Annotated in this window: 71 protein-coding genes, 4 tRNA genes and 1 pseudogene (1 of these 76 only partly in view); 28 read left to right on the forward strand and 48 right to left on the reverse strand. The window is 55.1% G+C overall.

Going from position 1 to position 81,154, the window contains the following annotated elements; genetic code table 11:
* On the reverse strand, window positions 1–119 hold the 5' portion of the coding sequence (locus tag ACOTYN_RS03695; RefSeq protein WP_014885057.1) for a YqcC family protein. Its footprint begins 211 nt before the window's first position; only the first 119 of its 330 coding nucleotides appear in the window; its start codon is at window positions 117–119; its stop codon lies beyond the left edge, outside the window.
* A 629-nt stretch (window positions 120–748) separates the two neighbouring features.
* Window positions 749–1,294: a SecY-interacting protein gene (syd, locus tag ACOTYN_RS03700; protein ID WP_032635665.1), complete on the reverse strand. Its 546-nt coding sequence runs from the start codon at window positions 1,292–1,294 to the stop codon at window positions 749–751.
* Window positions 1,295–1,363: 69 nt separating this feature from the next.
* Here syd and queF point away from each other — a divergent pair, with 69 nt between their 5' ends.
* The 5 genes from queF to xni all read left to right on the forward strand — a co-directional run bounded on the left by queF (window position 1,364) and on the right by xni (window position 7,797).
* Window positions 1,364–2,206, forward strand: coding sequence for an NADPH-dependent 7-cyano-7-deazaguanine reductase QueF (queF, locus tag ACOTYN_RS03705; protein WP_014885059.1), 843 nt, complete (start codon window positions 1,364–1,366; stop codon window positions 2,204–2,206).
* 115 nt (window positions 2,207–2,321) lie between these two features.
* A complete protein-coding gene (gene ppnN, locus ACOTYN_RS03710) occupies window positions 2,322–3,686 on the forward strand; it encodes a nucleotide 5'-monophosphate nucleosidase PpnN (protein WP_014885060.1) in 1,365 nt (454 codons plus the stop codon).
* Window positions 3,687–4,200: 514 nt separating this feature from the next.
* The gene (locus ACOTYN_RS03715; RefSeq protein ID WP_014885061.1) at window positions 4,201–5,496 is read left to right on the forward strand and encodes an HAAAP family serine/threonine permease; all 1,296 of its coding nucleotides are present in this window, start codon (window positions 4,201–4,203) and stop codon (window positions 5,494–5,496) included.
* Window positions 5,497–5,561: 65 nt separating this feature from the next.
* Complete coding sequence (gene sdaB / locus ACOTYN_RS03720) at window positions 5,562–6,929, forward strand: L-serine ammonia-lyase II (RefSeq protein ID WP_014885062.1); 1,368 nt, start codon at window positions 5,562–5,564, stop codon at window positions 6,927–6,929.
* Window positions 6,930–7,041: 112 nt separating this feature from the next.
* The gene (gene xni / locus ACOTYN_RS03725; protein ID WP_332956416.1) at window positions 7,042–7,797 is read left to right on the forward strand and encodes a flap endonuclease Xni; all 756 of its coding nucleotides are present in this window, start codon (window positions 7,042–7,044) and stop codon (window positions 7,795–7,797) included.
* Window positions 7,798–7,857: 60 nt separating this feature from the next.
* Here xni and rlmM read toward each other — a convergent pair whose 3' ends face one another.
* The 4 genes from rlmM to ACOTYN_RS03745 all read right to left on the reverse strand — a co-directional run bounded on the left by rlmM (window position 7,858) and on the right by ACOTYN_RS03745 (window position 10,880).
* Window positions 7,858–8,958 carry a 23S rRNA (cytidine(2498)-2'-O)-methyltransferase RlmM gene (gene rlmM / locus ACOTYN_RS03730; protein WP_071922929.1) on the reverse strand — a complete coding sequence of 367 codons (1,101 nt, stop codon included), beginning with the start codon at window positions 8,956–8,958 and terminating at the stop codon, window positions 7,858–7,860.
* Window positions 8,951–9,346: a DUF423 domain-containing protein gene (locus ACOTYN_RS03735; protein WP_014885065.1), complete on the reverse strand. Its 396-nt coding sequence runs from the start codon at window positions 9,344–9,346 to the stop codon at window positions 8,951–8,953. The genes rlmM and ACOTYN_RS03735 overlap by 8 nt, the downstream gene beginning before the upstream one ends.
* 39 nt (window positions 9,347–9,385) lie before the next feature.
* Window positions 9,386–10,303 (reverse strand): glycine cleavage system transcriptional regulator GcvA, encoded by a 918-nt coding sequence (gene gcvA / locus ACOTYN_RS03740; protein WP_014885066.1) that lies wholly within the window; start codon window positions 10,301–10,303, stop codon window positions 9,386–9,388.
* A 349-nt stretch (window positions 10,304–10,652) separates the two neighbouring features.
* Complete coding sequence (locus ACOTYN_RS03745; protein ID WP_008499648.1) at window positions 10,653–10,880, reverse strand: YgdI/YgdR family lipoprotein; 228 nt, start codon at window positions 10,878–10,880, stop codon at window positions 10,653–10,655.
* 192 nt (window positions 10,881–11,072) lie between these two features.
* On the opposite strand from ACOTYN_RS03745, the gene csdA reads away from it, so the two are divergent.
* Both csdA and csdE read left to right on the forward strand, forming a co-directional pair.
* Window positions 11,073–12,278 (forward strand): cysteine desulfurase CsdA, encoded by a 1,206-nt coding sequence (gene csdA / locus ACOTYN_RS03750; protein WP_045134125.1) that lies wholly within the window; start codon window positions 11,073–11,075, stop codon window positions 12,276–12,278.
* Window positions 12,278–12,724: a cysteine desulfurase sulfur acceptor subunit CsdE gene (csdE, locus tag ACOTYN_RS03755; protein WP_014885068.1), complete on the forward strand. Its 447-nt coding sequence runs from the start codon at window positions 12,278–12,280 to the stop codon at window positions 12,722–12,724. Before csdA ends, csdE begins: the two co-directional genes overlap by 1 nt.
* Here csdE and tcdA read toward each other — a convergent pair.
* Both tcdA and mltA read right to left on the reverse strand, forming a co-directional pair.
* The gene (gene tcdA / locus ACOTYN_RS03760; protein ID WP_006811804.1) at window positions 12,715–13,521 is read right to left on the reverse strand and encodes a tRNA cyclic N6-threonylcarbamoyladenosine(37) synthase TcdA; all 807 of its coding nucleotides are present in this window, start codon (window positions 13,519–13,521) and stop codon (window positions 12,715–12,717) included. The genes csdE and tcdA overlap by 10 nt on opposite strands.
* Window positions 13,522–13,598: 77 nt before the next feature.
* Window positions 13,599–14,696 carry a murein transglycosylase A gene (gene mltA / locus ACOTYN_RS03765; RefSeq protein ID WP_014885070.1) on the reverse strand — a complete coding sequence of 366 codons (1,098 nt, stop codon included), beginning with the start codon at window positions 14,694–14,696 and terminating at the stop codon, window positions 13,599–13,601.
* Between the two features lie 208 nt (window positions 14,697–14,904).
* Between mltA and ACOTYN_RS03770 the strand changes: the two genes are divergently transcribed.
* The 3 genes from ACOTYN_RS03770 (at window position 14,905) to ACOTYN_RS03780 (ending at window position 15,223) form a co-directional block, all read left to right on the forward strand.
* Window positions 14,905–14,981 (forward strand) — tRNA-Met (locus ACOTYN_RS03770).
* A gap of 44 nt (window positions 14,982–15,025) precedes the next feature.
* Window positions 15,026–15,102: transfer RNA gene (locus ACOTYN_RS03775), tRNA-Met, on the forward strand.
* 44 nt (window positions 15,103–15,146) lie between these two features.
* A tRNA-Met gene (locus tag ACOTYN_RS03780) sits at window positions 15,147–15,223 on the forward strand.
* A gap of 89 nt (window positions 15,224–15,312) precedes the next feature.
* Here the strand turns inward: ACOTYN_RS03780 and amiC are convergent.
* Window positions 15,313–16,566, reverse strand: coding sequence for an N-acetylmuramoyl-L-alanine amidase AmiC (gene amiC, locus ACOTYN_RS03785; protein ID WP_014885071.1), 1,254 nt, complete (start codon window positions 16,564–16,566; stop codon window positions 15,313–15,315).
* A gap of 226 nt (window positions 16,567–16,792) precedes the next feature.
* Between amiC and argA the strand changes: the two genes are divergently transcribed.
* A complete protein-coding gene (argA, locus tag ACOTYN_RS03790) occupies window positions 16,793–18,124 on the forward strand; it encodes an amino-acid N-acetyltransferase (protein ID WP_014885072.1) in 1,332 nt (443 codons plus the stop codon).
* A gap of 54 nt (window positions 18,125–18,178) precedes the next feature.
* On the opposite strand, the gene recD is transcribed toward argA, so the two are convergent.
* The 12 genes from recD to rppH form a co-directional block, all read right to left on the reverse strand.
* Window positions 18,179–19,999: an exodeoxyribonuclease V subunit alpha gene (gene recD, locus ACOTYN_RS03795; RefSeq protein ID WP_032635660.1), complete on the reverse strand. Its 1,821-nt coding sequence runs from the start codon at window positions 19,997–19,999 to the stop codon at window positions 18,179–18,181.
* Entirely contained in the window at window positions 19,996–23,538 is a 3,543-nt protein-coding gene (gene recB, locus ACOTYN_RS03800) for an exodeoxyribonuclease V subunit beta (protein WP_332956412.1), read from the reverse strand. Before recB ends, recD begins: the two co-directional genes overlap by 4 nt.
* A complete protein-coding gene (gene ptrA, locus ACOTYN_RS03805; protein ID WP_023331214.1) occupies window positions 23,535–26,417 on the reverse strand; it encodes a pitrilysin in 2,883 nt (960 codons plus the stop codon). Before ptrA ends, recB begins: the two co-directional genes overlap by 4 nt.
* Window positions 26,418–26,682: 265 nt before the next feature.
* Window positions 26,683–30,057 carry an exodeoxyribonuclease V subunit gamma gene (recC, locus tag ACOTYN_RS03810; RefSeq protein WP_332956409.1) on the reverse strand — a complete coding sequence of 1,125 codons (3,375 nt, stop codon included), beginning with the start codon at window positions 30,055–30,057 and terminating at the stop codon, window positions 26,683–26,685.
* 12 nt (window positions 30,058–30,069) lie between these two features.
* Window positions 30,070–30,393 carry a prepilin-type N-terminal cleavage/methylation domain-containing protein gene (locus ACOTYN_RS03815; RefSeq protein WP_014885077.1) on the reverse strand — a complete coding sequence of 108 codons (324 nt, stop codon included), beginning with the start codon at window positions 30,391–30,393 and terminating at the stop codon, window positions 30,070–30,072.
* Window positions 30,378–30,779 carry a DUF2509 family protein gene (locus ACOTYN_RS03820; RefSeq protein WP_014885078.1) on the reverse strand — a complete coding sequence of 134 codons (402 nt, stop codon included), beginning with the start codon at window positions 30,777–30,779 and terminating at the stop codon, window positions 30,378–30,380. Before ACOTYN_RS03820 ends, ACOTYN_RS03815 begins: the two co-directional genes overlap by 16 nt.
* Window positions 30,776–31,336 carry a prepilin peptidase-dependent protein gene (locus tag ACOTYN_RS03825; RefSeq protein WP_045269595.1) on the reverse strand — a complete coding sequence of 187 codons (561 nt, stop codon included), beginning with the start codon at window positions 31,334–31,336 and terminating at the stop codon, window positions 30,776–30,778. The genes ACOTYN_RS03820 and ACOTYN_RS03825 overlap by 4 nt, the downstream gene beginning before the upstream one ends.
* Complete coding sequence (locus ACOTYN_RS03830; RefSeq protein WP_045134120.1) at window positions 31,330–31,791, reverse strand: prepilin peptidase-dependent protein; 462 nt, start codon at window positions 31,789–31,791, stop codon at window positions 31,330–31,332. The genes ACOTYN_RS03825 and ACOTYN_RS03830 overlap by 7 nt, the downstream gene beginning before the upstream one ends.
* A gap of 184 nt (window positions 31,792–31,975) precedes the next feature.
* Window positions 31,976–32,770: a thymidylate synthase gene (thyA, locus tag ACOTYN_RS03835; RefSeq protein WP_014885081.1), complete on the reverse strand. Its 795-nt coding sequence runs from the start codon at window positions 32,768–32,770 to the stop codon at window positions 31,976–31,978.
* Between the two features lie 6 nt (window positions 32,771–32,776).
* The gene (gene lgt / locus ACOTYN_RS03840; protein ID WP_014885082.1) at window positions 32,777–33,652 is read right to left on the reverse strand and encodes a prolipoprotein diacylglyceryl transferase; all 876 of its coding nucleotides are present in this window, start codon (window positions 33,650–33,652) and stop codon (window positions 32,777–32,779) included.
* Window positions 33,653–33,846: 194 nt separating this feature from the next.
* Window positions 33,847–36,093 (reverse strand): phosphoenolpyruvate--protein phosphotransferase, encoded by a 2,247-nt coding sequence (gene ptsP / locus ACOTYN_RS03845; RefSeq protein ID WP_014885083.1) that lies wholly within the window; start codon window positions 36,091–36,093, stop codon window positions 33,847–33,849.
* A gap of 12 nt (window positions 36,094–36,105) precedes the next feature.
* Window positions 36,106–36,636 carry an RNA pyrophosphohydrolase gene (gene rppH, locus ACOTYN_RS03850; protein WP_013098553.1) on the reverse strand — a complete coding sequence of 177 codons (531 nt, stop codon included), beginning with the start codon at window positions 36,634–36,636 and terminating at the stop codon, window positions 36,106–36,108.
* A 463-nt stretch (window positions 36,637–37,099) separates the two neighbouring features.
* On the opposite strand from rppH, the pseudogene ACOTYN_RS03855 reads away from it, so the two are divergent.
* From ACOTYN_RS03855 to ACOTYN_RS03870, 4 genes and pseudogenes are all read left to right on the forward strand, one after another.
* A pseudogene (locus tag ACOTYN_RS03855) lies at window positions 37,100–37,165 on the forward strand (hypothetical protein); the annotation flags it as partial.
* A gap of 154 nt (window positions 37,166–37,319) precedes the next feature.
* Entirely contained in the window at window positions 37,320–38,012 is a 693-nt protein-coding gene (mutH, locus tag ACOTYN_RS03860) for a DNA mismatch repair endonuclease MutH (protein ID WP_332956403.1), read from the forward strand.
* 128 nt (window positions 38,013–38,140) lie between these two features.
* Window positions 38,141–38,359, forward strand: coding sequence for a YgdI/YgdR family lipoprotein (locus ACOTYN_RS03865; protein WP_014885085.1), 219 nt, complete (start codon window positions 38,141–38,143; stop codon window positions 38,357–38,359).
* A gap of 131 nt (window positions 38,360–38,490) precedes the next feature.
* A complete protein-coding gene (locus ACOTYN_RS03870) occupies window positions 38,491–39,531 on the forward strand; it encodes an NADP(H)-dependent aldo-keto reductase (protein ID WP_332956401.1) in 1,041 nt (346 codons plus the stop codon).
* A gap of 92 nt (window positions 39,532–39,623) precedes the next feature.
* Here the strand turns inward: ACOTYN_RS03870 and lplT are convergent, their stop codons facing one another.
* Window positions 39,624–40,817, reverse strand: a complete 1,194-nt coding sequence (lplT, locus tag ACOTYN_RS03875) for a lysophospholipid transporter LplT (protein WP_023331222.1) — start codon at window positions 40,815–40,817, stop codon at window positions 39,624–39,626.
* The gene (gene aas / locus ACOTYN_RS03880) at window positions 40,810–42,969 is read right to left on the reverse strand and encodes a bifunctional acyl-ACP--phospholipid O-acyltransferase/long-chain-fatty-acid--ACP ligase (protein WP_023331223.1); all 2,160 of its coding nucleotides are present in this window, start codon (window positions 42,967–42,969) and stop codon (window positions 40,810–40,812) included. The genes lplT and aas overlap by 8 nt, the downstream gene beginning before the upstream one ends.
* 624 nt (window positions 42,970–43,593) lie before the next feature.
* Here aas and galR point away from each other — a divergent pair.
* Entirely contained in the window at window positions 43,594–44,610 is a 1,017-nt protein-coding gene (galR, locus tag ACOTYN_RS03885; protein WP_014885089.1) for an HTH-type transcriptional regulator GalR, read from the forward strand.
* Here galR and ACOTYN_RS03890 read toward each other — a convergent pair.
* The gene (locus ACOTYN_RS03890) at window positions 44,571–45,056 is read right to left on the reverse strand and encodes a GNAT family N-acetyltransferase (protein ID WP_014885090.1); all 486 of its coding nucleotides are present in this window, start codon (window positions 45,054–45,056) and stop codon (window positions 44,571–44,573) included. The genes galR and ACOTYN_RS03890 overlap by 40 nt on opposite strands.
* A gap of 221 nt (window positions 45,057–45,277) precedes the next feature.
* On the opposite strand from ACOTYN_RS03890, the gene ACOTYN_RS03895 reads away from it, so the two are divergent.
* On the forward strand, window positions 45,278–46,315 hold the full coding sequence (locus tag ACOTYN_RS03895) for a LacI family DNA-binding transcriptional regulator (protein WP_014885091.1): 1,038 nt from the start codon (window positions 45,278–45,280) through the stop codon (window positions 46,313–46,315).
* On the opposite strand, the gene lysA is transcribed toward ACOTYN_RS03895, so the two are convergent.
* Window positions 46,285–47,547: a diaminopimelate decarboxylase gene (gene lysA, locus ACOTYN_RS03900; RefSeq protein ID WP_332956399.1), complete on the reverse strand. Its 1,263-nt coding sequence runs from the start codon at window positions 47,545–47,547 to the stop codon at window positions 46,285–46,287. The two genes, ACOTYN_RS03895 and lysA, sit on opposite strands and share 31 nt — an antisense overlap.
* Before the next feature lie 122 nt (window positions 47,548–47,669).
* On the opposite strand from lysA, the gene ACOTYN_RS03905 reads away from it, so the two are divergent.
* Window positions 47,670–48,596: a LysR family transcriptional regulator gene (locus ACOTYN_RS03905; RefSeq protein WP_045269591.1), complete on the forward strand. Its 927-nt coding sequence runs from the start codon at window positions 47,670–47,672 to the stop codon at window positions 48,594–48,596.
* Here ACOTYN_RS03905 and ACOTYN_RS03910 read toward each other — a convergent pair.
* The 7 genes from ACOTYN_RS03910 to ACOTYN_RS03940 all read right to left on the reverse strand — a co-directional run bounded on the left by ACOTYN_RS03910 (window position 48,591) and on the right by ACOTYN_RS03940 (window position 56,509).
* On the reverse strand, window positions 48,591–49,283 hold the full coding sequence (locus tag ACOTYN_RS03910; RefSeq protein WP_071922924.1) for an aspartate/glutamate racemase: 693 nt from the start codon (window positions 49,281–49,283) through the stop codon (window positions 48,591–48,593). The genes ACOTYN_RS03905 and ACOTYN_RS03910 overlap by 6 nt on opposite strands.
* 88 nt (window positions 49,284–49,371) lie before the next feature.
* Window positions 49,372–50,496 carry an LPS O-antigen length regulator Wzz(fepE) gene (gene wzz(fepE) / locus ACOTYN_RS03915; RefSeq protein ID WP_047027294.1) on the reverse strand — a complete coding sequence of 375 codons (1,125 nt, stop codon included), beginning with the start codon at window positions 50,494–50,496 and terminating at the stop codon, window positions 49,372–49,374.
* Between the two features lie 250 nt (window positions 50,497–50,746).
* Window positions 50,747–52,162 carry a sugar porter family MFS transporter gene (locus ACOTYN_RS03920; protein ID WP_023331227.1) on the reverse strand — a complete coding sequence of 472 codons (1,416 nt, stop codon included), beginning with the start codon at window positions 52,160–52,162 and terminating at the stop codon, window positions 50,747–50,749.
* A 312-nt stretch (window positions 52,163–52,474) separates the two neighbouring features.
* Window positions 52,475–53,236: a 2-dehydro-3-deoxy-D-gluconate 5-dehydrogenase KduD gene (gene kduD, locus ACOTYN_RS03925; protein WP_014885097.1), complete on the reverse strand. Its 762-nt coding sequence runs from the start codon at window positions 53,234–53,236 to the stop codon at window positions 52,475–52,477.
* A 62-nt stretch (window positions 53,237–53,298) separates the two neighbouring features.
* Window positions 53,299–54,135, reverse strand: coding sequence for a 5-dehydro-4-deoxy-D-glucuronate isomerase (kduI, locus tag ACOTYN_RS03930; protein ID WP_071922922.1), 837 nt, complete (start codon window positions 54,133–54,135; stop codon window positions 53,299–53,301).
* A 235-nt stretch (window positions 54,136–54,370) separates the two neighbouring features.
* Window positions 54,371–55,549: an acetyl-CoA C-acetyltransferase gene (locus tag ACOTYN_RS03935; protein WP_332956390.1), complete on the reverse strand. Its 1,179-nt coding sequence runs from the start codon at window positions 55,547–55,549 to the stop codon at window positions 54,371–54,373.
* 93 nt (window positions 55,550–55,642) lie between these two features.
* Entirely contained in the window at window positions 55,643–56,509 is an 867-nt protein-coding gene (locus tag ACOTYN_RS03940; RefSeq protein ID WP_045281958.1) for a LysR family transcriptional regulator, read from the reverse strand.
* A gap of 104 nt (window positions 56,510–56,613) precedes the next feature.
* Here ACOTYN_RS03940 and ACOTYN_RS03945 point away from each other — a divergent pair, with 104 nt between their 5' ends.
* Together ACOTYN_RS03945 and ACOTYN_RS03950 are read left to right on the forward strand one after the other, a co-directional pair.
* Entirely contained in the window at window positions 56,614–57,075 is a 462-nt protein-coding gene (locus ACOTYN_RS03945; RefSeq protein ID WP_023331229.1) for a multidrug/biocide efflux PACE transporter, read from the forward strand.
* A 119-nt stretch (window positions 57,076–57,194) separates the two neighbouring features.
* A complete protein-coding gene (locus ACOTYN_RS03950; protein WP_045281959.1) occupies window positions 57,195–58,424 on the forward strand; it encodes an amino acid permease in 1,230 nt (409 codons plus the stop codon).
* Window positions 58,425–58,487: 63 nt separating this feature from the next.
* Here the strand turns inward: ACOTYN_RS03950 and ACOTYN_RS03955 are convergent, their stop codons facing one another.
* Both ACOTYN_RS03955 and yjdI read right to left on the reverse strand, forming a co-directional pair.
* A complete protein-coding gene (locus ACOTYN_RS03955; protein ID WP_014071634.1) occupies window positions 58,488–58,760 on the reverse strand; it encodes a GNAT family N-acetyltransferase in 273 nt (90 codons plus the stop codon).
* Window positions 58,761–58,770: 10 nt separating this feature from the next.
* Complete coding sequence (gene yjdI, locus ACOTYN_RS03960) at window positions 58,771–59,001, reverse strand: 4Fe-4S mono-cluster protein YjdI (protein ID WP_008499689.1); 231 nt, start codon at window positions 58,999–59,001, stop codon at window positions 58,771–58,773.
* 177 nt (window positions 59,002–59,178) lie between these two features.
* Here yjdI and ACOTYN_RS03965 point away from each other — a divergent pair, with 177 nt between their 5' ends.
* The 5 genes from ACOTYN_RS03965 to ACOTYN_RS03985 all read left to right on the forward strand — a co-directional run bounded on the left by ACOTYN_RS03965 (window position 59,179) and on the right by ACOTYN_RS03985 (window position 65,674).
* Window positions 59,179–60,819 carry an ATP-binding protein gene (locus ACOTYN_RS03965; RefSeq protein WP_014885103.1) on the forward strand — a complete coding sequence of 547 codons (1,641 nt, stop codon included), beginning with the start codon at window positions 59,179–59,181 and terminating at the stop codon, window positions 60,817–60,819.
* Window positions 60,803–61,498 (forward strand): response regulator, encoded by a 696-nt coding sequence (locus ACOTYN_RS03970; RefSeq protein ID WP_014885104.1) that lies wholly within the window; start codon window positions 60,803–60,805, stop codon window positions 61,496–61,498. Before ACOTYN_RS03965 ends, ACOTYN_RS03970 begins: the two co-directional genes overlap by 17 nt.
* A gap of 168 nt (window positions 61,499–61,666) precedes the next feature.
* Window positions 61,667–62,755, forward strand: a complete 1,089-nt coding sequence (locus ACOTYN_RS03975; protein WP_332956388.1) for an ABC transporter substrate-binding protein — start codon at window positions 61,667–61,669, stop codon at window positions 62,753–62,755.
* Window positions 62,756–62,841: 86 nt separating this feature from the next.
* Window positions 62,842–64,611 carry an ABC transporter permease gene (locus tag ACOTYN_RS03980; RefSeq protein WP_071922921.1) on the forward strand — a complete coding sequence of 590 codons (1,770 nt, stop codon included), beginning with the start codon at window positions 62,842–62,844 and terminating at the stop codon, window positions 64,609–64,611.
* Window positions 64,604–65,674 carry an ABC transporter ATP-binding protein gene (locus ACOTYN_RS03985; protein WP_332956383.1) on the forward strand — a complete coding sequence of 357 codons (1,071 nt, stop codon included), beginning with the start codon at window positions 64,604–64,606 and terminating at the stop codon, window positions 65,672–65,674. Before ACOTYN_RS03980 ends, ACOTYN_RS03985 begins: the two co-directional genes overlap by 8 nt.
* A gap of 75 nt (window positions 65,675–65,749) precedes the next feature.
* Here the strand turns inward: ACOTYN_RS03985 and arsC are convergent, their stop codons facing one another.
* The 7 genes from arsC to actS form a co-directional block, all read right to left on the reverse strand.
* A complete protein-coding gene (arsC, locus tag ACOTYN_RS03990) occupies window positions 65,750–66,175 on the reverse strand; it encodes a glutaredoxin-dependent arsenate reductase (protein WP_014885108.1) in 426 nt (141 codons plus the stop codon).
* Window positions 66,176–66,187: 12 nt separating this feature from the next.
* Window positions 66,188–67,477 (reverse strand): arsenite efflux transporter membrane subunit ArsB, encoded by a 1,290-nt coding sequence (arsB, locus tag ACOTYN_RS03995; RefSeq protein WP_071922919.1) that lies wholly within the window; start codon window positions 67,475–67,477, stop codon window positions 66,188–66,190.
* A gap of 47 nt (window positions 67,478–67,524) precedes the next feature.
* The gene (gene arsA / locus ACOTYN_RS04000; RefSeq protein ID WP_071922918.1) at window positions 67,525–69,276 is read right to left on the reverse strand and encodes an arsenite efflux transporter ATPase subunit ArsA; all 1,752 of its coding nucleotides are present in this window, start codon (window positions 69,274–69,276) and stop codon (window positions 67,525–67,527) included.
* A 17-nt stretch (window positions 69,277–69,293) separates the two neighbouring features.
* Complete coding sequence (arsD, locus tag ACOTYN_RS04005) at window positions 69,294–69,656, reverse strand: arsenite efflux transporter metallochaperone ArsD (RefSeq protein ID WP_014885111.1); 363 nt, start codon at window positions 69,654–69,656, stop codon at window positions 69,294–69,296.
* A gap of 48 nt (window positions 69,657–69,704) precedes the next feature.
* Window positions 69,705–70,055, reverse strand: coding sequence for an As(III)-sensing metalloregulatory transcriptional repressor ArsR (gene arsR / locus ACOTYN_RS04010; RefSeq protein ID WP_014885112.1), 351 nt, complete (start codon window positions 70,053–70,055; stop codon window positions 69,705–69,707).
* Window positions 70,056–70,788: 733 nt separating this feature from the next.
* Window positions 70,789–70,862: transfer RNA gene (locus ACOTYN_RS04015), tRNA-Gly, on the reverse strand.
* A gap of 80 nt (window positions 70,863–70,942) precedes the next feature.
* Entirely contained in the window at window positions 70,943–71,686 is a 744-nt protein-coding gene (actS, locus tag ACOTYN_RS04020; RefSeq protein WP_023338764.1) for an amidase activator ActS, read from the reverse strand.
* A gap of 164 nt (window positions 71,687–71,850) precedes the next feature.
* Here actS and idi point away from each other — a divergent pair, with 164 nt between their 5' ends.
* Entirely contained in the window at window positions 71,851–72,393 is a 543-nt protein-coding gene (gene idi / locus ACOTYN_RS04025; RefSeq protein WP_023337726.1) for an isopentenyl-diphosphate Delta-isomerase, read from the forward strand.
* Between the two features lie 38 nt (window positions 72,394–72,431).
* Here the strand turns inward: idi and lysS are convergent, their stop codons facing one another.
* From lysS to xerD, 5 genes are all read right to left on the reverse strand, one after another.
* Window positions 72,432–73,949 carry a lysine--tRNA ligase gene (gene lysS / locus ACOTYN_RS04030; protein ID WP_014885130.1) on the reverse strand — a complete coding sequence of 506 codons (1,518 nt, stop codon included), beginning with the start codon at window positions 73,947–73,949 and terminating at the stop codon, window positions 72,432–72,434.
* A 9-nt stretch (window positions 73,950–73,958) separates the two neighbouring features.
* A protein-coding gene (gene prfB / locus ACOTYN_RS04035; RefSeq protein WP_096059326.1) for a peptide chain release factor 2 occupies window positions 73,959–75,057 on the reverse strand; the annotation gives its coding sequence in 2 pieces (ribosomal slippage) (window positions 73,959–74,981 and window positions 74,983–75,057; 1,098 coding nt in all).
* A gap of 90 nt (window positions 75,058–75,147) precedes the next feature.
* The gene (gene recJ, locus ACOTYN_RS04040) at window positions 75,148–76,881 is read right to left on the reverse strand and encodes a single-stranded-DNA-specific exonuclease RecJ (RefSeq protein WP_032635612.1); all 1,734 of its coding nucleotides are present in this window, start codon (window positions 76,879–76,881) and stop codon (window positions 75,148–75,150) included.
* 5 nt (window positions 76,882–76,886) lie between these two features.
* Window positions 76,887–77,600 (reverse strand): bifunctional protein-disulfide isomerase/oxidoreductase DsbC, encoded by a 714-nt coding sequence (gene dsbC / locus ACOTYN_RS04045; RefSeq protein WP_014885133.1) that lies wholly within the window; start codon window positions 77,598–77,600, stop codon window positions 76,887–76,889.
* Window positions 77,601–77,628: 28 nt separating this feature from the next.
* Window positions 77,629–78,525, reverse strand: coding sequence for a site-specific tyrosine recombinase XerD (gene xerD / locus ACOTYN_RS04050; RefSeq protein WP_014885134.1), 897 nt, complete (start codon window positions 78,523–78,525; stop codon window positions 77,629–77,631).
* Between the two features lie 101 nt (window positions 78,526–78,626).
* On the opposite strand from xerD, the gene fldB reads away from it, so the two are divergent.
* Entirely contained in the window at window positions 78,627–79,148 is a 522-nt protein-coding gene (gene fldB / locus ACOTYN_RS04055) for a flavodoxin FldB (protein ID WP_050862328.1), read from the forward strand.
* A 5-nt stretch (window positions 79,149–79,153) separates the two neighbouring features.
* On the opposite strand, the gene ACOTYN_RS04060 is transcribed toward fldB, so the two are convergent.
* On the reverse strand, window positions 79,154–79,564 hold the full coding sequence (locus tag ACOTYN_RS04060; RefSeq protein ID WP_014885136.1) for a protein YgfX: 411 nt from the start codon (window positions 79,562–79,564) through the stop codon (window positions 79,154–79,156).
* Window positions 79,545–79,811: an FAD assembly factor SdhE gene (gene sdhE, locus ACOTYN_RS04065; RefSeq protein ID WP_010435322.1), complete on the reverse strand. Its 267-nt coding sequence runs from the start codon at window positions 79,809–79,811 to the stop codon at window positions 79,545–79,547. Before sdhE ends, ACOTYN_RS04060 begins: the two co-directional genes overlap by 20 nt.
* Before the next feature lie 294 nt (window positions 79,812–80,105).
* Between sdhE and ygfZ the strand changes: the two genes are divergently transcribed.
* Complete coding sequence (gene ygfZ / locus ACOTYN_RS04070; RefSeq protein WP_014885137.1) at window positions 80,106–81,086, forward strand: tRNA-modifying protein YgfZ; 981 nt, start codon at window positions 80,106–80,108, stop codon at window positions 81,084–81,086.
* Window positions 81,087–81,154: the final 68 nt, after the last annotated feature.

Below are 81,154 nucleotides of genomic sequence, written 5' to 3' on the forward strand. Positions count from 1 at the left end.
AATGGCTGGGTGCTGGCGAACGCTTCCGGCTGCGGCGCGGTCTCTTGCCACAGCTGATGTTGGCGCAAAAGGGCTTCGATGGCGTGCAACTGAGCACGAATGCTATCGTGTTGCGTCATGGTAACCTCAACTGAAAAAGTGAACGGCGCGCAGCATAGCATTGCGGGAGGCAGAAATAAAAAGGGAGCACTGTAAAAACAGTGCTCCCGGTTCGTTCCGCAGCATTCCAGCTACAATTCGTGCTCCCTGCTCATCCGTGACAACTATTCCTGATGCCCGAAGGGCTGGTCATCCGTCTACCTTTCGCATCCTGCACACATCTTCCTGACGTGCTTGTTTCATCCTGAAACGTCCTGGCCTTCCTGACCCACCGACCGTCCTGTTCGGCTCTCGTTCTCCTTCCTGGAGGTGTCCCTTACGCGTCCTGCGTTATCCCTTTGCTTCATCCTGAAGCCTTCCTGCAGCGTCATCCTGACGTGTCCTGAGTAAGAAACGCCATCATCCTGATGTTCGTTTCTCGTGTCGGCGTCCTGTCGACAGAGATAGAATCCGCTATTCCGCTTCGTCTTACAACCCACCAGGGGAGCGTTGTAAGACGTAAGAAAGCCCTATAAAAGCTGGGATAAACAGCTAATCCATTGAAAAACAGCGTGATATTAATCTTAATTAAATGAGGTAATACTGAATGTTCCAGCGATCTCTCACAAACCTTGTAAGAGATCTCTCACACGCGCTGTAGCATTATGGATTACAGAAGAGGCTCAAGTCGGGTAAGGAAATCCGCAAGTGAAGGGGCGAGGGTCTCGCGATTGCGGGTGCCGATGGTCTCTTTAATCACTTCGCCAGACAGGTTACAGACGGAAATCACATCCAGGTCACTGTCGAGCGTAGCAATAAAGAGCGTCGGAGAAAGCTTAAGGCGTTTTTGCGTGACCAGATGACCAATCAGGTTTTCCTGAACACGCTGCAGATCGTCTTCGCTCCAGGTCTGCAACAGCGTCAGCGTCAAATCACCCAAGCGAGCGGGCATATCCCCTGCAAATTGCGTGACGTAAAACGCGTGAACCGCTGGTTGTACCACAATCTCCATAGCCCGTTCAACCGCATTTACATTTTGCCCGGCGGTACTCGGCTTCGGCTGCCAGATAACATAATCATCCTGAGAAGAGATAATGCACGGTGACGGTACGCCATATAATTCAGCACTTTGCGGCCACGTTCCATGCTTTTCATGCCACGCATCGCAATAGCGGGTCGTGAAGGTAGTAAGGGCATTTGCAGTTTCGATGTCCACCGATTTCTCTCTTCTTGTAAGACAGGATAAACTCAGCCCATAAGTATACCTGTAAAGTGGCTATGAAACATGTCTTACGAAAATCATCAGGCGTTAACCGGCTTAACGCTGGGTAAATCGACCGATTACCGCGATACCTACGATGCAAGCCTGCTGCAGGGTGTGCCGCGCAGTCTGAACCGCGATCCTCTGGGATTGCACGCGGACGCGCTGCCGTTCGTGGGCGGCGATATCTGGACGCTGTATGAAATCTCCTGGCTCAACGCGCGCGGCCTGCCGCAGGTGGCGGTCGGACACGTTGAGCTGGATTACGCCAGCCAGAATCTGGTGGAATCCAAGAGCTTTAAGCTCTATCTCAACAGTTTCAACCAGACCAAATTTAATCACTGGGATGAGGTTCAGCAGACGCTGGAACGCGATTTAACCGCCTGTGCTCAGGGTCAGGTCAGCGTTTCGCTGTACCGCCTGCACGAACTGGAAGGGCAGCCGATCGCCCACTTCAACGGAACCTGCATCGACGATCAGGATATCGAGGTGGAGAATTATGAATTCAGCGCCGATTACCTCGAAAACGCGGCGAGCGGCAAGGTGGTTGAAGAGACGCTGGTCAGCCATCTGCTGAAATCCAACTGTCTGATTACCCACCAGCCGGACTGGGGTTCGGTACAGATCCAGTATCGCGGCCCGAAAATCGATCGCGAAAAGCTGCTGCGCTATCTGGTGTCGTTCCGCCATCACAACGAATTCCACGAGCAGTGCGTGGAGCGTATTTTTAGTGATATCCAGCGTTTCTGCCAGCCAGAGAAGTTGAGCGTTTACGCGCGCTATACCCGACGTGGTGGGCTGGACATTAACCCGTGGCGCACCAACACTGATTTTGTGCCAGCGACGGGTCGCCTGGTACGTCAATAATATAAATTTTTTCACAATATGCGGGCGGTATTCCGCCCGAAGTGTTGTGAAACCTCACACGCCAGGGCTATTGTAATCAAAGGGAATGACGATAATCGTCCCATAAGGAGCTCACTTGATTACACATATTAGCCCGCTTGGCTCAATGGATATGTTGTCGCAGCTGGAAGTGGACATGCTTAAACGCACGGCCAGCAGCGATTTGTATCAATTGTTTCGTAACTGTTCACTTGCCGTACTGAACTCCGGAAGCCTGACAGATAACAGTAAAGAACTGCTGTCCCGCTTCGAAAGCTTTGATATCAACGTGCTGCGCCGCGAGCGCGGCGTGAAACTGGAAGTGATCAACCCGCCAGAAGAGGCCTTTGTTGACGGGCGTATCATTCGTTCCCTTCAGGCCAACCTGTTTGCCGTACTGCGTGACATCCTGTTTGTTAACGGGCAGATCCACAACGCAGGCCGTTTCCAGCATCTCGATCTGGAAAGCTCGGTCCATATTACCAACCTGGTATTCTCTATTCTGCGCAACGCACGTGCCCTGCACGTTGGCGAAGCCCCGAACATGGTGGTCTGCTGGGGCGGTCACTCGATTAACGAAACCGAATATCTCTATGCCCGCCGGGTAGGAACGCAGCTTGGCCTGCGTGAGCTAAATATCTGTACCGGCTGTGGTCCAGGGGCAATGGAAGCGCCAATGAAAGGTGCCGCGGTGGGTCATGCGCAGCAGCGTTACAAAGAGGGACGGTTTATCGGCATGACCGAGCCGTCAATCATTGCCGCTGAGCCGCCTAACCCACTGGTGAACGAGCTGATTATCATGCCGGATATCGAGAAACGCCTGGAGGCGTTTGTCCGTATCGCGCACGGTATTATCATCTTCCCGGGCGGCGTGGGCACGGCGGAAGAGCTGCTCTATCTGCTGGGTATTCTGATGAACCCGGCCAACAAAGATCAGGTTCTGCCGCTGATCCTGACCGGGCCAAAAGAGAGCGCAGACTACTTCCGCGTGCTGGACGAGTTTATCGTGCATACGCTGGGAGAAACCGCGCGTCGTCACTACCGCATCATCATCGATGACGCGGCGGAAGTGGCGCGTCAGATGAAAAAAGCGATGCCGCTGGTGAAAGAGAATCGTCGTGATACCGGCGATGCTTACAGCTTCAACTGGTCAATTCGTATTGCGCCCGATCTGCAGATCCCGTTTGAGCCTACCCATGAAAATATGGCGAACCTCAAACTCTACCCGGACCAGCCGGTGGAAGTGCTGGCTGCCGATCTGCGTCGCGCCTTCTCCGGGATTGTCGCGGGGAACGTGAAAGAGATGGGCATTCGCGCGATTGAGCAGTATGGTCCGTACAAGATCCACGGTGACCGGGAGATGATGCGTCGCATGGATGACATGCTTCAGGGCTTTGTGGCCCAACACCGCATGAAGTTGCCGGGCTCAGCCTATATTCCGTGCTACGAAATCTGCACTTAACGGTTGGTCTGTTGTCGTTAAAGCCGGGACGCCCTGTTGTGCGTCCCGGCTTTTTTATTACCGAATCAATTCATAGATATCACTTATGTCTTAAACAAACTCGCCGCAAACGCAAACGATTACCTCGCATTAGCAACCGCAAATTATCAGCCTTAATCTAAATTACCCGCCAGAAAATCCTAAAAAGCCATTTCTTTACAGCAAAAGACACCTATCTCGCGGGCCGCCCTTTTAGCTTACATGTCGTTGGTGATAGCCTGCGCGCGCGTAAATTCTCTTTGATGTTTTTTTAACAGATAAATGGTCTAAAGATGCCCACTTCATAAGTGGATTATTGCATTTGGGATCAGGATCACTGATAGATTCATAACGAGAATGTATCTTTCCGCCCGCCAATAGTTACGGGCGAAAATTATTAAAAAACCGTCACTGAACGAATTTCATATTACCGTCAGGCACTTTTTCATCGGATTTGACTAGAAACCTGACAATTTGCTTCCTCCAGGAGATATAGATGGAAACCACTCAAACCAGCACCGTTGCTTCGATTGAATCCCGAAGTGGTTGGCGCAAAACGGATACCATGTGGATGCTTGGCCTTTACGGCACAGCAATCGGCGCTGGTGTACTGTTTCTTCCTATCAACGCAGGCGTCGGCGGTCTGATTCCGCTGATCATCATGGCCATCATCGCCTTCCCGATGACCTACTTCGCACACCGCGGTCTGACCCGCTTCGTGCTGTCCGGTAAAAACCCGGGCGAAGACATCACTGAAGTTGTTGAAGAACACTTCGGCGTGGGTGCAGGTAAACTGATTACCCTGCTCTACTTCTTCGCGATTTATCCCATCCTGCTGGTTTACAGCGTGGCCATCACCAACACCGTTGAAAGCTTCATGTTGCACCAGCTGCACATGACGCCACCACCGCGTGCCATCCTGTCTCTGATCCTGATTGTCGGCATGATGACCATCGTGCGCTTCGGTGAGCAGATGATTGTGAAAGCCATGAGCGTGCTGGTATTCCCGTTTGTCGCTGCACTGATGCTGCTGGCCTGCTACCTGATCCCACAGTGGAACGGTGCCGCACTGGAAACGCTGTCCCTGAGCAGCGCGTCTGCAACCGGTAACGGCCTGCTGATGACCCTGTGGCTGGCAATCCCGGTCATGGTCTTCTCCTTCAACCACTCCCCGATCATCTCCTCTTTCGCGGTGGCGAAACGTGAAGAGTACGGTAATGGCGCTGAGAAGAAGTGCTCCAGCATCCTGGCTCGCGCTCACATCATGATGGTGCTGACCGTGATGTTCTTCGTCTTCAGCTGCGTACTGAGCCTCTCCCCGGCAGACCTGGCGGCAGCGAAAGATCAGAACATCTCTATTCTGTCTTACCTGGCGAACCACTTTAACGCACCGCTGATTGCGTGGATGGCACCGATCATCGCGATGATCGCCATCACCAAATCCTTCCTGGGCCACTACCTGGGCGCACGCGAAGGCTTCAACGGTATGGTGATTAAATCTCTGCGTGGTAAAGGCAAGAGCATTGAAATCAGCAAGCTGAATAAAATCACTGCGCTGTTCATGCTGCTCACCACCTGGGCGGTAGCGACCCTGAACCCAAGCATCCTGGGTATGATTGAAACGCTGGGTGGCCCGGTCATCGCGATGATTCTGTTCCTGATGCCGATGTATGCGATTCAGAAAGTGCCAGCCATGCGTAAGTACAGCGGCCATGTGAGTAATGTCTTCGTGGTTATCATGGGTCTTATCGCTATCTCTGCGATCTTCTACTCCCTGTACACCATGTTCTGATTGTCACCCGCGCCGTCTTCGGACGGCGCACTCCTCCCTCTCTGACTGAAAGCAATGGACGCATCATGATTAGCGTATTCGATATCTTCAAAATCGGTATTGGTCCTTCCAGCTCTCACACCGTCGGACCAATGAAAGCCGGTAAGCAGTTCACGGACGACTTGATTGCACGCGGCATCTTGCATGACGTTACCCGCGTGGTTGTCGATGTTTACGGTTCCCTTTCTCTGACCGGGAAAGGCCACCATACCGATATCGCCATTATCATGGGCCTGGCGGGGAACCTGCCGGATACCGTTGATATTGATGCGATCCCTGGCTTCATCCAGGATGTGAACACCCACGGTCGTTTGCTGCTGGCGAACGGTGAGCATGAGGTTGAATTCCCGGTTGACCATTGCATGAATTTCCATGCGGACAACCTGTCGCTGCACGAAAACGGCATGCGCATTACCGCGTTGGCCGGCGACAAAGCGGTTTACAGCCAGACGTATTACTCTATCGGCGGCGGTTTTATCGTCGACGAAGACCACTTTGGTCAAACCAGTACCTCTTCTGTTGAAGTGCCGTATCCGTACAAAACGGCGGCGGATCTTCAGCGTCACTGCCAGGAGACGGGGCTTTCCCTCTCTGGTCTGATGATGAAAAACGAGCTGGCCCTTCACAGCAAAGAGGAACTTGAACAGCACTTCACCAGCGTCTGGGAAGTGATGCGCGGCGGTATTGAGCGCGGGATCACTACCGAAGGCGTTCTGCCTGGCAAGCTTCGCGTACCGCGTCGTGCGGCGGCGCTGCGCCGTATGCTGGTGAGCACCGACAAAACGACTACCGACCCCATGGCCGTCGTGGACTGGATTAACATGTTCGCCCTGGCGGTGAATGAAGAGAACGCCGCAGGGGGCCGCGTGGTCACCGCGCCGACCAACGGCGCATGCGGTATCGTTCCGGCTGTGCTGGCGTACTACGACAAGTTTATCCGTGAGGTCAACGCCAACTCTCTGGCGCGCTATCTGCTGGTCGCCAGCGCGATTGGTTCTCTGTATAAGATGAACGCGTCGATTTCCGGTGCGGAAGTGGGCTGCCAGGGTGAAGTCGGCGTGGCCTGCTCCATGGCGGCGGCGGGTCTGGCTGAACTGCTGGGCGCCAGCCCGGCTCAGGTGTGCATTGCGGCGGAAATCGGCATGGAGCATAACCTGGGTCTGACCTGTGACCCGGTTGCCGGGCAGGTACAGGTACCGTGCATCGAGCGTAACGCGATCGCCTCCGTGAAGGCGGTGAACGCGGCACGTATGGCCCTGCGCCGCACCAGCGAACCGCGCGTCTGCCTCGATAAAGTTATCGAAACCATGTACGAAACCGGCAAAGATATGAACGCCAAATACCGCGAAACCTCTCGCGGCGGCCTGGCGATGAAGATCGTGACCTGCGATTAAGCCTCTCAGGAAGCCTCGTTTTGCGAGGCTTCTTCCTGTTTTCCCTCACGCTATTCGTTTCAACCCGCTGACAGTGATACCCTTTACCCATTAGCTTTAAGGGAGATTATCTGTGGCTGTTCATTTACTTATCGTCGACGCGCTCAACCTGATTCGCCGTATACATGCGGTACAGGGCACGCCCTGTAAGGACACTTGCCTGCACGCGCTGGAGCAGCTTATTCGCCATAGCGAACCTACCCATGCAGTGGCGGTGTTTGATGACGAAGCGCGGAACAGCGGCTGGCGACACCAGCGTCTCCCTGACTACAAGGCCGGACGCGCGCCGATGCCGGACGACCTGCATGCCGAAATGCCCGTTATTCGCGCGGCCTTTGAACAACGCGGCGTTCCCTGCTGGAGCGCACACGGCAACGAAGCGGACGATCTGGCCGCGACGCTTGCGGTCAAGGTAGCGAGTGCCGGACATCAGGCCACTATCGTTTCAACGGACAAAGGCTACTGCCAGCTTCTCTCTCCCACCATCCGCATCCGCGATTACTTCCAGAAACGCTGGCTGGACGCGCCATTTATTGCCAGCGAGTTTGGCGTCTCACCAGAACAGCTGCCTGACTACTGGGGACTGGCGGGGATAAGCAGCTCGAAGGTACCGGGTGTCGCGGGCATCGGGCCGAAGAGCGCCTCCCAGCTGCTGACAGATTTTCAGAGTCTGGAGGGGATATACGCCAGGCTGGATGACGTGCCGGAAAAATGGCGCAAAAAGCTGGAGGCGCACAAAGAGATGGCGTTTATATGTCGGGATGTGGCGACGTTACAGACGGATTTACAGCTGGACGGGAATTTGCAGCAGTTGCAGTTAGAGCGTTAAACGGTTCACGGTTTTGTTGGCCCGGCAAGCATAGCGCCACCGGGCAAAACAAAGCGCGCGCTATCGCTCGTCGCGACGCCCGCCTACTGCCGCCCACCAGCGACGAATATGTACCGTCACCTCTTCGCGATCGTGATACAGCTGACGCGCCTGGATCTCCACGTTAATACCGTGCTCATCCAGTTGCGCCTGGATGTAGGCCAGGTTCTGAGAGACCTCCTCGTAGCGCTTTTTCATCGGCAGCTTGAGGTTGAAAATGGTCTCGCGGCACCAGCCGTTCACCAGCCAGGAGGCCATCAGCGCGGCCACTTTTGCTGGCTTCTCAACCATGTCGCACACCATCCAGGAGATGTTGTTACGGGTCGGACGATAGCGGAAACCGTCTTCACGCAGCCAGGTTACCTGCCCGGTGTCCATCAGGCTTTGCGCCATTGGGCCGTTATCGACAGACGATACCCACATATTGCGTTTCACCAGCTGATAGGTCCAGCCGCCCGGGCACGCGCCAAGATCGACGGCATACATACCGTTAGCCAGACGCTCGTCCCACTCATCGGCCGGGATAAAGACGTGGAAGGCCTCTTCCAGCTTCAGAGTTGAGCGGCTCGGTGCATCCGACGGGAACTTCAGACGCGGGATCCCCATATAGAATGGCGAATTATTGTTGGTATACGAATAGCCGGCATAACAGCAGCCCGGAGCGATAAAGAAGATGTGTACTACCGGACGCTTCGGCGTTTCGTAGTTCGTCAGCACGCCCGCATCACGCAGCGCCGCGCGCAGCGGCACGGTAAATTTGCGGCAGAACTTCATCAGCTCTTTACTTTCGTTAGTATCCGCCACTTCCACGCGCAGATCGCCGCCCTTCTCCACTACGCCCTGCAGCATGCCGACAATTGGCGTGATGCGGTCTTCCGGGGGAAGGTCTTTGAACAGCTCACCCGCCACAAACATCTGACGAGCGAAGATCAACGAACTAAACGGCAGTTCGCGCGCCAGCTTATCCGCATCTTCGGGCTGATAGCATTCAAAGACCACATAGCCCGCATTCTCTTTCACGCGGGCGAAGCCGAAGACGTCGCGCTTCGCCGCTTTATCGGTAATTTCCGCGGCGCACTCTTTCTCAAACCCCGGGCGACAATATAAAACAACTTTATTCATGAACAACGCCCTTGCGTTTCAGACGGATAGCTCCGATAAACATTAATACCCACCCCACCAGGAAGCTGACGCCGCCGACGGGTGTAACAAACGCCCAAAGGCGCAGATGTGAAAGTGCCAGACAGTAGAGGCTGCCGCTGAACAGCACAGTACCCAGCGCCAGAAAAACGCTGCTCCAGTAAAACCAGATGCTGATCCGACGCTGCATCGCCACCGCCAGTCCGAAAATAGCCAGCGTATGGAACGCCTGGTATTCAAGGCCGGTCTGGATCCAGCCCATCTCGACAGCACCCAACGACTTGCTCAATACATGTGCGCCAAAGGCGCCCAGTGCAACAAAAATAAAGCCACTCACCGCGGCAAAAATAAGCATGAATCGGCTGGTCATGTTTAAGTCCTGAATTAATGCGTGCCCGGCACACAAACGTTATTGTTCATACCTGAAGCGGAATTTCTCTTGCTCGCTTGCCGCCTTTGCCAGTATCCACTGCCGGAAGGCGGCTATTTTACCCAGTTCTGCCTGACTGTCATGACAAACCAGATAAAATGCATTTTTGCTGACCAGTACGTCATTAAATGGGCAAACCAGACGGCCTGCCTCAATTTCGGACTGCGCCATCACGTTGTTTGCCAACGCCACGCCCTGCCCGTGAATGGCAGCCTGTAGCACCATCGCACTGTGGCTAAAAATGGGCCCTTGCTGCACGTTTATATGACTTAGACCTAATTGACGGGTATACGTTTGCCAGTCGCGGCGAGAGGCATCATGTAAAAGCGTATGCTGCGCCAGGTCAGCGGGGGTCTTCAGCGCTTTGTCGCCCGTTAACAGCAGAGGCGAGCAGACCGGCAGCAGATATTCTGCGTATAATTTCTCGACACGCAAGCCCGGCCAGTTACCTCGACCGTAAAAAATGGCGACATCCACATCATCGGCCAGCTTGTCTTCCTGACGATCCACCGCCTGGATTCGAACGTCGATCCCCGGATAAGCTGAGTTAAAGCTTGAGAGTCTTGGCACCAGCCACTGAATGGCAAAACTGGGCAATAAACTGACAGTCAGGGCACCTTTTGCACTGCGGGCCTGCAGCTTGCGCGTGGCTTCCGTGAGCTGGGAAAAAATCTCTTTAATATCCTGAAAATAGCTCTGCCCCTCTTCAGTCAACAGCAATGAACGATTGCGTCGACGAAATAGCTTAAGGCCCAGGAAATCCTCCAGAGACTTGATTTGGTGACTTACTGCGGCCTGTGTCACAAAAAGCTCATCTGCCGCACGGGTGAAGCTGAGGTGACGTGCTGCTGCATCAAAAACGCGTAATGCATTAAGGGGTGGCAATCGCTTTGACATGGTTATCTGGCTTAGATGTTAACTGAATTTAACAAATAGGAAACAACGTTTAACCTATTAGTTTTTTTTATCTGAGCCATTATAATTTGTCCGTTGAGGAACTACCAGCAAATACCTATAGTGGCGGCACTTCCTGAGCCGGAACGAAGAGCTTTTTTCGGAATGCGTGTTCTGAAGGGCTTTTGGCTTACGGTTGTGATGTTGTGTTGTTGTGTTTGCAATTGGTCTGCGATTCAGACCACGGTAGCAACGCTACCAATTTTTCACTTCCTGTACATTTACCCTGTCTGTCCATAGTGATTAATGTAGCACCGCCAACTTGCGGTGCTTTTTTTTCGCCTGCGATCGGTTAATGCTCGATCTCTTTCATCTCTTTCACGTCCGTGCGGTTGATCTGCTGCTTGTTCCCGTTCGCATCTTTATACGAAATCATCCCGGTATCGTTATCGGTTGTCGGTTTCCCTTCCGAAACGATGGAACGACCATCGTTGGTATGCATCACGTAGTTGTTACCAGAACAGGCGCTCAGGGCAAAAGTAAACGCACAGGCAGAAATGATTGCAGCTGTCTTATTCATGATTATTCTCCTTTAGCAATTAATGCTATTCAAACCTCGATTTATAACAGGCTAAAACATCCGCCTAACACTATTTAGCATAACCTGCTTTTACGAGGTCGCCAGGATAAGCAGACGAATCTGATAGATATCAACCTCCTTGCCCTGCCGCTGAAATTGCGCGACGATCGCGTTATTGATATGAGGAGTCCCATGAACGCTTTCAGTCCTGCGCAGTTTCGCGCACAGTTCCCGGCGCTGGCCGATGCCGGTGTTTACCTTGATAGCGCCGCCACCGCTTTGAAGCCCCAGGCGGTGATTGACGCGACGCAGCAGTTCTACAGCCTGAGCGCCGGGAACGTGCATCGCAGTCAGTTTGCCGAAGCGCAGCGCTTAACCGCGCGCTACGAAGCCGCACGCGATCAGGTTGCACGCCTGATCAATGCTGAAAGCGGAAAAAGTATCGTCTGGACGCGCGGCACGACCGAAGCCATTAACATGGTGGCTCAGTGCTATGCCCGCCCACGGCTGCAGGCAGGAGATGAAATCATCGTCAGCGAGGCGGAACACCACGCTAACCTGGTGCCGTGGCTGATGGTGGCCGAGCAAACGGGGGCGCAGATTGTCAAACTTCCGTTGGGTGCAGACTTCCTGCCTGACGTGGCACGTTTGCCCGAGCTGATTACCCCACGCAGCCGCATCCTGGCGTTGGGGCAGATGTCCAACGTCACCGGTGGCTGCCCGGATCTGGCCCGCGCTATTGAGATTGCCCATGCCAGCGGTATGGTGGTGATGGTCGACGGGGCGCAGGGGGTAGTGCATTTCCCGGCTGATGTGCAGGCGCTTGATATCGACTTCTATGCCTTCTCCGGACATAAGCTCTACGGGCCAACCGGCATTGGCGCACTCTACGGCAAGCCGGAACGGCTGGCGCAAATGACGCCGTGGCTCGGGGGCGGCAAAATGATTACCGAGGTGACATTCGACGGCTTCAAAACGCAGGATGTACCTTATCGTCTGGAAGCCGGTACGCCAAACGTGGCGGGCGTGATTGGCTTAAGCGCTGCGCTGGAGTGGCTGACTGAAACAGACATTGTTCAGGCGGAGAGCTGGAGCCGCGGCCTGGCGACGCTGGCAGAAGAAGAACTTAAAAAACGCCCCGGTTTCCGCTCGTTCCGCGTACAAGACTCGAGCCTGCTCGCCTTTGATTTCGCAGGCGTTCATCATAGCGACATGGTGACGCTGCTGGCCGGGTACGGCATTGCCCTGCGGGCAGGACAGCACTGCGCCCAGCCGCTTCTGGCAGCGCTCGGCGTGAGCGGCACCCTGCGCGCCTCGTTTGCGCCGTATAATACTCAAAGCGATGTCGAGGCACTGATTAGCGCCGTTGACCGCGCCCTTGAAATACTGGTGGATTAATGACTCAAGCAGCGTTAGCCGGACATCCGTTCGGCACGGTCATCACAGAAGAGACCTTAAAACAGACCTTCGCTCCCCTTACGCAGTGGGAGGACAAATATCGTCAGCTGATCCTGCTGGGCAAGCAGCTCCCCACGCTTTCAGACGATCTTAAAGCGCAGGCGAAAGAGATCGCTGGCTGCGAGAACCGCGTCTGGCTCGGGTTTAGCGTATCCGGGGAGAAGCTTCACTTCTTCGGCGACAGCGAAGGCCGTATCGTGCGCGGGCTGCTGGCGGTTCTGTTAACCGCGGTGGAAGGGAAAAGCGCGGCAGAATTGTTAGCACATTCGCCGCTAATGTTCTTCGATGAGCTCGGGCTGCGCGCGCAGCTCAGCGCCTCACGCGGTCAGGGTCTGATCGCGCTCAGTGACGCGGTACTGGACGCAGCACGTCAGGCTCAGGCCTGACGTTCCGCCTTCGCCATCATCTTTTTCAGGGCGTGAGAAACCGCCACAAAGCCAAAGGAAGCGGTTACCATGGTGGCCGCCCCAAACCCTGAGGCGCAATCCATACGTTTGGGTCCTTCCGCCGTACTTTTCATTGCGCAGACCGACCCGTCCGCCTGGGGATAGACCAGCGCTTCGGTCGAGAACACGCAATCAACGCCCAGCTTGCCTTTGCTGTTCTTCACCACGTTAAAGTCGCTTTTCAGGCGTTCACGCAGCTTTGCCGCCAGCGGATCCTGAATGGTTTTCGCCAGGTCGGCGACCTGGATTTGCGTCGGATCGATTTGCCCGCCCGCGCCGCCCGTCGTGACCAGTGGCACCTTGTAGCGACGGCAGTAGGCGATCAGCGCCGCTTTGGGACGCACGCTGTCGATAGCGTCAATCACATAGCTATAGCCTTTGCTCATGTACTCCGCGACGTTATCTGCCGTGACAAAGTCGTCGATCACCGTCACGCGACATTCCGGATTAATGAGACGAATGCGTTCCGCCATCACTTCAGACTTTGCCAGGCCGACGTTATCACGAAGGGCATGGATTTGACGGTTGGTATTGGTGACGCAAACGTCATCCATATCAATCAGCGTGATTGCGCCAATACCGGTTCTCGCCAGCGCCTCTGCCGCCCACGACCCCACACCACCAATGCCCACGACGCAGACATGCGCATCCGCAAACAGCTGCAGGGCTTTTTCACCATAGAGACGTGCCGTGCCGCCAAAACGCTGACGCCAGGCATCGCTGATTACCACAGACATAAAACCTCAGATGTAAAAAGGGTGAGGTTCTTCCTCACCCTGAACAAGTAATCCGTATTGCGCTCAGAATACCACAATCAACCGCTGAATACGTTTCCGGTACCCGGTGCGGCCTTCAGCACCCACACGCGTCCGTAGTGGTTATACCAGCCCGCACGGTGGCCAGCATCCGGGCCAATGCCCTGATAAATATCGAAGTGCTGGCCTTTAATCGCCCCGCCCACATCCAGCGCCACCATCAGACGCAGCTCATACTGACCGTTGAATTTACCGTTGTTGTCCAGCAGCGGGACTTCCGCCAGCAGCGTGGTACCCGCAGGAATAATAGAACGATCCGATGCCACCGACGCGCGGCCAATCAGCGGAACGGCACTCGCCCCCTTCACCGGTGCGAAGTTTTGCGGTTTAAAGAAGACGAACGACGGGTTCTGCTCCAGCAGTTCACGCACCTCGGCTTCACTGTGCTTTTCGCCCCACTCGCGGATCGCCTGCATCGACATATCTTCCTTCTTCACTTCACCGCGGTCGATCAGCACCTTACCAATACTGCGATAGGCGTGGCCGTTTTTACCGGAATAGCTGAAGAAGTTAAGCGGCGAACCGTCGCCAAAATCGATGTAGCCACTGCCCTGAACGTCCATGATGAAGTTATCCATCAGGGAGTTGCTGTAAGCCAGAACGTAGTTTTCGCTCAGCGCACCCGCGTAGATCTCTGCACGAGAAGGCAGACGACCGCGTTTTGGCGGCATACGGTAGATAGGATACTGGAACTCACCCTGGCGCGTGTGTCGCGCCTGAATCACGGGCGTGTAATACCCTGTGAACTGGACGTTGCCGTAGTTATCCGCCCCTTCCATCTGCCAGGCGTCAATACCAAACTGGCGCATGTTGCGCGTATCACCGCCTGCTTTCAGCCAGTCCTGGACGGCGTTGTACACGCTACTCTGAGTGCCATACAGACGCGGCGACGCATTGCGGATCTGGTAAACCTGCTCAGAGAAATCGCCGGCGTTGATCGGAGCACCGACAGCATCAGGCTGATTAACTAAAGAGAAAGGCTGGGATAACTTCCCGTCTTTATACTGTTGACCGCGATCGGTCGGTTTGGAAGAGCAGGCCGCAAGAATCGCTACCATTGCGCCTGCCATCAGATACTTCGCCCAACGTCCTTTCATTATATCTCGTCTTTAAGTTGCCCATTTCCGCGTGATGAAGATAACAAACCGCCAGGGCTAATGAAATGCGTTCGCATGCCCTTTGGCAAATTTTGCGCAAAAAATAGTCCATACAGCGCCATGTCGTTCAATTTGCATACAAAATCATGATTTATGTAAAAAAGGGGTTGCATCACAAACCTATCCGAGTATAGTGCGCATCCACGGACGCGGGGTGGAGCAGCCTGGTAGCTCGTCGGGCTCATAACCCGAAGGTCGTCGGTTCAAATCCGGCCCCCGCAACCAATTAAAATTTGATGAAGTATCTTCTACGACAGTAGAAAGACGGACGCGGGGTGGAGCAGCCTGGTAGCTCGTCGGGCTCATAACCCGAAGGTCGTCGGTTCAAATCCGGCCCCCGCAACCAATCAAATTTGAAGAAGTAAGTTTCTACAAGAGTAGAAAGACGGACGCGGGGTGGAGCAGCCTGGTAGCTCGTCGGGCTCATAACCCGAAGGTCGTCGGTTCAAATCCGGCCCCCGCAACCAACACTTCTAAAAACAATAAACACCCTGAAGGGTGTTTTTTTGTATCTGTTGTTTGTGAATGTGCCGGGCGTTTCACCCGGCAGAATGCGCTATCCGCGTCGCGCCAGCGTCGCCCCGTCTGAGAAATACGCCCGAATCCCCGCCAGAATCGACTCCGCCACCTCCTGCTGGAATTTTGCCGTCTTGAGCTTACGCTCCTCTTCAACGTTACTGATAAACGCCGTTTCGACCAGTATGGAGGGAATATCCGGCGCTTTAAGCACCGCAAACCCGGCCTGCTCAACGCTGTTTTTATGCAGCTTATTGATGTTACCCAGCTTGCCCAGCACCGCTTTACCAAACTTCAGGCTGTCGTTAATGGTCAGCGACTGCACCATATCGAACATCGTGTGGTCGACGTAGCGGTCACCGCTTTTGCTCACGCCACCGATCAGATCCGAGGCGTTCTGAGTGTCGGCCAGGTAACGCGCCGCGGTACTGGTCGCGCCTTTGGTTGAGAGCGCAAACACTGACGATCCACTCGGCTGACGGCTGGTAAAGGCATCTGCGTGGATCGAGACGAAGAGATCCGCGCGCTGCTTCTGCGCTTTCGCCACGCGAACTTTCAGCGGGATAAAGACATCTTCATTGCGCGTCATGTAGGCGCGCATATTGCCCTCTTTATCAATCAACGCCTTCAGACGACGGGCAATTTGCAGCACCACGTCTTTCTCCCGCGTATGATATTTCCCCACCGCACCGGAGTCTTCGCCGCCGTGACCAGGATCGAGCATGATCACAATCGGGCGATCGCGCCCCGCTTTGCCCGGCTGCGGACCACTTTGTGCAGGCGGAACCTGACGTTGCAGATCGCCTTTGTTGTAATCCTCCAGCAGGGCCAGAAGCGGATCCTGAATATCCGTTGCATTGGCTGGGTAGAGATCCATTACCAGACGCTCTTTAAACGTCGCCACAGGGGCGAGAGCGAACAGCTGCGGCTTCACGTTCTGTTTGAGCTCAAACACCATACGCACGGTTTGCGGATCAAACTGCCCGACGCGCGCCGATTTAATAAACGGATCGTCACCGCGGATCTGCGCCGCCATCCCCTTCAGCACGGAGTTAAGGTTCACGCCTTCGAGATCCACTACCACACGTTCAGGATTGCTGAGGGCAAATTGCTTATATTTCAGCACACGATTGGATTCGACCGTCACGCGCGTGTACGTGGACGACGGCCAGACGCGCACCGCCACCACCTGACTCGTGGCGGCAAGGCCGACCTGGCTGACGCTAAGCAACCACATTGCCCCGGCCCCTTTTAACAAACGGCGGCGGCTTATTGCTGAATTGGATCCCGACATGCTTCTCCCGAGCAAGAAAACGAACTGATATACAAAAGTCCAGATTGACCGAAAACTTTAACGAATGACGCATAAACTGTCATCTATAAAAGGGTAAACAATTCGATGCTAACGCACGGATTACTTATTCATTTCTGTGGGTCGCAGAAAATTTGCACTTGCACACGCGGCCACAATCGAATAAAAATACAGAAATTACGAATAAACATTCATTAAGGGTTGTGCCATGGTGAAGGAACGTAGAACCGAACTGGTCCAGGGATTCCGCCATTCTGTTCCCTATATCAACGCCCACCGGGGAAAAACGTTTGTCATCATGCTTGGTGGCGAAGCCATTGAACATGAAAACTTTTCAAGCATCGTCAATGACATAGGCCTGCTGCACAGTCTCGGGATCCGCCTGGTGGTGGTCTACGGCGCGCGCCCGCAGATCGATGCCAACCTGGCCGCTCACCACCACGAGCCGATTTATCACAAACATACCCGCGTCACAGATGCGAAAACCCTGGAACTGGTGAAACAGGCGGCAGGGCTGCTGCAACTGGATATTACGGCTCGCCTGTCGATGAGTCTGAACAACACGCCGCTGCAGGGGGCGCATATCAACGTCGTGAGCGGCAACTTTATCATCGCCCAGCCCCTCGGCGTGGACGATGGCGTGGATTACTGCCACAGCGGCCGCATTCGTCGTATTGATGAAGAGGCCATTCACCGCCAGCTGGACAGCGGTGCCATCGTGCTCATGGGCCCGGTGGCGGTATCTGTGACCGGCGAAAGCTTCAACCTCACGTCAGAAGAGATTGCCACCCAGCTGGCTATCAAGCTGAAGGCGGAAAAAATGATTGGGTTTTGCTCCTCACAGGGCGTCGTTAACGATGAAGGGGTGATTGTGCCGGAACTCTTCCCGAATGAAGCCCAGGCGCGCGTGGAAGCGCTGGAGGCCGAAGGAGATTACCACTCCGGCACCGTGCGTTTTCTGCGTGGTGCGGTGAAGGCCTGCCGTAGCGGCGTGCGCCGTAGCCACCTGATCAGCTATCAGGAAGACGGGGCCTTACTGCAGGAGCTGTTCTCCCGGGATGGCATCGGTACCCAGATTGTCATGGAGAGTGCGGAGCAGATACGCCGCGCGACCATCAACGATATCGGCGGTATTCTGGAACTGATCCGCCCGCTGGAACAGCAGGGTATTCTGGTGCGTCGTTCCCGTGAACAGCTGGAGATGGAGATCGACAAATTCACCATTATTCAGCGCGATAACCTGACCATTGCCTGCGCCGCGCTCTATCCGTTCCCGGAAGAGAAGATCGGTGAAATGGCCTGTGTGGCTGTGCATCCTGACTACCGGAGCTCTTCTCGCGGAGAAATGCTGCTAGAGCGCGTGGCGGCGCAGGCGCGCCAGATGGGGTTGAGCAAGCTGTTCGTCCTGACCACGCGCAGCATTCACTGGTTCCAGGAACGCGGGTTCACGCCGGTGGATATCGATTCCCTGCCGGAAACGAAGAAAGAGATGTACAACTATCAGCGCCGTTCAAAAGTGCTGATGGCCGACCTGGGATAATACGCCACTTGCCGGGAAGCGCTGCGCTTACCCGGCCTGCATTTCGTCCCTCATTCAGAGGGACTCAAAGATTGCGCCCAGCCCGCTTCGGCGTTCCGTGCGGGTGGCGATGGCCTGCATCAGCACGCGTTCATCGGTATACAGCGACAGGCGCTGACGCGCACGCGTGATGGCGGTATAGATCAGCTCGCGGGTAACGACAGGTGAAAGCTGCGTCGGCAGGATCAACGCCGCATGGTTAAACTCAGAGCCCTGCGATTTATGCACCGTCATCGCCCACGCAGTTTCATGCTCGGGCAAACGGCTGGGCTGGAAGGACTTCACGCTACCATCCGGCATCTGGAACCAGACGCGCAACCCCTGCCCACGATCGAGTGCAATGCCGATATCGCCGTTAAACAACCCCAGCGCACTGTCGTTGCGGGAAATCATCACCGGGCGCCCTTCATACCAGCGCGAGTGCAGGGTACGGTTGATTTTACGTTTCTGCGCCAGCAGCTGTTCCAGCCTGTCATTCAGGCCGCTGACGCCAAACGGCCCCTCCCTCAACGCGCAGAGCAACTGATATTCGCCAAACGCGGCAATCACCTGCTCCGGCGGACGTTGCTGTTGTACGCCGGTGAGAAAATGTTGATACCCCAGCAGGGCATCATCCAGCATCGCCTGATACTCTTCCCCACTTTGCAGCGATTTTTTCTCAATGTCGGTAAAGGTACCGTCAAACACCGCACAGGTCGTGTGCCGGTCTCCCCGGTTCACCGCCGACGCAAGCTGCCCGATGCCGGAGTCGCTGCCGAAACGGTAGCTTTTTTGCAGCAGGCACAAGCTGTCGCGCAGCGCGCCCGCGATCGAGTGCTGTTCCGCCGCAAGGGAACACCCTGTAAGGCGGGCCAACTCCTCCGCGCGTTCCGCGGTATAACCCAGACTGGCATAGGTGCAGATATCACCCAGCACGGCCCCGGCTTCCACGGACGCTAGCTGGTCACGGTCGCCGAGGAAAATGACCCGCGCATGAGGCGGCAAAGCATCGATCAGCCGCGACATCATCGTCAGGTCAATCATCGACGCTTCATCCACCACCAGCACATCCAGGTGTAGCGGGTTACCGGCATGGTAGCGCAGACGCTGGCTACCCGGCTGCGCGCCAAGTAACCGATGCAACGTGCTGGCTTCATTGGGAAAAAGCGCAAACTGTTCCCCTGTGAGCGGCAATTTTTGCAGGGCACCGCCTAATGACTCCGTCAGACGTGCCGCGGCTTTACCGGTGGGAGCCGCCAGACGAATACGACACTTTTGCTCACCGGATAACTGAATCAGCGCGGCAAGCAGTTTTGCCACCGTCGTTGTTTTCCCGGTGCCCGGGCCGCCCGAAATCACCGAGATCCGCCGCGTTAACGCCACGGCGGCCGCCACTTTCTGCCAGTCAGTCGCGTCGTCAGAGGTAAACAGCGTATCCAGCACTTGCCGGAGCTGCGCTTCATCGCAGGGAAGCGGGGCGTTGGTCTCGCTGAAGAAGCGCGCCACCGTCAGTTCGTTACGCCAGAGTCGGTTCAGATACAAACGCTCGCCGGTCAAAATCAGTGGCGTCCCGGTATCGGTCGCGCTGACGGCAGGCGAGCGGAGTAATATCGCCTGCCAGTCCACTGCCTCACCGAGCAGCGCGAAACACGACTGCAGCGCCGGAGGCATTTTCTCATCCACAGCCAGACGCGACAGCGGAAGGCACACATGCCCCTCGCCTGCGTCCTTACTCAGAATGGCGGCAGCGAGCATAACGGCTGGCTCCTCGCCCGCCACCATCATGGCAAACTGCACGTCCAGGTGGCGCAATAATCGTTGTTCTACCGCCTCCAGCAATAGCGCCTGCATCGTCATACCACCTCCTCTGTGCGTGCAGCAAACAGGTTATCCATTTTTTCAATTAGCTCCGCATCCGGACGGGTGCTGAAAACGCCCGACTGCGGGTCGTTAGCATCCACGCCGCGCAGGAACAGGTAAATAACGCCGCCAAAATGGTCTTCGTAACGGTAATCGGCCATGCGATGGCGCAGGTACCGGTGCAACGCCAGGGTATAGAGCTGATACTGCAGGTCGTAGCGATGCATTTGCATCGCTGAGGCCATCGCCTGTTGGGTATAGGCTTCGCTGTTCTCACCCAGCCAGTTCGATTTGTAATCCAGCAGGTAGTAGCGCCCTTCGTGGCGGAAAACCAGGTCGATGAACCCTTTTAGCATCCCCTGAACCTGGCGGAAGTTGAGCGGTGGGCACCCGGCGGATAACGGATCGTACTCACGGATCAACGCGTCAAGCGCGTCGGCCCTGAGCGGGCTGGCAATGGGGAGATAAAACTCCATTTCGACCTGTTTATCTTTGGCGGTCAGCTGGCTGAGGGAAATCCCCTGTGTCGTGAGCGGCGCGTGCAAAACAGCGCGGAGCCAGTCGGTGAGAACCGGCTGCCATTGGGCGTCGTAGCCGCCGCTCTGGAGCATCTTCAGCACCCATTCTTCAGAGACCGGCTGGGTAAAATCCAGCTCTTCAAACAGGCTGTGTAAAAACGTGCCCGGCGAGGCCCCACGCGGGAACTGATGCGGTGTGAGCACCGGTTCAGCGGGCACGCTTCCTGCGCCTGCGGCATCTACGTCCAGTTTAGGCATCAAATCCTGAGCAACGCTTTGCCCGTGCTGCTGTAAACCGGAGTAACTGGTAACGCGCCAGTCGTCGGCAATCGTGCGGGCAACCTGGCGGGCATGCAGCTCTGACGTTCTCTGTTCCGGCGTCTGCCAGCGGCTGTTGTCGGGCTGAGACGGAATATGCAGGGCAACATGCTCTGAGCAAAGAGATTCGATGCACTGGCGCAGACCGGCAGCATCTTTGGGTTCGCCTCGCTGGATAAGCCTTCCCAGCGCACTCAGATGAAAATCACTCTCGCCGCTCTTATCGCCCCGGCGACGAAACAGCGGCGCAACGCCCAGGCTGCAGTGCCAGACCGAGCGGGTCAGCGCCACATAAAGCAGACGCAGATCTTCTGCCAGACGCTCGGCTTCGGCCAGCTCAACGCTTGACTCTGCGTTGCTGAGATCGAGTACCGCTTCAAACGACTCGCGATCGTGGTAAAAAGCCTGATCCTGCACGCGGTAATTGGCGATAAAGGGCAGCCAGACCAGCGGATATTCCAGGCCTTTCGATTTGTGAATGGTGACGATTTGCACCAGGTGTTTATCACTCTCAAGGCGCATCTGCTGGCTGGACGAATTACTGTTCGGGTCGGCAATCTGCTGCGCCAGCCAGCGCACCAGGGCATGCTCGCTCTCCAGCTGTGTCCCCGCTTCCTGCAGCAATTCGCTGATATGCAGAATATCGGTCAGACGGCGCTCACCGCCCGCGGTTGCGAGCATGTTCTCCGCAATGTGACGCTCTGCCATGAGCTCGCGCACCATCGCCATCACGCCGCGCTTTTGCCATTTTTCGCGGTAGCGAACAAACTCTTCTACCACGGCATCCCACGCGGCTTCGTCATTGTTGAGCACATCAATATCACGCGCATTCAGCCCGAGCATCGCACTCGCCAGTGCACTGCGCAGCGCACTCTCACGCTCTGGCGCCAGCACGGCCTGCAGCAGCCAAAGCATCTCCTGGGCTTCCAGCGTTTCAAAAACGCTGTCGCGGTTGGAAAGATAGACGGACGGAATATTCAGTAGCGTCAGGGCGTCGCGAATAAGCGCGGCCTCCTGGCGGCTTCGCACCAGCACCGTGATATCGGATGCTTTTACCGGCGCGGGTTTATCGCCCTTCCACAGCAGCGCATCTCCCCGCGCGCCTGCGCTGAGCCAGTCCCTAATCTGCGCCGCACAGTACTGGGCCATGGCATTTTGATAGTCGGCGACGCCACAGCCTTCGCCGTCCAGCAGCCAGAAGTGCATGGCGGGCTGCGTCTCACCGTTGAATTCGAAGCGCAACGAATCGTTTTTCGGGGCAAATTTGACCGGCAGAAACGGGATTTCCCGGAACATAAACGCCATATCCATGCGGCTGAACAGCGCGTTAACGCTTTCCACCATGCCGGGAGAGGATCGCCAGTTGGTATCGAGCGTATAGTGCGCATCAACCTCACTGCGGGCTTTCATGTAGGTGAAAATATCCGCACCGCGGAAAGCGTAAATGGCCTGCTTCGGATCGCCGATTAACAGCAGTGCGGTGCCGGGCTGATGGCGCCAGATACGGCGGAAAATACGGTACTGCTGAGGATCGGTATCCTGAAACTCGTCAATCATTGCGACCGGGAAGCGAGTACGAATCGCCTCTGCAAGCGCTTCGCCATTTTCGCTGCACAACGCCGCATCAAGGCGACTCAGCATGTCATCAAACCCCAGCTCGCCCCGGCGGCGCTTTTCGCGCGCCACGGCATCACGAATTTCCGTCATCGCACGGGTGATCATCAGATCGTTAAGCGTCAGGGGCTCCGCCAGCAGAGTTTCAATTGCCACAAACAGGGGATGTTCAGGCACAATGCCGTCGGCTTTGGTCCGCTCAACCAGGAAACGCTGTGAGAATTTCTCCAGCGCGTCCGGAAGCTGATAACCGCGCGTCTCTTCCTTCGCCCATGCGCTGATCTTCTCGATCCATTTTCCCTGGTTGCCACGGTTGAACTTGCGTCTGTCAATCCCGGAACTCTCGATGATCGCCTCAATCTCGCCGACTGATTCATTCCATTTTTGCTTGATGTCTGCGATTCGCGCGATGATTTTTTCATGGCGTGAGGCCAGGGTTTCATCCGCTGGCGGCGGCGATTTGATGACCGGCGCTTCCCCCTGAAGATAACGATCGATGGCGCGCAGCAGTGCCTCTGGCCCTTTCCACAAGGCATGTACCGCTTCGGCGATATCGCGCGGTAACGGGTAGCAGTGGCGACGCCAGAAATCCGCACAGGCCTGATAGCGCAGCACGGATTCATCTTCAATGAGTTGTTGTTCAAACAGCATGCCGGATTCGAACGCATTCAGGCTCAGCATGCGCTGGCAAAACCCGTGAATGGTGAAGACGGACGCTTCGTCCATCTGTCGTTCCGCAAGGAGCAGCCACTGGGCGGCCTGCTGCTTATCAGCAATTTCTTCCAGAAGGCTCGCGTAGAGAGGGTTATCCGTACTCTGGCGCAGGCAGGCGATGCGCAGTTCGTGAATATTGGTACGAATACGGCCGCGCAACTCAGCGGTGGCGGCCTCGGTAAAGGTCACGACCAACAGCTCTTCAACGCTCAAAGGGCGCGGAAAAGCAGCGTTACCGCCAAGCCCTAACAGCAGGCGCAGAAAGAGCGCGGCAATTGTGAACGTTTTTCCCGTTCCCGCTGAGGCTTCAATCAATCGTTCACCCTGTAGAGGTAAACGTAAGGGATCAAGGGACTCAGCGGTATCGGTCATTCTTTCTTACTCCAGGGCATTGATTGCTGCAGCGCGCTGACGCTCTTCCAGACTTTCCAGCCTTGTGGGTTCACGTACTCCGTTTTCCCGTTCTGGCTACCGGAAACCTGAGACAGAATGGTGATGCCCTGCGGCTTAATCACGGCCTGATGGAAGAAGTCCGCAACCTTCTGCGGCGTCAGCTGTTTTATCTCGGCCACTACTTTATCACGCGAATCAAATTTCATATTACCGCGATCAAAATCTTTGCTCAGCTGCGATGCCTCTTCGCCCAGCGTCTGCGGCGGCTGCATCACCTGCGCAATGACGGCCTGCTGGATCTGGGAAAATTCTTCCGGCTTCATGGCCCGCAGCTTTGCTTCTACCTGCGGGAAGAACGCCTGATAGCGCTGCCAGAGATAGGCCGGTTGTTTATCGCTGCTTTGCAGCAGGAAGCCCAGCCCCCACTGACGGCCAACGTTCATCGAGAAAGCAAATACCGCGTAGCCAAGCTGCTCTTCCGTACGCAGTTGGTTATAGAACCACGGCTGAATAATCTGCCCCAGCACCGCGCTCTGTGCGGACCCGGAGAATTCGTCATAGCCCGTGGGCACAAACACTGCAGCCAGCGCGGAATCGGTACTGCTACCCGCTTTTTCAAAAATCACATTCTGTTTTTTCTCAACCAGCACGTCCTGGTTACGGCACCACTCGTCGCCTTTCGAACCCAGCTGAGTGCGGACATTCTCTGCCAGCGTTTTAGCCTGTTCCTCACTCATGTTACCGACGATAAGGAACTCAGGACGCGTGTTAGTTTTCAGCGCATCACGGTAAGCCAGCACCTCTTTTAATGAGATAGATGGCAGCAATGCCCGGCGTTCTTCACGCTGGAAATACGGGATTTGCGACAGCATTTGCGCTGGCATCAGCGCCTGATCGTAGGCTTTGCCCTTTTCCGCAGAATCCATCATCTGCGCATACCAGGACTTGGCCTGCTCAAGCTGCTCTTCCGTCGGTGTATAGCTAAAATAGCCCTCCAGCAGTGCCTGGAACAGCTGAGGCAAACGCTGGGTATAGCCATTTGCATTCAGCATCAACCCATTGTTGGCATTGGTGGAGAAGCTGATCCCGCCAACGGCTGCCTGGTTGCTAAGCTGATCGAGCGCGATACCCGCGAGATAGTCATTAAGCGCGAACATCACCTGATTTTTGGCACTATTCATCGCTTTCGGATTACGCAGCACCACGCTGACATCCACCTTTGGCTCGCTCGCGAAATAACGGCTTGGGGTATACACCACGCGCAGCGTCGGCTCATCGACAATGAGCTGGGGGTGCGGATAATCCTTAGTGGTTTTGATAAGCGTAAAATCATCCGGAATGTAAGGGTTCAGTTCCGGCAACGTCAACGCAATCTCTCCAGCCTTCTTTTGCCAGGCAGCGAAGGTCTGGTCGCCGATCTTGTCTACCTGATAAGGTGCATCGACAAAGTAGGCCGTTTTGTTATGCGGTTCGTTCGGGCTGATGTACCAGATACGGGCATTCTGCGGGGTCATCATCGCCAGGCGCGCTTTTAACGCCGCCGCATCATAGCGATCGGCAATATTGACCGCATCGAGAGTGTGTTCCACCGGCACGCGGATCATGGTATCCGCCAGCCACTCCACATAATCCATGTCGCGGGTGATGGACGGGTAACGGAAATCGAGATCCAGCACATGAGCGAGTTCATCAAAATAGCGCTTATCGACGCCTTTCTCACGCAGCAAAGAGAGGTAGCTGAAGATAGCGGCAACCACTTCATCACGGTTCGCCTGCCCTTTGTCGGTCAGGGTAGCGGAAATTGCCAGCACGCCGCTGTTGCCGTTTACAACAGGATCCGAATCGGCGCGAATCCCTTCCACCAGCCCCTGTTTTTGCAGCCAGTCGGATAATGTTCCCGGACTGCGGTTACCAATCAGGTAGGTCACCAGCTCGTCGGTTTTGCTGCGAAACTGTGCGGTGTTGTTATCAATGCGGAACTCAACGCGCAGCACTTTGCGGGGCATGGCAGGAACATAGTGGATGACAATCCCTTTTTGCGCGTCCGTGACAACCGGCACGTCAATCTTGGGCAGGTCGATATTTTTATTTGGCACCCGGCCAAACGTTTTTGCCGCCAAACCAGCCAGTTCAGGCAGCGGTTTGTTGCTGTAAATAACCGCTTTCATCAGGTTGGCTGAGTAGTATTTGTCGCGAAACGCATGCAGAGCATCAATGACCGGGCTGCCGGGTTTATCGCTGAGCGTCTCCAGATTGCCGCCCGAGAAGCGTGCACCCGGGTGCGCCGGGTTGATCGTCTCAGCGCTGACCTGCGCCATACGCATACCGTCTCGGGTACGGGCCATCGTCAGTTCGGCATTCACCGCATTGCGTTCACGATCGGCGTATTTTTTATCCAGCAGCGGCGCGGCGATAGCATCCGCAAGACGATCAACCGCCCCGTCCAGCGCGTCATTTTCGACTTCGAGATAAAAGGCCGTGCGGTAAGGTGCCGTGCTGGCATTGTGGCTGCCGCCATGCATTTTTAGAAATTCGGACAGGCTATCCGGCTGCGGATACTTCTTTGACCCCATTAACGTCATGTGTTCGAGGTAATGCGCCAGCCCCGGATGAGCCTCAGGATCTTCCAGCGATCCAATCGGCACGACCAATGCCGAGAGGGATTTCACCGCCTGCGGATCGGAAACCAGCAGCACGGTCATGCCGTTATCAAGCCGGATCGCCTGATACTGCCGGGTGTCTTTTTCGCTCTTACGGATAGTGTCCTGAACGGGTTGCCAACCGGAGTCTGCCTGAGTGAAGGGAGCCCAAAGGGCGATAAACAAAACAAACGCTTTGAACACGGTGCTGCCTGGCATTACGACCTCTTTATCACGGCTATCCCCGTCATACTTCAAGTTGCATGTGCGTTGGCTGCGTGCGTTCACCCCAGTCACTTACTTACGTAAGCTCCAGGGGATTCACACCCTTGCCGCCTTCCTGCAACTCGAATTATTTAGGGTAAACATCATTAACACACTGCGTGCTGGACACGCCAACATCTCTTTATTGGGGGTACATCAGTCCGTGATAAGAAGTGCATCATAAATGAACACCCCATACTGCGCAATTTTTATACAGCGCTCAGGACTGATTAAATTTAAACAACGGTAACAGGTAGCGCTTTGCCTCTTCCGTGATAGCCTCAAAGTACTCTGGTTCGAGCGTGCGCCATAAGCGCTGGTACCAGACATCTTCCCCCTCGCCGCGCACCATCATGTTCCCTTCATAGGCCTGCATAAATTTACTGCGCGCTTTCTGCAGAGAAGCCTCATCCGTTAACATCGCATCATTCTGTGCGTCGTAACAGGCTTTTATCCACGCACCACCACTTTCAGGCAACAACAGCAGGGGTTTGTTCATTCCCTGGAGATAGCCTTCAATGTACAAAGAGAGGTAGCGAAACGCCTGCTCTGCCTCCATTGGCGGAAAGCGCCACTCGCCCTCTTTGCGCACGAAGATCCGGCTTTCGCCTTTATGGCCTAACGCACTGTAGACAAGATGTTCCAGCCAGAGTTGCAATCCCTGTGAAACGCTGAGAAGTGAAGGCCGCCAGCGCAGCAGCCCATCAGGCTGAACCTGAGTGAGCCAGCCGGTGAGCTGGATGCCATTGCAGCTAAGATCGATTTCGAGACTTTGTCCGGGCTGACGGTGCTCCCTTACGCGCTCCGCCAGAGCGTTCATCTCCAGGCATTGCGCCTCCCAGACGATCTCCCCAAACGCGCCATAAGGCAGTTGCCCTGCCGCACGATAGCGGCGATAAAGCTTGTCAGCATCCTCCTCGTCAACCAGTGCATTCAGCAGTTGCAGATTTAACTGATAGCGCTCCAGCCCTTCCAGCGTAAAAGGCTCTGCATCCGGAATTTCGCTCTCTTCAGAACGGAAGTTGACCTGCAATCGCTGCTGGAAGAAAGCGCGAACAGGATGCGCCCAAAAGCGTTGAAGCTGTTCAAAAGTCAGGGTGTTAATGGGCAGCGGGTCAAGTGTCTGAATGAAATCCGTATGTGCTCTCCCCTCCTTTTTCGCCGCCGGTAGCCACTCGCGGGCATAGCTCTGCTGTTCGCTAACAACGTAGTTCATCGGGTCAAACGGCATACGGCTGTGGACACAGGTGATATGCGCCTTGACCCGCTGTTCGCTTTCATCACAGTTAAGGGCTTCATCACCCGCCAGATAGTGGCTCTGGCCGATATAATCCACTAACTCCTGCACCAGAACGGAGGGGAAGCGCTCGCTGTTATCCTGAATGGAGCGGCCGATATAGCTGATATAGAGCTTACTCTGGGCAGAGATGAGCGCTTCGAGGAAAAGATAGCGGTCATCATCACGACGACTACGGTCACCCCGCTTTGGATTTGCGCTCATTAAATCGAACCCCAGCGGCGCCAGGGCGCGAGGATAAACGCCGTCATTCATGCCGAGCAAACAGACCACCTTAAAGGGGATTGAACGCATTGGCATCAGCGTGCAGATATTGATTGGGCCCGCCAGGAAACGCTGACTGATTCGCTCCTGGTCAAGACGCTGCGTCAATTCGTCCCTCAGCAGCGACAATGGAATCGCCTCGTGATAGTGGGAATTCACGCCCTCGTCGACGATAGCCTGCCACTGCGTTTCAATGAGCGCCATCGCCGCTTCGGTGTCACTGTCTGGCAGGAAGAAATCATTGAGCAACGCCCTGCAAACCGGAAGCCACTCTTCAAGCGGACGCGGCTGCATTAACTCACGACGCCAGCGGTTAAGCTGCATCAGCAGAGACGCTAAATGCCCCACCAGTTCAGCAATCAAACCGCTGGACTCATCGTATGGCAGCACCTCATTCCACTCGCCCTGGCTGCTTTCCATGGCGTAGCCCAGCAGCATACGCGTCAGGCCAAACCGCCAGGTATGTTGCCCGGTCGGAGGAAGCTCGAACTCCTGGACGTTGTCGTCATCAATCCCCCAGCGCACGCCAGATTCATTCACCCACTGGCGAAGGTAGCGCAGCCCTTCCTCATTGATGTTGAAGCGTGCGGCCAGCACGGGAACATCCAGTAACGCCAGGACATCTTCCGAGATGAAGCGGCTATCCGGCAGTGAAAGCAGGGTAACAAAGGCCTGCAAGGCGGGATGCGACTGACGAGCGCGACGGTCAGAGATAGCGTAAGGCAAGTATCGCTCCCCTGTCGCACTGCCGAAAACAGCCTGAATAAAGGGGCTGTAGCTATCGATGTCTGCCACCATCACCACGATGTCACGCGGCGTGAGTTCGGGATCGTCCTGCAGCATCGCCAGCAACTGGTCGTGAAGCACTTCGACCTCACGCTGCGGGCTATGGCACACATGGATCGTGATACTACGATCGTCAGCGTCCAGCTGACGCTTGCTGTCGCTGCGTTCAAACTCTTTCGCCGTCACGCCCATAACGGCACGGTTTTCCAGATCAAGAATATCGAGCTGAATGTTATGCAGCAGGTTATCCGGGGCGATCTCGACAAAAGCATCCACATCGCCTTCACCCGATGAAGTGATATCAGAGAGCATGTGAATGTAATCACGTCCCAGCTTCCCCCATGAGGCAAGCAGCGGATTGGGCAGGTTCTGAATACCGTCTTCATCGAAAAGCTGCGCGGCGGTGGAGCCGTCTTTAAACAAAGGGACGGATCGCTCTTCAAAAAGGCGCTTTCTTTGGCGGGTTACCAGCCGCGAAAGCCAGCGTTCATCGAGGATATCCCCCCAATAGTGTCGGCAGGGGTTGGTAAACAAAATATGAATATCAATATGTTTACCCAGCGCATTCAGCGCCTTCAGATAGACAGGGGGTAATGCGGATATCCCACAGATAAAGACGCGTGACGGCAGACGGGCCGGGCGCTCCGACGCATTTTCGAGTATCGAGATAAACCGATCGTACAAATTGGCACGGTGCCACTTAGGCTGGCCCAGTTTCTCCGTATGCTCAACCAGCGCTTTCCACAGCGGCGCCTGCCAGATTTGCGCCTCCGGTAGCCCTTCAACCCGCTCACCCGCTTCCCAGCGAATTAACCAGTCAGCACGGTAAACCAGATATTGGTCGTAGAGATCGGCGGTACGGGACGCCAGCTGGAACAGCTTGCGCTTATCGGTATCGTCATTGAGATAGTGGCGCAGCATGGCGAATTCATCGTGCTGCAGCATTTCCGGCAGCAGCGCCATCAGCTTCCAGCTCATGCTCTGCTTATTGAAGGCGCTCTGCTCGGGAATGTCTGGCAATACGCGAACAAACATTTCCCAGATAAAGCTCGCCGGCAGCGGAAAATCAATGTTCGCGGCAATGCCAAATTTACGGGAAAGCGACATTTGCAGCCACTGCGCCATACCGGTGCTTTGCACCAGCACCATTTCAGGCTCAAAAGGGTCGTCCAGCCGCTCGCGCTCAACGATAAATTCCATCAGCGCTTCCAGCACATCCAGACGATTTGAGTGGTAGACCCTTAACATAGACGCTCCCGACTACTGGCTAACAGGGCAATGCAGACGCGTTATCTCACCGCGCCGCCCCAGAGGCGAAAAAAGTGTAACCGTGATGCTGACACATCCTGAGTACGTTGTCTGCACCCGACTCACCTGCCAGCCTGCGGGCAGCGCAGTCGTTGAGAGCTGAGCCTGGTTCCAGGCATAATGCCAGAGCTGGCGGTACTGGTTAAACAGGGTAAACCGCGCCGCCAGTGCCCTGTGATAACCGGCCAGTGCGGTTACGATCATCACCAGCAGCATCATCGCCAGCAGAACCTCAACCATGCTAAATCCATTCTCTTTGTTTACGGTAGCTGGCATAACGCGCGCTCCTTAAGGGGACAAAAATCACTCCAGCCGTGGGGTGAAAAGTGAATTTTACCGTCGATTATCTCTCCTGAGCGCCAGAGCAGCAGGTCATTGCCTCCGGCAATCAGCAGCACACGCGTCTCACTCAGCCGCCGTAAACACACTCGCCACGCTGATGCCTGTTTGCACTGCGCCAGAGGCTCCGATGACCAACGCTGAACGCGTCCCCACTCAAGCGCAGATTGCACCGCGGCCTGCTGCTGAAATGAACGGCTTTCTCCGCCAACGAGCGCACTAAACGTAGTGAGTTGCTGGTTGAGACCGGTGAGGATCAGGGTACCAAGCACCAGTAAAAGCAGAACCAGCGCAAGGGAAGACATTCCACGTTGACGGTTCACAAGTTGTACCCCGTGACCGTATACACCGCCTGATAAGGCTTCCCCTGCTCGCCCTTGCGGATAGCGGCCAGTTCGATAGTGAACTCAGGCGCAAACCTGGCGTGTTCAACTTTACTCACCATAAAGTGCGTGATCACCAGCCTGTCCGGATCCGTGAGCTTTTCCCATCCTTTGCCTTCACACGAGGTTGCACCACGCAGGGTTTCCAGTGCACCCGACTCCAGACGAAAACCGGTGCTGTCGTTTTCTGATGCACTGTTATCCCAGCTGCCGTTACTGTTGGCATCCCATCGCACAATGACACAGCTACCTTGCCTGCCCGTTAACAACCCTTGTCCCGGGCAGTTACCCGCACAGTAGCCTGCCCGCTGGAGCTGTTTGCCGAGGGAAAACAGTCTCTGCCAGACCTCCTCTTCCTGTTCTCGCTGGCCGGATTGCAGTAACACCGCTCGCTGCAAACCGGGTAAAAAGCGCGATGCGCCGATCAATAACAGGCTGCTGATGGCCGTAGCAATCAGAACTTCAGTAAGGGAAAATCCCTGCTGACGCTTCAACATTGTCCCCCCTGCGAGACCTGACACATCCTGATGCGCCCTCCATCTGAGACAATAATCAGCCACGCTCCTGCACGGCTTTGCACTCTTATCCGACCTGCCCATGCCGTATCCCTCAATCCATAGAACCCGAGTGACGGCGTTACCTCGCTGACCGCGACTTCTGGCCAGAGTGGAATCAGTGCAAAGGGGCTGCCCTGCTCACAGCCTTTTACGGCAGAACTCACCAGGCATGCCCTTTCCCCCACCTGCTGCAAGGTAATGCGGTGCTCGCGGTTGTACCGGTTGGCATGGTTGCGCAGAAACACCAGGTAGTCGCGCACCTGGCTGGCGGTTTGCCACAGCCGCTGCTGCCCCTGCCAACTGCTCCAGCCGTACAGGCCTGAAGCACTGAGAATGACGACCAGCGACACAGCCACCAGCGTTTCGATAAGCGTAAAACCGTTCTCTTTTTTCATACGGGGAGTGTGGCGATGCGCCGATAAAGTGGCGAGCAGCGAATTAACGTTTTACGAGGCGTTATCCAGGGGATTAAGCGAGTTGCAGCGCGTTGCACGCTTTCTGGATAACGCCTCGGGAAACGGGATAAAGACGAAAAAAAACCGGCGCTAAATAGCACCGGTTGTGTCACGCTTTACCGCATCAGATAGCGACGGGCGCTTTGATGCCAGGGTGCGGATCGTAGCCCTCAATCTCAAAATCATCGAAGCGGTAGTCAAAGATTGACGCCGGTTTGCGCTTGATGATGAGCTTCGGCAGCGCGCGCGGTTCGCGGGTCAGCTGGAGATGGGTCTGCTCCATATGGTTGCTGTAGAGATGGGTGTCCCCACCGGTCCAGACAAAATCCCCCACTTCCAGGTCACACTGCTGCGCCATCATATGGACTAACAGCGCATAGCTGGCAATGTTAAACGGCAGGCCGAGGAACACGTCACAGGAACGCTGGTAGAGCTGGCAGGAGAGCTTTCCGTCAGCGACGTAGAACTGGAAGAACGCGTGGCACGGAGCCAGCGCCATTTTGTCCAGCTCGCCCACGTTCCAGGCGGAAACAATGATTCGGCGCGAGTCCGGATCGTTTTTCAGCTGGTTCATCACGGTGGTGATCTGGTCAATATGGCGGCCATCAGGCGTTGGCCATGCGCGCCACTGCTTGCCGTAAACCGGGCCCAGGTTGCCGTTTTCATCTGCCCATTCGTCCCAGATGGAGACGTTGTTTTCGTGCAGATACGCAACGTTGGTATCGCCTTGCAGGAACCAGAGCAGTTCATGAATGATCGAGCGCAGATGGCAGCGCTTGGTCGTCACCAGAGGGAAGCCTTCCTGTAAATTGAAGCGCATCTGGTGGCCAAAAATGGAGAGCGTACCGGTGCCGGTACGGTCGTTTTTCGGCGTGCCCTCATCGAGCACTTTTTTCATCAATTCAAGATACTGTTTCATGGTTCCTCAGGAAAGTTGTTGCTGTGGACGACGACGATACGCCCAAATCATCATAATGGCACCCGCGACAATCATCGGAATGGAGAGGATCTGCCCCATGCTGATGTACTGTACCCATTCACCGGTGAACTGTGCATCCGGCTGGCGGAAGAATTCAACAATGATGCGGAACGCGCCGTAGCCAATCAGGAACAGGCCGGAGACAGACCCCATCGGGCGCGGTTTGCGAATAAACAGGTTCAGGATGATGAACAGCACGACGCCTTCCAGCGCCAGCTCATAAAGCTGGGACATATGACGCGGCAGCACGCCGTAGGTATCGAAAATGGATTGCCACTCTGGATGCGACGGCAGCAACGCCATGTCTTCTGCACGCGAGCCGGGGAACAGCATGGTGAAAGAGACGCTCGGGTCAACACGCCCCCACAGCTCACCGTTGATAAAGTTGCCCAGACGGCCAGCCCCCAGCCCAAATGGGATCAGTGGTGCGATAAAATCTGATACCTGGAAGAAGTTGCGTTTGGTGCGTTTGGCAAAAATCACCATCACCAGGATCACCCCAATCAGGCCGCCGTGGAAGGACATGCCGCCGTCCCAGACGCGGAACAGGTAGAGGGGATCGTTCAGGAATACCGGGAGGTTATAGAACAGCACATACCCAATACGGCCACCGAGGAACACGCCGAGGAAGCCCGCGTACAGCAGGTTTTCCACTTCGTTTTTGGTCCAGCCGCTGCCAGGACGGCTGGCGCGACGACCAGCAAGCCACATGGCAAAAATGAAGCCCACCAGGTACATCAAACCGTACCAGTGAAGCGAAACAGGTCCTACTGAGAAAATGACCGGATCAAATTCCGGAAAATGCAGATAACCACTGTTCATCTGTCACCACAAGATGTTGTTATTCCGCTGAAAGTGGACAGCGGTAGAAATGCGATTCTGCCTTAAGCAGAGGCTCCAAAGTTGCGAATCATAGCATAAGGCGGGCGTGGAGGATGCGCCAGAGATGTAAAAGATGTGTATAGGGTTTTATCCGCACTGGTGCCCTCTCACCACAGGGAGAGGGAGTAAGAGGATTAGCGGCCGCCGCGAATCAGGCCACCCATACCGCGTCGTTCCATAAACGCCGCCACCTGGTGCCGTACCTCCGCGGACAGCTGCGCTTCAAGACTGCGCTCAGCCAGCTCGCGAGCATCATTGATGTCGATATGTCGCAACAAATACTTCACGCGTGCGACGGCACGGCCGTTCATCGACAGGTGGCGATACCCCAGACCAATCAGGATCGCGACGCACATTGAATCCCCGGCCATTTCGCCGCACAGGCGTAAATCAATGCCGTACTGCTCCGCCTCACGGGCAATCATCGCTAACGCGCGAATGATCGCCGGATGCAGACTGTCGTAGATACTGGCGACGCGGGTGTTGTTACGATCGACGGCCAGAATATATTGCGTCAGGTCGTTCGTACCGACAGAGATAAAATCAACGCGGTTAGCCAGCTGCGGCAACATAAAGACCATCGACGGCACTTCGAGCATGACACCGATCCGTGGTTTAGGGATCGCATAGCCAATCATCTCTTCCACTTCCCGGCCAGCACGTTCAATCAGGCGCCGCGCTTCGTCGATCTCATCAATACTGGTCACCATCGGCAGTAAGATGCTGAGATTCCCCGTCGCCGCGTTGGCACGCAGCATGGCGCGCACCTGGATCAGAAAGATCTCCGGCTGATCGAGCGTAATACGGATCCCGCGCCAGCCCAGGCATGGGTTCTCTTCGCTGATCGGCATATACGGCAGCTGTTTATCCGCCCCGACGTCCAGGGTACGCAGGGTGACGGGCTTGTCGTTAAACATCTGCAACATGCCCTGATACTGCGCCACCTGCTCCTCTTCGGAGGGGAAACCACTTTGCAGCATAAACGGGATTTCAGTGCGGTATAAACCGATGCCGTCGATGCGGCTGCCAAGCTTCTCCTCGTGTTCCGGGCTTAAGCCCGCGTTGAGCATGACTTTGATCCGCTCTCCGCTTTTGAGTTGCGCAGGCAGGTTAACGTCATCTTCCGCCAGCTTGCTTAATTCATTCTCTTCGCTGATGAGACGCTGATATTCCTGAAGCAGAACCGGCTCAGGATCGACCAGCAGTTCACCGCGGTAACCATCAACCACCAGCGTGCGTCGGTGCAGTACCGACGGCTGGATATCCGCCCCCATAACGGTAGGAATACCCAGCGCACGTACCATAATGGCGGCATGTGAGTTGGCGGCACCATCGCGCACCACGACGCCGGCCAGCCGGTCCTGAGGCAGTTCAGCCAGCGTGGTTGCCGAGAGTTCATCGGCAACCAGGACAAACCGTTTTGGCCAGGCATTTGGCCCTTGAATGGTGTCATCCAGATGGAACAGCAGACGTTGGCCCAGCGCGCGTAAATCTCCGGCGCGCTCCTTCAGATAACCGTCAGTTAATACTGCAAACTGTTCAGCAAACTTTTCGATAACCTTTTTAACGGCCCATTCTGCTACCGAACCTTTATCCACCTCGGCAAAAAGCTCACGACGCAAACGCGCGTCTGAGAGCAGGTGCGAATAGAGGTCAAAGATAGCCGCCGTCTCTTTTTGCGCACCCGCCGCAAAGCGTTTGCTGTAGCGACGAAATTCATTCGCCGCCTCTTCCAGGGCGGCGGTAAGACGCTCGCGCTCCAGCGCTTCATCAAGCGTGGAGGCTTCGTACACCTGCTCCATTAACGGCAGCGTGGCGTCCATCCAGCCTTCAGCAATCGCCACGCCTGGCGAGGCCGGAAGAGCACGGATACGCGTATGACGATACTGACCAAAAAGCGCAGCAAGCTGAGACTGTGAGAGGATCGCCGCCATCTGTGTGGCAAGCGTAACGAGGAATGACTCTTCGCTTTCATCGTACTGACGCAGCTCACGCTGCTGGACGACCAGAACGCCGAGCAGCTGACGACGCTGGATAATTGGCACACCAAGGAAAGCGCGGAAGCGCTCTTCTTTTACGGAAGGAATGTATTTAAAACTGGGGTGTTTTTGCGCATCGGCAAGGTTGATGGGTTCCGCCAGCCGTCCAACCAGACCGACAATCCCTTCATCGAATGCGAGCGTTACGGTTCGTCCCCGTGGTTTTTTCAAACCACGGGTCGCCATCAGGTAATAGCAGCGCCGATCGTGGTCGGCCAGATACACCGAACAGACCTCGGTCTCCATCGCAAGACAGATGTCAGTAACCAGAATATTCAACGCCTCGTTCAGACGCGGAGCACTGGCCACCTTCTCGACTATTTCTCGCAAGCGGGTGAGCATGATTTGCGTAGCTTAACCTCTTTTACGTCGCCAGGCAGGTGCGCTTTGCGGCTTAGGCGGGATCTCCTGAAGCTGCATAACCACACTTGCAAACTCTTTCATCACCCTACGGTAAACATCGCGTTTAAATGACACGACCTGACGAACAGGATACCAATAGCTTACCCAGCGCCAGCCATCGAACTCCGGCGTACTGCTGGTTTGCATATTGATGTCCGAATCGTTGCCCACCAACTGCAGAAGAAACCACTTCTGTTTCTGGCCGATACAAACCGGCTTTGTGTCCCAACGCACCAAACGTTTCGGTAACTTGTAACGCAACCAGTTGCGGGTCGAGGCCAGGATGCGAACATCTTTACGGCTTAAACCGACCTCTTCAAAAAGCTCCCGGTACATCGCTTGTTCTGGGGACTCTCCCGGATTAATCCCACCTTGCGGGAACTGCCAGGAGTGCTGACCATATCGCCTTGCCCACATGACCTGGCCCTGACGATTACAAATTACTATTCCTACGTTCGGGCGGTAGCCATCGTCATCAATCACCGGACTACCCCAATCTAAACCTTATATATGAATGATTGTTTCACACTACAGGGAGGCGGTAAACCACTCTCTTACAGGCCTGCAACCTAATAACATTTGAATAACTCACAAATAAGGGCAGAGTTATAAACAGAAGTGCAGCTGCGAAGGGAATTTTATTCACCTTTTCTGTGGATATAGTTGTGAAGAAGTGTCTGATTACCCATGAACAACCTGAATCACCGTCAGGCTCCCTTTTTTAATGAAATTATATAAGATTATTATTTTCATATAGTTAAGCATGAAACCATCAACAAAAAAGAGAATAGCGTGACGATCATCACATCAGGGATCATCGTGCTGATGAAAGATCGAACAGCGTCGGTTTTATCCACAGATTGTGCCAATAAGTTAAACACAATTTGTCTGAAATTTGGATTTTCGTCGCACGTCAAGGCTGTAAATTGAAACAGTAGTCAGGGTTATGCCCAGTTATCCCACTTTTCTGTGGATAACATGGTGTAAGATCCTGTTTATTGTCAGTGACCAGATTTGAACAACCCATTTTACGTTTCAGATCTGATGCTAAATTTTAGATAAAAAAACCTATAAATCATAGACATGGAATATTGGTACAGAAAAAGTTAAACTCTATCCACAAGGGACAATTTCTTCGTTTATTTTTTAATCAAAAGGTTACCTTCATGCATCCGCTTACCCCCTTGCTCACACCGCCGTCAAGCGAGCGTCAGTTGCTGCAGCAGGCTCAGCGTCTGGCGGGTTTCTCGCTGGGCGAACTGGCGGCGATGGCAGGGCTTCCGATCCCGAAGGATCTGAAACGAGATAAAGGCTGGATCGGCATGCTGCTGGAACTGTGGCTGGGTGCCAGCGCCGGGAGCAAACCAGAGCAAGATTTTGCCGCCCTTGGCGTAGAGTTAAAAACCATTCCCATCGACAGCCAGGGCAAGCCTCTGGAGACCACGTTTGTCTGCTTTGCGCCTTTGACCGGTAATACCGGCGTGACGTGGGAGACCAGCCACGTGCGCCATAAGCTGAAGCGCGTGCTGTGGGTTCCGGTTGAAGGTGAACGTCAGATCCCACTGGCTGAGCGTCGCGTTGGCGCGCCGCTGCTCTGGAGCCCGGATGAAGAGGAAGAGCATCAGCTGCGTCTGGACTGGGAAGAGCTGATGGACATGATCGTGCTCGGGCAGGTGGAGCGCATCACCGCCCGACACGGAGAAGTGTTACAGCTGCGCCCAAAGGCGGCTAACAGCAAAGCGCTGACCGAGGCGATCGGCGCAATGGGCGAGCCGATACTGACGTTGCCGCGCGGTTTTTATCTCAAAAAGAATTTCACCGGCGCACTGCTTGCTCGTCATTTCTTACTAAAAACATAGTTTTTTACTTATTTTGCGAGCTAACAAACATAATCGCCTGGTTTTTAAGATTTTACTGCTTCTCCCTGTTTTCATAACGGGTTAATACTACACTATGATTTGATACGAGCCAGATGAGGACGATAACGATGAAAAAATGGGCGGTGTTAATTTCAGCAGTCGGGTTGGCGTTTGCTGTATCGGGCTGTAGCAGCGATTACGTTATGGCGACAAAAGATGGCCGGATGATCCTGACCGACGGCAAACCCGAAGTCGACGACGATACCGGTCTGGTCAGCTACCACGACCAGGCAGGCAATAAAATGCAGATCAATCGCGACGAAGTTTCGCAAATTATTGAGCGATAACAGTCAGAGGTCAGTAGCGTACTGGCCTTTTTGATTTTTTTCTTCCCCTTTTGCTTCCCCTCTGCCATGTTTATATTCCTTTGTCGGGAGGTTCCTGACGCGGTCTACATGTCTATTGAAGGAAGCCGGCTATGCATTATCACCGTATCCCCCACAGCGCTCTGGAGATAAGTCAACTGGGGTTGGGCACGATGACATTTGGTGAACAAAACAGCGAAGCCGATGCCCATGCACAACTCGATTATGCCGTCAGCCAGGGCATTAACCTGATTGATGTCGCAGAGATGTACCCTGTGCCGCCACGCCCTGAAACCCAGGGACTTACCGAAACCTACGTCGGTAACTGGCTGGCAAAACGCGGCAACCGTGAAAAGCTGGTTATCGCCTCGAAAGTCAGCGGCCCCTCGCGCAATAACGATGCCGGGATCCGCCCAAACCAAATCCTCGATCGCAAAAATATCCGCGCCGCGCTGGATGCCAGCCTGAAGCGCCTGCAAACCGACTATCTTGATCTGTACCAGGTCCACTGGCCACAGCGTCCAACCAACTGTTTCGGTAAGCTTGGCTACAACTGGAATGAGAGCGCTCCCGCCGTTACGCTGCTGGAAACGCTGGAAGCGCTGACCGAATGCCAGCGCGCGGGGAAAATCCGCTACATTGGCGTGTCTAACGAAACGGCCTTTGGCGTGATGCGCTATCTGCACCTGGCGGATAAACACGATCTGCCGCGCATCGTCACCATTCAAAACCCCTACAGCCTGCTTAACCGCAGCTACGAAGTTGGCCTGGCGGAAGTGACACAATATGAAGAGGTGGAACTGCTCGCCTATTCCTGCCTCGGTTTTGGCACGCTGGCGGGGAAATACCTGAACGGCGCAAAACCGGCCGGGGCGCGTAATACCCTCTTTAGCCGCTTTACCCGCTACAGCGGCGAGCAGACACAGAAAGCCGTTGCGGCCTATGTGGATATCGCAAAGCGTCACGGTCTTGACCCCGCACAGATGGCGCTGGCCTTCGTGCGCCGTCAGCCGTTTGTGGCCAGTACTCTGCTGGGGGCAACCACACTGGAACAGCTGAAAACCAATATTGAGAGTTTCCATCTGGACCTGAGTGAAGAGGTATTAGCGGAGATTGAAGCGGTGCATCAGGTTTATACGTATCCTGCACCGTAATAAATGCAAAACGGCAACGCACGTTGCCGTTTTTAGTGTTCGCACCCTCTCCCGTGGGAGAGGGCCGGGGTGAGGGCATCAGACCGCATAAATCAACGGCGACGCTGCCAAAGCCATAATGCGGCAATCGCCAGCGCAAACAGCGCACCAAACCCGACGCCAATTCCCACCACTGGCACACCGACTTTCACCGCCAGCGAGTAGAGCCCCAGCATTAACAGCATCGCCAGGTTTTCACCCAGATTTTGCACCGCAATGGCATTTCCCGCCCCAACAGTCTGCTTGCCGCGCTCCTGCAGTAACGCGTTGAGCGGTACCACGAAGAAACCACCCAGAATACCAATCAGGATCAGTAGAGCATAAGCAGGCAATAACGCATGCTGTAGCGAGAAAAGGAGCACCGCGACGCCAATGAGGATCCCCGCAGGCATGCAGCGTGCCACCGTTTCGAGCGTCACCAGCTTCGCCGCCGCGCCCGCGCCAACAACAATGCCGATCGCCACCATCGCGTTAAGATAGGTCGGCGTCGCATTGTCGGTAATGCCCAGCGCCACCGGCACCCACAGCACCAGCAGGAAGCGCAGCGTGACGCCTGCGCCCCAGAACATACTAGTGCCCATCAGAGAGAAACGTGTTTCACCGTTACGCCAGAGCACGCGGCAGGCATTAAAGAAACTGCCGGTCATCGGTTTGAAGCGCCAGGATTGTCCTGGACGGGCTACCGGCAGCTTCGGAATAAACAGGTTAGCCACGACCGCACCGCCATACACCACCGCACAGACGCCCAGCGCCGCCAGGACATGCCAGTCGGCCAGAACACCGCCCGCGACGGAGCCGAGCAGGATAGCGGCGATAGTAGACGACTCCATCAGGCCGTTGGCTTTCACCAGCTTATCACCCGTGGTCAGCTCTCCGAGGATGCCATATTTCGCCGGTGAGTAGGCGGCAGCACCAATGCCCACCAGCGTGTAGCCAATAAACGGATTGAAACCAAAGCAAATGCTGGCAGCCCCCAGCAGCTTCAGACCGTTGGCAAACATCATCACCCGGCCTTTGGGGAAACTGTCCGCCACCTGCCCTACAAACGGCGCGAAGATAATGTAAGCGCCCACAAACACCATCTGCAGGATCGGCTGGCTCCAGTCAGGGTAAAACTCGGCCTTCAGCAGCGCCAGGGTGGCAAACAACAGCGCGTTATCGCCGAACGCAGAGAGAAACTGCGCGGCAATCACTGCCATCATGCCTTTAGACCTAAGCGATGTGTTAGTGTGCACTGACTCACGCATTTTGCTGTTCCGCCTCTTCAACCATGCCTTTCAGGGTCACAAAGTCAGGCTTACCGCTACCCAGTACCGGAAGGTGTTTCAGGTAACGAATATCGCGCGGTACCGCCAGCTCGGGAATGCCATGCTCACGCGCATGGCTAAGTAACCTGTCGCGCTTCAGCTCACTGTCGGTGGTAAACAGGACCAGCGCCTCGCCTTTGCTGGCATCACTCTTCACCACCGTCGCGTGCATCTTATCCGCGGACACCGCCGTCGCCAGCTGCTCAACCATCTCCAGAGAGACCATTTCACCGGCGATTTTGGCGAAGCGTTTTGCACGCCCCTGAATCTGCACAAAGCCCTGCTCGTCGAAGCGAACGATATCACCGGTGTCGTACCAGCCGGTTTCGACCTCACCGTTCACGTTTTCCGCCGTTGGCGCTTCCAGCACGCCCGGGTTTTCCACGCGCAGGTAACCGTTCATCACGTTTGGTCCTTTCAGCTGCAGGCGGCCACCGTCCTCAATGCCCGGTACCGCCAGCAGACGCGCATCCATTCCCGGCAGAATTCGGCCAACCGTACCCGGCTTCGCCGCCATCGGCACGTTGATGGAGACGACGGGTGCGCACTCCGTAACGCCATAGCCTTCAAGAATGCGCAGGCCAAACTTGTCCTGCCAGATCTGACGCGTGCTCTCCTGCAGTTTTTCCGCCCCCGCCACCACATAACGCACACGATAGAAATCATATGGATTAGCGAAACGCGCATAGTTACCCAGGAAGGTTGAGGTCCCAAACAGGACGGTGCAGTTACGGTCATACACCAGCTCCGGCACAATGCGGTAATGCAGCGGGCTGGGATATAGGAACACTTCTGCGCCGGTCAGCAGCGGCGTAAACAGCCCCACCGTCAGACCAAAGGAGTGGAACAGCGGCAACGCAGACATAAAACGGTCACTGGCGGTAAAGTCAGCAATGCTTTTGATCTGTTCAACGTTCGCGAGAATACTCTTGTGGCTGTGGACGACGCCTTTCGGGTTGCCTTCCGAACCGGAGGTAAAGAGGATAATCGCGTCATCTTCCGGCTGCTGTTTAACCTGTGCCAGGTGGGGCATCAGCAGGTGAGCGAAAATCCACAGCTTGTCGCCCGTCGTCACGTCCGCCTTCAGATCTTCCAGGAAGACCCAGCGAACCTGAGTCAGCTGCTCCGGCAGATGCCACAGCTTGCCTTTATCCAGGAACTGGCGAGAGGTAAAAACGGTGTTGATTTGGGCCGCAGTGATGGCACTGGTCAGCCCTTTTACACCCGCCGTGTAGTTCATCATTGCCGGAATACGGCCGCGGGACACCGCACCAAAAATCACCGCTGCGCTGATGCCCGCGTTAGGCAGCATCAGGCCAATCTTTTCACCCTTCTTACTGTATTTTTCAAGAATGCGGCCCACAAACAGGGTCTTGGTCAGCAGTTTGCGATATGTGTCAGGCGTGAAATTGATGTCTTCAATACAGTTTTTCCTGGCACCATAGCGATACTGTGCCGAAAGCAGAGATTCATACAGCGTTTCGCGCGGACGAACGGCCATTCGCGCTTCCATCATAATCTGGTGCAGCATTTCTCCGGCAATTTTACGGCGATCGCGGGCACGCGGTGCATCGGGCATCGGTAACGACGTTGGCGGCAGAATATGCAGGGTAATTTTTGGGAACAGACGCTGCTTCACCAGCCCTTTCAGGCGGCTGAAGTGGCTCAGCTCTGCGCCTTCGATACGCAGTGGCACCACGGTCGCTTTTGACTTCGCCGCGACAAATCCCGCGCCGTCATAGATTTTCATTAGCGAGCCGGTCACTGAAATGCGCCCTTCCGGGAAAATGACCACCGGACGCCCCTGCTCAACCAGACGTACCAGATGTTTAATCATCATCGGTTTGGTGGGATCGAGCGGCACGAAGTCAATCAGCGGCGTGAGCCAGCGCATATACCACTGCTGGCTGATGGAGGTATACACCGCAAACACCGGACGCACGGGCAAAAACAGCGCCAGCAGGATGCCATCAATAAAGGAAACATGATTTGGTGTGATGAGAACGCGTTCGCCGCGAAGCGCCTGGGCATCGCCAGTGACGCGGATGCGAAAAAGAATACGGAAAAGTGTACGGAAGAACCCAAATAGCATCTCAACTCCCTTTGCCAGACAGTGTGGAGGGTTGACAGTAAATGGTGGCAGATTACACGAGAAGTGGTATGGGAGCGACAGCAAAAGTGGAGGCAAAAAAAAACCTGCGCATCCGCGCAGGTTGGTGCAAGAGATGAGTACGAAAACGTACTAAGAATTCTCACCAATCAATACCTCTGGGATCTTGATTGTGGCCGTTGCCCCTGCGCTTCGCCAGCAGGAAAACGCAAGGGAATGAGCCGAAGTGCAACCAGGTGTGAATATTCTCTTTTGCTGTTACAGGTTGAACTATCAGGCAAAAAAAAACCTGCGTAAAAACGCAGGCTGGTGTAAGTCGTGTTAATCAACCGGAGTTGATTCCACCTATCAATACCTCTGGGATCTCGACTCTATCAACCTCTTTAACGTCATCGCCACCGGACAATCGCAACAGCCTGAGGCAAAGTGTAACCAAAGGTTCAGATTCACCGTCTTCTGACATGACTGCGCGTGTAACGATTACACGATCAGGGGTGTTCTGCGTCACGTTTGTAGTGAGGGGAAATCGGTGCCCCTTGAATGCACGCCACTTTTCCGCAACACTATTTGGTGTGTAAACGCTTACCCCTAATAAGAAGGTTATAAATGGCGACAATAAAGGATGTGGCTCGTCTGGCCGGTGTTTCGGTTGCCACCGTCTCCCGCGTGATTAATGATTCCCCCAAAGCCAGCGACGCATCACGCCAGGCGGTACAAAGCGCCATGGAAACCCTGAACTATCACCCCAACGCCAATGCTCGCGCGCTCGCCCAGCAGTCCACTGAAACCATTGGTCTGGTGGTGGGTGATGTCTCCGACCCCTTTTTCGGCGCTATGGTGAAGGCGGTTGAACAGGTCTCTTATCAGACGGGTAACTTTTTACTGATCGGCAATGGCTATCATAATGAGCAAAAAGAGCGCCAGGCGATCGAACAGCTTATCCGCCACCGCTGCGCAGCTCTGGTGGTTCACGCCAAAATGATCCCGGATGCCGAACTGATCCACCTGATGAAGCAGATGCCCGGCATGGTCATCATCAACCGCATTATTCCTGGATTTGAAAAACGCTGTGTGGCTCTCGACGACCGCTACGGCGCCTGGCTTGCTACCCGTCATCTGATTCAACAGGGACATACGCGGATTGGCTATCTCTGTTCCAACCACCCTATTTCTGACGCAGAAGATCGTCTTCAGGGCTACTACGATGCCCTGCGCGAAAACGGTCTGCCCTGTAATGACCGTCTGGTGGCCTATGGTGAACCGGATGAGAGCGGTGGCGAACAGGCTATGACGGAACTGCTGGGCCGCGGACGGAACTTCACGGCAGTGGCCAGCTATAACGACTCGATGGCCGCTGGCGCAATGGGGGTATTGAATGATAACGGGATTGAGGTCCCGGCAGAAATCTCGCTGATTGGCTTTGATGATGTGCTGGTCTCTCGCTATGTGCGCCCGCGCCTGACCACCGTGCGTTACCCTATCATCACGATGGCCACACAGGCTGCCGAGCTGGCGTTAGCACTGGCCGAGCAACGCCAGCCACCGGAAATTACCCATCTCTTCAGCCCAACCTTAGTGCGCCGTCACTCCGTTGCGTCGCCTGCTGAAGCGCAAAGCGAATAACGGTACAGATGTACCGTTTTATCGGGATACTCCAGCCCATCGCCAATGTACTGCCAGCCGTAACGTTCATAGAAGTCACGGCAGGCAGACCAGAGATGGAGTTCGTCGTATCCGGCCTGTGCGGCAAAGGCGATAACGTGTTGCTGTAACTTACCTGCCAGTCCCTTACCGCGCGCCGCCTCATCAACGTAGAGCGCCGCCAGCCACGGACAGAGATCCTGTCGGGTAATCAAATCGCAGCGCCAGAGGCCCACCGTGCCGAGAAGCTGTTGGTCTTCTAAAGCGATAAACGTCAACGGCAGTGCCCCCGGCGCCTGGCTGTGCTCAACGATGCTGTGGAAAAATGCCCGTGGGAGCCCCTCGCCAAACGCCTGCCATATCCAGTCGGTAACCTGCTCCGCATACTGCGGGGCTTCATAAAGCGGGAGGATGACACTCTTTTTCACGTTTCACCTGGGTGTTCTTATTAATGGGCTAGCCTGACGCCTACAGCCCGGTCTGTCGATTATTTTACCAGAGTCAGACTATTACGTTTTACTTCTGAGGGGCCAGGCGAATCGTTACCAAAAAGCGTGATCGTGGCAGAAGTTTTGCCCTTCCCGCATCGCTTATACGCCGTCAGGTCTGTGTTAAACTGCAGGGCATTACGTGGAAGCAGGAATGTAGAATGGCAACAATGCTGGATGTCTCACTGCGTGCGGGCGTGTCGAAGGCTACCGTCTCGCGCGTGCTGAACGGCACGGGTCAGGTTAAAGAGAGTACGCGTCAGCAGGTCTTTGCTGCGATGGAAGAGCTGGGCTACCGCCCCAACTTTCTCGCGCGCTCACTGGCTAACCAGACCAGCAACAGCATTGGTCTGGTCGTCTCCACCTTCGACGGCTTTTATTTTGGGCGCCTTCTGCAGCAGGCGTCGCGGCAGACCGAAACCCACGGCAAACAGCTGATTGTCACCGACGGTCACGACGCGCCGGAACAGGAAGAACAGGCGGTGCAAATGCTGGCCGATCGTCAGTGTGATGCCATCGTGCTTTACACGCGCTATATGAGCGAAAAGGCGATCATCAAACTGATGAATACCGTGCAAACGCCGCTGGTGGTCATCAACCGTGAAGTCAGTCAGGCTCCGGATCGCTGCGTGTTCTTCGAACAGCAGGATGCCGCGTTTAAAGCAGTGGATTACCTGATCAATCAGGGCCATCGGGAGATCGCCTGTATTACCGTCCCTATCCACACGCCCACGGGTAAAGCGCGGCTGATGGGCTATCGCAAAGCGCTGGAAAAGCACGGTATTCGCCTGGACGAGCGTCGAATTAAGTACGGTGATGCCGGAATGACGAGAGGCTATGAGCTGTGCAAGGAGCTGATTGCCGACGGCGTGCCGTTTAGCGCCCTGTTTGCCTGTAACGATGATATGGCACTGGGTGCGTCCAAAGCGTTGCACCAGGCAGGACTCAAGATCCCGCAGGATATCTCCCTGTTCGGTTTTGACGATGCCCCAAGCGCGAAGTGGCTGGAGCCTGCGCTTTCATCGGTTTATCTGCCAATAGATAACATGATTATTACGGCCATCGATCAGGCGATCCGGCTGGCAAAAAACCAGCCGGTCGATGCGATCCCGCCGTTTACCGGCACGCTGGTATTACGCGATTCGGTCACCACCGGGCCGTACTTTACTCAGATGAGTTCTAAAGCCAGCAGTTCCTGAATGGTCTGACGACGACGGATCAACTGCGCTTTGCCGTTATCAAACTGTACTTCCGGCAGCAGCGGGCGGCTGTTGTAGTTCGAGGACATCGACGCCCCGTACGCCCCGGTGTCGTGCAGCACCAGGTAATCGCCCGGCTTCACCTCTGGCAGCGCGCGGGTTTCCACTTTTCCACCTTCCTGCTGAGTGAATACGTCCCCCGATTCACACAGCGGGCCTGCGACAACCGTCTCGCGGCGCGGCGCATGCGTTAAATCGCGGCCATCAGCGGCCAGCGCGGTAATGTGATGATAGCTGCCGTACATCGATGGACGCATCAGGTCGTTAAAGCCCGCGTCAATCAATACGAAGTGGCGGGAGCCCATCTCTTTGACGCTGCGGACCTGCGCCACCAGCACACCGGCTTCGGCCACCAGGAAACGACCCGGCTCAATTTCCAGCTTCACGGCATGACCGAGGTGGGCGGCGATTTGGTCACGCGCGGCGCTCCACAGGCCGTAATAGTGATCGGTGTCGATCGCCTCCTCTCCTTCGCGGTAAGGAATGGAAAGCCCGCCCCCGGCGGAGATCGCCTCAAGATCCTGGCCAAAATCGACAACCTGGCGCACCATCGCTCCGCAAACCTGCTCCAGATGGCCGTAATCCACGCCAGAGCCAATGTGCATGTGAATACCCACCAGCTTCAGGTTGTAACGCTGCAACACGTCAAGCGCGGCTGGCATGTCGGCATACCAGATGCCGTGCTTGCTGTTTTCGCCGCCGGTGTTCGTTTTTTGGCTATGACCGTGACCGAAACCCGGATTCACACGCAGCCAGACGCGATGACCTGGTGAAACCTGACCCAGCTGCTCCAGCATATCCACCGAACCGGCATTCACCGGCACCTGTAGTTCATGCACGCGCGCCAGCGTGGCGTCGTCAATCAGATCCGCAGTAAATACAATCGCGTCTGGATCGGTTTTCGGATCAAATCCGGCCGCCAGCGCACGTTCGATTTCACCCAGCGAGACAGAGTCAACCTTGACCCCCTGCTCACGCATCAGACGCAGGATGTGAATATTGGAGCAGGCCTTCTGGGCAAAACGCACCACGTCAAACTGATGCAGGGCCGCGATCTTCTCGCGAACGATCTGCGCGTCGTAGACCCATACCGGGCAACCAAACTCGGCGGGCAGGCGGAGCAAGTTTTCGGCATTTAAATCGGTATCAGTTTGATTGAGCGGGCGTGGCATGGTCTTCTCCGGATAAATTCATTTTTCATGATTACGCCACAGCGGAAGGAGAATAAAAAATATCGTTTTATCGTGAGTCTATGCAAAAATGATATGGACAGTTCTCTGCTTTCAGGTGCCCTATGCCCGCTGTGAATTTACGACATATAGAGATTTTTCACGCTGTGATGACCACCGGCAATCTCACCGAAGCCGCGCAGATGCTGCATACGTCGCAGCCGACGGTCAGCCGCGAGCTGGCGCGCTTCGAAAAGGTACTGGAACTGAAACTGTTCGAGCGCACCCGAGGAAGACTTCACCCAACGGTGCAGGGGTTGCGCCTGTTTGAGGAAGTCCAACGCTCCTGGTACGGGCTGGACAGAATTGTCAGTGCGGCGGAAAGTCTGCGCGAGTTTCGTCAGGGCGAGCTGTCGATTGTCTGTCTTCCGGTTTTCTCTCAGTCTTTTTTACCGACCCTGCTTCAGCCTTTTCTGGCCCGCTATCCGGAGGTCAATCTCACCATCGTGCCGCAGGAGTCCCCCCTGCTTGAAGAGTGGCTTTCAGCACAGCGTCATGATTTGGGCCTGACCGAAACGCTCTCCACGCCTGCGGGAACGACACGCACGGAATTACTTTCTTTAGATGAAGTGTGCGTTTTGCCCGCCGGGCACCGACTCGCCGGTAAGACAGTGATTGCACCAGAGGATTTCCACGGGGAGAACTATATTAGCCTGTCGCAAACCGACAGCTACCGGCAGCTGCTGGATACGCTTTTTGCTGAGCATCAGGTGAAACGGCGGATGGTAGTGGAAACGCACAGCGCGGCGTCAATATGTGCAATGGTGCGGGCGGGCGTCGGCGTCGCGGTCGTTAACCCGCTCACGGCGCTGGATTACGCCGGGAGCGATATCGTGATTCGCCCGTTTAGCCTATCCGTTCCGTTCACCGTGAGCCTGATCCGCCCGCTACACCGTCCGGCCTCCGCGCTGGTGGACACATTCACCGAACACTTAATGGAGCACGCCCGCCAGGTGGCGCTTCGCTTACCTGAACGGCAAAACCCATTATGAGAGCATAAACTCCACGGCATCGGCGGCGTGAATGGCGGCGGTATCAAAGACCGGGACCGGGCTTCGCTCTGCAGGCACCAGCAGGCCGATCTCCGTGCAGCCGAAGATCACCCCTTCAGCCCCCTGCTGCGCCAGCTTTTCAATCACGCTGACGTAATACGCCCGGGAAGGCTCGCTGAAGGTACCCAGGCACAGTTCTTCGAAGATAATCTGATTGAGGCGCGCCCGGTCTTTCTCATCCGGTATCAGGCTTTCGATGCCGAACTCGCTGTGCAAACGCCCGCGATAGAAATCCTGCTCCATGGTGTAGCGCGTGCCGAGCAATGCCACGCGCGACATCCCCGACGAGCGAATAGCACGTCCTGTAGCATCGGCGATGTGCAGGAATGGCAGCGAACAGCGTGCTTCAATGTGCGATGCGACTTTGTGCATCGTATTGGTACACAGCAAAATGCCCTGCGCCCCCGCACGCTCCAGCCCCAGCGCGGCATCCGCCAGTATTTCACCGGCTTTATCCCACTCTCCGCTCGACTGACAGGCTTCAATTTCATGGAAATCAGCGCTGTGCAGCAGCAGACTCGCAGAATGCAGTCCGCCCAGACGCTGCTTTACCCCTTCGTTAATCAGGCGGTAATAAGGGATTGTCGATTCCCAGCTCATCCCACCTATCAGGCCGATCGTTTTCATTATCTCTCCTTATCTCTGGTATCTCTTTTAACACAACCGACGCCCATAAAAAAAGGCGCTGTATTCAGCGCCTTTTTAAACCCTGCGTTTATTGTGTCAACGGCTCTGACAGCGGATGACGGGAGAGCATCGCTTCACGCAGCAACACGCTACCGCAGGCAAAGAGCCCGCCCAGGAGTGCCGCCAGAATTACAATCAGAGGTTTGCCCGGACCGTCTTTTTTCACCGGCAAAGACGGAGAAAGCTGATACCTGAAGGGTTCAAGCTTAACGTCTGCAAAGGAGAGATTTTTCAGCTGCGCCAGATAGTATTCCCGGTTCTGGAAGTCCGCGTTCAGCTCCGTCACATCTTTGAGATTTTTTTCAATCTGCAGCTTTTGCGCAATTCCGTCGGCACCGAGCGCAACGGAGTAATCCGGGTCATCTTTTACCGCCTGCCCGCTGCTGTAGACTGGCTTCTTAATGCCCGCGGCATTCGCCACTTCCAGCGAATAATTCAGCCGCTGCAGGTTAGTATTGTGAATATTGGTCAGGCGAACACGGTCTAGCCTCAGCTGCTGCTCTACCTCATTCGTCCTCAGGGCGATCTGGTTACGGATATTTTGCACTGTCTCTTTTTCAACAACCGCCGCGATATAATTGATATACCCCTCCAGTACGGTTTGCGCATCACTGGCTTTCGGTGCCGTGAAGCTCAGAGTCCAGGAGACATAAGGCACTTTATCCGCATCTTTTGCCTGTGCGTCATTCACCGCTTTCATTCTTTCCGCAATATTGACGACCGCACGGTGCAGTTCAAGCGCGTCAACCTCAACCTCTTCGAGCTGTGACATGACGTAAGGGGAAGAGGTCAAATACTCTTTGAGCAATGACTGCGACTGGAATTTTTTGATAAACAGGTCAAAGATTTCCGAACGTGTCACCTGCGCCTTCACATCCAGAACCTGCAGCGCAACCATCATCTGGCGCAGCGGGTTCCACTGCGTCTGCTCTGCCGGGGTGATCACCGCTTTACTGGTCCATTTTTGCGGCAACATAAACGCAATAGCCAGACCTGCCAGCGCAAAGATAAAGACGATGGTGACGATGCGTTTTTTCGCGGCAAGCAGAACATCTAACAGACCCAGAAGGTCGATCTCTTTTGGAGAGATTGCGGGGGTAGCATATGAGGGAAAATCGAGATCCGTATTTTTTTTGAAATCCATTGCTGACATAGCCGTTCTTCTGTTGCGATTGCAGTAAAGTTCTGCCTGGTGAATTCAGTGTTCAGATAATACTAGGAAATAAGAATAATCTGAACGCAAGAATCGGCTATGTGTGTGCTTGCTATCAAAGTTGGTAGTTATTTACGACATTGCTCTTGTTAATTATCGAGCTAAAAAAAAGCCGGGTGGCGCTAGCGCTTACCCGGCCTACATTTTGCCCACGCAGGCCCAGTAAACGTAGGGCCCCCCGGCATTTACATTACACGCCGATATTACGCAGTTTTTCCCCGGCCATCAGTTTGCGTTCAATATGTTCCAGCGTCACACCTTTGGTTTCCGGAATCAGCCAGAAGGTCACGCCAATAAACGCCACGTTCAGCACCGTGTAGAGCCAGAAGGTTCCCGCAGCGCCAATGGCATCCAGCAGCGTCAGGAAGGTCGCACCAATGATCATGTTCGACACCCAGTTGGTGGTGGTGGAACAGGTGATCCCAAAGTCACGGCATTTGAGCGGCTGAATTTCGGAGCACAGGATCCACACCACAGGTGCGGCGCTCATCGCGTAACCGGCAATACACATCATGGTCATCCCGACAGAAAGCCAGGAAAGACCGCTTGAGGCCGTGCCGTTATCAAACTGCATCAGGCAGTAGCCGAGGATCAGCGTACCGAGAGCCATCACGCTAAAGCCAATTTTCAGCGCCGGTTTACGCCCGGCTTTATCGACGGTGAATACCGCAATAAAAGTGGCGAACATAAAGGTGAGCCCCACCACCAGCGTGGCAATCATCTGCTGCTCAGTGGTGGTAAAACCGGCCATTTTGAAGATGCGTGGCGCGTAGTACATGATGATGTTCATCCCGGTGAACTGCTGCATCGCCTGCAGCAACATGCCGAGGAACACCGCGCGGCGCACGTTGCGGTTGATCTTAAACAGCGCCCAGCCCCCCTGCTTCAGCTTCAGGCTTTCGCGGATTTCGTTCAGCTCTTCACGCGCTTTTTCAGAAGTATCGCGCAGCATCCGCAGCACCTCTTCCGCCTCGACGTGACGCCCTTTTTGCGCCAGCCAGCGCGGGCTATTGGGCAGGAAGATCACTAGTACAATCAGCACCACCGCAGGCAGCGCCAGCACGCCGAGCATGGCGCGCCAGTTGCCGCTGTAGCTGAAGTACGTATCGGACAGGAACGCCAGCACGATGCCCAGCGTCACCATCAGCTGATACATACTGATCATCCTGCCGCGCACATTCTCACTTGCCATCTCAGAGAGATAAAGCGGTGCCGTGTAGGATGCGATCCCCACTGCCACGCCGAGCAGCACGCGGGAAAGCAGCAGCACCTCTACGTTGGTCGCAAATGCAGAGCCAATCGACCCCGCAACAAACAGGACGGCGCCGACCATCAGGCTGTATTTGCGCCCGAGGCGGAACGAAAGCCAGCCGTTAAACAGCGCACCGATAGCCGCACCAAGCATCATGCTGCTCACCACCCACTCCTGCAGGCGATTACTCAACGTAAAATGATCGGTAATAAACGGCAGCGCCCCGGCGATGACGCCGATATCCAGGCCGAACAGCAAACCCGCTACAGCTGCCGCAATGGAGACAAACTGGTTCATGCGTCGGGTATCGCGCAGCGCAGCGGGCATCAGGGTAGAGTCATTGATAGATGTCATATTTTTCCTGCCTCAACAGCAAAATTTGTTAAGTGAAATTACGAGAAAGCGCGGAAAAGTGTCAGGCTGGAATTCGCGAAGATATGGATGATTTCGCTATGGCATAGCGATCTGTGATGGACATTACAATTTCAACTAATCCTGAATAATCACAATATTTTACTAATGCGTTAATTTTTCAGGAATTAAAGTGTGACAGCGGTCATTTATCATTTTTCAGTATGGATTTTTCGTGTTTATCGATATGGATTTTGACAATTTTTAAGCAAAAAAAACCTCCGCTGAAGCGCAGAGGTTTTGTCAGAAGCGACGTTATCGTGCCAGCCAGCCGCCATCCACCGCAATGGTATAACCATTGATGTAGTCCGAGGCTGAGGAGGCCAGAAACACAACCGGCCCCATCAGGTCACTCGGCAGACCCCAGCGCCCGGCCGGGATACGCTCCAGAATGGCCGCACTGCGTTCTTCGTCCGCACGCAGCTGCTGGGTGTTATTGGTGGCCATGTAGCCCGGGGCAATCGCGTTGACGTTGATATTGTGCTGCGCCCACTCGTTCGCCAGCAGACGGGTCACGCCCATCACCGCGCTTTTTGACGCCGTATAAGACGGCACGCGGATGCCGCCCTGGAAGGAGAGCATCGAGGCGATGTTAATGATCTTGCCGCCTTTTCCCTGCGCGATGAAGTGCTTTGCCGCCGCCTGAGACATAAAGAATACGCTCTTAATATTCAGGTTCATGACGTCGTCCCAGTCAGTCTCGCTGAAATTAATCGCGTCTTCACGACGGATCAGACCCGCGTTGTTGACCAGAATATCAATATGGCCCCATTCCGCCACCGCGCGCTCAAGCAGTTGCGGAATGCCGTCAATTTTACGCAGGTCGGCAGTCAGGCTAAGAAAACGACGCCCTAGCGCAGTCACGCGCTCAATCGTTTCTGTGGGTTCAACGATATTAATCCCGACGATGTCACAACCCGCTTCCGCCAGACCTAACGCCATCCCCTGACCCAGGCCGGTGTCGCAACCGGAAACCACCGCCACTTTGCCCTGCAGAGAAAATGCATCCAGAATCATGTTAGTTCCTTACTCTTCAGCGCCTGTCACCAACAGGCAGATAGATACTTAACTGCCCGCGACTAGCGCAGATCCTTAACAGCAACGTGGTCCATGTCATCGAAGACCTGGTTTTCGCCGACCATACCCCAGATGAAGGTATAGGCTTTGGTCCCTACGCCAGAGTGAATAGACCAGCTTGGTGAAATCACCGCCTGCTCGTTATGCATGACGATATGGCGCGTCTCCTGCGGCTGCCCCATCATGTGGAACACGCAGGCATCGTCGTCCATGTTGAAGTAGAAGTAGACTTCCATGCGGCGTTCATGGGTATGGCACGGCATGGTATTCCACAGGTTGCCCGGAGCCAGTTCAGTCAGCCCCATGCTGAGCTGGCAGGTTTCCAGCACATCCGGAACGAAATATTTATTGATGGTGCGACGGTTGCTGGTGAGGTTATCGCCCAGCGTTACGGGCGCTGCGTCCTCAGGCGTCACTTTTTTGGTCGGGTATGAGGTATGCGCAGGGGCGCAGTTATAGTAAAACTTCGCGGGCTTACCGCCGTCGATGCTGGCAAAGACCACCTCTTTCGCCCCTTTACCGACGTACAGCGCATCGCGGTGACCAATCTCGAAGCACTGGCCGTCCACAGTAATCGTGCCCGGCCCGCCGATATTAATCACCCCCAGCTCACGACGCTCCAGAAAATAGCTCACGCCCAGCTGTTTACCCACTTCTCCGCCCACGGAGACGGTTTTTGCCACCGGCATAATGCCGCCGACAATAATGCGGTCGATATGGCTGTAGACCATGGTGTACTTGTCGGCCTCGAACACCTGCTCAACTAAAAACTCACTGCGCAGCTCCTGCGTATCCAGCGTTTTGGCGTGCGCACTGTGAATGCTTTGTCTGACGTCCACGGTAACCTCCAGATGTGGTCATGCCCAAAAGAAGAAAATAAACGAAACAACGTTCCGTTTTCATGATGAACACATACTATCGGCATAAAATAGGCTTTTCAATTAAATTCAAAACAACGTTTCATTTTTTAATTTGTTTATAACGAAAATGACACCCGGATCACGGTTAAGAGGTATGGGAATGAAGGGAGGATAAAAAAAACCTCCCGGAGGAGGTTTCATTAATCAGGAAAGATTAGCGTTCGATGGCCAGCGCCACCCCTTGCCCGCCGCCTATACAGAGAGTTGCTATCCCTTTGCGGGCATTGCGTTTTTTCATTTCGTGGACCAGTGAAACCAGTATCCGGCAACCGGACGCCCCGATAGGGTGACCCAGCGCAATGGCTCCACCGTTTACGTTGACCCGCAGCGGATCCCACTCCAGCATTTTGCCGACGGAGATCGCCTGCGCGGCAAACGCTTCGTTCACTTCAATCAGATCCACATCGGAGAGTTGCCACCCTGCGCGATCCAGACAGCGACGGGTAGCGTAGACGGGTGCGATCCCCATCAGTGCCGGATCAACACCCACGCTGGCAAACGCCTTGATACGGGCCAGGACAGGGAGATCCAGCTCCAGGGCTTTGCTTTCACTCATCATCATAACGGCTGCGGCGCCGTCGTTAATGGAAGAGGCATTGCCCGCCGTGACCGAGCTCTGGGTTTCAAACGCAGGATTGAGTCTTGCCAGGCCTTCAGCACTGGCGTCAGTGCGCGGCTGTTCGTCAGTATCCACGACAACCACCTCGCCGTTCTGACGCTGCGTGCTGACCGGGACAATCTCGTCGCGAAAACGACCAGAATCAATCGCAGCACGCGCCTTTTGCTGGGAACTGAGCGCGTAAGCATCCTGCAATTCACGGCTGATACCGTACTCGCGCGCCAGGTTTTCCGCCGTCACGCCCATATGATAGTCATTGAACGCATCCCACAGCCCGTCATGCACCAGGCTGTCGAGCAACTGACTGTTACCTAACTGCGCGCCGGTACGACTGTCGGTGAGAACGTGCGGCGCACGGCTCATATTCTCTTGTCCGCCAGCAATAACCACATCCGCTTCACCGCATTGAATGGCTTGCGTAGCGAGATGAAGCGCTTTGAGTCCTGAACCACAGACGTCGTTGATGGTGATGGCGGATACGGTGTTGGGCAGACCGCCTTTCAGGGCCGCCTGGCGCGCAGGGTTTTGCCCGGCTCCGGCAGTGAGAACCTGCCCCAGGATCACCTCATCAATTTCGTGTGCGGCGACCCCGCTACGTTCCACCAGCGCTTTGACCACCACGCTGCCCAGGTCAACCGCCGAGTGACGCGCGAGCGCTCCCTGAAAACAGCCGATAGCTGTACGCAACGCACCCACTATGACGACATCTTTCATCACGACCTCTGTGTTAAATGACATGACGATAGTAGAGGATTGTTACTGGCAATTATCTTAATTGTTTAAAAATAGTGAGTTTAATCACAAGGATTAACGGACATCCTGCAGATACTGCCGCAGCCAGCTTCCGGCAACGCCGGGAGGGGATCGTTTATTCCACAGCAGATCGATGCCGATCGCCCTTGGCCAGCCAGGCACATTGAGCTGAACAAGGGATTTCGCGGCGGCAAATTCATCCACCAGCGCGCACGGCAACACGCACCAGCCGAATCCCTGCACTGCCATACTCAAGAGTAACAGGTAATTCGGTGCTGACCAGACGGGTCCTCGCGCAATTTCAGCCTCGCGTTCCAGATAGGTGCTAAGCCGCAGTTCGCGCCAGCCGTGCAGCTCGTCACTCTGCACTTCGGCTTGGCCCGCCAGGGGATGCGTGGTCGCAACATAAATTGCCATACGGGTCTGCATCGGCAGGCGGGTAACGCCAATGTCGGTGGGGTAACTGTCCCGCGCTTCCGTCAGCCCCACCTGCGCTCGCGCCTTTTGCAGCAGATCGATCACATCCTCTTCCTCGCCAATCAGACATTCGAACGCCGTATGGGGAAAGCGAGCGTCAAACTGCTTCATCATCTCTTCCAGCACGTCCGGGTTCAGGGTATCGGAAAGGACAAATGTCAGACGCGCCTCCGTTTGTGCCGTTAGCGACACCGCCAGTTCATCCAGCCGCGTGCTGGCGGCAAGGATGGCCTGCACATAACCCAACACCTGTTCACCCTGAGCCGTTAACACCGGCTGACGCGCCGAGCGGTCAAACAGCTCAAAACCGAGATCGGCTTCAAGATGGGCAATGGAGGTGCTGATCGTCGACTGACTTTTACGCAGCCGGCGTGCGGCGGCAGAGAAAGAGCCAGCCGCAACGGCCTCAACAAACGCGGTAAGGGCTTCAGGTGAATAGCGCATAACCTATCTACTTTATCGATGGATACCATCTTTAATATATCAGCTTTAACGATAAAAATAGGCCGCATCACCGCCCATACCGGCGAATTAATGAGGTCTACACTATGCAACATCAGGATGCACTCCACCGTAAACTGCCGGAGCGGATCTTCCATGCAGTCTGTTTCGAAGGGATTGCCACGGCGATCCTCGCCCCTACGGCCGCGTGGCTCATGCAGCGCTCCGTAGTGGAAATGGGGGGATTGACCGTTATTCTGGCCACTACCGCCATGCTCTGGAACATTATTTATAACTTCGGTTTCGACCGTTTCTGGCCAGTCCAGCGGGTAACACGCACGGCAAAAGTGCGTGCGCTGCACGCCCTGGGGTTCGAATGTGGATTTATTGTGATTGGCGTGTCGATTGTCGCTGCCGTGCTGGGCGTCACCTTGCTTCAGGCATTCACACTGGAAATAGGTTTCTTCCTGTTCTTCCTGCCCTACACCATGTTCTATAACTGGGCATACGATAACCTGCGTGAGAAATTCCTTAAGCGTCGCCAGCAACGACGCGCCCTGGCAGGCTAAATGCTCTCTGGCCGGACGCCTGTTCCGGCCAAACGCCAACGAAGCAACTGCGCTCTACGAGCATAACTATGGTAAATTGCACGCCATTCTGATGGTTTGATAGTTGAAACGTTGCTCTAATGTCGAAAATTTGGTCAAAAGATGAGACTCTCTGGAGTTTCGCTCTCTATGGCACGGCCGTGGGCGCAGGAACGCTGTTCTTGCCCATTCAGCTGGGCTCTGCAGGCGCTATTGTTCTGTTTATTACCGCCCTTGTGGCCTACCCGTTAACCTACTGGCCGCATCGCGCGCTGGCGCAATTTATTCTCTCTTCAAAAACAAAAGGCAATGAAGGGATCACCGGCGCCGTCTCGCACTATTACGGCAAGAAGATTGGCAATCTGATCACCACACTCTATTTCATCGCCTTCTTTGTGGTGGTGCAGATTTACGCGGTGGCCATCACCAACTCGTTAACCGAGCAACTGGCAAAACACCTGACGGTGGATACCGCCGTGCGCGTGCTGGTCAGTTTAGGTGTGGTGCTGGTGCTGAATCTGATCTTCCTGATGGGACGGCATATCACGATAAAGGTGATGGGCTTCCTGGTATTCCCGCTGATTGCCTATTTCCTCTTTGTCTCGATCTACCTGACCGGGAACTGGCAACCCTCGCTACTTACCAGCCAGATGGCCGTTGATCGCCATACGCTGCATCAGGTATGGATTTCCATTCCGGTGATGGTGTTTGCCTTCAGCCATACCCCGATTATCTCGACATTTGCCGTGGATCGTCGCGAGAAGTTTGCTGACGCCGCCATGGATAAATGCAAGAAGATCATGAAGGTGGCGTACCTGATTATCTGCCTGAGCGTGCTGTTCTTTGTCTTCAGTTGCCTGCTCTCGATTCCGCCGTCCTACATTGTGGCCGCCAAAGAGCAAGGGGTAACCATCCTGTCAGCACTGTCGATGATGCCCTCTTCTCCCGCATGGCTCGGCATTTCCGGGATAATCGTGGCGATTGTTGCGATGTCGAAATCGTTCCTCGGCACCTATTTTGGGGTCATTGAGGGGGCGACGGAGATCGTGAAGTCGTCGCTCAATCAGGTTGGTGTGAAAAAGAGCCGCGCCTTTAACCGCGCGATTTCCATTATGGGTGTGTCGTTAATTACCTTCGCGGTCTGCTGCATCAACCCGAACGCGATTTCGATGATTTACGCTATCAGCGGCCCGCTTATCGCCATGATTTTGTTTATCATGCCGACGCTGTCGACGTACCTGATCCCTTCTCTGAAGCCTTACCGCTCCCCTGGCAGCCTGCTGACGCTGATCGTCGGCGTGCTGTGCGTGTCGGTGATGTTTGTTGGCTAATGTTCCCGCCATACATTGTGCCGGGTAGCGCTGCGCTTACCCGGCCTACATTCCTACAGAGAATCACGCCCGGATATCGTCATATTCCCGCGTATTATCAAACTCATGTTTCGCAAACGGACACAGCGGAATAATTTTACGGTTCTCACCGCGCATCTTCTCGACCACTTTCGCCACCAGCTGTTTGCCAACGCCCTGCCCTTTCAGGCTCGGATCGACATCAGTATGCTCAATAATGCTCAGGTGCTCGCCGGTCGGCACGAAGACAATCTCCGCCACCTGATTTCCGTCTGCATCATTCACGTAAAACTTGTTATGGCCTTCCAGAATATCCATGGTTCCTCGCTTATTTTTGGCGATACTTCAGCGCACCGCTCGGGCAGGTATCAATTACGCGTACAACCGTTTCGACGTCCACTTCATCAGGAATAATCCACGGTTTACGTTTCAGATTAAACAGCTTTGCGCTCCCACGCACGCAGTTACCTGAGTGTTTGCAGATCCCGGTGTTGAAGTACACGTCAATTTTCTCGCCGGTATAGGCCCGGTAACCCGCATCCAGTAGTTCTTTATCCATGACATTGCCTCTGTAATTATTCTCGTGCTGAATGAAGCATAGCCTTACGGGATCCCGATGGCTATCACGCTGAAAACGAAAAGCCAGCTCACAACTCTTTTCTTACCGGATTGCGTCCACTATTTGCACATGTCAGGCTCCATAAATATCCCCTTTTCCAAGGCTAGCGCGGGTTGAATGAAACGCAGACTCTCTTTTCAGGTAAAGCTGTTTTTAGCGCTGGTGTGCTTCTCCTGCCTGCTGTTAGTGCTGCTGGGTACGATCCTGTTTCATTTTATTGACCGGCAGCTCCATCACGATCTCGGCCAGCGCGCCCGGGTTCAGGCCAGTGAGATTGCGCTGATGCCGGGTCTGGCGGAAAAGGTGGCGGCCAGAGATATCCCCGGCATCGCCCGGTTAATTCAGCCGCTGCGTGCCGAAAGTGACGCCAGCTATATTGTGATTGGCGATACCCACGAGCAGCATCTTTATCATTCGGAATCCCCGGAGCGCATTAATTTACCGATGATCGGCGGTGATAATGCCGAAGTACTCAAGGGCAAAACCATTATTTCCGTGCGTCAGGGCGGGATTGGGGTTTCGCTGCGCAGCAAAGCGCCCATCTTCAATGCACAGCATCAGGTGATTGGCATTGTCTCGGTCGGCTATCTGACTTCGTATATCGCCAACATTAACGCCCGCATTCTCTGGCAGGCCGGTTTATACGGGATTGCCCTTCTGCTGCTGCTGTTTATTTTCTCCTGGCTGTTTACCCGCAACCTTAAAAAACAGATGTTCAGACTTGAGCCGAAAGATATTGCCCAGCTGGTTTTGCAGCAAAGGGCGCTGTTAGAAGCCATGTATGAAGGGGTATTTGCCGTCAATGAAGAGAAGCAACTGATTTTAATTAACCGCGCGGCACGAGAAATGCTGGATATTCATCGGAGTGAAAAAGATCTTATCGGCAAGCCGCTGGACGAGGTTCTGCAAACCTCGCCGGGGTTTTTAACACAGCGCTACGCCTCGGTGAGCAGCGGCCGCCACGACCAGATTGCGGTACTTAACCAGCGCGAGGTCATCGTCAACCGCGTGGCGATTGAGGTCGAGCCTGGCGTTGAAAGCGGCTGGGTATACAGCTTTCGCGACAAAAACGACATTAATACCCTCAGCAGCCAGCTCAGCCAGATCAAACGCTATGCCGACAACCTGCGCATTATGCGCCACGAACAGCTGAACTGGACCGCGACGCTGGTGGGGTTGTTGCAGATGAAACACTATGACGAAGCGATCCGCTATATCCAGGTGCAGTCGGAAGGAGCACAGCGCGTGCTGGACTTCGTGTCGGCCCATTTTGCCTCTCCGGCCTTATGCGGGCTGCTGCTCGGGAAATATGTCAGCGCACGGGAAAAAGGGGTTGAGCTACAGTTTGATCCCGCATGCCAGCTCACCCGCATGCCGTCCCGCCTCAGTGAAACGGAGCTGATGTCCATTATTGGTAATTTGCTGGATAACGCCGTGGATGCGACCCTCACCGCACCGGTCCCCGCGCCGGTAGAGCTCTATATTTCCGATCGCAACCAGGAGCTGCTGATTGAGGTGGCCGACCGGGGCTGCGGGGTGGATGATGCGCTGAAGCCGCATATCTTTCGACAGGGATTCAGCAGCAAGCCGGACAGTGAAAACGACATTGTGGGTACCGAGCACGGTATCGGCCTGTTTCTGGTGGCAGGCTATATCAACAAAGCGGGCGGCAGCATTGAGATTGCCGACAATACGCCGCAGGGCACGATTTTCTCTGTATTTATTCCGAATGGGCTAAAGCATGACCCAAGCACTTGATGTTGTGATCGTTGAGGATGAGCCGCACCTGGCGGAGCTGCATCGCGAGTATATTGAGCAGAACTTTCATCTGCACGTGGTGGGCATCGCCGCGTCGATTGAGCAGGCATGCAGCCTGATTCGCCAGCATCAGCCGCGGCTTATTCTGCTGGATAACTATCTCCCGGACGGCAAAGGCGTGGAGTTAATCGACACTCCCCTGTTGAAAAGCTATGAGTGCTCGGTGATTTTCATCACCGCCGCCAGCGATATGCAGACCTGCAGCCATGCCATGCGCAGCGGCGCGTTTGATTACCTGATTAAACCGGTCTTTTTCCAGCGCCTGCACGCCTCGCTGGAGCGTTTTATGCGCTTCATCCACACCGTGCAGCAGGTAAAAGTCGTTGACCAGCATGCGCTGGATCGCCTGTTTAACCTGCCTGCTGCGGAATCCCCGCACACGCCGTCGACGAAGGGCATTGAGCCTCAGACCCTGGAGCGGATCAAACGGCTGTTTGCCGATCGTCCCGACAGCGCAATGTCGGTGGAGGAGGTCGTGGAAAACGTCGGGGTCAGCAAAACCACGGGGCGTCGCTATCTTGAATACTGCGTGGAGAGTGGGTTAATCAGCGTCGAAATGCTGTACGGCAATATCGGTCATCCCAGAAGGCTATACCGTAAAGCCCCCGATAAAACGTAATCCGCGAACATTAGCCAGCAAACGTTCGCGGATTCTATGGTGTTAATTGCTGAAACGACGGTGACAATCACACTTCGGAATCATCGCCCGCTTCCCCCTATTGTGGGTGGAGGCCGATAGGCTATGTTGACAATTAGTTCCTCAAATGTAACTAAAAGGTTAACTATAATGTCGAACACATTCCGAATTTCTCTGATTACCGCTACCGTCCTGTTCTCCGCTTCTGCGCTGTCTGCCCTGCCGCAGGGCTATCCGGCTGAGTATCAAAAGGTTGTCGATGCCGCCACGAAAGAGGGCAAAGTTGTCATCTACTCCACCACCGACACCAAAGCCGCCGGGCCGCTGATCGAAGGCTTCGAAAAAACGTATCCAGGCATCAAAGTTGAATATAACGACATGAACAGCACGGAACTGTACAACCGTTTTATCAGCGAACAGGCCTCCGGTGGCGGGAGCGGTGATGTGGTCTGGAGCTCGTCCATGGACACCGGACTGAAGCTCGCCGCTGACTACGCTATGGAGTACAAATCGCCGGAGCAGAGCCAGCTGCCGAAATGGGCGGTCTGGAAAGATAAGGCGTACGGCACCACCTATGAGCCGGTGGTCTCTATCTACAACAAACGCCTGATCCCGGCCGGTGACGTGCCGGATTCACACGCCGCGCTGGCGAAGCTGATTGCCAGCCAGACGGATAAATTCAAGAGTAAAGTCACCACCTATGACATTGAGAAATCGGGTCTTGGTTTTATGCTCTCAGTGCAGGATCACAAGGCCGATCCAAATTACTTTAAAACCCTGGCCGACGTTGCCAAAGGTGGCTTAGCGGTGCAGTCGTCTACCGGCACCATGATGGAGAGGGTCTCCTCCGGTGAAAACCTGATCGGCTTCAATATCCTTGGTTCTTACGCTGAAGCGCGTGCGAAGAACGACCCGTCGCTCGGCATAGCCTATCCAAAAGATTACACCCTGGTGCTGTCGCGCGTGTCGTTCATCAGCCAGCAGGCGCAAAACAGCAATGCGGCAAAACTGTGGCTGGACTATGTGCTGTCTGAAAAAGGCCAAAGCATCCTGGCAAATCAGGCGGACATTCCATCCATTCGTAACGATATCGAAGGCAAAAACGATATCGACGGCCTGACCAAAATCCTCGGCAATGCGCTGAAGCCGATCCCGGTTGATGAATCGCTGCTGGAGTATCTGCAGCCGAAGAAACGCCTGGAGTACATCAAAGAATGGCGTGCAGCCGCCGCCAAATAAGCGTCCTGGCGCGGCGGCGTGCGCCGTCGCGCGTCTGTTCATCTGACTGAGTTCATTTTTCCGGGCTGCAACACCAGGGATACCCCATGAATACATTACGCAGAAAGTGGCAAAGCCTGCCGCGCGGTATTGTCGTGTTGATAACCGCCCTGGTTATCTATACGCCACTGTCGTTTATCGTGATACAGAGCTTCCTGTCAGCTCCGTTCTTTTCCCCGGCAAAAGAGTGGAGCCTTGAATCATTTGGTTTTATCTTCACCGACCCTGATTTCTACAAGGCCCTGAGAAGCGGCTTTCTTCTCGCGTTCGGGCTGGTCATCATTGCCATTCCGCTGGGTGGCGTGCTGGCGTTTCTGATGGTGCGTACCGATCTGCCAGGCCGACGCCTGATCGAACCGCTGATCCTGGTCCCGATTTTCGTTTCACCGATGGTGCTGGGTTTTGGCTATGTGGTGGCTGCCGGTCCGGTGGGCTTTCTGTCCCTGTGGGCACAGGCGCTGATCGGCTTTGTGCCGTGGAACATCTATGACATTTCGAGCATCGTGGTCATTGCCGGCCTGACGCATGTTCCGCATGCCTATCTCTATATTTCCTCCGCGCTGCGTAGCGTGGGCTCCGATGTGGAAGAAGCCGCGCGCACCGCGGGCGCCTCTCCGCTACAGGTGATGACCTCCGTCAGCCTGCCGATGGTGCGGCCATCCATCCTGTACGCCATCGTGCTGCTGTTCTTCCTCGGGCTGGAAGTGTTTGGTCTGATGCTGGTACTTGGCGATCCGGAAGGCAACATGGTGCTGGCGACCTATCTGTACCAACTGACGAACAAGCTCGGAACGCCTTCCTATCATCTGATGGCGGCGGTCGCCGTGGTGCTGATTTGCATCACTATCCCGCTGGTCATGCTCCAGCGTCGCCTGATGCGCACCGCCAACCGCTTTGTCACCATGAAAGGGAAAGCCTCTCAGGCTCGCGCGTTACCACTGGGTAAATGGCGCTGGGTGGCCGGGGCGGTGGTCGCCTTCTGGCTGACTGTCACCATCGGCGTTCCCCTGCTTGGCGTGGTGCTGCGCGCGTTCATCTCCAACTGGGGGGTGGGCGTTTCACTGTGGGACGAGCTTTCGCTGAGTACCTTTCGCACCATCTGGGCGCAGCCTAACCTGCTGCGCGCCATCGTCAACTCGATGTCGATTGGCGTGATTGGCGGCGCACTGGCCGTCGCGTGCTACCTGTTTGTTGGTATTGCCATGCACCGTAAACCGGACAACACCACGCGGTTCCTGGATTACAGCGTGCTGGTGCCGCGCGCCGTGCCGGGATTGCTGGCGGGTCTGGCCTTTTTGTGGGTGTTTCTGTTCCTGCCGATGTGGCTGGATAACGCCCTGAAATCCGGCTGGCTTTCCGGATTCGTCTGGACCGACTGGATGCGCGAAAACGTCATCGTCTGGCTGCGCTCGCTGCGCAGCACCATTTTCAGCGTCTGGCTGGCTTATACCGTGGTGTGGATGGCTTACGGACTGAGGCTCATCTCTTCCACGCTGTTGCAGGTGGGGCCGGAGCTTGAAGAGGCGGCACGCAGCACCGGCGCGACGCGCGGCCAGATCACCCGCCATGTCACCATTCCGCTCTCCCGCTACGGGCTTATCGGCTCATGGCTGCTGATGTTCCTGATCTTTGAGCGCGAATATTCAACCGGTGTGTACCTGCTCTCCCCCGGCACGGAAACCATCGGCTCGATGCTGGTTTCCCTGTGGGCCGCGGGTGCAATTGATATCGTGGCGGCGCTCTCTTTCATTAATATCCTGCTGGTCGTGGTAGGTCTGGGCATTGCCCTTCGTTTCGGAGTGAAATTACATGATTGAATTAGCGGTTGACGATCTGCACTTAACCTACGGCGACAATCCTGTTTTAAAAGGGGTCTCCATGAACCTGAAACGCGGCGAAGTGGTCTCCCTGCTGGGCCCTTCCGGAAGCGGCAAAACCACCCTGCTGCGCGCCGTCGCGGGTCTGGAAAAACCGACTCAGGGGTCGATTGTCATTGGTCAAAATAAAGTTTATGACGGTACGCCGCGCAGCGAGGTTCCGGCGGAGGAGCGTAACCTGGGGCTGGTGTTCCAGTCCTACGCCTTGTGGCCGCACAAAACCGTATTTGAAAACGTGGCCTATCCGCTCAAGTTGCGTAAAGTCCCGACTAAAGAGATCCAGCAACGCGTACAGGATGTGCTGGACCAGCTGGGTCTCGGTCATCTTGGTAAACGTCACCCGCACCAGCTCTCAGGCGGGCAGCAGCAGCGCGTGGCGATTGGCCGGGCGCTGGTCTATAACCCGCCGGTGATTTTGCTGGACGAGCCGCTGTCCAACCTCGATGCCAAACTGCGCGAAGAGGCCCGCGTATTTCTGCGCGAGCTGATCATTAAGCTCGGGTTATCCGCGCTGATGGTGACGCACGACCAGAACGAAGCGATGTCGATTTCTGACCGCATCCTGCTGCTCAACAACGGTAAAATTGAGCAACAGGGTACACCGCAGGAGATGTACGGTTCGCCGAAAACGCTGTTTACGGCCGAGTTTATGGGCAGTAATAACCGCCTGCATGGCAAAATCACCGAAGTACGCGACGGCAAAGCACGCATTGCAGGAAAAGACTGGGTGCTCTGGGGCCAGGCGGGTGAAGGGGTGCAGAGCGGTAATGAGGCTACGGCGGTGATCCGTGTCGAGCGCGTGGCGGTGGTCGAGGGGCCGGGGGAAAATCAGCTTGCGCTGCCGCTCCTCACCAGCATGTATCTTGGCGACCGCTGGGAGTACCTGTTCCGCACGGCGGGGGATGATTTCGTGATCCGCGCTTACGGGAATGAGCTTCGCGACCCGCAGCATTGTCATCTATCGCTGCCAGAGAAGCATGTCTGGATATTCCCGAAAAACTAGAGAAATCGGCCTGCCATTCAGTGGCTAAACGGGATGGCAGGCCGACAATCAAAGCGCGAATGCGCTCCTCCATACTTATTTCAATCGTTTACCTGTTTCATCAACGACCTTCTCGCCGTCTTCCTTCGCGAAAGCCGCTTTCTGCGCATCCGGAAGAATATCCAGAACCACTTCTGAAGGACGGCACAGTTTGGTTCCCAGCGGCGTCACGACAATAGGCCGGTTAATCAGGATCGGATGCTGCAGCATAAAGTCGATTAACCGATCGTCAGTAAACTTATCTTCCGCCAGCCCCAGTTCTTCATAAGGCTCGACATTTTTACGCAGCAGTGCCCGTACCGTGATCCCCATATCTGCAATGAGTTTGACCAGTTCATCGCGAGACGGCGGATTCTCCAGGTAATGAATGACGGTGGGTTCATTTCCGCTGTTGCGGATCATCTCCAGCGTATTACGCGACGTACCGCAGGCCGGGTTGTGATAAATAGTGATGTTGCTCATAACAGTATCTCATTACAAAGTGAAAGAGAGACGTAGCGCCAGCGCGGCCAGCGTTACAAACAGCACAGGCAGAGTCATAACGATCCCGGTGCGGAAATAATATCCCCAGGTAATCGTCATGTTCTTCTGTGAAAGGACATGCAGCCAGAGCAGCGTTGCCAGGCTCCCAATAGGGGTGATTTTTGGCCCCAGGTCGCAGCCAATCACGTTGGCGTAGATCATCGCCTCTTTGATAACACCGGTTGCGGTGCTGCCATCAATAGAGAGCGCACCAACCAGCACGGTCGGCATGTTATTCATGATGGAGGACAGGAATGCCGTCAGGAAGCCGGTACCCAACGTCGCGGCCCAGAGTCCTTTATTCGCCAGCACGTTCAGCACACCTGAAAGGTATTCGGTAAGCCCGGCGTTGCGCAGACCGTAGACCACCAGGTACATCCCCAGCGAGAAGATGACTATCTGCCAGGGTGCGCCATGCAGCACTTTGCCCGTGTTAATGGCATGGCCGCGTTTCGCCACAGCAAACAGGATGACGGCCCCCACCGCCGCAATCGCACTCACCGGAATACCGAGCGGCTCAAGGACGAAAAAACCTACCAGCAACAGAATTAAAACGACCCAGCCGGTACGAAACGTCGCCGGATCTTTAATCGCTTTTGCCGGTGTCTTAAGAAGAGACAGCTCGTAAGTCGGCGGGATATCTTTGCGAAAGAACAGATGCAGCATCACCAGCGTGGCAACAATGGCTGCAATATCGACCGGGACCATCACCGACGCGTATTCGGTGAACCCCAGACCGAAGAAGTCTGCCGAAACAATATTCACCAGGTTCGACACGATAAGCGGCAGACTGGCGGTATCGGCAATAAACCCGGCGGCCATCACGAATGCCAGCGTGGTGCCTTTGCTGAACCCTAATGCCAGCAGCATGGCAATCACGATCGGTGTCAGAATAAGAGCAGCACCGTCGTTGGCAAACAGTGCCGCTACCGCTGCGCCGAGCAGAACGATATAGGTAAAGAGCAAACGGCCCCGACCATTCCCCCAACGCGATACATGCAGCGCTGCCCATTCGAAAAAGCCGGATTCATCAAGCAGCAGGCTAATAATAATGACGGCAATAAACGTTGCCGTCGCGTTCCAGACGATATTCCACACCACCGGAATATCGCCTAAATGCACAACGCCTGAAATTAAAGCCAGGGCTGCGCCCAGCGTCGCGCTCCAGCCAATTCCCACCCCCTTCGGCTGCCAGATAACCAAAACAAGGGTCAGGACAAAAATAGCGCCTGCCAGTAACATAAAACCTCCTGACAGGGCGGCTCTGCCGCCCTGTATTAACCAATAAATTAACGCATCAACGCTCTGAGCTTTTCGATACCGGCAGGCTCTGACGCCAGTAACGGAATAAGCGCTATACGGTCAGCATGCTGATGCTTAACCGCCTCAATCTGCGGCAATTCCTGCCGGGCGCGCTGGCAAAGCAATGGAGAATGCGTATCCGCAATAGAAAGGCTGTTATTGATAATCCAGCCCCACGGATGAATCCCCGCGCGTTCAAGATCGGCCTGCAAATTCGCTGCCTCCAGCACAGGAGTGGTTTCCGCAAGCGTAACCAGCAGCACTTTGGTTCGCTCCGGGTCCTGGAGCTGCATCATCGGGGTAGTAAAATGGCCTTTGTCGCCCATTTTTTTGGCAATTTCGCGGTGATAAGCACCGGTTGCATCCAGCAGCAACAGCGTATGCCCCGTGGGAGCCGTATCCATCACCACAAACCGCTTACCTGCTTCGCGGATCACGCGGGAAAATGCCTGGAAGACGGCGATCTCTTCAGTACAGGGGGAACGTAAATCTTCTTCCAGTAGCCGTTTCCCTGCTTCGTCCAGATCTTTTCCCTTCGTCTCAAGGACATGCCGGCGATAGCGTTCGGTTTCCTCGTGTGGGTTGATCCGGCTGACCTGCAGGTTATTCAGGCTGCCATTTAACGTTGTGCTGATATGTGCGGCGGGATCGGAGGTGGTGAGATGGACATCAAACCCCATGTCTGCCAGCCTGACGGCGACGGCAGCCGCCATCGTGGTTTTACCCACGCCACCTTTGCCCATCAGCATAATCAGGCCGTGTTCGTTACGGGCGATATCCTCGACCAGGCCAGAGAGCGATGCGTTTTCAGGCGTATCCAGGGCATTCGTTGCAGGGAGCGGTAATGCCTCAGAACGGCTGTCCAGCAGGCCCTTTAATGCCGACACGCCAACCATGTTGACGGGTTGCAGTAATAAGGTATCTGTCGGCAGCCCGGATAAACCGGCAGGAAGATTTGCCAGTGCCTCTTGCTCCCGTTGCCATATCGCAGCAGCCAGTGCGTCATGTTCCGCTTCGGCTGCCGGCAAAACGCCATTAATCACCAGATACTGGTTTTTCAGGCCGATCGCCGCCAGTTCTTCATGGGTGCGGGCGACTTCCTGCAAAGTGGATTTCTGCAGTCGTGCAACCAGAACCAGACGGGTACGCGCAGGATCGGATAACGCCTCTACCGCGTGTGCGTACTGCTCACGCTGCTTTTCCAGCCCGGCCATCGGGCCGAGACAGGAAGCACCGTCCGGGTTACTTTCAATGAAGCTACTCCATGCACCGGGAAGCTGGAGCAGGCGGATCGTGTGGCCCGTCGGCGCTGTATCAAAAATGATGTGATCGAAGCGGGTCAGCAGGGAAGCGTCTGTCAATAAACCGGTGAACTCATCGAACGCCGCAATCTCAGTCGTACAGGCGCCGGAAAGCTGCTCGCTGATGCTGTTAACGACGTCATCAGGCAAAAGCCCCTTAACAGGATCAACGATTCTGGCGCGATACTGCTGTGCAGCTTCCTGTGGGTCAATCTCCAGAGCGGAAAGCCCGGGAACGGCATTAACAGAGTGGATCGTGTTACCGATAGTTTGATCAAAGACCTGGCCGACATTGGAAGCGGGATCGGTACTCACCAGCAATACCCGCTTACCCCGTCCCGCCAGGCGGATAGCCGTCGCGCAGGAAATGGAGGTTTTGCCCACACCGCCCTTTCCGGTAAAAAACAGGTAAGGCGGGATATTCTGTAAGAATTTCATATGTCCTCCCGACATAATCAGCAACAGGAAGTCTTCCCACCACAGCAGCCGGTGGGCGCTAAGCCCACTTTTTCCAGCGGGATCCCAAACCAGCGAGCCAGCTCAGCGCGTTTTGGATATCGCCCGGCCATTACCGTTTCACCGTCCAGCAACAGCAGCGGAAGCCCTTCTGCTCCCGAGGCTTCAAGGAAGGCTTTCGCTTTTTCGTTCTGAACGAAGCTCATGGGCTGCTGCGCCAGGTTGTAACGTTCCACCTGTACGCCGCGTCCTTTCAACCACTGCACATCCGCAGAAAAATCAACCAGAACCTGATCGACATCTGAACCACATACGCCGGTACTGCAGCACAATGCCGGGTCAAACACCGTTAACGTTTTCATTCTGAACACCTCACATTTGAAAAATCATATATGTTCAGGCAAATTTTTTTAGAGACAAATAGCCTTACCGCTACCAGAGCAATTTGCCGTTGCCAGCTTACGGGCGATGGCCTGTACGTCGTCCTGCTGGCTTAACCAGGCTTGCTCAATCACCTGAGCAGCCCATGACGGAATATGCGGGGAAAGACGATAGTGAACCCACTTGCCCTGCTTACGATCCTGCAATAGCCCACTTTCCCGTAGCATTGCCAGGTGGCGGGAGATCTTGGGCTGTGACTGATCCAGTGCCGTGCAGAGATCGCATACGCACAACTCTCCCATCTCTCTGAGCAGCAGTACGATGCCCAGACGGGTTTCATCGGAGAGGTATTTGAAGAGTTGTAAGGATGTTAGTGACATCAAACCTCCTGAGTATTTACCAACAGGATACCCGGCATGAACGAAAACTCAATACACATTCGGAAAAACACATATGTTTTTAATAATGGGTTTGAATCACGACGGATGCTTTACGTCTTATAAGGGGGAGGAAATTATTAGAATCACTAATACCCGATTAAAATTAGTTACTTGCCCCATCAGATCTCACCAGTAATAATACCGCCCAGAAACGTTACCAGGATAATAATCACTCACCAAAACAAAATGAAAATCTTTTTAGAAATAGTGGCGCTGTCAGTGCTATGGCTCGTCATCGGCTGGATCTTCTGTCGTGCATGGATGCGAGGCTGCAACGGGGAAGATAAATGATCAGATTGTCGCTTGAGGAAGTATTAGAAGGACTTGAACGTCATAGCTTTATCTTTGAAGACGAACAACAGCATTCTCTGATCGTATTTATACTGACCTGCATTTACGCCCAGGCGTCACAGGGTACAGGAGGCCAGCCAGATCACTGGAATGGCTAATTACCGCACCAGGGAGTACAGTCCTTTATTTTCCGGGATAAGAAATATCAGCAGTGACTAAATGCGTCTCTGATTTATCAGTTTGGATGTGATACGCAAAATTATACCGCTCCCCAGATGTAAACTTATTACTGATCCCATAAACCAGCAAAAAGAAATAATCAAGTAAAACAGAAGCTTGTTGTTCAAGGTAAAGGGAAGAGGTTACAAGGCTTTTAAAGGAGTGGAGCGGGCGAAGGGAATCGAACCCTCGTATAGAGCTTGGGAAGCTCTCGTTCTACCATTGAACTACGCCCGCTTTGAGGTGCGTAAGGCATTATAGACCTTACGCCTCTTCATACAAGCCTCTTCACCACTAAGTGGCGATAAAATAATCACTTAGCACTTCGGTTTGCTGCCGGGTGCCGGAAGATAACGCTGCGGATCGATGGCCGTCGCCTTATAACGAATCTGGAAGTGCAGCTTCACCGAATCCGTTCCCGTGCTGCCCATGGTGGCAATCTTCTGCCCTGCTTTGACGTTTTGCCCGTTATTGACCAGCATCGTGTCGTTGTGCGCATAGGCCGTGATGTAGTCTTCGCCATGCTTAATCATGATCAGGTTGCCGTAGCCGCGTAGCTGGTTACCGACATAAACCACCTTACCTGCGCCTGAGGCATAAACCGGCGTACCGCGTGCAGCGGCGATATCAATGCCTTTGTTCCCCCCTTCAGACAGGGAGTACGGCAGCACCACTTTACCGCTGGCTGGCCAAATCCAGCAGCGTTGACCGACCGGTGGCCAGGAGGACTGCGGCACCGCATAGGATGGCGTCACTTTAGCGGTTTTGCCTTTTGCAGAGGATTTTTTACCCGAGGTCGAACTGCCGTTAATCTTCAGCTTCTGCCCCACTTCGATGGTATACGGTGGAGAGATGTTATTCAGACGCGCCAGATCCTTCACGCTGGTCCCCGTCGCGCGCGAAATCCGATACAGCGTGTCACCGCGCTTAACGGTGTAGACCGAACCGGAATAGCTGCCCATATCTGAAGATTTACTCCCCGAACAGCCGGCCAGTAATAATGTCAGCGTCAGGCAAAAAATGGCGATGATGGGGTTTCTCGTCAGGCTTCCTGCAAACAAAACAGATCCTCGGTCAGCGTGAATGGCGCCCTATGATACCAGCCCTGGCAGAAATGGGTCAGCCCTTTTCCGCTCTGTGGGTCAAACCGTTCGTATAAGAATGCCGTATAATACTGCTCTGCTGATGGTGCAGAACCATCCGCATCGTTGGCACTGGAGCACGAATGAGTATTCAAGAACACGTTATTTTGGTAAACGACCAGGGAATGGTGATTGGCACTCAGGAAAAGTACGCCGCACACACCACCCAAACCCCTCTGCATCTGGCCTTCTCCTCCTGGCTGTTTAACGCCGAAGGGGAGTGTCTGGTCACCCGACGCGCGCTAAGCAAAAAAGCCTGGCCGGGCGTCTGGACGAATTCCGTCTGCGGGCACCCTCAAACCGGTGAAAAGACGGAAGAGGCGATTATCCGCCGCTGCCGCTATGAGGTTGGCGCTGAAATCACGGCGATTACCCCCGTGGCCGCCGAGTTTCGCTACCGCGAAACCGATCCTTCCGGGATTGTGGAAAATGAGATTTGCCCGGTATTCGCGGCACGTATTACCAGCGAACTGCGTATTAATCACGAAGAAGTGATGGAATTTGAATGGGTTGAGCTGGAATCGTTGTTCCAGGCCCTAAACGCCGCGCCCTGGGGTTTCAGCCCGTGGATGGTGCTGGAAGCAACGGTCGCACGAGACGCTTTGAGAGCGTTTGCCGCGCAATAAAAAAGCCCCTAACGGGGCTTTTTTTACATCTTAATGCCTTATTTCACCGGACGCATCGCCGGGAACAGGATCACGTCACGGATGGTGTGGCTGTTGGTGAACAGCATGACCATACGGTCAATACCAATACCCAGACCCGCCGTCGGTGGCAGGCCGTGCTCCAGCGCGGTCACGTAGTCTTCGTCGAAGAACATCGCTTCGTCATCGCCCGCTGCTTTCGCATCAACCTGATCCTGGAAGCGCTGCGCCTGATCTTCCGCATCGTTCAGCTCGCTAAAGCCGTTGCCGATTTCACGGCCGCCGATGAAGAATTCGAAACGGTCAGTGATTTCCGGGTTCTCGTCATTACGACGCGCCAGCGGAGACACTTCAGCAGGGTATTCGGTGATGAAGGTCGGCTGAATCAGGTGCGCTTCGGCCACTTCTTCGAAGATCTCGGTCACGATACGGCCCAGACCCCAGCTCTTCTCAACCTTGATACCGATGCTTTCCGCGATCGCTTTCGCAGAGTCGAAGTTATCCAGATCCGCCATGTTGGTTTCAGGACGGTACTTCTTGATCGCTTCGCGCATGGTCAGTTTTTCGAACGGCTTGCCGAAGTCGAACACTTCTTCACCGTAAGGGACCTGGGTGGTGCCCAGAATGTCCTGCGCCAGGGTACGGAACAGGGATTCAGTCAGCTCGATCAGATCTTTATAATCTGCATACGCCATATAGAGTTCCATCATGGTGAACTCTGGGTTATGACGAACGGAGATACCTTCGTTACGGAAGTTACGGTTGATCTCGAATACGCGATCAAAGCCACCTACCACCAGACGCTTCAGGTACAGTTCCGGCGCGATACGCAGGTACATGTCCAGGTCCAGGGCGTTATGATGGGTGATGAATGGACGGGCAGACGCACCGCCTGGGATCACCTGCATCATCGGGGTTTCCACTTCCATAAAGTCGCGGTTCACCATGAACTGGCGAATACCGGCCATGATCTGGGAGCGAATTTTGAAGGTCTTGCGGGATTCATCGTTAGAGATGAGATCCAGATAACGCTGACGATAGCGCGCTTCCTGATCCTGCAGGCCGTGGAATTTGTCCGGTAGCGGACGCAGCGCTTTGGTCAGCAGACGCAGCTCGGTACAGTGGATAGACAGTTCACCGGTTTTGGTTTTGAACAGTTTACCTTTCGCGCCAAGGATATCGCCCAGATCCCACTTCTTGAACTGCTCGTTGTAGATGCCTTCCGGCAGATCGTCACGGGAAACATACAGCTGAATACGGCCACCCACGTCCTGCAAAGTCACGAAGGAGGCTTTACCCATAATACGACGGGTCATCATACGGCCAGCAACGGCCACTTCGATGTTCAGCGCTTCCAGCTCTTCGTTCTCTTTACCGTCGAAGTCAGCGTGCAGTTGGTCTGAGGTGTGGTCACGACGAAAATCGTTCGGGAACGGCACGCCCTGCTCACGCAGCGCTGCCAGCTTCTCGCGGCGGGTTTTCAGTTCGTTGTTAAGATCGACTACCGCGTCAGCGCCCTGTGCTTGTTGTTCAGACATGTTGGTTCCTCATAACCCTGCTTTCAAACTTGCTTCGATAAATTGGTCCAGGCTGCCGTCCAGCACCGCCTGCGTGTTACGGGTTTCAACCCCGGTACGCAGGTCTTTGATGCGGGAGTCATCAAGGACGTAAGAACGGATCTGGCTGCCCCAACCGATGTCGGACTTGTTATCTTCCATCGCCTGTTTCTCAGCATTTTTCTTCTGCATCTCCAGCTCATAAAGCTTCGCTTTCATCTGCTTCATGGCCTGGTCTTTGTTCTTATGCTGGGAACGGTCGTTCTGGCATTGTGTTACCAGCCCGGTTGGAATGTGGGTAATACGCACCGCCGATTCCGTACGGTTAACGTGCTGACCACCCGCACCGGAGGCGCGATAAACGTCAATACGCAGGTCCGCCGGGTTAATTTCGATATCAATATCTTCGTCAACTTCCGGGTAAACAAACGCCGAGCTGAAGGAGGTATGGCGACGGCCACCGGAGTCGAACGGGCTCTTACGCACCAGACGGTGAACGCCGGTCTCGGTACGCAGCCAGCCGTAGGCGTAGTCGCCAATGATCTTGATGGTGACGGATTTAATACCGGCCACTTCACCTTCAGACTCTTCGATGATTTCGGTTTTGAAGCCGCGCGCTTCTGCCCAACGCAGGTACATACGCGTCAGCATGCTGGCCCAGTCCTGCGCTTCGGTACCGCCAGAACCTGCCTGAATATCGAGGTAACAGTCAGCGCTGTCGTATTCGCCGGAGAACATACGACGGAATTCCAGCTGCGCCAGCTTCTCTTCCAGCACGTCGAGTTCTGCCACGGCTTCGTTAAAGGTTTCTTCGTCGTCGGCTTCGACGGCCAGCTCGAGCAAACCGGAAACATCTTCCAGCCCCTGAGCCATTTGATCCAGCGTATCTACGATAGCTTCGAGAGAGGAACGCTCTTTACCCAGCGCCTGTGCGCGTTCAGGTTCGTTCCAGACGTCCGGCTGTTCCAGCTCGGCGTTTACTTCTTCAAGACGCTCTTTCTTGGCATCGTAGTCAAAGATACCCCCTAAGAACGTCAGAGCGCTCCGTGAGGTCCTGAATACGGTTTTTTACCGGATTAATTTCAAACATGGTCTGTTTTCTTTTATGGACTTGTCAAAATGCGGTGATAAGAGCGGGATTGTACCGAATCCACGCCCTTTTTTATAGAGATTACTGCCGCTAAATTGGCCAGATATTGTCGATGATGATCTGAAGGGTGCGGTTTCCGCGAAACTCGTTGATATCCAGTTTGTATGCCAGTTCGACCTCGCGCACGCCGTTGTCCGGCCAGATGGCCGTATCGACGTTGAAGGCGATGCCGTCCAGCAGCGGTCCGCCGCCAACGGGCTCAACCATGACTTTCAGATGACGCTCGCCGACGATACGTTGCTGAAGCAGGCGGAAACGGCCGTCGAACAGCGGTTCAGGGAACATCTGTCCCCACGGACCGGCATCGCGCAGCATCTGCGCCACGTCCATTGTCATCTCATGCGGTGAGAGCTCGCCGTCGGACACCACTTCTCCCTGCAACAAGGCAGGGTCAATCCAGTCGGTGACCAGTTCACCAAATAGCCGCTGAAATTCGTCAAATTTCGCCTCTTCCAGCGACAGACCCGCCGCCATCGCATGGCCGCCAAATTTGATCATCAGGCCCGGGTACAGCGTATCCAGACGCTCCAGTGCATCACGCATGTGAAGACCCTGAATCGAACGGCCAGAGCCTTTCAGCGTGCCGTCACCAGCCGGGGCAAACGCGATCACCGGGCGGTGGAAGCGCTCTTTAATGCGCGAGGCCAGAATGCCAACCACACCCTGATGCCACTCAGGATGATACATCGCCAGCCCGCCCGGCAGCGTTTCACCGCTGCGTTCGAGTTTTTCGCAAAGGGTCAGCGCTTCGGCCTGCATTCCCTGCTCTATCTCTTTACGGGTCTGGTTCAACGCGTCGAGCTCATTGGCCAGGACGCGCGCTTCGCCGATGTTATCGCACAGCAGCAGCGCCACACCGACGGACATATCGTCCAGCCTTCCGGCAGCGTTCAGACGCGGCCCGAGGGCAAAACCCAAATCACTTGCCGCCAGCTTGAGCGGATCGCGGTTGGCAATTTCCAGCAGCGCCTTAATCCCCGGACGGCACTTGCCCGCGCGAATGCGGCTTAAGCCCTGCCAGGTCAAAATACGGTTATTGGTATCGAGCGGCACGACATCCGCGACGGTACCCAGCGCCACCAGGTCGAGATATTCGGCCAGGTTTGGTATGGCGATACCGCGTGATTCGAACCAGCCCTTATCACGAAGCAGGGTCCGCAGCGCCAGCATCAGATAAAACGCTACCCCCACACCGGCGAGAGATTTTGACGGGAAATCGCAGTCGCGCAGGTTGGGATTGATGATCGCTTCAGCGTCCGGCAATGTTTCACCCGGCAAGTGGTGATCGGTGACCAACACCGGGATCCCCAGCGCGTGCGCATGATCGACACCTGCATGGGAAGAGATCCCGTTATCAACGGTCATGATCATCTGTGCCCCGCGGGCGTGAGCCTGATCGACCACTTCCGGGCTGAGGCCGTAACCGTCTTCAAAGCGGTTCGGCACAAGGTAAGTGACGTTATCGCAGCCCAGCGCGCGCAGACTCAATACGCTCAAGGCCGTACTGGTTGCGCCATCTGCATCGAAATCCCCTACCACCACAATACGCGTTCCCTCACGGAGCGCGTTGTAGAGCATTTCGATGGCTTTTTCGATGCCGTTGAGCTGCTGCCAGGGCAGCATCCCTTTGACGCTGCGTTCAAGATCCTCAGCACTGCGCACGCCGCGGCTGGCGTAGAGACGCTTCAGCAGGGGTGGGAGATCGTCTGGCAAATCAACCGGTTCAACCGCCTCGCGGCGGCGCAATTTTATCGGGGCTTTCACGCGGATTATTTACCACCAAACTGTTTCTGGTGCGCGTCGAGGAACTCTTTCATCTCTTTTGGTCCCTGGTAACCCGGCACAACATAGCCATTGCTCAGGACAATCGCTGGCGTACCGCTTACGCCAAACTGCACGCCCAGCGCGTAGTGGTTAGCAATATCGATATCGCAGGACGCAGGCTTAACCTCTTTACCGCTCATCGCATCGTCAAACGCTTTGTTGCGATCTTTCGCACACCAAATCGCTTTCATGTCTTGCTCTGGCTGGCTCTGCACGCCTGCACGCGGGAAGGCCAGGTAACGCACGGTAATGCCCAGCGCGTTATAGTCTTTCATCTGCTCATGGAGCTTGTGGCAGTAGCCACAGGTGATGTCGGTGAAGACGGTAATCACATGTTTTTCCTGCGCCGCTTTATAGACGATCATCTCTTTTTCGAGCGCATTCAGGTTTTTCATCAGCAGCTGGTTGGTGACATTGACCGGCTGCGCGCCGCTCACGTCATACATTGGCCCCTGAATAATATGTTTGCCGTCTTCGGTGACATACAGCACGCCGCTGTTAGTCAGTACCGTTTTCATCCCGGCAACCGGTGCAGACTGGATGTCGCTGCTGGTAACGCCCAGTTTAGCCAGTGACTGTTTAATAGCGGCGTCATCCGCATGGGCGAACCCGGTAAAAGAGGCTGCCAGCAGGGTGAACAGCGCGAAAGACTTTTTCATAGTTGATCCCGTTACAATTTGTCGGCACTCACGCACGAGGGTGGTGCTGTTGGTGTAGCTGCCGCAGGCGTTCCGTCGCGACATGGGTGTAAATTTGCGTCGTAGAAAGATCGCTGTGTCCCAGTAGCATCTGCACCACGCGTAAATCTGCGCCGTGGTTTAACAGATGCGTCGCGAAAGCGTGACGCAATACGTGCGGCGAAAGCTTTTCACTGTCGATACCCGCCAGTGTGGCGTAATGCTTGATGCGATGCCAGAACGTTTGTCGTGTCATCTGCTGTGCGCGCTGGCTCGGAAACAAGACGTCGATAGACACGCCATTGAGCAACCATGGACGGCCATGCTCAAGATACGTTTCCAGCCAGTAAACCGCTTCTTCTCCCAGCGGCACCAGCCTTTCCTTATTTCCTTTACCGATGACGCGCACCACGCCCTGACGCAGGCTGATGTCGCTCATCGTCAGGCCAACCAGTTCAGAGACACGCAAACCGGTAGCATACAATAGCTCAAGCATGGCTTTATCGCGTAACTCCAGCGGCAGGTCAACAGCAGGTGACTGTAATAATCTCTCAACTTGTGCTTCGCTGAGATCTTTCGGCAGCCGCTGCGGGAGTTTAGGGGACGCCAGCAGCGCACTCGGATCGTCTTCCCGAATCTTCTCACGGTAGAGATGCTGGAACAGCCGACGCATCGCGCTGAGCAAGCGTGCAGAACTGGTGGCCTTATAGCCCCCTTCAACCCGTTCCGCGAGCAGCGCCTGAAGGTCGTCGCTTTGCGCACTCGCCAGCGATAATTCGCGACGCGCCAGCCACTCCACCAGCATGGTGAGATCGCGCCGATAGGCACTGAGCGTGTTCTCGGCCAGATTTTTCTCCAGCCACAGCGCATCGAGAAACTGTTCAACGAGTGCGAGATCCTTTTCCACATCGGCCCCTTTGATTCTGCAGTCAGGCCATTATGCCTGATTGCGACCGGTTTCTGGTACACTACGCACAAAGTCAAAGCATGAATTGAGATAGTTACGCGATGAATATTGGTCTTTTCTATGGTTCCAGCACCTGCTACACCGAAATGGCGGCAGAGAAAATTCGCGACATCATTGGCCCCGAACTGGTGACGTTGCATAACCTGAAAGATGACGCGGTCGCGCTGATGGAACAGTACGATGTACTGATCCTCGGCATCCCAACCTGGGATTTTGGTGAGATACAGGAAGACTGGGAAGCTATCTGGGATCAGCTCGATTCAGTCAATCTCGACGGCAAAATCATTGCGATGTACGGCATGGGCGATCAGTTGGGCTACGGCGAATGGTTTCTTGATGCACTTGGCATGCTGCATGACAAACTGGTACCGAAAGGGGCGACGTTTATCGGCTACTGGCCAACCGAAGGATACGAGTTCACCAGTCAAAAACCGATCATTGCCGACGGCCAGCTGTTTGTCGGACTCGCGCTGGATGAAACCAATCAGTACGATCTCAGCGACGAGCGCCTGCAGGCCTGGTGCGAACAGATACTTGGCGAACTGGCAGAAAAATTTAGCTGAGTGGGCTACTCCTGCGTCGGCTGTTGCAACAACATCCGGCGCAGATCTCGCCATTCTGAAGCATCCATACTGTCAGCCGCCAGCCACAGGTGCTGGCAACGCCCGCCGTCCACATTGCGTAACCGTAACATCATGCCGGAGTTGAGCATCCATGGCATGCCCAGAATATCCCACTCTTTTCCCTGCCAGCGCAGGCGGGAATCCATCAGTAACTTGATCTCACCCTGACGAGCATTAATGCGACGCTGGCTGCGTACGCTGTCAAAAACGACAAACGAAAGTAACAGCAGCCACAGCGGCGTATAGCTCAGGGGCCATGGCATGAGTAACACGATGGCCGCAACCAGGCCGTGGAGCATTAACGACATCCACTGCGAGCGCCACGAGACGCGAAGATCAGATTGCCACAGGACCACGTTCCCGATTCCGTGTTTGAATTAATTGCACCATCCGTTGCAACTCGGTGTCGGCGGGTTTGCCGTGGTTCATCAGCCAGTTGAATAAATCCGGATCGTCAGACTCAAGCAGGCGAACAAACAGCCGCTTATCATCATCGCTTAAGCTGTCATACTCATATTCGAAGAAAGGCATGATGGAAATATCAAGTTCACGCATGCCGCGACGGCATGCCCAGTGAATACGGGCCTTGTTGTTAATATCCATGTTCAGTTTCCTGCATTACGTTTGGCACAGTCGGGCCCCCGTTCAGTGTTCTTTATTTCTCTACGGGGACACCAGCTAGTGTAACGTGTTTTTGACCGTTTCATTACTGGAATATTGCGATCAACGAGCAGGCTTCCAGAATAACCCCTACAAAGACAGCGGATTACACTATTTTGCGTAGCGCTACGCATAACCGGTTTATGGCACAAATGGTCTGCTGAAAGCGCTTGCATTGCCAGCAGGCTCTTTTACCATTAGGCATTATCAAAGCGTTAAGCAATTCAGGATATCGTTATGGCATTTACACCATTTTCTCCTCGCCAGCCCGCCGCCTCTGCGCGTCTGCCGCTGACGCTTATTTCTCTTGATGACTGGGCGCTGGCGACGCTCGCCGGCGCCGACGCCGAAAAATACCTCCAGGGCCAGGTCACCGCCGACGTCAGCCAGATGACCGAACACCAGCACCTGCTGGCGGCGCATTGTGACCCCAAAGGCAAAATGTGGAGCAATCTGCGTCTGTTTCGCCGTCAGGACGGGTTTGCCTTTATTGAACGCCGCAGCCTGCGAGATGCGCAGCTCAAAGAGCTGAAAAAGTATGCAGTCTTTTCCAAAGTCACTATCGTCCCGGACGACGAACATGTTCTGCTGGGCGTGGCGGGCTTCCAGGCACGTGCCGCGCTGAAAAATCTGTTTGCTGAGCTGCCGGATGCAGAAAAACAGGTCGTCAGCGAGGGGGCCACCTCCATCCTGTGGTTTGAACATCCGGCGGAGCGCTTCCTGCTTGTCACGGATGCCGCAACCGCCGAACGCGTCACCGAAGCACTGCGCGGTGAAGCGCAGCTCAACAACAGCCAGCAGTGGCTGGCGCTGAATATTGAAGCCGGTCTGCCGATCATTGACGCCGCCAACAGCGCGCAGTTTATTCCACAGGCTACCAACCTGCAGGCGCTGGGCGGCATCAGCTTTAAAAAAGGCTGTTACACCGGCCAGGAGATGGTGGCGCGTGCAAAATTCCGTGGGGCAAATAAACGTGCACTGTGGACACTGGCAGGTCATGCCAGCCGCGTACCGGAAGCGGGTGAAGATTTAGAGCTGAAAATGGGCGATAACTGGCGCCGTACCGGCACCGTGTTAGCCGCCGTACAGCTGGATGATGGTCGTCTTTTAGTCCAGGCCGTCATGAACAACGACATGGAAGCCGACAGCGTGTTCCGCGTGCGTGATGATGCGAATACGTTGAGTATTGAGCCGTTACCGTATTCGCTGGAAGAGTGATGCTGTATCGCCCGGTGGCGCTGCTGTATGACCGGATACATAGGTGACAGATCAGACCGGGAACATAG

The organism is Enterobacter cloacae complex sp. IR5458 (genome assembly GCF_049238025.1).
GTDB classification, from domain to species: Bacteria; Pseudomonadota; Gammaproteobacteria; order Enterobacterales; family Enterobacteriaceae; genus Enterobacter; species Enterobacter kobei.

What these genes read in the sequence shown, in the direction of transcription:
- recB (WP_332956412.1), bottom strand. Translation starts at nt 23,538, where the DNA reads ATGACCGATACCGCTGAGTCCCTTGATCCCTTACGTTTACCTCTACAG.
- ACOTYN_RS03905 (WP_045269591.1), top strand. Translation starts at nt 47,670, where the DNA reads ATGCCCGCTGTGAATTTACGACATATAGAGATTTTTCACGCTGTGATG.
- argA (WP_014885072.1), top strand. Translation starts at nt 16,793, where the DNA reads ATGGTGAAGGAACGTAGAACCGAACTGGTCCAGGGATTCCGCCATTCT.
- mltA (WP_014885070.1), bottom strand. Translation starts at nt 14,696, where the DNA reads ATGAAAGGACGTTGGGCGAAGTATCTGATGGCAGGCGCAATGGTAGCG.
- ACOTYN_RS03910 (WP_071922924.1), bottom strand. Translation starts at nt 49,283, where the DNA reads ATGAAAACGATCGGCCTGATAGGTGGGATGAGCTGGGAATCGACAATC.
- lysA (WP_332956399.1), bottom strand. Translation starts at nt 47,547, where the DNA reads ATGCCACGCCCGCTCAATCAAACTGATACCGATTTAAATGCCGAAAAC.
- ACOTYN_RS03940 (WP_045281958.1), bottom strand. Translation starts at nt 56,509, where the DNA reads ATGCGCTATTCACCTGAAGCCCTTACCGCGTTTGTTGAGGCCGTTGCG.
- mutH (WP_332956403.1), top strand. Translation starts at nt 37,320, where the DNA reads ATGCATCCGCTTACCCCCTTGCTCACACCGCCGTCAAGCGAGCGTCAG.
- recD (WP_032635660.1), bottom strand. Translation starts at nt 19,999, where the DNA reads ATGACGATGCAGGCGCTATTGCTGGAGGCGGTAGAACAACGATTATTG.
- ACOTYN_RS03980 (WP_071922921.1), top strand. Translation starts at nt 62,842, where the DNA reads ATGAATACATTACGCAGAAAGTGGCAAAGCCTGCCGCGCGGTATTGTC.
- gcvA (WP_014885066.1), bottom strand. Translation starts at nt 10,303, where the DNA reads ATGTCAAAGCGATTGCCACCCCTTAATGCATTACGCGTTTTTGATGCA.
- kduD (WP_014885097.1), bottom strand. Translation starts at nt 53,236, where the DNA reads ATGATTCTGGATGCATTTTCTCTGCAGGGCAAAGTGGCGGTGGTTTCC.
- thyA (WP_014885081.1), bottom strand. Translation starts at nt 32,770, where the DNA reads ATGAAACAGTATCTTGAATTGATGAAAAAAGTGCTCGATGAGGGCACG.
- fldB (WP_050862328.1), top strand. Translation starts at nt 78,627, where the DNA reads ATGAATATTGGTCTTTTCTATGGTTCCAGCACCTGCTACACCGAAATG.
- ptsP (WP_014885083.1), bottom strand. Translation starts at nt 36,093, where the DNA reads ATGCTCACCCGCTTGCGAGAAATAGTCGAGAAGGTGGCCAGTGCTCCG.
- rlmM (WP_071922929.1), bottom strand. Translation starts at nt 8,958, where the DNA reads ATGAATAAAGTTGTTTTATATTGTCGCCCGGGGTTTGAGAAAGAGTGC.
- csdE (WP_014885068.1), top strand. Translation starts at nt 12,278, where the DNA reads ATGACTCAAGCAGCGTTAGCCGGACATCCGTTCGGCACGGTCATCACA.
- lysS (WP_014885130.1), bottom strand. Translation starts at nt 73,949, where the DNA reads ATGTCTGAACAACAAGCACAGGGCGCTGACGCGGTAGTCGATCTTAAC.
- amiC (WP_014885071.1), bottom strand. Translation starts at nt 16,566, where the DNA reads ATGTCGGGATCCAATTCAGCAATAAGCCGCCGCCGTTTGTTAAAAGGG.
- aas (WP_023331223.1), bottom strand. Translation starts at nt 42,969, where the DNA reads ATGCTATTTGGGTTCTTCCGTACACTTTTCCGTATTCTTTTTCGCATC.
- galR (WP_014885089.1), top strand. Translation starts at nt 43,594, where the DNA reads ATGGCGACAATAAAGGATGTGGCTCGTCTGGCCGGTGTTTCGGTTGCC.
- ACOTYN_RS03865 (WP_014885085.1), top strand. Translation starts at nt 38,141, where the DNA reads ATGAAAAAATGGGCGGTGTTAATTTCAGCAGTCGGGTTGGCGTTTGCT.
- ACOTYN_RS03985 (WP_332956383.1), top strand. Translation starts at nt 64,604, where the DNA reads ATGATTGAATTAGCGGTTGACGATCTGCACTTAACCTACGGCGACAAT.
- sdhE (WP_010435322.1), bottom strand. Translation starts at nt 79,811, where the DNA reads ATGGATATTAACAACAAGGCCCGTATTCACTGGGCATGCCGTCGCGGC.
- arsC (WP_014885108.1), bottom strand. Translation starts at nt 66,175, where the DNA reads ATGAGCAACATCACTATTTATCACAACCCGGCCTGCGGTACGTCGCGT.
- idi (WP_023337726.1), top strand. Translation starts at nt 71,851, where the DNA reads ATGAGTATTCAAGAACACGTTATTTTGGTAAACGACCAGGGAATGGTG.
- ACOTYN_RS03830 (WP_045134120.1), bottom strand. Translation starts at nt 31,791, where the DNA reads ATGAAAAAAGAGAACGGTTTTACGCTTATCGAAACGCTGGTGGCTGTG.
- lplT (WP_023331222.1), bottom strand. Translation starts at nt 40,817, where the DNA reads ATGCGTGAGTCAGTGCACACTAACACATCGCTTAGGTCTAAAGGCATG.
- ACOTYN_RS03965 (WP_014885103.1), top strand. Translation starts at nt 59,179, where the DNA reads ATGAAACGCAGACTCTCTTTTCAGGTAAAGCTGTTTTTAGCGCTGGTG.
- ACOTYN_RS03935 (WP_332956390.1), bottom strand. Translation starts at nt 55,549, where the DNA reads ATGAAAGATGTCGTCATAGTGGGTGCGTTGCGTACAGCTATCGGCTGT.
- ACOTYN_RS03950 (WP_045281959.1), top strand. Translation starts at nt 57,195, where the DNA reads ATGTCGAAAATTTGGTCAAAAGATGAGACTCTCTGGAGTTTCGCTCTC.
- lgt (WP_014885082.1), bottom strand. Translation starts at nt 33,652, where the DNA reads ATGAACAGTGGTTATCTGCATTTTCCGGAATTTGATCCGGTCATTTTC.
- ACOTYN_RS03745 (WP_008499648.1), bottom strand. Translation starts at nt 10,880, where the DNA reads ATGAATAAGACAGCTGCAATCATTTCTGCCTGTGCGTTTACTTTTGCC.
- ygfZ (WP_014885137.1), top strand. Translation starts at nt 80,106, where the DNA reads ATGGCATTTACACCATTTTCTCCTCGCCAGCCCGCCGCCTCTGCGCGT.
- sdaB (WP_014885062.1), top strand. Translation starts at nt 5,562, where the DNA reads ATGATTAGCGTATTCGATATCTTCAAAATCGGTATTGGTCCTTCCAGC.
- ACOTYN_RS03955 (WP_014071634.1), bottom strand. Translation starts at nt 58,760, where the DNA reads ATGGATATTCTGGAAGGCCATAACAAGTTTTACGTGAATGATGCAGAC.
- ACOTYN_RS03895 (WP_014885091.1), top strand. Translation starts at nt 45,278, where the DNA reads ATGGCAACAATGCTGGATGTCTCACTGCGTGCGGGCGTGTCGAAGGCT.
- arsR (WP_014885112.1), bottom strand. Translation starts at nt 70,055, where the DNA reads ATGTCACTAACATCCTTACAACTCTTCAAATACCTCTCCGATGAAACC.
- queF (WP_014885059.1), top strand. Translation starts at nt 1,364, where the DNA reads ATGTCTTACGAAAATCATCAGGCGTTAACCGGCTTAACGCTGGGTAAA.
- arsD (WP_014885111.1), bottom strand. Translation starts at nt 69,656, where the DNA reads ATGAAAACGTTAACGGTGTTTGACCCGGCATTGTGCTGCAGTACCGGC.
- yjdI (WP_008499689.1), bottom strand. Translation starts at nt 59,001, where the DNA reads ATGGATAAAGAACTACTGGATGCGGGTTACCGGGCCTATACCGGCGAG.
- recC (WP_332956409.1), bottom strand. Translation starts at nt 30,057, where the DNA reads ATGTTAAGGGTCTACCACTCAAATCGTCTGGATGTGCTGGAAGCGCTG.
- ACOTYN_RS03815 (WP_014885077.1), bottom strand. Translation starts at nt 30,393, where the DNA reads ATGCCAGCTACCGTAAACAAAGAGAATGGATTTAGCATGGTTGAGGTT.
- tcdA (WP_006811804.1), bottom strand. Translation starts at nt 13,521, where the DNA reads ATGTCTGTGGTAATCAGCGATGCCTGGCGTCAGCGTTTTGGCGGCACG.
- ACOTYN_RS03975 (WP_332956388.1), top strand. Translation starts at nt 61,667, where the DNA reads ATGTCGAACACATTCCGAATTTCTCTGATTACCGCTACCGTCCTGTTC.
- arsB (WP_071922919.1), bottom strand. Translation starts at nt 67,477, where the DNA reads ATGTTACTGGCAGGCGCTATTTTTGTCCTGACCCTTGTTTTGGTTATC.
- ACOTYN_RS03715 (WP_014885061.1), top strand. Translation starts at nt 4,201, where the DNA reads ATGGAAACCACTCAAACCAGCACCGTTGCTTCGATTGAATCCCGAAGT.
- dsbC (WP_014885133.1), bottom strand. Translation starts at nt 77,600, where the DNA reads ATGAAAAAGTCTTTCGCGCTGTTCACCCTGCTGGCAGCCTCTTTTACC.
- ACOTYN_RS03945 (WP_023331229.1), top strand. Translation starts at nt 56,614, where the DNA reads ATGCAACATCAGGATGCACTCCACCGTAAACTGCCGGAGCGGATCTTC.
- ACOTYN_RS03970 (WP_014885104.1), top strand. Translation starts at nt 60,803, where the DNA reads ATGACCCAAGCACTTGATGTTGTGATCGTTGAGGATGAGCCGCACCTG.
- ACOTYN_RS03825 (WP_045269595.1), bottom strand. Translation starts at nt 31,336, where the DNA reads ATGTTGAAGCGTCAGCAGGGATTTTCCCTTACTGAAGTTCTGATTGCT.
- arsA (WP_071922918.1), bottom strand. Translation starts at nt 69,276, where the DNA reads ATGAAATTCTTACAGAATATCCCGCCTTACCTGTTTTTTACCGGAAAG.
- ptrA (WP_023331214.1), bottom strand. Translation starts at nt 26,417, where the DNA reads ATGCCAGGCAGCACCGTGTTCAAAGCGTTTGTTTTGTTTATCGCCCTT.
- ACOTYN_RS03735 (WP_014885065.1), bottom strand. Translation starts at nt 9,346, where the DNA reads ATGACCAGCCGATTCATGCTTATTTTTGCCGCGGTGAGTGGCTTTATT.
- ACOTYN_RS03870 (WP_332956401.1), top strand. Translation starts at nt 38,491, where the DNA reads ATGCATTATCACCGTATCCCCCACAGCGCTCTGGAGATAAGTCAACTG.
- ACOTYN_RS03920 (WP_023331227.1), bottom strand. Translation starts at nt 52,162, where the DNA reads ATGACATCTATCAATGACTCTACCCTGATGCCCGCTGCGCTGCGCGAT.
- csdA (WP_045134125.1), top strand. Translation starts at nt 11,073, where the DNA reads ATGAACGCTTTCAGTCCTGCGCAGTTTCGCGCACAGTTCCCGGCGCTG.